This is a genomic window from Leisingera sp. ANG-M6, assembly GCF_000813905.1.
Classification (GTDB): domain Bacteria; phylum Pseudomonadota; class Alphaproteobacteria; order Rhodobacterales; family Rhodobacteraceae; genus Leisingera.
Window position 1 is genome coordinate 333822 of sequence record NZ_JWLG01000013.1, and the last position, 108866, is coordinate 442687.

Sequence of the window (108866 nt, forward strand, 5' to 3'; positions counted from 1 at the left end):
GTAGAGGTGTTCTGAAAACCGCTGGTTGGGTCCGTAAGGCGCGATAAAGCCGGCAAAGGGGATCAGGAAATAAGCAACAAAGAGGAAGATGCCGGAAATCAGACCCAGCTTGTGGGTCTTGAACTTGCGCCAGACCAGCAGCCAGTTCGGGGCGTCCAGATCCTTGCGCTCCAGCTCCAGCAGCGAGGCCTGGGGGTCGAAGGGTTCGTCATCGACAAAACGTCCGTCGGGCAGATGTGTCATGCGTCGCGCCCTTCGTAACGAATTCTGGGATCAAGCAGCACCAGCAGCACATCCGAAATCATGGTGCCGATCAGGGTGAGCAGCGCGACGAACATCAGCACGAAACCAGACAGGAACATATCCTGGGTCTTGAGCGCAGTCAGCAGAGTCGGGCCTATGGTCTGCAGGCCCAGCACCACAGAAACGAGGACCGAACCGGAGATCATGGAAGGCAGCAGATTGCCGATGTCGGCAACAAAGGGGTTGAAGGCTACCCGCAGCGGGTACTTTGCCAGCATGCGGGATGGCGCCATACCCTTGGCAATTGCGGTCTCCACATATGGCTTGCCCAACTCATCCAGCATGTTGGCGCGCAGCCGCTGCATCATCGCAGATGCGCCGGCAGTACCAATCACGAAGGTCGGAACAATGAGGTGCACCAGAATGGATTTCACCTTGTCCCAGTTCATGGGCATCCCCTCGTATTCTGGGGCCATAAGCCCTCCGATCGGCAGGTCAAACCACCGGTGTCCGTAATAGAACAGGATCAAGGCAAGCAGAAAGTTCGGAGTGGCGAGGCCGAGGTAGCCGACAAAGGCTGTGGTGTAGTCGACCCAGGTACGGGCGCGGGCAGCCGCCAGAACGCCTAGGGGCAGGGCAACGGCATAGACAAAGACCACCGCGGCCAGGTTCACCAGCACCGTCAGCCACAAACTGTCGCCAACGATATCAGCCACGGGGCTGTCAAATTCGAATGACCAGCCGAAATTGCCCTGGATCATGCCGGAAAACCCGTGCGGCCCCGGCATGAAACCCATCCAGATCATGTACTGCTGCCAAAGCGGCTTATCGAGTGCATATTCCTTGCGCAGGAATTCCGCCTTGGCAACGCCCGCGGACTGTCCGGTCGCTTGCAACTCGGCGATCTGGTTCGACAAGTAGTCGCCGGGCGGCAGGTTGATGATGACAAAAATCAGCACCGACACCACCAGGAGTGTCATCAGCATGGTGCCAAAGCGGTAGATGGCATATCGCACTATCTCCATCAGTCCAAGCCATCCTCGAAGTAGAACTCGTCCGGCCGGTAGACGCCGAAATGTGCGCCGGGATCCCAGGCCCAAATCGCCTGCTCCGGCACGTTGCGCAGCCGCTTGCTGACGACCACCGGCTGAGGTGCGGCGGCAACCACACCGATGGCGTAGACTTGATCGGCGTGGATCTGCAGCATGGCGCGCCAGGCTGCGAGGCGCTCATCCTTTGTCGTGGCCATGTCCCAGTCCTGCAGGAGGGAAAGCAGCTGCTGGGCCGGTTCCATGTCTGGCTGCTCCCCTGCGCTGCCGCCGGTCTGATAGTACTGACCCCACTTCGGCCATGACAAAAAGACCTGGTCTGTGGGGGCAAGGTACACTGGTGACGTGTAGGACTGGGGCAGGCCGTTGTCCCAGCCGAACCAGGCAGAGGCCATGGAGTTGCCGGAAAAGACCCGGTTTCTCAGAATGTCGCGGTCCAGCGGGCGCATGATGAGTTTTACCCCGACATCACGCCAGTCATCAGCAATAATCTGCAGAGCGTTCTCCACCTCCTGCCGCTCGCCTGCAGTTTCGACGATCAATTCCATCAGGCGCCCGTCGGGAAGATAGCGGATGCCATAACCATCCTTTTCGGTTAACCCGGCTTCGTCCAGCAGGCGGTTTGCCTGCTCCGGATTAAACTCGGCCCATGCATTGCGCAGCGCGGGGTCGAACAACTCGCTTTGTTCCAGCACCGTCATGGCGCCGGGCTTGGCCAAGTTGAAGTAAAGTGCCCGGTTGATAGCGCGGCGGTTAATTGCAAGGGACAAGGCGCGCCGTACCCGCACATCGCGCAAAATTTCACGCCAGAGAGGGTCCCGGGTGTTCAGGTTTGGGTAAATGGCGATCTGCGAAGCAGCGCCGTTACCCCAGAGGTATGTCTTGTAGCCGGAGTTGTCTTTTTCACCCTTGCGCAGAATGGGAATGTCGCGAAAGTCCAGCCCGCGGGCCTGCAGATCCGCTTCCCCTGCATTCGACTTGGCGGCTACCAGCCCGGAGGTGACGATCTCCATCTCAACAGTGTCAATGTAGGGCAGTTGGACGCCGTGGCTGTCGATCCGGTGGTAATAGGGGTTACGCACAAACTGGTGGCGGATCTTTTTGCCGGGTGAGGCGTTGATCCAGGGTTGAAGCGTCGGAAGCTCGTGATTGTCGAACTTGTACATGTTGTCGTACTTGTTGTGCAGAGCAGCCCAGCTTTTTACGCGTGCGTAATCGACCTCTTCTTCCAGAATCGCTGGGTCGGCATAGTCCGCATGGAATTGCTTCAAGTACTTGGCCGGACGGTAGATAAAGGGCGGCCGGGCCTGCGCCAGCATATGCAGGAAGCTGGGGTTCGGGTCGTCCCATTCATAAACTACCGTTGTTTCGTCAGGGAAACTCACCCTCGGCAGCTTTCCCATCACTCTCAGAAAATCCGGCGGGCCGGCAGGGCTCAAAAGCTCGTTATTTGCAACATCGTCCCACCAGTAACGGAAATCGTCAGAAGTGAACGGGTCGCCGTTGGACCAGCGATGCCCGGGCCGCAGCTTCAGCGTGTAGCGGCGGTTCCCTTCGTTTTCGTATCCCAGAAGGATGTCCGGCTTTAGCTGGTATTTCTCGTCGTAGCCTGCCAGCCGCGCGTATCCGTAGACCACCATCTGCCGGATGTCCTTGGAACGCGTGACCATTGTATTGAGCGTTCCGCCCTGAATGCCGAACTCCCGGCCCTTGGCAGCCAGATCCACCACCAGCGGCACGTCGGGCAGTCGTTTGGCGGCGGGCGGCAGGTACCCTGCCTTAACCTCGGAGCGCCAGAAACTGCTTTCCTGCACCGTGATGTCCGCTAGCGCGGGCAATGGCGCAATGCAGAAGACGGCAGCCAGCACGGGTTTCAGGGCATCAAGCATGGCAGCGCACCTTGTGGCCAGGTTCCAGATGTTTCAATCCCACCAGGGGCGGGGCTTCAGCGCCGTCGAACCGGAATGCATCGGGCCAATGTTCGGGTGCGCCCGCCCCCTGAGCCACCAGCTTCAGGTCGATCGGCCGGTCGATATCAGGCTCGGGCTGGGCGGCGATCAGCGCCTTGGTATAGGGGTGCTGAGGATTGTAGAACAAAGTTTCCGGCGGTGCCTGCTCCACGATCAGCCCGCGCCGCATTACCGCAACCTCATCAGCGATACGTGCCACGACAGCAAGGTCATGGCTGATGAAGAGATAGGACAGATTTTGCTGGTCACGGATTTCTTCCAGCAGGCGCAGGATCTGTTCCTGAACAGAGACATCCAGTGCCGACGTCGGTTCGTCGCAAACAATCAGTGCAGGATCCAGCATCAAGGCGCGCGCAATCGACAGGCGCTGGCGCTGACCGCCGGAAAATGCATGCGGGTAACGCTTCAGCATATCGGGCGACAGACCTACCAGGCGCAGCATTTCCGCAGCTTTGTCGCGACGCTCGGCCCGTGTGCCAATGCGATGGATATCCAGCGGTTCCATCAGCGTGTCTTGAATGCGCATCCGTGGTGACAGGGATGAGTACGGGTCCTGGAACACCATCTGGGCCTGTTTCTGGAAGGCAGTCCGCGTCTCCCGGTTCATGTCATGCACTGTAACCGGCGGCAAGCTGGGGTCGGGCCGGAACAGCACCTCACCGCCGGGATCAGGCGGCTCTGCTCCTAAAGCTATGCGGGCGGCGGTGGTCTTGCCTGACCCGCTCTCTCCGACGATAGCCAGTGTCTCGCCGCGGGTCACCCGCAGATCAATTTCACGGCACGCATGGATCAGGGTCGGCGCTTGCCAGCCCTTACCCGCCCGCAGCGTGTAAGTCTTGGAGACGGATTTCATCTCCATTATCAGGTCTTCACGTGAAGGTGGAATTGCGACGACTTCGGCATCCGGAATTTCCGGTGCGGCATCAAACAATGCCTTGGTGTAGGGATGGGCAGGTGCCCGCAGCATGGGTTCGGCGCGCCCGGATTCCATGACCCGGCCCTTGTGCATGACCACCACCTGCTCGGCCATGTTCGCAACTACACCCAGATCATGAGTCACAAGGATCATCGCCATGCCGGTTTCGCGCTGCAGGTCCTTCATCAGTCCCAGAACCTGAGCCTGCGTAGTCACGTCGAGCGCGGTGGTCGGTTCGTCGGCGATCAGCAGGTCCGGTTTGGCCACCATTGCCATGGCGATCATTGCCCGCTGGCGCATGCCGCCGGACAATTCAAACGGATAGGAGCGGTAGGTGCGTTCTGGCTCTGGAAAGCCAACCCGCTCAAAGCACTCCAGGACTACATCACGCGCCTCGCGTTCGGATTTGCGCCCATGCAGCCACAAAACCTCGGACACCTGGTTGCCGATCCGGTGCAGAGGCGACAAGGACCGCATCGGCTCCTGAAAAATCATCGATATGGTATTGCCGCGTACATCACGCATCTCGCGTTCAGCCAGCGAAGCCAAATCCAGTTTTTTGCCGCGGGTTTCCAGCAGGATCCGTCCGGACCGCAGTTGCGCCACCTTCGGGAGTATGCGCAGCACTGCGCGGCAGGAAACCGTCTTGCCGGAGCCGCTCTCCCCAACCAGGGCAAGCGTTTCCCCTGGCTGGACAGCAAAGCTCACGTCTTTGACAACGGAGTCTCCTTTGCCAAAACCGATGCTGAGGTTTTCGACGGACAGCAACGGGCGCATTCAGATTTGTCCGCCGAGCTGGTTCAAGGCGCTCATGAGATCGTGTTTTCCCCTGTTTTTTTCATCACCTTCGCGCGCCAAAGGCCGTTTAGTCAAACCCCATTTGGCCTGACGCCGGCTTTGCAAGGGGAATTTTGCCAAGCTGTAAAAAGCGTTGCAGGCTCCGGCAAGCTTGGAGGCGTGCTTTTAAAGCGATTGAGGAGGCATTCAGGATGTTGCGCCAGAGACCGGTCAAAATTTGTCACGATGGCGTGCAGGCGGGCATGAGCCGTCTGTACAGCCTGATAGCCCGGCCGCTTTTGCGTGTGTCGCGGAAGCCACTCAATCCTGGTAGCAAGCTCAGGCATATCGGGTTGCTCTGTTGGCGCAGACGGGCGGCCCGGCATAGAGTGGCGGAAACGCAAATAATCTGAAAGGTCGCTCATGGCGCAAAAACCTGTTCTGCACCGGGATGACCCGGAGGCCGAGCCGCTGGTCGGTAATATCAAGGTTACCCGCAACGATTGGTTGAACGTGGCGATGGATGTGCTGATCTCTGACGGGGTGGAACAGGTCAAGGTGCTGGCACTGGCGGAGCGGATGCAGGTTTCGCGGTCGTCCTTCTATTGGTATTTCAAGTCGCGCCAGGATCTTCTGGATGCGCTTCTGAAAACCTGGGAGCAGACCAATACAGCGGGCATGGTGCGTCAGGCGGAGGCGCCGGCCAAGACCATCACCGGGGCGGTTCTGAACGTTTTCCATTGCATCACCAATCCCAACTTGTTCAATACAGCGCTGGATTTTGCGGTGCGTGACTGGTCGCGCCGCTCCGGCAAGGTGCGCAGCCTGCTGGACCGGTCCGACCGGCGCCGGGTTGAGGCGCTAACAGCGATGTTTGCCCGCTATGGCTACCCAGAGCGTGAGGCCATGACCCGCGCAAAGGTGCTGTATTACATGCAACTGGGCTACGACATGGCGGACCCGAACGAAAGCCATGCCCACCGTCTGGAAGTGACGCCTGAATATCTCAAGGTGTTCACAGGACGGGAACCGCTGGCTGAGGAAATGGATGCCTTTACCGAGTTCACGCGCCAGCACTGGGATATCTGATAGCCCAGCGCCGGCTTGTGACAGTCTTGCTTACAGGCCGCGCAGCGCTTCATCTGCTGCTGTGCGGACCTTTTTGGCGGCCTCCAGGCGTACCGGGCCATAACCGCGGATTTCCATCGGTGCCTGCAGGATTTCCATGCACGCGTCATGCGTCTTCGGGGTGTAGCGCGTGGCAACGGAGCGGAGGGCTTCTTCGTACCATCCCAGCAAGTCACGGTGCAGGCGGGCTTCCTCATGATAGCCAAAGACGTTGAAAGCGGTGCCGCGCAGGCGGCGTGCTTTGACCAGCAGGTTCAGGGCTGGGCGCAGCCAGGGGCCGAATGAGCGCTTCAGCGGCCGGCCGCGGGTATCCTTCCTGCGGCTCAACAGCGGCGGCGCGAGGTGGTAGTTGACCTTATAGTCGCCCTCGAATTCGCCTTCGATCTGATGACGGAACTTCTCGCTGGTCAGCAGACGCGCAACTTCGAATTCGTCTTTGTAGGCCATTAATTTGAACAAAGACCGGGCCGCTGCTGTCGTCAGCTGCTCCTCTACCTCAGCAGGCAAAGCGTCGCGGAACCTTGCCAGCGTGTCCTGATACCGCGACGCATATGCGGTATCCTGATATCCGGTCAGGAAGGCAGCGCGCCGGTCAACCAGCTCCTTTAGCGTTTCGTCCTGTTCCGGAGCTTCCTTGTAGTTGCTCTCCACCAGCGCCGGGTCCGCTGCCATGGCACGCCCGATGGCGAAGGCGAGGCGGTTTTTTTCGATCGCTACAGCATTCAGCTCAATTGCCTGATCCAGCGCGCCCGCGCTCACTGGCACCAGCCCCTTCTGCCAAGCAAAGCCAAGCATCATGACATTGGCCAAAACTGCGTCTCCGAGCATTGCCTCAGCGGCTTCGTTGGCATTGAAACCAGACAGGTTCTGCGGCCCCACTGCTTCTGCGATGGTTTTTTCGCGGACCCCAGCCATCAGGTCGGCGTCGCGGCGCAGAACCAGATCACCAGTAGGCATTTCCGCCCGGTTCAGCACTACCTTGGTACCGGGGCGGTAGTGGACCGAAGCCTTGGGCGCAGAGCTGACGACAACGTCGCAGCCGATAACGGCATCCGCGCCGCCCTGATCAATCCGCACCTGGTTCAGCGTGTCCGGGGAACTGGAGAGCCGGATGTAGCTCAGCACGGTGCCGAATTTTTGCGCAAACCCGGTGAAGTCCAGAACGCTCGACCCCTTGCCCTCCAAATGTGCGGCCATGGTGATCAGCGCACCGACCGTCACAACGCCGGTGCCGCCCACTCCGGTGACGAGCAGGTCAAACGGCTCTGCCAGGGAGGGAAGGTCCGGGGCGGGCAACCGGGCCGCCAGTTCGGCGGTGTCCAGCCCGGCAGGCTTCTTCTTGCGCCGGGTTGCGCCCTCGACGGTGACGAAGCTGGGGCAGAAGCCGTTGAGGCAAGAGAAATCCTTGTTACAGGTGGAGAGGTTGATCTTGCGTTTGCGCCCGAACGGCGTCTCCTTTGGCTCCACGCTCAGGCAGTTGGATTCAACCGAGCAATCGCCGCAACCCTCACAGACCAAGTCGTTGATGAAGGCAAATCGTTTCGGGTCCTCCATCTTGCCGCGCTTGCGGCGGCGGCGTTTTTCGGTGGCGCAGGTCTGCTCGTAGATCAGCACGGTGACGCCGGGGATGTTGCGCAGCTCACGCTGCACCGTGTCCAGTTCCGCACGGTCGTGGAAGGTGGTGCCGCTCGGTAAATCCCCTTGGCTGAACTTGCCGATGTTGTCTGAGATCAGGGCAATTCGCTGCACGCCTTCTGCGCGGCAGGTCTGGGCGATGCCATGGACGGAGACCGGTCCGTCCACCGGCTGGCCGCCGGTCATCGCCACCGCGTCGTTATACAGGATCTTGTAGGTGATGTTGGTGCCGGCCGCGACCGCCTGGCGGATCGCCAGCGAGCCGGAGTGATACCAGGTGCCTTCGCCGAGGTTCTGAAACACATGCTTGTTTCCATTGAACTGCGAGGTAACGGTCCACGGCACGCCTTCACCGCCCATCTGGGCATAGCCGGCGGTTTCGCGGTCCATCCAGCTGGCCATTACATGGCAGCCGATGCCCGAGAAAGCCTTGGATCCTTCCGGCAGCTTGGTAGATGTGTTGTGCGGACAGCCGGAACAGAAGTAGGGCGTGCGGGTGGCGCCGGGAACGTTCAGCACTTTCGGCGGTTCAGCAGTTAGCGCAGCGGCTTTGGCCGGCAGGTTCTCTTCCGGAAAAAACTTGTCCAGGCGTGCAGCCACAATGGGCGCCAGCAGCAGCGGACTCAGCTCACCGGTCCACGGGATCAGCGGCTCGCCCTGGCTGTCGTATTTGCCGACCATCTTCTCCGGCTTGCTGCCGGGCCAGTCGTAGAAGTTTTCCTTGAACTGGCTTTCGATGATGCCGCGTTTTTCTTCGACAACCAGCACTTCCTGTTTGCCTTTCACGAACTTCAGCGCATCGGTGCGGTCCAGCGGCCAGACCATGCCGACCTTGTAGATGTCGATACCCAGGCGGCGGCAGGCGGCCTCGTCCAGACCCAGAAGCCGCAGCGCCTCCATCAGGTCCAGATGCCCCTTGCCGGTGGAGACAAAGCCGAAACGGGCGTCCTTGATGTCATAGATCCGTTTGTCGATCGGGTTGGCCTCGGCAAAGGCGCGCACCGCGTCCAGCTTGGCGTGGATGCGGGTTTCGATTTCAGGCGAGGGCAGGTCGGCCCGGCGGATATGCAGACCGCCTGGGTAATCCGGCAGCTCCGGGTAGATGAATTCTCGGTCCGGCTGCAGCTCCACCGAGCGCGCGCTCTCCACGGTTTCCGACACCGCCTTGAAGCCGACCCAGGTGCCTGAGTAGCGGGACAGGGCAAAGCCGTATTCGCCAAAGGTCAGGTATTCGGACACATCTGCCGGGTTCAGCACCGGCATGAACCAGGACATGAAGGCCACGTCTGATTGGTGCGGCATCGAGGAGCTGACGCAGCCGTGGTCATCGCCTGCGACAACCAGTACACCGCCTCTGGCAGATGAGCCGTATGCGTTGCCGTGTTTCAGTGCATCGCCGGACCGGTCCACACCCGGGCCCTTTCCGTACCACATTGAAAACACGCCCTCGACCTCGCAGTGCGGGTCCAGAATGGCCTGCTGAGCACCCAGAACGGCAGTGGCGCCCAAGTCTTCGTTAACGGCAGGCATGAACTTGATACGGTTCTCCTGCATCCGCTCTTTGGCGCGCCAGAATTCCAGATCGACCCCGCCGAGCGGCGAGCCGCGGTAGCCGGAGACAAATCCTGCGGTGTTCAGGCCTGCTTCCTTGTCGCGGCGGGCCTGGTCCAGCATAACCCGGGCCAGCGCCTGGGTGCCGGTCAGGAACACCCGGCCCTTGGTCATCTCGTAACGGTCGTTCAGCTTGTAGCTGCGGAAATCGTGGCTCAGCTCGGTCATCGCGGCGGAATCCTTGCGCGGAAGATGTGTTTTCCGGAAAAGTAATCCACGAAGGCTGAAAAGATTTGCCTGATTTACTGGTTTTGCAATTTCTTGTGGTTATGTTATCCAAAATTTTCCTGCCTTGTGGAAGAAATGACCGGAAAATGAAGATCGACGACCGCGACCGCCGGATTTTGACCCTGCTCCAGGAAGATTCCCGCATCTCCAACGCCGACCTGGCAGAGGCCGTGGGCATGTCTCCTTCAGCCCTTTGGCGACGGGTGAGAGCGCTTGAAGAGGCAGGGATCATCGAACGCTACGGTGCCGTGGTGAACGCGCCAGCCATGGGGCTCGGATTCCAGGCCATCGTGCATGTGCATCTGACACGGCATGATCCGGACAAGCTGGTGGAATTCATCCGCGCGGTGGAAACCAGCCCGTTGGTGCAGGAATGCTACGCCACGACTGGCCAGGCGGACTATCATCTGAGGGTGCTAGCCCCGGATCTGGAGGCCTACAACCGGTTTCTGGAAAGCTTCCTGTTCCGGCTGCCTGCGGTCGCCAGCGCCCAGACCAATGTCGTTCTGCGGACGATCAAGCGGGACAAGCCCATAGTACCCTGAAAAAAGCGCTAGCAGCGCATGGTTATCCACCCGGCGGATATGCCATCTGCCGAGAAGAGGGACAGGAGTGTTTCTCCAAAGAAGAACACCAGAGCGTTCTTTTGGCATCTTCTTTGCAAAAAGACCCCAGGGCAGGGGACGGCCCTAAACTGGAGTTTCTATCACATTGCAGCGTATTTCACCCATGCCCAGGCCATGGCGATATAGGTGAGCTGGTGCAGCGCCTGGTCCGATCCCATGGCTTGCCAAAACATTGGTTGCTGCGGGTTTAGCTTCTTGCGCTCAGAAAAGCGGGCTTTGCCAAAGTCGATGTGGAAATGGACCACCCATTCCAGCGCGGCCAGCACCAGGATGAACATCACTGGTGCGCCGAAAAGAAGGAAAATCAAGGCGGATCCTACGATATGAACACCGGCATGCTGCGCGCGGCCCATGTGCGCATAAGCGCAGCGGCCAGACAGCATCTTGGGAGTCTGCAGGAAAAAGTCGGCAAACAGGTGCTTCACCTGCAAAGCGCAGAGCAGCAGCAGAACGGATCCGACATATTCCGGCAAACCAATAAGTCTCCTGAAAGTATACTTGGCTGGAACCTTACGGATTTTTTGGCGCCTGGCAAATGTTGCGGCTGCAAGGTTCCGTAACGGGACAAGGCCGGTTTCTGCCCATTGCCTGTGCCGGTCAAACCGCGCTACCCATAGAACAGCCTTGCCTGATGCCGCCAATTACGGAGCTTTCCCCATCGAGCGCTCTCTATTCCGCTTCATCTGGAAATACTCCAAACGCGACCAGCTGATACTGCTTGTCGTGACTGCCTGCTTGTTTCCGCTGCTTTACCTTACGCTGGAACTCCCCAAACGGATCATCAACGACGCGATCGGCGCCGAAAGCTCAACCATCACAGTGCTGGGGCAAAGTTTCGATCAGCTGACCTTCCTTTGGATCCTTTGCGGGGCTTTCCTGCTATCGGTGCTGTGCCACGGCCTGCTGAAAATGCGGATCAATACCATGAAGGGGGTGCTGGCAGAGCGGATGCTGCGCCGTTTCCGGTATCAGTTGATCGCCCGTGTGTTGCGCTTCCCTCAACCCTATTTTGAACGGGTCAGCCAGGGTGAGTTGGTGTCCATGGTCACATCTGAATCAGAGCCAATGGGCGGGCTGATGGGGGATGCGGTCAGCCAGCCGGTGCTGCAGGCAGGCCAGATGCTGACCATTCTGTTTTTTCTGTTTCTGCAGAACTTCTGGTTCGGAATGGCAGCGATTGCGCTGATTCCGCTGCAGGGGTGGCTGATCCCGATGCTGCAGCGGCAGATCAACCTGCTGAACAAAAAACGCATCAAGCAGGTGCGGGCATTGGCCACGGAAATCGGTGAAAGCGCTGCGGGGGCGTCGACACTCAGGATCAACGGCGGCTGGCGCTACCGGATGGCGATCATCACCGCCCGGTTGGGGCGGCTTTATGAGATCCGCTTCGTGATCTACCAGAAAAAGTTCTTTATGAAGTTTCTCAACAACTTCATCACGCAGCTGACCCCGTTTTTCTTCTATGCGGTCGGCGGCTATCTGGTCTTGCAGGGCAAGGTGTCGCTGGGCGCGCTGGTGGCGGCGCTGGCGGCCTACAAGGATCTGGCATCGCCGTGGAAGGAACTACTGGCCTATTACAATCAGACCCAGGACATGAGCCTGCGCTGGGAGGTGATTCTGGAGCGCTTTGCACCTCAGGGTATGGTCGATGAAAACCTGCTCAGCGGTGAGCCCGAGGAACTGGGCCGGCTGCAAGGCGATGTGAAACTTGACTCTGTCAGTGTCCGGGACACGGACGGCAATCTGGTTCTGGAAGAGCTGAGCGCCACGTTCCCCGCTGGGCAGGTTGTTGGCATCTCGGCACCTTCCGAGGAAGACCGGCGTGCCCTGGCGGAATTGCTGACCCGTGAAATCCTGCCATCCTCCGGAACCGTGACGGTGGCAGAGGAAAGCCTCGCTGGGCTGCACCAGGCAACCGTCGCAGCACGCATCGGCTACGCCACCTCGCGTCCGGTTCTGTTTCAGGGGTCTTTTGGAGACAACGTGATGATGCCGATGCGGATGCGCCCGCGGGGTGAGGCACGCAATCTTCAAGAGCTGGAAATCGCGAAGCTTGCCGGCAACAGCCCGGACCCATTTGATGCACCATGGCTGGATCCCGAACTGGCAGGGTTCTCCAGTGAGGACGAGCTTCGCGGATGGTGGCTGAAACTCGTCGAAGGCATTGGCTCGGACACCGCGCTGTTCCGCCGCGGCATTGATCAGTATTTCGAAGCGCCGGCGCACCCGGACCTGGCTGAGCAGCTGGTCAAGTTGCGCCCGGCGGTGCGCAAAGCGGTCGTGGAAGCCGGTCTGGACGTGCATGTGCATTTCCTGGACGAGGAAAGCTATAACCCGGCTTTGCCGGTTGCCGAAAACCTTCTGTTCGCAGCTTCGCAGGAAGCTATGACGGGTGAGATGCTGCACCGGCAGGAAGAATTCCTGGACCAGCTTAAACAGCTGGGGCTGGATGAGGGGCTGGTTGCGCTGACCCGCGATGTGGTCGAAATGCTGCGGCAAATTTTCGGCATGGACGGCACCGGCCACCCGCTTTTCCGCAAGCTGGGTCTGGACGTGGACGCTTATGAGGCCGCACTTGCGCTGGCTGATAAGCCCGGTGCAACTGATGCCGCCAAGCTCAGCCGGGAGGAATTGGCGCAACTGTTGATCGTGCCTTTCACAATCTCGGCAGAACAGATCGGCCCGGCCTTCGAGGACGGAATGAAGGAGCGCATCCTTGGCTTCCGCCGCAGCCACGGCGACAGCCTGCTCAAGGCGCTGGGCGCCGGGTTCGTGCCTTTCAGCGAAGAAACCTTTGCCCCCAGTCTGACAGTTCTTGAAAATGCGCTGTTCGGCAAAATTTCCGACGCGGCCGGGGCCAAGGCAGACGAGGTGCGCAAGCTTGTTTCGGATCTGATGGTCCGCGAGGACTTGCGCGACCAGGTGGTGGAACTGATCTTTGACATGCCGATCGCCGTGGGCGGACAGGGGCTGGCGGCCAGTTTCGCCGAGCCGCTTGCTTTCTGCCGGGCAACGATCAAACGGCCGGATATCCTGATCCTCGACTCCGCGATGGCCAGCTATGATCTGGAAACCCGCGTTGCGGTTCATAAGAACCTGCGCAAGCTATTGCCGGACACGACTCTGATTTACCTGGCACCCAGTTTCCAAAGCCCAGATGTATTCGACGTCTTCTACGAATTGCGCCAAGGCCGGCTGGTCAGCGATGAAGCACAAGCCGCCGCAACAGCGGACGGGGCAGCGAGCCAGGATCTGGCGCGCAAGCTGCGGGCGCTGGAGCAGACAGAGCTGTTTTCCGGCCTGAACCGCCGTCAGCTGCGCCTGCTTGCCTTCGGCGCACGCTGGTATGAGGCCAAGGCTGGCGAGGTGGTCTTTCTAAAAGACGACGAGGCAACCGATGGCGCCTACATGATCCTGGAGGGCGAAGCCGGGCTGCATTTGCCGCAGGAGGGTGAAGAAGATCGTCTGATTGCTACCGTGGGCCCGGGAAGACTGGTCGGCGAATTGGGACTGATCCGTCATGAGCCGCGGGCATTGAGCATGACTGCAACGACTGACTTGCGCTGCTTGCGGATCGGTGAGGAAGAATTCCTGGCGGTGGTCGAAAACGATGCCTCCACGGCGTTCAAACTGTTGCAGGTGGTGGCGGGTTACGTCTCCAACTGATCCTCAAAACAAGGAAGGCAAAAATGAAGCTGCTGCGATACCGGTCGCGCGAAGGGACAAGGCCAGGACTTCTGGACAGCAGTGGTGCCATCCGGGATCTGTCAGCCCATATTCCGGACATCACCGGCCCTGTGCTGGATGACGCAACACTGGCCAGGCTGGCAGCGCTGGACAGCGCAACCCTGCCGGTCGTCGAAGGAACACCGGACTTGGAGTCTTGCGTTGGGCAAGTGGGAAAATTTCTTGGTATCGGCCTTAATTATACTGACCACGCAGAGGAAATGGGGATGGCGCTTCCCGAACATCCGATCCTCTTCCTCAAGGCCGCCTCTTCGATAGCCGGGGCGAATGACGATGTGATCTTGCCACGCGGTTCAGTTGCTGCGGATTGGGAAGTGGAACTGGGCGTGGTGATCGGCACCGCAGCTAAGTACGTTTCCGAGGAACAGGCGCTGGACCATGTTGCTGGATATTGTGTGATCAACGATGTGTCAGAGCGGGATTTCCAGACCAAGCTGACGGGGCAATGGACCAAGGGTAAAAGCTGCGACACCTTCGGCCCCATTGGCCCTTGGCTTGTGACACGGGATGAAGTGCCAGACCCGCAGAACCTGTGGCTGACGTGTGATGTGAACGGCGAAAGGCGCCAGACTGGCAGCACCAGTCGAATGGTGTTCACTGTGGCACAGATCATTTCGCATCTGAGCCAGCTGATGACGCTGCATCCGGGTGATGTGATCGCAACCGGAACCCCGCCCGGCGTCGGCATGGGGGCCAAGCCCGAACCGGACTATCTGAAACCCGGTGATGTGATGCGCCTGGAGATCGAAGGGCTAGGAGTGCAAATTCAAAGGGTCAGAGCTGACGAGGAGTAGTCCGCGTTGGGGCACTTCCCGGCCAACCAAATCCGGAGTTGTTCGCTTGGCCTCAATAGGGATCGGTAGTTTACGCTTAGGTATCGCTGCAGAACTGTTTGTATAGCAATGCAATCATCTCTTCCGTGTTGCCGTTGTTCAATGAGTAGTAAACCGCTTTGCCTTCGCGCCGTGGCTTGACCAGCCCGTCTTCCCGCAGCCGGGCCAGCATCTGGCTCACTGCCGCCTGGCGCATATTCAATAACGCTTCCAGTTCGCTGACCGATTTTTCCCCTGCACTCAAGTAGCACAGGATCATTAGCCTTCCTTCATGTGCAAGAGTCTTGAGGAAGGCCGTTGCGGCGGCAGCACTCTCCTGCATGTTTGCTTCCGGCGGGCGGCCGGTATTGTTTGACGGGGACACTGCTTAATTTCCTGCAATTATTTTCCCGCAGCTTGCCCCCTTCATGTGGTCAAGTCATCCAGCAGTTGCGTTTCATGCCATGATCGGCGGAGAGCCACCGGTGACATCCGTGCAATCGGCATGGCAAAGCCATCCGAGGCGATCTCCGCAAAATGAGGAAAGGCGGCAGAAGCAAGCCTTGCAATTTGCGGTGCCAAGGCTTTTGCAGCGCTTTGCCGCCGTATCCTGGAGGGTCAGCCAGAGGTACTCCCACGGTTGAAAACAACAACATTGCGCTTTGCGCTTCCTGTCTTCGTGTCGGCAATCGCTTCGTTGATCTGGTCCAACGACCAGCGGCCGGAAATCAGCTCATCCAGCTTCAGCCGCCCCTGCTGATACAAATCCACAATCCAGGGAATGTCCCGCTGGATCACTGTGTCGCCCATCTTGGAGCCGATCAGCCCCTGACCCAAGGCGGCGAGCACGACGGGTTCGTAAACGGCCTTCGCTCCCGAGTGCGGCATTCCGATCAGCACCGCCTTGCCGCCTCGAGCCAGGTAGCGGAGCGCCTGGTCGTAGGCCGGTATTGCGCCGACGGTGACCAGCACTGCATCCGCGCCGCGCCCGCCCAGAGCTTTCCAGGCGGCCTTCCAGGGTTTGTCTTCGGTTGCAAGAACCCCATGTGTCGCGCCGAATTCCTTTGCGGCCTCAAGTTTTTCCGGGTTCATGTCTACAGCGACGATGCGGCGGGCGCCGGCGATCCGGGCACCCTGTATGGCATTGAGGCCGACGCCGCCTGCGCCGATGACAACCACGTCCTGGCCTGCGCGCAGCCCGGCGGCATTGACTGCCGCCCCAACACCGGTGATCACCCCGCAGGAAATCAGCGCTGCCGCGTCCTTGCTCATGTCTGCGGGGATCTTCACAATCTGACGCTGGTCCACCACAACTTTCTCGGCAAACGCGCCGCAAGCCATCGCTTGATCCAGCGGTTCACCGCTGGACGTTCTTAGTGGTCCGTTCACAGTGTCATAGGGGGTTTCGCAGATCACCGGCTTGCCGCCCGCGCAGGAAGGGCAGGTGCCGCAGCTGCGGATCAGTGTCACCACCACGGAATCGCCAGCGCTGAAACCCTGCACGCCTGCACCGACCCCGGAGATCACCCCGGCGGCCTCGTGGCCGTAAACCGCAGGCAGATGCCCGCCCCAGGCGCCTTCGGCAAAGGAAATGTCACTGTGGCAGATTGCAACCGTGTCCAGCGTGACCTCGACTTCACCCGTGCCGGGCGGCGCCAGCTGCACGTCCTCGATGACCAGGGGGGCGCCGAATTCATGGCAGACAGCGGCTTTGATGGTTTGCATGATTATCCTCCCCGTTTGCAGTCAGGGTGACGCGCCGGGGTGGTTGCATCAAGCGGGAATGTGCAGGGCGGGACGCGTTGTAACGTCACGGAAGTCGCCCTGCGCGCTGCCGGGCACAATCCAGTCAGGGATTGCGCAGGTTGCCGGTTTTCTTGCTGAACTGAAGGGCCTCCCAGGGGGCATGGCCCATCTGCCTGGCGGGATCAAACAAGGCATCCGTATCCAGCTCTGGATAGTCCCGCGCCACAAGATCCCGCAGCGGGGTATGCGAGGCCAGAGCCTCCTGGCACAAGGTTTTGACCGCCGCCTGGGCATCGGGCCGCGGCAAATGCGCAGCCAGGGCAAAACTCAGTGCTTCGGCGTGGATCAGGCCCAGCCCGGACGACAGCGCAGCCGCCATGGCCTCAGCGCGCGGCGCAATGCTCGCGCACAGCTCCTTTCCGGTTCTTGCGGCAGCTGCCGCGCCCAGAACGATCTGCGGCAGGCACATCCATTCGGTGAACCAGGCCGCACCGTCGCGCTGATGCTGCTGCATTGAGGCGCCCTGCAGGACAGAGAACAAGCCGCTGCCCTGCCGGGCCAGCGCCGCCAGCATCGAGGGGAACACCGGGTTCTGCTTCTGCGGCATGGTGGAAGAGGCGCCGGCTCCGCCGATCGATATCTCCTGAACCTCGCTTTGCGCCAGCGCAGTGCAGTCTTCGCCGATTTTGCCAAAGGCCAGTGTCACGCGGAGCATCCAGTCCGCGATGCGCAGCACCGGTGTGCGGTCGGTGTGCCAGCTGCGCCCCGGATCCTGCAAGGCCAGCCCCCTTGCCATGGCGGCGCGTACCTCTGCCGCCTTCATTCCCAGCGCGCTGGACGTGCCCGCCGCGCCGGACAGGGACACCATCAGGCAGGATTGCCGCAATCCGGGCAGCTCTTCCAGCAGGTTCAGCAGCGGGGTGCCCCAAGCCGCCGCCACCGCGCCGAAGCTGGTAGGGGTTGCATGCTGCCCGTAGGTGCGGGCGGCCATCGGCAGCTCCGCATGCATCTTGGCGAGTTTGCCAAGCGATAGCACCGCGGCCTTCACGTCCGCCTCGACCAGCGCCAGAACTTGACGCAGCCGCAGCATCAGGGCGCTATCCATGATGTCTTGCGAGGTCGCGCCCCAATGCACGTACTGAGCATGCTCGGGCGCCTTCATTTCTTCGCGAAACGCGGCCACCAGCCCCGGCACCGGCACGCCGTTCTGCCCCGCGGGCCGTTTAAGCACGCCCGGGTCAACGGCGATCTCGACCACAGCGCGTCCGATCGCGGCGGCACTTTCCTGCGGGATCACACCTGCCTCGCCTTGCGCCTTGGCCAGCGCACCCTCCACCAGCAGCATGGCGCGTACTTCGGCACTGTCTGAAAACAGGCGGCTGGCTTCGCCGCTGCTGAATAGGCCGCTATAGATTTGGCTGTCAAAGACAGAACCTGCCATCAGAAGTCCTTTGCAATCTGCCCCATCAGCTCTGCCAGACCTTCTGGGTCGGCGAAGAAGGGCGAATGGGATGTGTTCAAATCATGTGCCCGCCCGGGCGGCAGGCGGGCCGCCATCTGAGCTTGGTATTCCGGCGGAATGACCCGGTCTTTGGTGCAGCGGATGTAGGTTTTGGGCACGCCCTCGAACCGTTCGCTCAGGCGGAGCGGCGTGTCCTGCGGCAGGATTGGCTGTGCACAGAGGTTTTCCATGGCAAAGCGCACCGCTTCGGCCGGACAGTCGTGATAGAACAGGTCCGGCGTGGTCTCCGGCACCAGGCTGTATGCGGTGCCTGCCTCGTTCTTGCGGGTCGCGCCTTCCAGGGTCTGCCGGGGCCCTGCCTTGCGCATGCCGATAAGGGACATGCCGCTGACCGGCAGATAGGCGCAAAGGTAGATCAGCCCGCGCAATCGCTCTGGATGCGCCTCTGCGGCCGCAGAAATGGGAAAACCGCCCCAGGAATGCCCGACGATCAGGGTGTCAGGGGTGGAGGCTGCGGCAATTGCCTCTGCCGTTTCGGCCAATGTGACCCCTGCGGGATCGCGCCCGTCGGCATGGCCGGGCAGGCTCGTGGTGCGGGCCGTGTGGCCGCGGGCCTCCAGCGCCGGGATCACATCGCGCCAGCACCAGGGGCCGTGGCAGGAACCATGAACAAGAAGAAACTCAGCCAATGTGTCCGGTCTCCCTCAGGAAGGCCGTCAGGCGCTCAGCGTATTCATCCGGCTGCTCGACACAGGGAATGTGGCCCGCGCGCCGGATCAGGTGGAATTGGCTGCCTGGGATCAGGTTCACCGTCTCGCGCACCAGGTCGGGCGGGGTGGAGCCGTCCTCTGATCCTGCGATGCCCAGGCAGGGCAGCCTCAGCCCGCTGGTGGGCGTATAGAAGTCGGTGCCCGCAATTGCCGCGCAGCAGCCTGCGTAGCCGTCGCGCGATTGCTGCACCAGCATATTGCGCCACAATTGCAGCTCAGGCGTGGCACGGAAACCGCGGGCAAACCAGCGCTCCATCACTGCATCGGCCAGCGCCTCGATGCCGTCTCTTTGAACGGCCTGGACGCGCTCTTTCCACATCTCGGCGGTGCCGATCTTGGCGGCGGTGTTTGACAGCACTAGCGCACGGATCTGGTCCAGCCGCTTCACCGCCAGTCCCTGCGCGATCATGCCGCCGATCGACAGGCCCACGAACATGCAGTCGCGCACCTCCAGGTGGTCCATCAGCCGCTCCGCATCTCGCACCAGCGCACCCATCGAGTACGGTGCAGATGGGCAGGAGGACAGTCCGTGCCCGCGCTTGTCATACCGGATGATGCGCAGGCCTGACGGAAGCCGCTTTACCACAGCATCCCAGACCCTCAGGTCCGTGCCGAGCGAGTTGGCAAACACGATGGGGGCGCCGCCTGCGTCACCGTCAACGCGGTAGTGAAGCTGGACATCGCCCAGGTCTGCAATCTGCATGGGGTACCTCGTTTCTGCTCCGCCGCAGTCTACCTGTGCCGGGGCAGGGAGGTAAAGCAATCGGCAGGGCTCAGCCGTGCAGCTCCATATGGGCCATGATTTGGCCATGGTCCGAGGCCAGCTTGTTGTACGGCGCCTCCGGGTGGCTGCCATCGGTCAGATGGTCGTTGAAGACGCTGTAATAGTGCATCTTGCCGACCGCCCCGCGCCAGTCCGGGTCGAAATGGCGGGACATGTAGATCTGGTCAATGCTTTCATGCACGCCGCCAAAGGCCGTGGTGTAGACCACGTCGCGCAACGATTTTTTCAGGAACATTTTTTCAGCTGACCGCAAGCGCACCCGGTCGATGGCCTCGCGGATCTGCGCGTCCTCGGCCTCGCTGTAGCGGTCGCCCGGGTGCTGTGCATCGTGGCGCAGCATCCAGGTGTAGTTCCTGAATGGCACCTCACCGGAGATGACCTCGCTGCTGACCGCATGTTCGCCGTCATTGAAATCCCCCAGCACCATCACCGGCCGACCCTGTTCCAGCTCGTCCAGTACCGCTCGGCGCAGTACCCAGGCTTCTCCCATCCGCCGTAAGGCCGCACGCAGGGACCCCATCGCCCGGCCTGCGGCATCATAGGCCGTCAGCACGGTTTCGGGCGGGTAGGGGGCGCCTTGAGGTTTGATGTATTCACCCAGTTTTGATTTCAGATGGCAGTTGAAGACGCTGATAACCTGATCGCCAACGGGCACCCGCACCTTGAGGATCGGGCGCGACAAACGGCGCAGGGTATAGAAACCCGCGTCTTCTTCTTCGCCCAGGCAGGCCATCGGAATATCCAGCGGCTGCGCGAGATCCTGGATCACTTCGGGCTCGCCCTCGAAACCAAAACGCGACAGCACCGCCAGACCGGGGCGCCGTCTGCCCGGTTCGTCCGTGTCATTGAGGTTGGGGGCAAAAGCCAGCTCTGCCTCGGCATAGGAGCCATAGGCCAGCTTCCGGAAAATCGCCTTGCGGTGATAGCGTTTGGTTGTGTCCGGAATACTGGCCGCATTCGCCTCTGCCCCGCGGCGGTCCGTTTCCGCAATCACCTGCCGCAGCGGCGCTTCCTCAAAAACTTCCTGAAACCCGACAATATCCGCATTCAGCGTCAGCAGCTGGTCGGCCATCCAATCGGCCTTCCAAGCGTATTCTTCCGGCGTATAGGTTTGAAAGCGGTAGTATTCCCGCTCCGGGCCGATCAGGTTTTTGACGTTGAACGAGGCGATGGTGAAACGTGTCATGACGTGTCCCCTTGGCTGCCACGCGGACAATCACGCGGTCAGGGCTCAAGCATAGCGCGAGAGCGCCTCCCGGAACAGCTCTGCATCCACATTGCCGCCTGTGGCGACGGCAATCACTGCCTCACCATCGATCTGATCCGCATGGAACAGGGCCGCCGCCAAGGAAGCCGCGCCTCCGGGCTCCAGCACGATCTTCAGCCGCAAGAAAGCAAGCGCCATGGCCTGCATCGCTTCTTCCTCAGTGATCACAATGCCCGGCCCGCAAAGGCGGCTGAGGATAGGGAAGGTTATCTCGCCTGGTTGCGGTGTCAGGATCGCATCGCAGATAGAGCCGGACAAACCGGGGTTCTGCCGGATCTCGCCTGCCGCCAGCGACCGGGTCACATCGTCAAACCCCTCCGGCTCCACCGGCCGCACCCGCAGGCCCGGCGCACGAGCTTCCAGCGCCAGGGCAATGCCGGACGACAGTCCACCACCGCCGCAGTTGACCAGAACATCCGCCTTGGCGATGCCCGCAGTTGCGGCCTGCTCCGCAATCTCCAGCCCGCAGGTGCCCTGGCCGGCAATCACCAGCGGTTCGTCATAGGGTTTGATCAGCGTCAGCCCGCGTTCCTCGGCGTATTTGGCGCCTGCCGCCTCACGGCTTTCCCCGCCTGCGCGGTCGTAAAGCACTACTTCCGCGCCCAGATCGCGGGTGTTCCGGATCTTCAGCTGCGGCGCGTCAGCCGGCATCACGATCACCGCAGGCGTGCCGTGCGCCTTGGCTGCCGCGGCCACCCCCTGCGCGTGGTTGCCGCTGGAATAGGCGATCACCCCGCGTTTGCGTTCTTCTTCACCCAGTGCCGAGACCGCCGACCAGCCGCCGCGGAACTTGAAGGAGCCGGTGTGCTGCAGGCATTCCGCCTTCACCAGCAGGCGCCGTCCGGCGATCTCGTCCAGAAACGGCGAGGACAGCAGCGGGGTCGTGCGGGCATGGCCCTTCAGCCGCTCCGCCGCGGCTTTGATCATGGCAATTGAGGTCATTTGATCCGGTCCAGAACTGAATGGATGAGGGCGAGCGCCTCCGGCTCGTCCAGAAAGGGCACATGGCCGCGGTTGGCTATCTCAAGGGCCTGCAAGGCGGGCAAGCGGCGTTGCATCTCAGCGAAAGTTCCGGCGCTCAGAATGTCGGAATTTGCGCCGCGGATCACGCCGCAGGGCAGGCCGTCCAGCGCCAGGAACAGCGGCCACAGATCCGGTGGCGGACCTGCTTCGGCTTGCGCCAGCAATGCATCGCGCAGGCGCGGGTCATAGCGCAAAGAAAGCCCTTCGGGCGTTTCATCGTAGAAGGTTTCAACCTCCTCCCGCCAGCGGGCAGGGGGGACGTCCGGAAAGGCGGGCGCCATCAGCGCGCCGAGCGTCTCCGCGGCCTGGTCCCAGCTCTTTGCCGCTGGACGGCGGCCCACATATTCCATGATCCGGGAAATGCCGCCGGGCGGGATTTCCGGGCCGACGTCATTCAGGATTACTGCTGACAACCTGTCTTTCGCCATGGCCGCCAGCGACATTGCCACCAGCCCGCCACGCGAAGTGCCAAGGATGGAAACTTGGCCGAGGCCCAGGTGGCCAAGCAGCTCAAGAACATCCTGCGCCTCCCGCAGAACGTTGTAGTTCATGAAGTCCGGATCGCGATCCGACTGTCCGCGTCCGCGCGCGTCCAGGGTGATCATCCGGAAATTCGCGGCATGCGGCGCAAAATAGCGGAAGTCCCGGCTGTCGCGGGTCAGGCCCGCCAAACAGAGCAGAGGCAGGCCTTTTCCGGTATCTGTGTAGTGCAGGCGCAGCCCGTCCGAAGTGTCAAAGAATGGCATCCGCGGTTCAGCCCTTGGCAAGGTCCGGGATTGTGGTCAGGTCCGGCAGGATATGCGCGGGTTTCCACGGCAGCCTGTCCACGGGTTCTCCCGCCCTGTTTACCCAGGCAGTCACGAAACCATAGCCCGTGGCCCCGGCCGCGTCCCAACCATTTGAAGAGACAAACAGCACCTCGTCCCTGGCGCAGCCAAACCGCTCTTCGACCAGGTCGTAAACCCGGGCGTCCGGCTTGAAGATGCCGACGCTTTCCACCGACAGCACATCATCCAGAACGCTCCCCAGCCCCGCCGACTGCACCGCGCCATCCAGCATCGCGGGAGAACCGTTAGACAGGATCGCGGTGTTCAATCCTGCATCCTTCAGTGCTTGCAGCATTGCAGGCACTTCCGGATAAGCCTGCAATTCCCAGTACAGGTCCAACAGCCGCTGCCGCAGCGCCACGTCGCCGCTCAACCCGGCTGCCTCCATTGCCCAGTCCAGCCCGTCCTGTGTGACGTCCCAGAAATCGGCATGTGCATCGGTGATGGCACGCAGCCAGGTGTATTGCAGCTGTTTCAGCCGCCAATGGCTGGCAAGCTCCGCCCAACTGTCCTGGAGGTGCGGAAATTCCGCCTCGCTGGCGGCTTGCCGCGCAGCGGCAGCGACATCGAATAGCGTGCCGTAGGCGTCGAAGATACAGGTGGTAATCGGCATGGTCCTCTCCCCTGCGGCGAGCCTTGCATGAAGCAGCAGAGCAGGCAAAGCGGGAAATTGTACCCATACGGGTTTACATCACGTCCGCGGGCGCTAGGCTGCGCCCCTTTATCAACCCGCAACCGATTGGAGGTCTCATGACCGGGGTAAAGAACGGCGACACCGTGCGCATTCACTACACAGGCAAGCTGACGGATGGCACCGTTTTCGACAGTTCCGAGGGGCGCGATCCGTTGGAATTCACGGTCGGCACCGGCCAGGTGATCGCAGGCATGGATGCAGGTCTCGAAGGCATGACCGCGGGTGAAAAGAAAACCCTCGAAATTCCCTGCACTGAGGCCTACGGCCCGATCAACCCTGCCGCCCGCCAGGAGATCCCGCGTGAAGGCATCCCGGCGGACATTCCGCTGGACCTTGGCACTCAATTGCAGATGCAAAGCCCCGATGGCCAAGTGCTGCCGGTGACGGTGGTGGAAGTCAGCGACGACACCGTGACGCTCGACGCCAATCACTTCCTGGCTGGCAAGGATCTGGTGTTCGATATTGAGCTGGTTTCGGTGAACTGAACCAGAGGGCTGGAAAGCTGGACAGGTTTGCTGAAAAAACAAAGGCGCCCGAAAGGGCGCCTTTTCTTTTTGCTCAAATAGATCGAAACATCAAAGGTGATCCGGCTGCGGCATACCTAGGATGTGGAAGCCGCCATCGACCCGGATGATCTCACCAGTGGTGCAGGCGCCTGCATCGGACGCCAAGTAGACAGCGGTGCCGCCAACAGCCTCCAGCGTTGCGTTGTCGCGCAGCGGTGCGTTCTGGGCGGTGTGCTTGAAGGTCTTGCGCGCACCGCCGATGGCGGCACCAGCGAGTGTCTTCATCGGTCCGGGAGAGATCGCATTCACGCGGATGCCTTCCGGGCCCAGATCGTTGGCCAGGTAGCGGGTCGCCGATTCCAGCGCCGCCTTGGCCACGCCCATCACGTTGTAGTTCGGAACCACCTGGTTCGAGCCTTGATACGTCAGCGTCAGCAGGGTGCCGCCGTTGTCCTTCATCAGCGGGTAGGCGCGGCGCGCCACCTCGATGAAGGAATAGGCGGAAATATCCAGCGAGTTTTTGAAGTTCGCCCGGCTGGTGTCCAGAAAACGGCCAGTCAGCTCATTCTTGTCCGAATAGGCAATTGCGTGGACAACAAAGTCAATCGCGGGCCAGCGGCCTGCTAGCTGCTCAAACGCCGCGTCCAGCGAGGCATCATCGGTCACATCCACATCGACCATGAAATCCGATCCGACGTTCTGCGCCAGCGGCTCCAGCCGTTTACCAAAGGCTTCGCCCTGGTAGGTGAATGCCAGCTCAGCCCCGGCCTCCGCCATGGCCTTGGCAATGCCCCAGGCGATGGAGCGGTCATTGGCCACGCCCATAATCAGGCCGCGTTTGCCCGTCAGCAGTCCCGCCATCGTTACTTATCCCTTGTACTTGCTCAGAACCATCGAGCCGTTGGTGCCGCCAAAGCCGAAGCTGTTGGTCATCACCGAGTCGAGGCCGGCGTTTTCCACCAGGCTGGTGGCAATCTCACCCGGCAGGATGCCTTCGGCGAGGGTGTCGACATTGATCGACGGGGTGATGAAGTCGTTGTCCAGCATCAGCAGGCAGAAGATCGCCTCCAGCGCGCCGGCAGCACCCTGTGCGTGGCCGGTCATTGACTTGGTCGAAGAAATCGGCGGAACGCTGCCCTCGCCGAAGACACGGCGGGCGGCTTCGACTTCGCCGACATCGCCAACCGGGGTCGAGGTGCCGTGGGCGTTGATGTAATCCACCTTGCGGCCTTCGGGCAGGGTGGACAGCGCCAGGCGCATCGCCCGCTCGCCGCCCTCACCGGACGGTGCAACCATGTCGTGGCCGTCGGAAGTTGCAGCAAATCCGGTTACTTCGGCATAGATCTTGGCACCGCGGGCCAGCGCGTGCTCCAGATCCTCCAGCACCACGATGCCGCCACCGCCGGAGATCACAAAACCGTCGCGGTCTTGATCAAAGGCGCGGGAGGCTTTCTCCGGATCGTCGTTTTTCTTGGAGGACATCGCGCCCATCGCGTCGAACAGGCAGGACAGGGTCCAGTCCAGCTCCTCGCCGCCGCCGGCGAACATCACATCCTGCTTGCCCATCATGATCTGTTCAGCAGCATTGCCGATGCAGTGCAAGGAGGTCGAGCAGGCCGAGGTGATCGAGTAGTTGATGCCCTTGATCTTGAACGCGGTCGCCAAGTTGGCGGAAATGGTTGAGGACATGCATTTCGGCACCGCAAACGGACCGATCCGCTTGGTTGCGCCGGACTTCAGCACGGTTTGATGCGCGGTCAGCATGGCAGAGGTCGACGGGCCGCCGGAGCCTGCCACCAGGCCAGTGCGCTCATTCACCACCTGATCCTCTGACAGGCCCGCATCGGCAATCGCCTGGCTCATGGCGATGTGGGCATAGGCCGCACCCGGGCCCATGAACCGCAGGGTGCGCTTGTCCACATGCTCGGCCACGTCGATCTTCAGCGTGCCGGCCACCTGGCTGCGGAAGCCGTGCTCAGCCATTTCCGGGCTGGCAACGATGCCGGATTTCCCGGCTTTCAGCGAGGCGGTGACCTCCTCGGCATTGTTCCCGATGGAGGAGACAATCCCCAAACCGGTGACGACGACACGGCGCATGTGCGTACTCCTGTTTCTGTGACTTATGTCCCGCCGGAAAGCGTATCAGCTTTCGGACAGGGCCACTTTCATATCTTTGACCTGATAAATCACTTCGCCGTCCGCTTCGACGATACCGTCGGCGACGCCCATGGTCAGGCGGCGGGTCTGCACGGCCTTGGTGAAGTTGACACGGTAGGTCAGCATCTTGCGGTCGGGGCGCACCATGCCAGTGAGTTTCACTTCACCCACACCCAGCGCATAGCCGCGGCCCAGCCAGCCGCGCCAGCCCAAGTTGAAACCGGTCAGCTGCCAAAGGCCGTCCAGGCCCAGGCAGCCCGGCATGATCGGGTTGCCGGGGAAATGGCAGTCAAAGAACCACAGGTCCGGGGTGATGTCGAATTCAGCAATCACATGGCCCTTGCCATGCTCGCCGCCATCACCGGAAATTTCGGTAATGCGGTCCATCATCAGCATCGGCGGCGCCGGCAGCTGGGCGTTGCCGGGCCCGAACAGCTCACCGCGCGCGCATTTCAGCAAATCGTCCTTGTCAAAGCTGCTGGGGTAATCGGCCATCCGGGCGCATCTCCTGCCTGAGGTTCGTGTATGTATATCTGGATCCCTGTAACACCCGGTGAAAGGGTCCTGCAAGGGTACCCAGCGTCACTTCCTGTACTGATTGTGCCCCGGAAGCCCCGGAAAAGGCCTTCCAGCTGCGAATGAATTTCATTTGAAAAACCCGGGGTGTTGCTCCTATATATACGGTCAGCAACGCGACGCAGGACCTGCTCATGACGCCAAACACCGAAGAAGTGGCCACACGCTGGCTGACAGATGCCGGGCTGAGACCCACCCGGCAGCGGGTCGCGCTTGCCGAATTGCTGGTGGGCGACGGCAAGCACCGCCATATCACTGCGGAAAGCCTGTTCGAGTCGGCCAAGAAAAACGGTGCTGCAGTGTCTTTGGCCACCGTCTACAACACGCTGCGCGCCTTCTGCGATGCCGGCGTGCTGCAGGAAATCCCGCTGGACGGCTCCAAAAGCTATTTCGACACCAACACCCACGACCATCCCCATTTCTTCTGGGAGGATGAGGGACGCGTCAGCGATGCGCCGGCGCAGGAACTTGTGATTCACAAGCTGCCGGAAGCGCCGGAAGGGATGGAGATTGCCTCAGTCGATGTGGTGATCCGTCTGCGCAAGGTCTGACCCGGCGGCGCCCAGTTCCCTTTGCAGGATGCGATAGGCCTGATGGGCTGCAGAGGCCTCTGGCAGCTCTGCATGTGCAGCCAGAATCACCGGCTCTTCAGCTCCCGCATCGGTGACCCGTACAGCGCACAAGGGTTTGCCATCATAACTCATGCTGCCAGGCGGCAGACTGTAGCTGATGCCGGCGCCTTCGCCATTGGCCGCGAGGCTGCGCAACAGCTCCAGCGAATCCGCCCGGTGCGCAATCCGCGGTACCAGTCCATGCGCCTTGAACAACCCCAGCATATGCTGCACCGACAGGCCCTCCTGCGACAGAACCAGCGGGTGCTCTGCCAGCTCTGCAAGAGAAATACCGGCGCGTGCCGCCAGCGGATGGTCTGGTGGCACCAGCGCATGCGGTGACAGCCGCTGCAATTCCGCCCGGCTGAAACCCGCGTCCAGCCCAAGGTCATAGGTGATCGCCAGATCAGCCTCGCCTTCGGACAGGGCAGTAATCAGCGGCTCAAATCCGCAGGCCCGGTGACTGATTTCCACCTCTGGCATGGCAAGACGCAGCGCCTTCAGGGCGGGGGCCAGCAGGAAAGGGGCAAGATCGGAGAAACAGACCAGCAGCAGACGCTGCTGCCCGGCGCCCGCGCCCTTGGGGTCCTCCAGCAGGGCGGCTTGCTCCAGCAGCGCTTGGGCTTTTTCGGAAAACAGCCTGCCCTGCGGAGTCATCGCCAGCGCCGCCCCACGGCGGCGCAGGAACAGGGGATGGCCCAAGTGCTCCTCGATCCGGCTCAGCGCTGCGGAAAGCGCAGGCTGGCTGACATGCACCGCCTCCGCCGCGGCGGACAGACTGCCATGGCGGGCCACGGCGCAGATGTATTCGTAGTGGCGCAGAGTTAAATATAACATGAGGCGAAGGGTATCTTAGAAAGATATGATTTGAAACTATGCCTGTGCCGCGGCAGGAATGGCGCATCAGAATTGCATCATTCAGCAGCGGAGGCAGCAATGGTCCACCCCCTCATCACCCCGGAGCATGTCGAACAATTTCAGCGCGACGGCGTGGTCCTGATCCGCGGGCTGTTCGCAGACCAGGTTGACCTGCTGCGTGCTGGCGTGGCTGCAAATATGGAAAACCCCGGGCCCTATGCCTCGAACAACGAGAAGGCGGGACAGACCGGGCGGTTCTTTGACGACTACTGCAACTGGACCCGTATTCCTGAGTTCCAGCAAGCTATTGAACAATCGCCCGTGGCTGAAGTCGCAGCCGACCTGATGAAATCCACCTCGGTGCAGATGTTCCATGACCATGTGCTGGTCAAGGAGCCGGGCACCTCCATGCCGACCCCCTGGCACCAGGACGGCCCCTATTACTTTGTCGAGGGAGAGCAGACCATCAGCTTCTGGTCACCGCTGGACGAGGTGAAGGACGCGACCCTTCGCTGTGTGGCCGGTTCGCACAAATGGGAGAAGGAAGTGCTGCCGACCCGCTGGGTGTCTGAAGAGGACTTCTTTCCGGATGAGGGCCAGTACATGCCGGTCCCGGACCCGGATGCCGAAGGTATGACCGTGCTGGAATACCCGATGCAGCCCGGCGATGCGGTGGCCTTTAACTACAAGATCCTGCACGGTGCCCGCGGCAATACCTCCACTTCGCGCCGCCGCGCCTTCTCGCTGCGGCTGGTGGGCGACGATGCCCGCTATGTGGAGCGCCCGGGCCGCACTTCGCCGCCGTTTCCGGGCCACGATATGCAGCCCGGCCAGCGTCTGCGCGAGGATTGGTTCCCGATCCTGCTGCAACGCTAAAGGGGAGGGGGCGTTGCCCCCTCGGCCTGACGACCTTCACCCCCAGGGTATTTGAGACCAGAAAGAAGCAGTAGCGTGCAGCCTTGGCTGCGTGTTCATTTCTTCAGGTCGCGGCGGATGCCCATGTTCTCAGCGTTCGAGAAGGAGCAGGTCTTGCAAATGCCGAACTGCTTGAGAAAGCCGCGCTTGCGGGCGCGGGCAGCCTCATCAGAGCGGTAGGCGGCCAGGAAGCCGTCCTGTTCGACGTTGGGCAGTTGAATCACCTGGTCGTAGTCAATGCAGCACAGGCCCAGATCACCATTCCAGAACACAACCGACTGGAACAGCGGAACCGTGCACATGGCATGGCTGGTGTGGCGCGGATGGCGGCGCAGCTCCTTCTGGCGCGGCAGGAAGTGCGCAAACTCGCGTTTCTGGTCGGCAGAGGTGTAAGACCCGATCGAGAAGGTCTTGAACCGCACCCGGTCAAAACCGGCCTCTTTCGCCCAGGCCTCCATTTCCTCCATCTGCGGTTCGGAATAACTGGTCAGCAAGGTCTGCAGCACAGTCACAGGCGACTTGGAGCCGATCTGTTTCTTGATATTCAGGAATTCCTCAATGCTGGCTTTGACGTCATCAAAGTCGGAATTGACCCGGTAGGTCTCCTGCGCCTCCTTGGAAAACCCGTCCATGCACAGGTTCACCCGGGCGAGGCCTGAGCGGATCAGCCGCTCGCTCATTTCGGGTGTCAGGCGGGTGGCGTTGGTCGACAGATAGGTGTCGTGGCCGTTTTCATGGGAATAGGAGATGAAATCCGGCAAGTCCTTATGCAGGGTCGGCTCGCCCGAAAAACTGAAATAAATAGCAGGCTTCTCGCGCTGATGCTTGAAGTCATCAATGATCTTGCGGAACACATGCGGCTTCATCATGCCGCGCTTGCGCTTCATCGCAAAGGTCACCGGGCAGACGGGACAGCGCAGGTTGCAGCTGTTTGTTGCGTCGATGATGATGATCTTGGGGGGGCGCCGGAAATAGGCCAGCGGCAGGAACCGGGCCAGAAAATGCAAGGCCCGCTCATGCAGACCCGGCGGGTTTTCCGGCAGGTCCGGCTGCGCAGAGACCGGAGTGAGGTCCGGTGCGGGGGTGAGATCTTGCATAGGGCTGTCTCCGGTTTTGTGCGTGCACGGTTAACCTTAAAGACCATGGGCTGGGTGGCAAGCGTTTGACCGGTCACAAGCCGTGAGTATTGCGTGAGAGTTCATGCAGAGGCTGCACTTGGCAGCTTCGCCGCCCTATTCAAAAGACGGCTCAGACACGCCGGTTGTGCACGCCAGGATCCTCAAGGTCAGCCTGGCACGCTCAGCCGCAGACGCCCTGGACGGCGTCTGCGGCAACTTGCCTCTGGCAAGGCTGGTACTGCAGGCATAGGTGGCGGATTGCCGTTCTGTGGTGCAAAAGCCGGCCGGAAAACATGATTGTGTGATACGCTTTTTGATCCACGTCAAAGTTCCGAGACTTTGCATCTGTGAAAAGGGCGGCAACACTGCCACAAGACGGAGAGAGTCCGTGAGCGATTCCAACCCGGCCCCCAGCCTTTACGCCGCCAGAGAGCCGATCTTCCCGCGGCGCGTGTCCGGTAAGTTCCGCAACCTGAAATGGTACATCATGGCGGTGACGCTGGGGATCTACTACCTGACCCCTTGGATCCGCTGGGACCGGGGCCCCTCACTGCCGGACCAGGCGGTGCTTCTGGACCTGGCAAACCGCCGGTTCTACTTCTTCTGGATCGAGATATGGCCGCATGAGTTCTACTTCGTGGCGGGTCTTCTGATCATGGCCGGGCTTGGACTTTTCCTGTTCACCTCGGCGCTGGGCCGGGTCTGGTGCGGCTATGCCTGCCCGCAGACGGTCTGGACTGACCTGTTCATCCTGGTAGAGCGCTGGATCGAGGGCGACCGTAACGCCCGCCTGCGCCTGCACCGGCAGAAGAAATTGGATTTCCGCAAGGCGCGCCTGCGGGTCACCAAATGGACCGCTTGGTTCCTGATCGGCCTCGCAACCGGCGGTGCCTGGGTGTTCTATTTCGCCGATGCACCGACGCTGGCCTATGACCTGGTGACGCTGAACGCGCATCCCATTGCCTATTCCACCATGCTGATCCTGACCGCGACCACCTTCCTGTTTGGCGGCTTCGCGCGCGAGCAGATCTGCATCTACGCCTGCCCCTGGCCGCGCATCCAGGCGGCAATGATGGATGAGGACACGCTGACCGTCGGCTACCGCGAATGGCGGGGCGAGCCGCGCGGCAAGCTGAAAAAGGGTCAGGTGGCCGAAGGGCAGGGCGACTGCATTGACTGCATGGCCTGTGTCAACGTCTGCCCGGTGGGGATCGACATCCGCGACGGCCAGCAGATGGAATGCATCACCTGTGCTCTGTGCATCGACGCCTGCGACGACGTGATGGCCAAGATCGGCAAGCCGCGCGGCCTGATTGACTATATGGCGCTGTCGGACGAGACGCTGGAGCGCAGCGGTAACCCGCCCAAGAATATCTGGAAGCACATCCTGCGCCCGCGCACCATAATGTATACCAGCCTGTGGTCGCTGGTCGGTGTGGGCTTGCTGTTTGCGCTGTTCATCCGCTCCGATATTGAGCTGACCGTTGCACCGGAACGCAACCCGACCTTTGTAACGCTGTCGGACGGCTCGATCCGCAACACCTATGACGTGCGCCTGCGCAACAAGCATGGCGAGGACCGGGTGTTCAAACTGTCGATCAAGGGCGACCCGGCGATGCGTTTGCAATTGGAAGGCACCGTCTATCATTCGGTGAACGTGCCGGCGGATACCGCGCTGCTGCAGCGGGTCTATATCGTCTCTGCCAAAGGTTCGGCACCTTCGCAGGCCTCCAGCACTCCGGTTCGCATCTGGGTTGAGGATCTGATAAACGGGGAACGGGCCCACAAGGACACCAGCTTTAACGGCAAGGGGAACTGAGCCATGGCTAAGCGCGAACGCGAATTTACCGGCAAACACGCCATCCTGCTGTTCGGCGGTGCCTTTGCAGTGATCATCGGGGTGAACATCATTCTGGCGGTCAATGCGGTGAAAACCTTTCCGGGGCTTGAGGTAAAGAACTCCTATGTCGCCAGCCAGGAATTCGACCAGCGCCGTTCCGCACAGGAGGCGCTGGGCTGGTCGGTCTATGCGTCCTCGCAGGGCGATCAGGTCAAGCTGGAGATCACCGACGCCGACGGTTCCCCGGTGGAGGTTGCCAAACTGAGCGCAACGCTGGGCCGGGCAACCCATGTGCAGGATGACCAGAAACCGGAGTTCACCTTTGACGGCCAGGCCTATGTGGCACCGGCTGATCTTGGTCCGGGCAACTGGAACATCCGCATGGTGGCACGGGCCAAGGATGGCACCGAATTCACCCAGCGGGTGATCCTGCATGTGAAAGGCTAACCGCGATGACCGCGCAGCTCCGCCCCTCGCTGGCCGCCTGTCCCGCCTGTGTTGCCGCCCCGCATGACGGGGCAGAGCAGGCGCCAACCGAGGCACGGCTGGCGCTGTCCCTGCCTGGTATCCACTGCCAGGCCTGTATTTCGACAGTGGAGCGGGAGCTGAACGCCCATCCGGGCATCCATACGGCACGGGTTAACCTGACTCTGAAACGTGCGCTGATCGAGGCGGACCCGGACGTGCGCGCGGCGGATCTGATCCCGGTGCTGGAAAAGGCCGGCTTTGAGGCGCATGAACTGGATCTGGCGGCGCTGGCGGCCACTCAGAACGACAAGGCCGGGCGGGATCTCTTGATGCGGCTGGCTGTGGCCTTCTTCGCCTCGATGAACGTGATGCTGCTGTCGATCTCGGTCTGGTCCGGGGCGTCGGATGCAACCCGCGATATGTTCCACTGGATCTCCGCGGCGATCACTTTCCCTGCCATCATCTTCTCGGCCCAGCCCTTCTTTGCCAATGCCTGGACCGCGCTGCGGGTCGGGCGGCTGAACATGGATGTGCCGATTGTCCTGGCACTGGTGCTGGCGCTTGTCACATCCCTGTGGGAGACCTTCCTCTCGGGTGAGCACGCCTATTTTGATGCCGCGCTGACGCTCACGTTCTTCCTGCTGGCGGGCCGTTATCTCGATTACCGCACCCGCGCGGTGGCGCGCTCCGCGGCTGAGGAACTGGCAGCGCTCGAGGTGCCCCGTGCGATCCGGCTGCTGGACGGTGATGAATACGAGGTGCCGGTGGCGGACCTGGCCATCGGCGACCTGATCCTGGTGCGCCCGGGCGGGCGGATGCCAGTCGATGGCGAGATCGTTTCCGGCCAGTCGGAGCTTGACCGTTCCTTGCTGACCGGGGAAACCCTGCCGGTCTTTGCGGAACCCGGCCTCGCGGTTTCCGCAGGTGAAGTGAACCTCACCGGCCCGCTGACAATCCGCGCAACCGCGGTGGGGGAGGACACCTCGCTGCACCGCATGGCCGATCTGGTCGCCATCGCGGAATCCGGCCGTTCCCGCTACACGTCGCTCGCCGACGGTGCTGCCAAACTCTATGCGCCCGGGGTGCACATCCTGTCGGCGCTCGCCTTTGCCGGCTGGTACCTCTACACCTTCGACATCCGCACGGCGCTGAACATTGCCGCTGCGGTGCTGATCATCACCTGCCCCTGCGCGCTTGGCCTCGCGGTGCCTGCGGTAACCACGGCTGCCTCGGGCCGGCTGTTCAAAAAGGGCATGCTGATCAAACACGCCACCGCGCTGGAGCGGCTGGCAGAAGTGGACACTGTGGTCTTTGACAAGACCGGCACGCTGACCGCCGGCACCCCGGAAGTCACCAACCTGGGCGACCATGCCCGCGCAGATATTGAGATTGCCCTGGCGCTGGCCGAAGCCTCCTCGCACCCCTTGTCAGTTGCGCTCACCCGCGCCGCGCGGGCGGCCGGGGTCAAACCTGCTGCGGTGCAGGACATCACCGAGGTGCCCGGCTATGGCGCCGAAGGCCTGTACCGCGGTGCTCGCGTCCGGCTGGGCCGTGCGGCCTGGGTCGGCGCCGCGCAGGGCAGCCAGACAGCAGCATGGCTCGAGACCGGGGCAGGGGAGCCCAGGCCCTTCCTCTACACTGATGCCCTGCGCCCCGGCGCGGCGGAGGCTGTGGCGGCGCTGAAGGCGGCCGGCAAGGATGTGCTGCTGATTTCCGGCGATACCACCGGCGCGGTGGAGGACATGGCCGGCCGGCTGAACATTTCCAAATGGGTGGCGGAGGCGCTGCCTGCGGATAAATCCGCCCGGGTCCAGTTGCTGGCGGATCAGGGTCAAAAAGTGCTGATGGTCGGCGATGGTCTCAACGACACCGCGGCACTGGCGGCGGCGCATGTCTCCATCTCTCCGGCCTCGGCGCTCGACGCGGCGCGGGTCGCCTCCGACATCGTGCTGCTGGGGCAGGATCTTGAGCCCATAGCCGAGGCCTGCGGTGTGGCCCAGAAGGCCACCCGCCGCATCCGCGAAAACTTCCGCATTGCCACGCTCTACAACGTGATTGCCGTGCCGCTGGCGATCGCCGGACTGGCAACGCCCTTGATCGCTGCACTGGCGATGTCTACTTCCTCGATAACCGTTTCCCTTAACGCGCTGCGCCTGCGCTGAGCCCGCGCCCGCAATACTGGTACTGAGCTTATGAGTGTACTTGCCTACCTGATCCCGATTTCCCTGATCCTCGGCTCGGTGGGGCTTGCAGCCTTCTTCTACACGGTGCGGAGCAACCAGTATGACGACCCCGAAGGTGATGCCCGCCGTATCCTGAATGACGAGTGGGACGACAAGCCCAAGCCCTGACGACGGGCGGGAACGCCTGCTGGAAAGGATCAGCCGGGCAAGAAAAAGGCGCCTCCGCGGGCGCCTTTTCTGATTTGAGGTGTTGCCGGACTCAAGACGGGCCGATCGGTGCGCAGGTCACGTTGCGGGCGTTCAGGCGGCGGCAGGCCAGTTCTGCCTGCTCCTGGGTCATGCCCAGGAAGTTGGCCTCGAACCCGCGGCGGGTCTTGGCCACCTTGCGCAGGGTGCCGTCCAGCGTTTCCAGCTCCGCCAGCGCGGTGCGCAGCAGAACCTTCTCTGCCTGGTAGCGGCTTGTGTAGAGACCGACGTTGACCCCCCAGTACCGCCCGCCGGAGGTGGACAGCCGGGTCACCACAACTGGCTCCGGTTCCGGTGCGGTACCGGTCAGGCTGGCCGGGCGGGCCACCGGGCGCAATCCGGTAAAGGGAACCTTCTGCACGGCAGCAATGACGGCCGGAACGGCGTCCTCAACTGCAGGCTGGGGTTCCGCCTCCGCTTCCGCCAATGCAACCGCTATGCTTTCCCGCAACGCGTCCCCGCCAACGGCACCGTCCGCGCTGACGGTTTGCACGTTTTCGATCTGCTCCTCAGCGGTCTCTGCCTCTGCGGTTTCTGGGCCAGCCGCATCAGCCTGCGCAACGGCCTCCTCCAACGCGGTTCTTTCCGCGGGCGGCGTCTGCAGCGCTTCCTCCAGCGCCGCCACCAGCACCGGCGACTCGCTGGCACCCGGGCGGGTTTTCGGACGCAGGCTGGTGTTCACCTGGCCGCTCACCCGGATGGTCTTGCCCGCCACCCCGTGCGAGGGGCCGTCATCGGCGTCGGCAACTACCACATTGCCCGCACCCTGATAGGCAGGCCGTTGCGGCTTGCGCAGCGCGGCGCGCGACGGCGCCCGGCGGAAGCCGAGGTCCAGCAGTTCCGCGACCTTGGCATTGCGCGACACGGTGGATTTGCCGCCAAAGACGGTTGCGATGATCCGTTCGTTGCCGCGCTTGGCTGAGGCCACAAGGTTGAACCCGGCGGCTCGGGTGTAACCGGTCTTGATCCCGTCGGCACCTCGGTAGGCCGCCAGCAGGCGGCGGTTGGTATTGGGGACCTCACGGATGCCGGCGTGCGTCGAACGGCGTGAGAACAGGTTGTAGTACTCGGGATAATCGTACAGCAGGTGCCGCCCCAGCGTGGTCATGTCGCTGGCGGTCGACAGATGCCCGCTGGCGGTCAGGCCATGGGCGTTCTTGAAGGTCGTGCGGCTCATCCCCAGCGCCTTGGCGGTGCGGTTCATCCGGCGGGCAAAGGCGGCTTCGGAACCCGACAGGGTCTCGCCGATGGCGGTGGCCGCGTCATTGGCGGATTTCACCGCGGCGGCGCGGATCAGGTAGCGGAAGGCAATTTTCTGACCGGACTTCAGCCCCAGTTTCGACGGCGGCTCGGCGGCTGCATTGCGGCTGATCCGGACTTTGGTATCCAGCGTGATCTCGCCGTTCCGCACTGCTTCGAATGCAATGTAGAGCGTCATCATCTTGGTCAGCGATGCCGGGTGCAGCCGGGTGTCGGCATTGCGCGAATGCAATACCTCGCCGGTTCGGGCGTCGATGACCATCGCTGCATAGGGCGCGGCTGCGGCCCGCTGCGGCTGCAACGCCAGCGTAAAGACTGCCAAGAGAAAGACCGCGGCTGCCCATAGGAACCGGGTACGGGAATACCGGCCTGACGCCGGTTTGACCTGCGTGATCACTGCCATGTTTGCCTCGTGCCGCCGGTTTTCCGGCTGACGTTTTTGCCTGTGTGCAAAAGCGTAACACAGGGTTTACGAGGAATAAACAGCGGCGCCGGCACGCAGTCAGGCGCTTCGGCCGAAGTGTGCCGGCATGTTGTGTGTGGGCGTTGCCTGACCGCTAAATCCGGCAAGTCCTAACGAAAGGTTATCAAAAAAAGTTGCCGTTGCATCGGGGCGCGGGCAGCTTAAGCCCGGGTTGACAGGCCTTCTGTTCAGAATTCCGGTCAACCAGCGTGAAAATTGGTGACATAAAACGGGGTGGAATAGCTCAGGCCAAGCGAGAATTCGCAGGGCTGAAGCAGCCGCGCCTTGATGCGGGATTCGAGATCCGCCAGCAGCGCCTTTGAAAACGCCTCATCCCGGTGCGGCTTGGTCAGCAGGGCGACGCTGACGGTGATATGGGTGTGGTGATACCGGTCCGTGGGGTAGGCACGGCCCTTGCAGGCACCCGCACCGCCGTCGTGTTCCAGTATCACCGCTTCGATTTCAGCGAGAATGGCTTCTGCATCGAGATCCAGATCGCTGGAGAATTTCAGTTCTGCGTGCGGCATGTGTCCGGGGCTCCCTTGGCGTTTGCCAAAGGGATAGCGCCGCTCAGCCCAGGCTGTCCACCAGATCCGCCAGCCCGCCCAGATCGGCAATCTCCGTGTAGCGCGGGCTATGCGCTGGCGCTTCGGCATGCTCCACCTCCCAGACCAGCCCATGCGGCACATAGGTGCCCCAGCCTCCGGCCTCGATCGGCGCCACCACATCAGAGCGCATGGAGTTACCAACCATCATCGCACGATCTGCACCGTCGCCATGGCGTGCGAAGATGTCCCGGTACACATCCGGTGTCTTCTCGGACACCACCTCAACCCCGTCAAACAGCTCCCCAAGGCCTGACTGAGCCAGCTTGCGCTCCTGATCCAGCAGGTCGCCCTTGGTGATCAGCACCACCTTGTAGCGCCCTGCCACAGCCTCCACCGCTTCCCGCGCATGCGGCAGCAGCTCGATCGGATAAGACAGCATCATCTGTCCCGCGGTGATCAGCTCCTTGATCACGGCCGCGGGCACCCGCTCACCGGTCACTTCGATCGCAGTTTCGATCATCGACAGGGTGAAGCCCTTCACCCCGTAGCCATAGCGCCCGAGGTTGCGTTTTTCGGCGTCCAGCAGCTGCCGTTCCAGCTGCTCCGGCCCAATGTCCGCGGGGGTGTGATCCTGCAGCAATTCGGCAAACCGTTCCTGCGTGACGCGGAAGAACCGTTCATTGTGCCAGAGGGTATCGTCGGCATCAAAGCCGATTGTTGTCAAATTAGGTGTCAATCTGCGGGTCTCAGTCTCTTTTCCTGAACAGCTAAGAGGCTATATAAGCGTCACAGGAAATTCCATGCACCACTGGATCAAATTGCTCATGCCGCTGCAGCCCTTGATGATGACTGATCATTCAGACGACGACACGGAATCCGGCGTCCTCACCAAGACACGGCCCAAGACCAAGCGCCCGCCGCGCTACAAGGTGCTGCTGCTGAATGACGACTACACCCCGATGGAATTCGTGGTGATGGTGCTGGAACGCTTCTTTGGCATGACCCATGCACAGGCGTTTGAAATCATGCTGACGGTGCACAAGAAGGGCGTTGCGGTGGTCGGTGTGTTCAGCCATGAGGTGGCGGAAACCAAGGTCGGCCAGGTGATGGATTTCGCCCGCCGCCACCAGCACCCGCTGCAGTGCACCATGGAAAAAGAAGAATAAAGAGGCCCTTAGATGTCTGTACGCTTGTCACTGGCCGCCCAATCGGGCGGCTTTGCTGTTCCGCCTGAGGGCCGCATCGCCGTCTTCCATCCGCGCAGCGAGCATGATCTGTCGGCCCTGCCCAAGGATCAGGTCTTGGTCATCCAGCCGTTCCGCCCGGACCATGATCACTTCGCCGCCCAAGGCTACGCCTGCGCCCCGTCTCTGGAGGCAGGCGCGGACTATGCCGCTGCCGTCGTCTTCCTGCCGCGGGCCAAGGCGCTGGCCCGGATGCTGGTGGCGCAGGCTGCTGCCGCGACCCATGGTCAGGTGCTGATCGACGGCGCCAAGACCGAAGGCATTGATTCGCTCCTGAAGGACCTGCGCAAGCGCTGCACACCCTCGGCGCCGGTCTCCAAGGCGCATGGCAAGATTTTCTGGATCGAAGGCGGCACTGATCTGTCCGATTGGCTGCCCGAAGGGCCGCAGCAGGTCGAAGGCTTCATCACCGCTCCCGGCGTGTTCTCCGCAGATGGCATCGACCCGGCCTCCCGGATGCTGGCCGCAGCGCTGCCGCAAAAGCTGGGCCGCTGCGTCGCCGACCTGGGGGCAGGCTGGGGCTATCTCTCGGCGCAGGTGCTGAAGCGCGAGGGCGTCGAGGAGCTGCATCTGGTGGAGGCCGACCATGCCGCGCTGGCCTGCGCCCGCCTGAATGCCGCCGATCCGCGGGCGCATTTCCATTGGTCTGACGCCCGCAGCTGGAAGGCGCCGGGCGTGGTGAACACCGTGGTGATGAACCCGCCGTTCCACACCGGCCGCGCGGCAGAACCGTCGCTGGGGCAGGCCTTCATCGGCGCCGCGGCCTCCATGCTGGCCGCCAGCGGCAGCCTGTGGATGGTGGCAAACCGGCACCTGCCCTACGAGACTGCACTGGCCGAACGGTTCGCCCAGGTACGCGAGGAGGGTGGCGACAACCGCTTCAAGATCCTGCATGCGGCCAAGCCGAAGCGCGGGCGCAAGTAACCGCGGACCCGGCGCAATGGCGGTTTCCAAACCGGCAGGCGCGGTCTAACGTGCGGGCCAAATGCTATAGGGGAGCACCCTTTCATGTCCTTTTCCATTTCCGGCAAAACCGCCATCGTGACCGGTGCCGCCAGCGGCATCGGCCTTGCGATCGGCAAGCAGTTTGCCGATGCTGGCGCCAATGTGATGTTTGCGGATACGCATGAGGCTCAGCTGGTCGATGAGCTTGGCGAACAGGCCGACGAGAGCAACATCCGCTATTTTGCCGGCGATCTGCGCGAGCGTCTGACCATTGCCAACCTGCTGTCAGCCACCATTGACGCATTTGACGATATCGACATTCTGGTCAATGGCGCCCGCCAGGTTGTGGCAACCGATGCGCTGGACCCGCAGGATGAAACTCTTGATCAGCTTTTGAACCAAAGCCTGCTGCCGTCGGTGCGCCTGTCGCAGCAGGTGGCAAAACGGATGATCAAGCAGGGGGAGGAACGCGAGGGTGACGGCCCGTTGGGCAGCATCATCAACCTTTCTTCCATCGCCGCCCGCCGCACCCACCCGGAGCTGATGGCCTATTCCGTGGCCTCTGCCGCACTGGATCAGGCAACCCGCTCCCTGGCTGTAGCGCTGGCGCCGCACCGGATCCGCGTGAACTCCATCGCCTTCGGGTCCGTGATGAGCGCCTCGATGCAGGCGACACTCAAGGAAAACCGCAGCTTCCGGCAGGATATCGAGGCGCACACCCCGTTGGGTCGGGTCGCCTCTCCCACCGAACTCACCCAGACCGCCCAGTATCTCGCCTCCGACGCCTCCGGCTTCATGACCGGGCAGGTTCTGACACTGGACGGCGGCCGTACTTTGCTGGACCCGGTGTCCGCGCCGATGCACTGATTGGAAAGACCTGTGACTGCTGAAATGAAAGACGAGAAGGCCCAGGCGGCTGCCTGGTTCCGGGAATTGCGCGACCAGATCGTTGCGGCCTTTGAGGTGCTGGAGGACACCCACAGCGAAGGCCCGTTCGCGGATATGGAGCCGGGCCGGTTCGAAGTGACGGAAACCAAGCGGACCTCGGACGACGGTTCCGACGCCGGCGGCGGGCTGATGAGCGTGATGCGCGGCGGACGGGTGTTCGAGAAGGTCGGCGTCAACATCTCCGAGGTCTACGGCACCCTGGGCGAACGCGCCCAAGCCGCGATGGCGGCGCGCAAGGGCATTCCGGGCATGAGGGACGACCCTAGGTTCTGGGCCTCCGGCATCTCGCTGGTCGCCCATATGCGCAATCCGCATGTGCCCGCCGTGCACATGAACACCCGCATGTTCTGGACCCCGCACGCCTGGTGGTTTGGCGGCGGCTCGGACCTGAACCCTTGCATCGAATACGCAGAAGACACAGCGCATTTTCATGGAGCCCAGAAACAGCATTTGGACCCGCACGGCGCAGAGCTCTACCCGCGGCTCAAAGAATGGGCGGATGAGTATTTCTACATCCCCCACCGCAAGCGCGCCCGCGGGGTGGGCGGCATCTTCATGGATGACCAGAACTCTGGTAACTGGGCCGCGGATTTTGCCCTGACCCGGGACATCGGCCGCGCTTTCCTGCCGGCCTTCGTGCCGCTGGTCGAAAAGCGCCGGGTGCAGGACTTTGACGAGGCGGACAAGGACGCCCAGCTGATCCACCGCGGCCTCTATGCGGAATACAATCTTGTTTATGACCGCGGGACCAAGTTCGGTCTGGAAACCGGCCATGACGCCAACGCGGTTCTGATGAGCCTGCCGCCTCTGGCCAAATGGGTCTGAACCGCAGGCAGCCCAGAAGCTGACAACGCGCCGTTTAAAAGCGGCGCGTTTTTTCTTGCGGCGGATTTACGCTGATCCGAACCCTTTGGGGCGCGACATTGCGCCGCCCTGCGCTAAGATGAAACGCAACAGGCAAAGAAAAGAGCAGCATTCACACAGCGAGGCAGGGAGCACATCACATGCGCAGACTGGTTCTTGGGGCATTGGCACTGGCATTGGCGGCGGGCTGCGGCGGGCCGCCGGAGAGGGACACCAGCACCCCGGCAGTCACCCGCACCGAACCGGCCAATTCGCGGCTTGCCGGGCTCTCCACCTATCCCCGCTTCGGCGACCGCGACCCGCATGACTGGGAAGGGCGCAAACCCTGGTCCTACCCGGTGCACGGCATCGACGTCTCGCGCTATCAGGGTACCATCGACTGGAACAAGGTGCGCCGCTCCGGCGTGTCCTTTGCCTATATCAAGGCAACCGAAGGCGGCGACCACACAGACGCCAAGTTCCGCGAAAACTGGCGCGCCGCGCGTGCCGCGGGGCTGAAACGCGGCGCCTACCACTATTACTACTTCTGCCGCCCGGCAGCGGAGCAGGCGCGCTGGTTCATCCGCAATGTGCCCAAGGACGCAAACGCGCTGCCGCCGGTGCTGGACATGGAGTGGAACCACCGCTCCCGCACCTGCACCACCCGGCCAGGCGGTGCCAAAGTGCGGGCGGAGGCGCGCAAGTTCCTGAACATCCTGGAACGCCACTACGGCAAGCGCCCGGTTGTCTACACCACGGTGGATTTCTACCGCGACACCGGCATCGGCAGTCTTGGCGGCACCGAGTTCTGGCTGCGCTCCGTCGCGGGCCACCCGCAAAAGGTCTACCCGGGCAAGGCCTGGAGCTTCTGGCAGTATTCCGGTACCGGCGAGGTGCCCGGGATTGCGGGCGACGTCGATCTCAACACCTTCCGCGGCAGCCCCGAAAGCTGGCTGAGGTGGTCCGGGCAGATCTGACGCCGGGCAGGGGGCTTTGCCCCCTCGCGCCCTGGGCGCTCACCCCCTGGATATTTTCAGCCGGATGAAGAGCGGATCCTTAATTCATCTGGCCCCAAATATCCCGGAGCGCGAGGCAGCGCCTCGCTTCAGGCCTTCCAGTCGAAGAAGCCCTTGCCGGCCTTCTCCAGCAGCTTGGCCGCCATCTCCCGGCCCAGCTCCGCACCGTCCTCGACTGCACAGGTCTGGTCGTCACTGATCGCCTCCGACCCGTCCGGCCGCAGCACCTCGCCGCGCAGGCGCAGGGTGGTGCCGTCCAGCTCCGCCAGCCCCGCAATCGGCGTCTCGCAGGAACCATCAAGCGCCGCCAGGAACGCCCGTTCCGCCGCCAGGCGCTGACCCGTCTCATGGTCATGGATCGCCGCCAGCATATCACCCGCGCGGCTGTCGTCCACGCGCCGCTCGATGCCGATGGCGCCCTGCGCCACCGCGGGCAGCATGTCGCTGGTCTCAATCGCGGTGGCAGGCACATCGTCCATCGCCAGACGGTTCAGGCCCGCCATCGCCAGGAAGGTGCACTCCGCCACGCCCTCGGACAGTTTGCGCAGGCGGGTCTGCACATTGCCGCGGAACTCCACCACCTTCAGGTCCGGGCGGCGATTGAGCAGCTGCGCCCGGCGGCGCAGCGATGAGGTGCCGACCACGGCGCCCTCCGCCAGATCATGCAAGGACTTCAGCGCAGGGGAAATGAACGCATCCCGCACGTCCTCGCGCGGCAGATAGGTGTCCAGCGCCAGCCCCTCCGGCTGCGCGACCGGCATGTCCTTCATCGAATGCACCGCGATGTCGATGGCACCCGACAACAGGTCCTCTTCGATTTCCTTGGTGAACAGCCCCTTGCCGCCCAATTCCTTCAGCGGCTTGTCCGCCGCAATCAGCGCCTGATTGTCGCCAGTGGTCTTGATCACCACAATCTCGAACGCCTCCAGCGGCAGATCAAAGGCCGCGGCAAGGCGCGCGCGGGTCTCATACGCCTGGGCCAGCGCCAGCGGCGATCCGCGGGTGCCAATCTTCAGGGGCGAAGCGGGGGAGGGCAGGGTCAGTGTCATGCAGAAAGCCATAAATCAGTTTGCATCCCGGAGGAAACCGGTTTTTGCGCATCTCCCACGGGCCGGGCGCGCGGGCTTTGACATAGGACAAGGCGCAACCGCGCCGGGCGCGGCACATCGCCCCTGCTCTTGACATTCCGCCTCTCAGGCATGACCTCAGGAGCCAGCTGACAAAGAGGATGACCATGGCCGGACAAAAGAAGCTGCTGCGCGCATTGGCGGGTGAGAAACAGGATGTGCCGCCGATCTGGATGATGCGCCAGGCGGGCCGCTACCTGCCGGAATACCGCGCCACGCGGGCTGAGGCCGGGGATTTCCTGTCGCTCTGCTATAATTCCGATCTGGCTGCCGAAGTAACGCTGCAGCCGATCCGCCGCTACGGCTTTGATGCGGCGATCCTGTTTGCCGACATCCTGCTGATCCCGCAGGCGCTGGGCGCCGACCTGTGGTTCGTGACCGGCGAAGGCCCGCGGCTGTCGACCATCACCACCGAGGCGGATTTTGCCAAGCTGGGTCCGGCCTCCGACATCCACGAGACGCTGAACCCGATTTACGAAACCATTCGCATCCTGTCGCGCGAGCTGCCGTCCGAAACGACGCTGATTGGCTTTGCCGGCGCACCTTGGACCGTAGCAACCTACATGATCGCTGGCCGCGGCACCCCGGACCAGGGGCCCGCCCACGCCTTGCGTGAAGAAAACACCGCCCTGTTCGAAGCACTTCTGGCGCGCATTACCGAGGCGACCATCGACTACCTTTCCAAGCAGATCGAGGCCGGCGCCGAAGTGGTCAAGATATTCGACAGCTGGGCCGGCTCGCTGAAGGGCGAGGCGTTCCGGAAATACGCGCTGGAACCCTGCCGCCAGATCACCGCAGCGCTGAAGGAGCGCCACCCGGGCATCCCCGTTATCGGTTTCCCGCGCGAAGCGGGTGAAAAATACGTGGGTTTTGCCAAGGCGACCGGCGTCGACTGCGTGGCGCTCGACAACGCGGTTGATCCGGCCTGGGCTGCCGCCAATCTGCAGGTGGACGGCTGCGTGCAGGGCAACCTCGCCTCCCGCCACATGGTGACCGGCGGGCAGGAACTGGTGGACGAGACCCGCCGCATCGTCGAGGCCTTCAGGAACGGCCCGCACATCTTCAACCTGGGCCACGGCATCACCCCGGATGCCAATCCGGACAACGTGCAGCTGATGATCGACACCGTCCGCAACGGCTGATCTTGTGTTAGCCTGAAAGATGCGGCAATAGCCGCATCTTCGGATACATCGAGAGGTCTCACGATGGACTACAGCAGAATGGGCGGCGCCCGCATGGGCAGCAACAAGCCCCGCCACGCGGAACATAACGCCAAGGGCACCAAGAAGAACCCTTTTGGCAAGCAGGCGGACAAGACCGAACTGCTCAAGCGGATGAAAGCTGCGGCTGAAAAGGCCAAGAAAGAAGACTGACCCTACTTCCGGGCCAGTTCTGCCAGGATTTCCTCCGTGTGCTGGCCGCGCCGGGGGATCTCCGGCGGTGTCCATTCCGGCTGGCTGGAAAACCGCGGGGCAGGGGCGGCTTGCAGCACACCGTCTGCCTCCACCCAGGTGCCGCGCGCATTCATTGGATGCGCCATTGCCTCCTCCGGGTTCAGCACCGGGGCCACACAGGCATCTGATCCCTCGAACAGCGCCGCCCAGTGATCGCGCGGCTGGCTGGCAAAGATTCCGGCCAGGCGGCCGGTCAGCGTGGGCCAAAGCGCCTTGTTGAACTGCTGCTGGAACTCGGGATCCTTCGACAGCCCCAGCTTCTCCAGAAACAGCGTATAGAACTTCGGCTCCAGGCATTGCACGGAAACATAGCCGCCATCGGCACAGGCATAGGTGCGGCACCAATGCGGCCCGTCTAGCAGGTTTGCTCCACGTGTGACGCCAAAGTTCCCGGCCTGGCGGATGCTCATCAGCAGGTTCATCATATGGGCTGACCCGTCATAGATCGCGGCATCCACCACGCAGCCCTCGCCGGTGGATTTCGCCTTGAGAAGACCTGCCAGCATGCCCGCCACCAGATACATCGCGCCGCCGCCGATATCGCCGACCAGCGTGGCGGGTGTCAGTGGCGCATCGCCTGGGTTCGAGGTGTACCACAGCGCGCCGGACAGCGAGATGTAATTGAGGTCATGTCCCGCTGCATGGGCCTGCGGGCTGTCCTGGCCCCAGCCCGTCATCCGGCCATAGACCAGGCCCGGGTTCACTGCATGGCACTCTGCCGGACCGAGCTCCAGCCGCTCCATCACGCCAGGACGGAAACCCTCGATCAGCCCATGTGCGTTTTTGGCAAGTTTCAGGAATGTTTTGGCGCCGTCCGGGTCCTTCAGGTCCAGCATTACCGACCGCTTGCCGCGGTCCAGCAGCGAGGTTTCAGGCATTCCCGGTGCACGGGCCGGTGTACGGGCGGTGTACGGCCGGTGCACGCAGATAACCTCCGCCCCGAGGTCCGCCAGTGTCATCGCGGCAAAGGGGCCAGGACCCAGCCCTTCAACTTCCAGAATGCGGATCCCTTGCAGCATATGGTGCCCCTGTTTGCGGTGTTCGGTTCCGGCCAGTCTGCGGCGGCTCAGGCGTTTCGGGCAAGCTGCTGGCGGAATTTCCGTGGCGGCATTCCGGTGCCATTGGCAAAGACCCGGCTGAAATGGGCGGGATCGTTGAAGCCCAGCTCATAGGCGATCTGAGCGGCGGTCAGGTTTGTGTAGATCAGCAGCCGCCGTGCCTCGCGCAGAACGCGGGCCTTGATCAGCGCAGAGGCAGCCTGCCCGGTTGCCTGATGGGCAATGCGATTGAGATGGGTGGCGGAAACGGCCAGTTCGCCGGCATAATCCGCAAGCGTGCGGCGCTGGCGGAAATCGCGCTCCACCAGTGCCTCAAAGCGTGCAAATAAGGGGCTGGCCAGCGAATGTGACGCTGCATCCTGATCGTCGGCAATGGCGCGCGCCGCCGCAGCGGTGAGTGAAAGCGCCAGCCCACGCAGCATCTGGGCGTGGCCAAAGTCCCGGCAGCCGTATTCACGGTAGAGCTGCTCTGCAAGGTTTTGCAATCCGGCAGGCAGCGGCAGCACAGCGGGCAGGTCCAGTCGCGCGCGTAGCCCCTCACTTGGAAACAGGTTCTGATCCAGGAACTCAGAAGCGAGGGTCATGACCCAGCCTGAGGTGCAGGGGCCAAAACTGAAGCCATGCACCACGCCGCGGGGCACATTGACCAGGCAAGGCGGGGCAAGGGAATGGCTGATTCCGTCAATTTCAGCCCTGCCGCCGCCTTCGCTCAGAAGCAAAAGCTGATGCAGCCGCGCGTGACGGTGCGGCCGCAATTCCCAGTCGTGCAGCTCAGAACGGGCTCGGATCGTCTCAATATGCAGCACATCGGCCAGTTCGGCTGTTTCGCCGAACAAGTTGTAGCTATCTATCCGAGGTTTGGGCGTCATGTTCGAAATGTACAGGAAATGACGCGCTTGGTCCATTCGCAAGCCTGGGCGGCCATCGCATAATCTTTGGTGCACGAATGCAGAAAGCAAACAGGGGAATGCGCATGTCCACGCATCAGACGCAGGTTGTCATCATTGGCGGCGGGCCTTCGGGGCTGCTGCTGTCGCAGCTCTTGCACTGCAAGGGGATCGGCTCGATCGTGCTGGAAAAGCATACCCGGGAGCATGTGCTGGGCCGCATCCGGGCAGGGGTGCTGGAGCATGGTTTCGTCAACCTCATGCGCGAGGCGGGCTGCGGCGCCCGCATGGACCGCGAGGGGGAGATCCACGAAGGTTTTCTCATCGCCCATCAGGGACAGTTGGACCGCATCGACCTGGCAGGCCGCACCGGCGGCGACACGGTGGTGGTCTACGGCCAGACTGAAGTGACCCGTGACCTGTATGAAGCGCGGGACGCAATGGGCGGCGCGGTCATTCACGAGGCGCAGAATGTGCAGCCGCAGGCCCTGACCGAAGCGCGCCCCTTTGTGACTTGGGAGCAGAATGGAGAGGCGCAGCGGGCCGAATGCGATTTCATCGTTGGCGCCGACGGGTTCCACGGGGTCAGCCGCAAGTCGATCCCGTCTGAGGTGCTGAAGGAATATGAGAAGGTCTACCCCTTTGGCTGGCTGGGGGTACTGTCAGAGACACCGCCAGTGGCCGAAGAGCTGATCTATGCACGGCATGAGCGCGGTTTTGCCCTCTGCTCGCTGCGCAGCCGGGTGCTGAGCCGCTATTACATCCAGGTGCCGCTGACCGACCGCGTGGAGGATTGGAGCGATGCGGCGTTCTGGGAGGAGTTGAAGCGGCGGCTGCCCGCGGGCGTGGCGGCGGGCCTGCAGACCGGCCCGTCGATCGAGAAATCCATCGCGCCGCTGCGCAGCTTTGTGGCCGAGCCGATGCGCTATGGCAATCTGCTCCTGGCAGGCGACGCGGCCCATATCGTGCCGCCTACCGGTGCCAAGGGGCTGAACCTGGCGGCGTCAGACATCCACTATCTCTACCACGGTTTCCTGGATCACTACCTGAAGGGTGACAGTACCGGGCTGGACGCCTATTCGGAAAAGGCGCTGGCGCGGGTTTGGAAGGCGGAGCGGTTCAGCTGGTGGATGACCAACCTGCTGCACAGGGCGCCGGAGGGGTCGGAGACCGACCTGAGGCTGCAAAGGGCGGAACTGGATTACCTGTTTTCCTCAGAAGCAGCACAGGTCTCGCTGGCTGAGAACTATGTGGGGCTTCCTTACTGACTGCTGTGGAGGACTCGCTTTATTACTCGAAAGCAGGGGCTCCCGTGCCTTGTCAGTGCATCGAAGATGCCCGGCCAAGCCTTGGGTCTGGCGCCGCGCAGAAGCGCGGCGCGGCAGCGAGCCTTGCGCGCTGCCTGGCCCAACGCGGCCCAAGGTCCAGCGTCAGCCGGCCGCCAGGGCAGGGGCGGGAGCGCCCCAGGCGACCGTCAGCTTCCGGCTGCTTCCGCGCGGAGCCTCAGCTAGATCCAGCAGCGCTGCGCCGAAATCTGCAAAGGAGATTTGCGAGTTGCCCTCAGCATCCGTGACCAGCGTGTCAGTTCCAAAGCGGTAGCTGCCGGTCTGCGGCCCTTCTGCCAGCATCGCGGGCGGGCGGAGGCAGGTCCATTGCGCTTCGGTCTCTGCGTCCAGCAGGGCGTCCTGTGCGGCGCAGGCCTCGGCGATTGGGCGGACGCCATCGGGCAGGAAACCCGGTGCAGTCAGCACCGTATGGCCGCTGCCATCTGCCAGCTTCAGCGTCGCGGCGCCGCCGGTCACCAGTGCGGGGATGCCTGCCTGCCGTGCAGCAGCCAGTGCGGTGCGGGTCAACGGTACCAGATCTGCCTCGCGTCCTGCAGACGGGCGCAGGGCGCTGATCAACAGGTCATGTCCCCTGGCCGCTTCCGCCGCGGCGTCAGGTTGCTTCAGCAGATCCAATGCAAACGGTGTGACATTCGGGCTGATGGCGGCCAGCGCCTGCGGCTGGCGCGCCACTGCGGTCACGTGGTGGCCACGGGATACTGCCGCTTTCAAGGCTGCGCTGCCTACGTCGCCGGTGGCACCGAAAAGAATGATTTTCATGACGCTCTCCTGGTTGTCTTGATGTCGAGATATATAGCCATAAATCTTGACGTCAAGATAAAACTGCCCGGCTGGGTGCTTATGGCCGCCGCGGGCTTGGCAGGGCGGGGCAGGGCGGCTAGGTCTGAAGGGAACCGCAACGGAGCGCCAGGGAGGCCCAGCCTATGCAGATGAGTGACCAGAAAGAGATCGCCGCCGATCCGGCAACTGTCTATACAGCGCTGCTGACGCCGGAGGTGCTGCAGGCCTGCGTGCCCGGTGCGCAGGAGGTGACCGGCACGCCGGAAGACGGCTTTGAGGCCACGGTCACCCAGAAGGTCGGGCCGGTCAAAGCCACTTTCAAGGGACAGGTCACGCTGTCGGATCTGATTGAAAACGAAAAACTGACCATCTCCGGCGAAGGCAAAGGCGGCGCGGCTGGATTTGCCAAGGGCGGTGCTGTCGTGACTTTGGCGCCGTCTGAAACCGGCACGCTGTTGTCTTATGACGTTGAAGCTAAGGTCGGCGGCAAGCTGGCGCAGCTGGGCAGCCGGATCATTGACGGCTTTGCCAAAAAGATGGCGGATCAGTTCTTTGCCAATCTTCAGGCGCATCTGGCGCCGGAAGATGAAAACCAGGATGGCGATGCACCGGAAGAGGGTGAGGAAAAGAAGGGCTGGTTCAGCAAGGTGACAGGCCGCGGCTGACCCCTGCGCTGGCGCACAGTTCATTCTGCGGCGTGATCCTGCGGGCAGGGCTGGCAGGCGCAGCAAACCGCCGCTAGGGTGGCCGGGATTTAAGACCATCCCGGAGGCACCATGGCGGCGATCCTGTCTATCCGCGATCTGCGCAAAACATACGATGGCGGTTTCCAGGCGCTGAAAGGCGTTTCTCTGGAAATTGAAGAGGGTGAAATCCTTGCCCTGCTCGGCCCCAATGGTGCGGGCAAGACCACGCTGATTTCAACTATTTGCGGCATTACCACCGCGACCTCCGGGGTTGTCGGTGTGGGCGGGTTCGACAATGTCGGCCAGTTCCGGCAGGCGCGTGCCCTGATCGGTCTGGTGCCGCAGGAGATCACGCTGGAGCCCTTCACCAAGGTTCTGGATACTGTCACGTTTTCCCGAGGCCTGTTCGGCAAGCCTGCCGATCCCGTGCTGGTCGAGGAGGTCTTGCGCAAACTGTCGCTGTGGGAGAAGCGGGACAGCCGGATCATGGACCTGTCGGGGGGCATGAAGCGGCGGGTGCTGATTGCCAAGGCGCTGGCGCATGAGCCGCGCATCCTGTTCCTGGATGAGCCGACCGCGGGCGTTGACGTCGAGCTGCGCAAGGACATGTGGGAGATCGTCCGGGAACTGAAGGCGGACGGGGTCACCATCATCCTGACCACCCACTACATCGAGGAAGCCGAAGCGATTGCCGACCGGGTCGGTGTGATCACCGGCGGCGAGCTGCTGCTGGTCGAGGAAAAGGAGCAGCTGATGGCCCGAATGGGGCAGAAACAGCTGGAGGTGCAGCTGACTGCACCGGTCGAGGTTATCCCCGCGGCGCTGGCGCAGCACAATCTGCAGATCGTCAACGGCGGTGATGCCTTGCTTTATACCTATGACACCCGGGCGGAGCGCACCGGTATCACCACGCTTTTGAACGATGTGGCGGAGGCAGGGCTGGTGCTGGCGGATGTGCAGACCCGCGAATCCAGTCTGGAAGATATCTTTGTCGGCCTGGTTTCGGCTGGCGCGGCGTCGGAGGATGCAGCATGAACTGGACAGCAGTAGCCACCATCTACAAGGCGGAAATGGCACGGTTCTGGCGCACTTTTCTGCAAAGCTTTATTTCGCCTGTTCTGTCCACCTCGCTCTATTTCGTGGTGTTCGGCAGCGCCATCGGCAGCCGCATCCAGGAGGTTGACGGGGTCGAATACGGCGCCTTCATCGTGCCGGGGCTGGTGATGCTGTCGGTGATCACGCAGAGCATCTCCAACGCATCTTTCGGGATCTACTTCCCGAAATTCATCGGCAATATCTATGAGATCCTGTCGGCGCCGATCAACTTCCTGGAAGTGGTTGCGGGGTTTGTCGGCGCGGCGGCGACTAAGTCGCTGTTTATCGGCACGGTGATCCTCTGCACGGCCTCGCTGTTTGTGGATCTTTCGGTCCAGCATCCGCTGGCGATGGTGGCGTTTCTGGTGCTGACCTGCCTCAGCTTCTCACTGATGGGGTTCATTATTGGAATCTGGGCCGGGAATTTCGAACAGCTGCAGCTGGTGCCTTTGCTGGTGGTGACACCGCTGGTGTTCCTGGGCGGGTCATTCTACTCGATCTCTATGCTGCCGCCGGTCTGGCAGACGATCACCTTGTTCAACCCTGTAGTCTACCTGGTCTCCGGCTTCCGCTGGGCCTTTTTCGGCCAGGCGGATGTGCCTGTGCTGCTGAGCCTTTGCGCCATTGGAGGGTTTACTCTCGCTTGCGTGGGCGTGATCTGGTGGATCTTCAAAACGGGCTGGCGCATCCGCGCGTGACCCGGCGCTGATGCACGATGTTGCGCCTGCAGCCAGTTCCGAGCGTTAGCACGGTGCTGGCTCCGCGGGAGGCAACAGCTGCAAGCCGCTGACCTTAGTGGCTGGCAAGCAGCCGTGCTCTTTGCCGTGCGCAAACCAGCGTTGCAATTATGCCCGCGACTGTGCGGTTTTTGCATTTCACGCCAATTCCCAAGACCGCGCACCTTGTTTCACCCCGGGCGGCCCTCTACATCGGCGCCATGAGATTTCACCTGCCTTTCCTGAAAAGACAGCCGCTGGTGGCAGTGGTTCGCCTCAATGGCGCTATCGGAATGCCCGGGCGCGGCTCCCTGAGCGATGCAGCACTGGCCCCGGTATTGGAGCGTGCCTTCCGCAAGGGCAAGCCCGCCGCCGTGGCGCTGGAGATTAATTCGCCCGGAGGCTCGCCGGTGCAAAGCTCGCTGATCGGCGCCCGCATCCGGCGGCTGTCGGAAGAGCTGGAAGTGCCGGTCTATGCCTTTGTCGAAGATGTTGCCGCCTCTGGCGGCTATTGGCTGGCGGCGGCCGCGGATGAAATCTGGGCCGACGCTAGTTCCGTTCTGGGTTCAGTCGGGGTTATCTCTGCTGGATTTGGGGCGCATGTGCTGCTGGCCCGCCAAGGGGTGGAGCGGCGGGTTTATACCGCGGGTGAGAGCAAATCGATGCTGGACCCGTTCCGCCCGGAAAACCCTGAGGATGTGAAGCGCCTCAAGGTGATCCTGAACGACATCCACGCCAATTTTATCGACCACGTCACCGAGCGCCGCGGCTCCAAGCTGCACAGCGAAGAGAGCCTGTTCACCGGCGAAATCTGGCTGGCGCGCCGGGCCGAGGAACTGGGGCTGATCGACGGCATCGGCCACTTGAAGCCCAAAATGCAGGAACGGTTTGGCGAGAAGGTCCGCTTCCGCCGCTATGGCCTGAAGAAACCGCTGCTGAGCCGCTTTGGCATGCAGGTCGCGCAGGATGCGCTGGCCGGGATCGAGGAGCGTGCCGAATACGCGCGTTTCGGTCTCTGACGTGCTGTTCAAGATCGTTGCAATCTTTCTGGTGGTGATGGCTGTGCTGGCGATGTTCGGCAAGCTGCGGTTTCCCGGCCAGAAGCAAATAAATTCCAGGCGCTGCCCGTCCTGCGGCCGCTTCAAGATCGGCAGGGGGCCGTGCGCCTGTAAGAAGGGGGATCGTGGCAAATGATGCCATGGCTGTATTCGGCGCTTGGTTTGGTCATCCTGCTGCTGGCGGGAGACGCGCTGGTGCGTGGTGCGGTGAACCTCAGCCTGCGGCTGGGGGTTCCTGCGCTGATTGTCAGCCTGACCATCGTCGCCTTCGGCACTTCGGCACCGGAGCTGCTGATCGCCATCAGTGCCGTGCATGAGGGTGCTGACGGCATCGCAATGGGCAATGTGGTGGGCTCCAACACTGCCAATATCCTGCTGGTGCTGGGCATACCGGCCCTCATGCGTGCATTGCACACCAGCGAATGCAGCACACGCAAGAACTATATCTTCATGCTCGGCGCGTCGGTGCTGTTCATCGGCCTGGCCTTTTGCGGCACTTTCACCATCTGGTCCGGCCTGATCTTGCTGGCCGCGCTGTCCGTGGTGCTGGGTATCGCCTTCCGCGAGGCGCGTAACCACCGCCGCAACGGCAAAGGCAATGGCTGCGCCGCTGATGCGGATCTGGAAGAGATCGAGGAAGCCGACCCTGACATGCCCTATTGGCGTGTCTGTATCTACTTGCTGCTGGGATTGATCGGCCTGCCGCTGGGCGCCGACTTGCTGGTGGACAATGCCAGCATCATTGCGCGCACCTACGGCATCAGCGAAACGGTCATCGGCCTGACGCTGGTGGCGGTCGGCACCTCGCTGCCGGAGCTGGCCACCACTGTGATGGCGGCGCTGCGCCGCCAGGCGGATGTGGCGCTGGGTAATGTGATCGGCTCCAACATGTTCAACCTGCTGGCCATCATAGGCATCGCCACCTTTGTTGGCCCGATCAGCGTGGATCCGGAGTTCCTGCAGTTCGATCTGTGGGTGATGCTGGGGGCCTCGCTGCTACTGATCCCCTTTGTCTTCTTCAAACAGGACATCACCCGGATTTGGGGTGTAATTCTCACCGCGCTTTATCTGGCTTATATGGCCGTCCTGTTTTAACTGTTTCTCTGCATTTTCAGCAGGGAGGCACAGATGCGGGCATTGGTGACCGGAGCGGGCAGGCGGCTGGGGCGTGCCATGGCTTTGGAGCTTGCGGCGCAAGGATACGATGTCGCTATCCACTATGCCTCTTCAGCTGATGAGGCTCAGGATACGGTCAATCATATCCGTGCAAAGGGCTGCCAGGCGGTCGCGTTGCAGGCGGACCTGCTGGAAGAGGACCAAGCCCAGGCGCTGCTGCCGCGGGCAGCGGACGCGCTGGGCGGTCCGGTTACCTGCCTGATCAACAATGCCTCCGTGTTCGAGCATGACACGCTGGCCACGGCCACCCGCGGCAGCTGGGACCGGCATTTGGACAGCAATTTGCGGGCGCCGTTTGTGCTGCTGCAGGCGATGGCGGAACAGGATGTTCCGGTTGACTTGGATGCTGCCGGCGAGCCGCGAGCCTGGGGCCTGGCAGTCAATATGATCGACCAGCGGGTGCGCAAGCTGACACCTGAATTCATGAGCTACACCCTGGCCAAATCAGCGCTGTGGACCTTGACGCAGACGGCAGCGCAGGCGCTGGCTCCGCGGATCCGCGTCAACGCCATCGGTCCAGGCCCGACCCTGCAAGGGCCGCGGCAGAGCGCGGAGCAATTCGACCGCCAGCGTAAGGCCACCATTTTGCAGCGCGGCGCGGATGCGGGGGATGTTACCGCGGCTCTTAGCTATTTGCTGCAGGCAAAGGCCGTGACGGGCCAGATGATCTGCGTCGACGGCGGTCAGCACCTGGGTTGGCAGACCCCGGACAGCGACGGTCTTGAGTGACGCAAACGCCGGGAAAACCGTCCCTTTCGCTGCAAGTTTTGCACCGGCTCACCTATCGTCACGGAAGCGTTACAAAAGTGCCTTTCTTTTCAAAACCTTGACAGGTAGCGTGAAAAATTTTGCGTTAAATCAGCACTTTAACAGGGTGCCTAAAATTTAGGCATTTGTCCAAAACCGCTCTGAAATAAGAGAAAAGGCGGGATAGCCCAAAGATATCTCCGCAGTTATCCACAGCTTCCGTGGATTTCCCCGCTCTTGATCCTGGCACGCAAACATTGCAGCCATCGCCGGGGAATCATATGTCTTGGCGCATGACTGACCAGCCTTCCGAAACTGCCCCGGATTCGCCTGTCCGCACCGGCTATGCCGTGATTCAGGATTATGTGAAAACTCTGGACGCATCGCCCGGCGTCTACCGGATGCTGGATGCGGACAGCCGGGTGCTTTATGTCGGCAAGGCGCGCAATTTGAAGGCGCGGGTGTCGAACTACACCCGTCCCGGCAACAGTCCGCGGATCGAGCGGATGATCGCTCTGACTGCCTCGATGATGTTTCTGACCACCCGGACGGAAACCGAGGCGTTGCTGCTGGAACAAAACCTGATCAAGCAGCTGAAGCCCAAGTACAACGTGCTGCTGCGCGACGACAAAAGTTTCCCCAATATCCTGGTGGCCAAGGATCATGCTTTTCCGCAGATCAAGAAGCACCGCGGCGCCCGCAAGCAGAAGGGCAGCTATTTCGGCCCCTTCGCCAGCGCAGGCGCGGTGAACCGGACGCTCAACCAGCTGCAAAAGGCGTTCCTGTTGCGCAACTGCTCGGATTCGATGTTCGAGACCCGCACGCGGCCCTGCCTGCAGTACCAGATCAAGCGCTGCACAGCGCCCTGCACTGGGCTGATCAGCGAGGAGGATTATGCCGCCAGCGTGCGTGACGCCGAACGGTTCCTGTCCGGCCGCTCCACCAAGGTGCAGGAGGAACTGGCCGAGCAGATGATGGCCGCATCCGAGGCGATGGAGTTCGAGCGCGCCGCCGCGCTGCGCGACCGGATCAAGGCGCTGACCCAGGTGCAGACTTCGCAGGGTATCAACCCGCGCGGGGTGGCGGAGGCGGATGTGATCGGCCTGCACATGGATGGCGGCCAGGCCTGCGTGCAGGTCTTCTTCATCCGCGCCAACCAGAACTGGGGCAACCAGGATTTCTACCCGCGGGTGGATGCGGACAACAGCCCGGCAGAGATCTTGGAGGCCTTCCTAGGCCAGTTTTACAGCAACAAGGAGCCGCCGCGGCAGCTGATCCTGTCCGACGGCATCGAAAACGCTGACCTGATGGAGGCTGCGCTGAGCGAGAAGGCAGAGCGCAAGGTCGAGCTGCTGGTGCCCCAGCGCGGCGAAAAGACCGAGCTGGTCGCCTTTGCGGTGCGCAACGCGCGCGAAAGCCTGGCCCGCCGCATGGCCGAGAGCGCGACGCAGGCCAAACTGCTGCGCGGTCTGGCCGAGGCTTTCGGCCTGGACGGCCCGCCGCAGCGGATCGAGGTCTACGACAACTCCCATATCCAGGGCACCAATGCCGTGGGCGGCATGATCGTGATGGGGCCGGAGGGCTTCATGAAAAACGCCTACCGCAAGTTCAATATCAGGGGGGACGACCTGGTGCCGGGCGATGACTTCGGCATGATGAAGGAAGTGCTGAACCGCCGCTTCTCGCGCCTTCTGAAAGAAGACCCGGACCGGGAAAAGGGCTTGTGGCCGGACTTGCTGCTGATCGACGGCGGCGCCGGGCAGGTCTCTGCCGTGGCAGAGATCATGGAGGCGCACGGGGTTCAGGACATCCCCATGGTCGGCGTCGCCAAAGGTGTGGATCGCGATCACGGCAAAGAAGAATTTTACCGCCCCGGTGAAAGCGCCTTTGCCCTGCAGCGCAATGACCCGGTGCTCTATTTCGTCCAGCGGATGCGGGACGAGGCGCACCGGTTTGCGATTGGCACCCACCGCGCCAAACGCGCCAAGGCGGTCAGTGCCACGCCATTGGATGAGGTCCCTGGTGTCGGCGCCTCGCGCAAGCGGGCGCTGCTGGCGCATTTCGGCAGCGCCAAGGCCGTGAGCCGCGCCAATCTGGCCGACCTCAAGGCCGTGGATGGGATCTCCGAAGCGCTGGCTGAACGGATCTATGACCACTTCCACGCGCAGGGGTAGGCTGCTGATTTTGGGCTGAGAGGCAATCGTGCTAAGTCTGAAGGGCAGCCCTTAACTGCCCGGAGGAATTATGCCTGTCTCCCTGACCGTGAAAAACGTTGTCTATGACACCTATTCGGTGTCCGGAAAAACGCTGCCGGACATTGCCAAGAGCATCAAGAAAAGCGGCCCCAAAGACCCCAACGACAACAAGAAGGTGGCCTTTCTGACCACCACGGAACTGGAATGCCTGACGGCCAAGGGCAAATATGTGGCTGACGGCAAACCCAAGGTCGATAAGAAAACCGGCTGGTTCGAGGTGACGGCCAAGGTCTCAGCGCTGAAACTGATCCTGCACACAACGGTCAAATGCCCCAAACGCTCTGTCAGCGGGTTGTCGCCGCGGGCGCTGATCGAATGGTACCGCTTCTATGCTTGCTGCCTGGTGCATGAGGCGGAACATGTGAGCAAGGCCAAGAAGGAATGCGAGAAGATTGCCAAGGAATTGAACAAGCTCAAGGGTACCGGGCTGGCGGATACTGAAGCGGATGCGCTGAAGATGGCACAGGAAGACCTGATGCGGGTGATCAACATTCACATATTCGACGACCGCGACCGTCTGAACGAGATGCACCGGAAATTCGACCGGTCCAGCCATCACGGCGAAAAGAAGGGCGCGCTGCTGGATACTTCGGTGGGGTGAAGAGGACGCGCCCCTCGTGCAAACTTCGCTCGATGACCTCAACCCGCCACTGCGCTTCTGTGCCTGTTGCCGCTGAATTTTGGCTAACGCCGCTTTCCACTTGCGAAACAGACGGATAATGTGCGCCGCATGAAGTGGACTCTGCCCAATATCCTCACCCTGCTGCGGCTGGTCGCAGCGCCCGGCCTGGCCGTGATGTTCCTGTATTTCAGCCGCCCCTACGCGGACTGGTTTGCCCTGCTGCTGTTTGTGACTGCGGCGGTGACCGACTGGTTCGACGGCTATCTTGCGCGCGCCTGGAAGCAGGAAACCAAGATGGGCGCGATGCTGGACCCGATTGCTGACAAGGCAATGGTGGTCATCGCACTGATGATCCTGGTGGGGTATTCCGCTGAACATTGGACTCCATGGCTGGTGCTGCCCGCCACTGTGATCCTGTTCCGCGAGGTGTTCGTGTCCGGCCTGCGCGAGTACCTTGGTGCAGCGGCCGGCACGCTGAAGGTGACCAAGCTTGCCAAGTGGAAGACCACGGCCCAAATGATCGCCATTGCTACGCTGTTCTCGCAGGGTATCTTTGAGCACTATCTGGTGATGTCCTCGTTTGGCATGGATCAGGCGCTGATCGAACAGATCATGACCGGCCAGGTCTCTGATGAAATGGGCCTGCGCTGGAAATTCGACGGAATGGTCTGGACTGGCCGTATCGGGCTATGGCTGCTGTGGATTGCCGCCGCCCTGACCGCCATCACCGGGATCGACTATTTGCGCAAGGCGATGCCGCATTTGAAGGAGGCTCATTGATGGATGTCCTGTATTTCGCCTGGGTGCGCGAGCGCATTGGCTTGCCGCGCGAGCGGGTGGAAACCACTGCTGCCACGGTCGCGGACCTGGTCGAAGAACTGCGCGCCCGGGAAGACCGCTACGCCGCCGCTTTTGCCGATCTGTCTGCGCTGCGTGTTGCACTGGACCAGGAACTTTCGGAATTCGACGCCCCGCTTGATGGCGTGCGCGAGGTTGCCTTCTTCCCGCCGATGACTGGGGGCTGAACGATGCGGATTTCCGTGCAGGAAGCCCCGTTTGAACTAGGTGCAGAAAGCGATGCCTTTGCAGCAGGTGTGAACAATGCTGGTGCGTTGGTGACCTTCACAGGTGTGGTACGGGACGCCGATCAGGGCGATCTCCAGGCGATGGAGATCGAGCATTACCCGGGCATGACCGAGAAGGCGCTGACTGCGATAGCCGAGGAGGCCATGAGCCGCTGGTCGCTGGCTGATGCGCTGGTGATCCACCGCCATGGCCGTCTGGCTCCGGGCGAACGCATCATGATGGTTGCCACCGCGGCGCGGCATCGGAAGGATGCCTTCGAGGCGGCGGAGTATCTGATGGATTACCTGAAGTCCCGTGCGCCATTTTGGAAGAAGGAAATCCTCAGCGGTGGAAGTGCGGACTGGGTCGCGGCCAAAGACACTGACGAAGATGCCCTCAAACGCTGGTAAGGCTCCGGGGAGGCGGGTGCTCCCGTCATGCGACCAATCATCATAGATGATTTCCGCCTGTTGGGCCGGGCGCCGCGCTTCGCGAGGCGGTTTGCATTTTGCTGAGAAGGCCTGAAGAGGCAGGCCTGCCCAGTCAGGCTAAGTTCGAGTGTGGTTGAAGGCTGGCGCCTCAAGGACAAGCCGCTTTGCGGGGCCTGCAGCCTCCTTGACCCGCCGGAGTATGAGCCGCCCGCGCCGCGCGACAGCGCGGCGCTTGGCCCAAGTCTGTTCAGATTGTGATGGCGCAGCCAGCGCGGTCTGCAGACGCGGGAGTATCCCGCTGCTTCAAGCTGCTCAGTGCGGGATCTGGCTGCGCAGCTCTTCGGTTTCGCGGCGGGCCTCGCGCAGGCCCTCCATTGCCGCCCGCAGCTCTGCTTCGGTCTGGGTCAGCTGATTGGTCAGCTCCGCCTCGCGCTGCTGCAGATAGGTGATCGCCTGATCGCGGGTTTCCTCCGCCTCATGCAGCTCCTGGCTCATCCGGTCCAGGTCGGCCACGTCGCTCTGACGCACGCGGGTGAAGCGGTGCACCAGCCAGTTGGCGAACCAGCCCATGGCGAAGGCCGCAAACAGGATGATCGCGGTGGTAATGATGAACTCTGTCCTGTTCATTCCTCTGGTGTCTCCTGTGCGCCGTCTGCGCTTTCGGCGGCCGCGCCGCTGTCGTCGTCATTTACTTCAGTCTGCTCCGCCGGGCGGACCAGTTTGAACTCGATGCGGCGGTTGGCCTCGCGGCCTTCCTCGGTGCCGTTGTCGGCAATCGGCTCACTTTCGCCATAGCCCTTGGCCGCGAAAGTCGAAGTCACCACCCGGCGCGCGCGCAGCTCGTTCAGAACCGATTGCGCCCGTGCCTGGCTCAGGTTCTGGTTCATCACTTCGCGGCCCTGGCTGTCGGTATGGCCCTGAATCTCCAGCCGCACCGGGCCGCAGTTGCCCAGCACCTCCGCAATCCGGTCCATGGTGGCAGCGCTTTCGGCGGCAATTGTGGCGGAACCGGGTTCAAAGGCAATTTTCGACTCGGCTTGGGCTCCAGCGAGCTGTGCCTCGCAAAGCTCCGGCGGGATCGGCTGATCCGCAGGCGCAGGTGGTTCCTCATAGGTGATGTCGAGGCCATAAGTCTCTGCCTCGCCCAGTTTGGCGGACAGGAAGCGGGAGATCTCGGCAAGTGCATCCTTGCGGTAGCTCATCCCGCGCAGTTCCAGGTTTTCCGGGGTTACTGTCACTGAGCCGCGCTGCAGATAGGAAAGCACCTCCAGCCCGGCCAGCACCCGAACCGGCCAATCCGCGGGCAGGTCGGCGACGACACGGGTGGCGGTATGCACATTGGCGGAGCCAAAACGTGCCTTGGCATAGCTGTCGGCCACCGTGCGCAGGGCCGCATCGCTCAGCCGGCCGCGCAGCTGGACCTGGCCCTCGGGGCTGAGGGTTGCGGTGAATTCGGGCGGGCCGGCAGTGGCGCTGGCCTCTGGCACCGGCAGAACTGCGTGCAGGGCAAAGACCCGGGGCAGGGCGCTTTCCAGCTCACCCACCACATGGTCGAATGCGCCGCTGGCAGTGCCTTCCGCGGCAACCAGCGTAATGTCGGCGTTGGCAATGGTGACGGTCCCGCCGCCCAGTTCGGCTAGGCTGGCGATGCTCAGTTCCGACGCGCGGGCCCAATTGGGGGAGGGCACCCCCATGCCGATCACGCAGTCTGCTTCGCCTTCAAGCCCGGCCTTGCGGGCGGCTTCCAGGATGCGATTGCGGCTTTCCTCGCTCTCGGCAGAGCAGGCGTCGAACTGGGCGCCGTCCTTGTCCAGCAGGAACCGCAGGGTAAAGGGCGTGATCACCGGACGCGGCGCCGCAATGTCCATCGCCAGCCGCAGCCCCGGGGGGGCCAGACGGCCAAGCTGCTCTTCCAGCTGATGCTTCGCCTCTTCACTGCCGGATATTGCGGTGATGGAGACCTCGCCGGCTTCAACCGAAATCTTGGCGCGGGGCAGCAGCTTCAGTGCTTCGACGGCGAAATCCAAAGCCTGTTGCCAGCCCTCGGGCTTGGCATATTTGGCTGTTTCCAAGAGGTCGGCCACACTGCCTTCACCGGCGAGAGCGTTCAACTGTTTGACCATCGCAGCACGGCCGGAGCCTGCGGGGATCAGACCGATGATCGAAATGCCGCTGTCGTTACGCAGGATTTCAGCGGAAAACCGGGGTGGCGCCAGACCTTTGGCCGGGGGGACCTTCATGCCGTCGATGATCCGCGCCGCGTCGACGACGCCGCCGACAAGCGAAATCACAGAGAACCGGGTTGCTTCGTCCGGGGCGGTGCCTTCGAGCAGTACCTGCAGCCCGTCGGCCGTAACCTCGGCCCAGGTGTGGCCTGCGGTGTCGAGTGTCTCGCGCACCCCGGTTTCGGTGCTGCGTTCCACCGCGGTGACAGCAAACCCGGCAGCAACAAGGCTCAGCCCTGCGGCAGCAGTGAAGGCCAAGCCTGGGATCAGCAGAGAGGACAAGCGCATATGGCGGCAGTTTCCCTTGGTCAGTTAGTGGCTCTTACCCTGCGCGGGGCCGCGGTTCAATCACACGAACATGGCCAGGGCAAAGAAGATCAGCGGGATCAGGCCGGTATCGCGGTTGAGGCGGAACAGCTGCAGCAGCCGTGCATTGTTTTCCGCGTCAAAGGCACGCAGCTGCCAGGTCATGTGCCAGCCCATTGCCCATGGGGCGGCCAACGCCAGTACCAGCGCCAGAACAGAGGCGCTTTCCAGCATTGCACCGATCACCGCCATCGCCATCAGGCAGACAAAGGCGACGATAAAGCGGCGCAGCCACATCGGAGTTTCCGTGCCGAACAGCCGGGCGGTGGATTTCACTCCGATCAACGCGTCGTCCTCTGTGTCCTGGTGGGCATAAATGGTGTCGTAGAACAGCGTCCAAGCGATGCCTGCGAGATACAGCAGCACCGGCGGCCAGCCCATGCTGCCGGTATGCGCCACCCAGGCCAGCATCGCCCCCCAGTTGAAGGCGAGGCCCAGAAACACCTGCGGCCACCAGGTGAACCGTTTGGCAAACGGGTAGACTGCCACGGGCAGCAGCGACAGGATGCCCATGGCTATGGCGGCTTGGTTGAAGGTCAGCAGGATCATCAGGCCCAAAAGGCACTGCAGACCCATCCAGGCCAGCGCGCCCTTGACCGTGACCTGGCCGGAGGGGATCGGGCGTGACCGGGTGCGCTCCACCTGGCCGTCGAAGTTGCGGTCGGTGATGTCATTCCAGGTGCAGCCCGCCCCGCGCATCAGCCATGCGCCGCCCGCGCAGCCGATGGCAATCCACAAGTCGCTCCAGCGCGGGCTTTGATCCGCCAGGATCGCCAGGGCAAGCCCCCACCAGCAAGGGATCAGCAGCAGCCAGGTGCCGATCGGCCGGTCAGCGCGGCTGAGGCGCAGGTAGGGGCGTGCCCACTCCGGGGCATATGTGTCGACCCAGTTTCCCTTGACCGCATCCGCGACCTGACCCTCTGGTGCTGGTGTCTCGCCTTGCATATGTAGGACCCCATGAGTGCGAAAATCAGACTGTATGTAGAGCACCCTTTGGGGGCAGGGCAATCACTTCCCTTGGATCGTGATCAAGCGCATTACCTGTTCGGAGTGATGCGTCTGACGGCGGGCGCCCATGTGGCGTTGTTTAACGGCAAGGACGGCGAGTGGCTTGCCGAGGTTGCGGAGGCTGGCAAGCGCGGCGGCACGTTGGTTTGCCAGGAGCAGTCCAAGCCCTTGCAGCTGCCGCCGGACCTGTGGCTGATGTTTGCGCCGATCAAGAAAGCGCGCACTGACTTTATCGTTGAAAAGGCCGCTGAGATGGGCGCTGCGCGCATCCTGCCGGTACAGACGGAGTTCACCAATTCCGAGCGCATCCGCCAGGACCGGCTGCAGGCCCATGCTGTAGAGGCGGCAGAGCAATGCGGCGGCACCTATGTGCCGGAGGTGGCGGACCTGCAGAAGCTCTCCCGCCTGCTGGACCATTGGCCAATTGAGCGGCAGCTGATGTTCTGCGATGAGGCTGAAGTAGGCAATGCGCTGCAACTGGCCGCAGAGACGCAGAAGGGCGCCTCTTGGGCCATTCTGATCGGCCCCGAAGGCGGATTTTCCGAGGCAGAGCGCAAGCGGCTGCATACGCTGCCGCAATCCCATGTGGTCAGCCTTGGCCCCCGCATCCTGCGCGCTGATACCGCCGCGGTGGCGGCAATGACCCTTTGGCAGCAGGCGCTGGGGGACTGGTAGAAGGAGGCTGCGTGACTCTGGTCACAGACTGGAAACCATTTTCGGTTAACCTTTGAGTGTGCCGCGGCGTCCGCGGCCATTGCATCTGCGGCCCGGGCCCCACAAGTAAGGAGGGCACGGCAGGCTGTACCGGCTGCCAGACGTTTGAATGAGGCGAAACACATGAGTTTCATCCGCCCCGAAGCCCGCGAAACCCTGTGGCAATGGCGCGAAGTCCTTGCCGCCGCGCTGATGTTCTTGCTGGGACTGAAATGGGCGTATTCCGCGGCCGGCTTCACCGCGATCACCGGCTGGGCGCTGGTTGCCACCGGGCTTGTCGCTGCCGTCATCGGCGTCCAGCGGATGCGGTTCCGGCGCGGCAGCGGCGGTCCTGGCGTGGTGCAAGTGGATGAGGGGCAGATTGCCTATTTCGGGCCGCTCAATGGCGGCGCTGTGGCGGCCTCGGAACTGGAGCGGCTGGCTCTGGATCACACGTCCAAACCGCCGCACTGGCTGCTGGAGCAGCCCGGCCAGCCGCCGCTGGCAATCCCGGTGAATGCCGAAGGCTACGAGGCACTGTTTGACGTCTTTGCCGCCCTTCCCGGCCTCAAGACGGAGCGGATGCTGGCGGAGCTGCGCCGCCGCGGCCCTCACCAGGTCGTGATCTGGGAGCGCGCCGCCAGCCGCCCGGAACATCAGCGCCTGCATTGACACTGGCGGCGATTCCGCCCACGACTGACCCTTCAAGACAGATCTAACAGGACGGAGTGCCAGGCATGTCCATTCCCCAGTCCGGCGGCGGGCCGATCGAACGCCACGAGCAGCTTGCCCAGTATCTTGCCGACGGCTGCAAACCCAAGGAAGACTGGCGCATCGGCACCGAGCATGAGAAGTTCGGCTTCTGCAAGGACACGCTAAAGCCGCTGCCCTATGCCGGTGAACGCTCCATCCTGGCGGTGCTGGAAGGCCTGCGCGACGGCCATGGCTGGGCGCCGCTGACCGAAGGCGACAACCTCATCGGCCTGACCAAGGACGGCGCCAACATCAGCCTGGAGCCGGGCGGCCAGCTCGAGCTTTCGGGCGCGCCGCTGGAAACCATCCATGAGACTTGCGATGAGGTGAACGCCCACCTGCGCGACGTCAAGGATATCGCCGACAAGATCGGCGTCGGGTTCATCGGCCTGGGTGCCGCCCCTGTGTGGCACCATGAAGACATGCCGCTGATGCCCAAGGGGCGCTACAAGCTGATGGACGGCTACATGCAGGAAGTCGGCACCATGGGCACCACCATGATGCGCCGCACCTGCACCGTGCAGGTGAACCTCGACTTCTCGTCCGAGGCCGACATGGTGCAGAAACTCCGGGTGGCGCTGGCGCTGCAGCCGGTGGCCACGGCACTTTTTGCCAACTCCCCGTTCCTGGACGGACAGCCCAACGGCCACAAGTCCTGGCGCGCCCGCGTCTGGCGTTCGCTGGACGCCGACCGCACCGGCATGCTGCCGTTTGTGTTCGAGGAAGGCTTCGGTTTTGAAGCCTGGGTGCAGTATGCACTCGATGTGCCGATGTATTTCGTCTACCGCAACGGCGAATACATCAATGCGCTGGGAATGTCCTTCCGCGACTTCCTGAAAGGGGAACTGCCCGCGCTGCCGGGTGAAACCCCTACGCTCAGCGATTGGGCCGACCACCTGACCACCATCTTCCCCGAGGCCCGCATTAAGAAATTCATCGAGATGCGCGGCGCCGACGGCGGCCCCTGGCGCCGCCTTTGCGCGCTGCCGGCCTTCTGGGTTGGCCTCACCTATGATCAAACCGCGCTTGATGCCGCCTGGGACCTGGTCAAGGGGTGGGACGCGGAAACCCGCGACGCGCTGCGCGTTGCCGCCTCCGAGCAGGGGCTGCAGGCCAAGGTGAATGGCATCAGCATGCACGAGCTGGCCCGCGAAGTGGTAGCAATCTCCGAAAGCGGCCTCAAGGCCCGCGCCCGCCCCGGCGCAGGCGGGCTGGTGCCGGATGAAACCCACTTTCTGAACGCGCTGAAGGACAGCCTGGAAACCGGCAAGGTGCCCGCGGACGAGCTGCTGGAGCGGTACAACGGCGCCTGGGAAGGTGACCTCAGCCGGATCTACGGTGAGTTTGCCTACTGACAGCCTGCAATCTTGCACCTGCACACCCAGCTTTTCCTCAAAGGAAGGGCTGGGTTTTTCCATTCTGCGGCCCCGGCACAGCCTGCGGCTTTCAGCGGGGTCAGGGCATTGCCTGACCAGAGTTGTTTTGCGGCTTGCCGGCAAAATTGCACACGGATATTCAGCCGCTGTTCATTGAAACAAAGGTTTGAACTATGCGCGATTTTTTCATCTCGGCCTTCGAGAAACTTGTTGGCCTGATTGTCATTCTGATGGTTGTCGGTGTGCTCGGTGGTGCCGCTGCAATTTACTCCGATCCCTTCAAGGGCGGTACCCTTCCCGCCCTTTTGGTGCTGCTGGGCGGGCTGCTCTACGTGATCATGCTGGGCGGAATGCTGTACCTGTTCCTTGGCATCTACCACAACACCAAACGCACCGCTGAGGCCGTGGACCGTCAGGCGCGGAGCTGACACTGCTGTAAAGAAAACCGGCGGCAGGTTGCCCTGCCGCCGGCTGTTTTTCGTGAGTGGCAGCTTCAGGCCTTATTGCGCCTGAAGTTCTTCCGGGGTCTTTTCAGCAATATCGGTCCAGTTAACGCTGGCCTTCTCGATGAAGCCCGGGATGTCGCCTTCCCAGCGTTCCTGAATGTCTTGCGACAGGTTCAGGTACAGGGTGTTGTCGACGATCTTCCAGTGGTTCGGATCACCGTCGAACTTGAAGCCCATCGCGGTGCCAAAGGCGCAGTAGCCGCCGTAGGCCGGCACATAGGCCTCGGGATTCTTCTCAAAGGCCGCTTTGTGCTCTTCCGAGGCAAAGCGGTAGGTTGCGTCATTGTAAATGGAAGTGATTTTGTAGCTGCCCTTGGTGGGGGCACCGTCCGTGAAATATGCGACCGGATCGTAGCCCTGCATGGCCAGGCCGGTGGAGGATGCGTTGATCTCAACGCCCGCCGCCAGTGCCGAGGTTGCCATTGCAACCGACAGAGCCACACCGCTGATCAGTGCTTTTACTTTGTTCATGGTCCCGTCCTTTCAAATCCCGGCCGCGGCGTTCCCAAATGCTTGCCCAGCCGGCGTTTCACCATGTGTGCCGCGGTATGCTGCGGGTCACGGCACCGATGTGGAGAGCCGGGCGATCACATTCAAAACAACTCAATTTGACTGTGCGCATGGTGGATGCTCGCTGTGCAACGATGCGCAGAACGGGTGACAGCCTGCCCGGATGCAGGCAGACTGTGGGCAGGAAAACCGGAGGACAGGATGACACGCACATTCCCCACCCGCCGCGCCTTGCTGGCTGGCCTTTTGGCGGCCTCAGCGCTGGCAGGAACAGTCGCAGCTCAAAGTATCAGCGGCAGCTACCGCGCCGAGGGCCGCAACCCCGATGGCAGCACCTATTCCGGTACGGTTCAGATCAACGACAATGGCGGCGTGGTCGAAATGAACTGGCAAGTTGGAGCCCAGGCTTATGCCGGGACCGGCACCCGCAACGGCGATGTGGTCTGGGTAGATTGGGGCGATACCTACCCGGTGGTCTACGTGCGGATGCCTAGCGGAGAGCTGCACGGCACCTGGTCGAATGGCCGCGCGCTGGAACGGCTCATTCCTTAGACTGCAAGGACAGGACAAAGCGGATCACCTTCTCCGCCGGCATCTCGCAGGGTTTCAGCCGTGCTCCGAACCTGAGCCGGTAGAGATTGAGGCTGATGTAATCCGTGCCGCCCAGTTCCCGCGCCACCAGCTTCTGTGATTTTCCGTTTGCCAGGTTTTCGCGGCAAACCATGTATCTGCGCCCTTCCGCGGTCCCGGTGAAGGCACCAAGGGGAAGGGCGTCAAAAGCTGCCAGAAACGCCTGCAGCTCCTTTGCTGTCACTTCTGGCCGATACGCGGTTCAGTGCCTGCCCGCAGGCGCGCAATATTGGCGGAGTGCCGGATGAAGACCACCGCGGCCAGCAGCAGTGCGAGCAGCGCAACCACCTGGTATCCCAGCAGTATGGCCCAGACTGCGCCTGAAGCGGCTGAAACCAGCGCCCCCATTGAGGATATCCGGGTCACGGCGGCTGCCGCGAGCCAGGTCAGGCAGCAGGCGATGCCAACCGGCCAGGCCAGCGCCAGCATCAGCCCCAGGAAGGTGGCCACACCTTTGCCGCCCTTGAAGCCCAGCCAGACCGGAAAGCAGTGGCCGAGGAAAGCCATCAGACCTGCCGCCTGCGCCGCATCCTCGCCAGCCAGGGAGCGGGCCAGCAGCACCGCCGCTGCGCCCTTGCCGCCATCCAGGAGGAGTGTCAGTGCCGCGGCGGCCTTGCTGCCGGTGCGCAGCACGTTGGTGGTGCCGATGTTGCCCGATCCGATCTCGCGCAGGTTGCCAAGGCCAAAGACCCTGGTGACAAGCATGCCGAAGGGCACCGAGCCGAGGCCATATCCGATTACCGCCCACAGGATCAGAACCGCCGCTGAACTTTCCAGTACTGGCATCAGTCTCTCCGGTAGACGGGCTGGCCCGCAACATATGTCGCTTCGACCCGGCCCTGCATCCGCTGGCCGTCATAAGGCGTGTTCTGCGATTTCGAGCGCAGCTTGAAGCGATCCAGCACAAACGGAACGTCCGCATTAAACAGCACCAGATCGGCAGGCGCACCTGCCGCCAGGCGGCCGCTGTCCAACCCCAGCCGCCGGGCTGGGTTCAGCGACATCGCACGGAACAGGGCTGGCAGGTCCAGAAGCTCGGCGTGATACAGCCGCAGCGCTGCAGGCAGCAGCGTTTCCAGCGCCACCGCGCCGGCCGCAGCTTCCTCAAACGGCAGGCGCTTGCTTTCCTCATCCTGCGGCGTGTGCATGGAGGAGATGATGTCGATCAGCCCGGTCCGCACCGCCTCAACCACTGCCAGCCGGTCATCCTCGGAACGCAACGGCGGCTTCACCTTGAAGAAACTGCGGTAGCCTGCCACGTCCAGCTCATTGAGCGTCAAGTGATGGATCGAGGTACCTGCAGTGATGTCCAGCCCATTGGCCTTGGCGCGCTCCAGCGCGGGCAGGGCGCGCGCGGTGGTGATCTGGTCGGCGTGGTATTTCGCACCGGTCATTTCCAAGAGCGCAATATCGCGGTCCAGCCCCATCCGTTCCGCCATCGGGGAAACAGCCGGCAGTCCGTAGAGCGCTGCGAACTTGCCGCTGGTGGCGGCAGCGCCCTTGCTCAGAACCGGTTCTTGCGGGTGGGCGATGACCAGCGCGCCGCAAGACCGCGCATAGGTCAGGGCCCGCTGGAACACTTTGGTGTTGCTGACCACATGGTCGCAATCGGAAAACGCCACCGCGCCGGCATCCATCAGAAAGCCGATCTCGGTCATTTCGCGGCCTTCGCGTCCCTTGGTCAGTGCCGCCATTGGCAACACGTTAACCGGCGCATCTGCCTGGGCGCGCCGGGTGACAAACTCCAGCGTCTCCGGGCTGTCAATCGCGGGTGTGGTATCGGGACGGGTGACGATGGTTGTGACACCGCCCGCCGCCGCTGCCAGTCCTGCGGATTTGTAGCTTTCCTTATGACGCTCGCCCGGCTCGCAGACCTTGACGCCAATGTCGACAATGCCCGGCGCCAGGCATTTGCCGCCGCAATTCACCTCGGTCACATCTTCCGGCGTGAGGCCATGCGCGCGCAGCATCCGGGCGGAATCGGCAGCATCCTTTTCAACCGCTGCGATCCGCCCGTCCCGCACGAGAACCGCGCCCGGCGTGTCGGTGCCTGCCTCGGGATCGATCAGGCGGGCGTTGATAAAGAGAGTGCTCATGCCTTGGCTCTTTCGATTGCGTTTTGGGTCGCGGCCGGGTCGGCCTGGTATTTGATCAGGTGCTTGTCGCCGCCTTTGGTGACGACCTGCACATAGCTGCCCATGGTTTTGACAGCTTCGATTTGGGAGACCGGCACCGAACGCCCTGCCGGGCCGGAGAGGGTCTCTTGCGTCAGTGTCCAGACCACCGCCAGTTCCTCGCTGGCCATGTACCAGCCGCGCAAGGCGATGGCCGCCAGCCCGCCCACAGCGCCGGTCCAGATGTGCGGGCTGTCCATGAACCACAGAACGGCCATAGCGCCGCCCATGCCAATTGCCGCCATCCAAGCGTGCGCGCGGATGTAGGCGCCGCGGTCGGGTTTGAATTCTATCGCCGTCATCAGAACACCATGGCCCATACAGCCAAGGCAATCAGGACAATGACAATGGCAAACAGGGCGGCGCCTATGCGGCGGGCTTGGCTGCGGGCCTCTCGCGGGGAAAGCTTGGGCGCGGAATAGGGCTTGGCGCTTTCCGACGTGGCCGGGGCTGCGCTCCAATTGGTCTGCCGCTCGCCATAGGTGCCCTTAAGCACGATTTGTTCTGCCGGGGTCAGCCGCGTCTCTTCACCGCCGAAGGCGCGGGAGCGGACAAGCAGAACGTGGCCGTCCAGCGCCTGCAGCATCTCGCGGTCCTCCTCGACCTGCGCGCGCGGCACGCCGCAGCCTTCGATAAGGTAACCGGCCAGACCAATTTCCTCCAGGTCTGAAACCGGGAAGATTTCCACCTGCTCCATGTCCAGAGTTTTGATGCCCAGCACCTGCGCCAGCGCGCCCGGTTCCTTCAGGAAGGCCGCCTGTTCGGGCCGCATGTCCAGGACAAACAGCCGGATTACGCCGCGCTCACCCGCCGGGATTTGGATCACACCGCTCATCCCGTCAGCCAGCCTTGGCCTGGCGCCCGGCGCGCAGGTTGCGGGCCAGGAGGTCCATTGCCGCCATCCGCACCGCGACGCCCATTTCCACCTGTTCCTGAATGACCGAGCGGTTGATGTCATCGGCAAGTGTTCCGTCAATCTCCACGCCGCGGTTCATTGGACCGGGGTGCATGACGATGGCGTCGGGCTTGGCCAGCGCCAATTTCTCGGCGTCGAGGCCATAGCGGTGGTAATACTCGCGCTCCGAGGGGATGAAGCCGCCGTCCATGCGCTCTTTTTGAAGACGCAGCATCATGACGACGTCCACGTCCTTCAGCCCCTCGCGCATGTCGTCATAGATCTCGGCGCCGAACTCTGCGAACTGGCCGGGCACCAGTGTCGGCGGGCCGATCAGGCGGATGCGGTTTTCCATTTTGCCCAAAAGGATCAGGTTGGACCGCGCCACGCGGGAATGCGCGATGTCGCCGCAGATCGCGATGTTCAGCCGGTGCAGCCGGCCCTTGGAGCGGCGGATGGTCAGCGCATCCAGCAGCGCCTGGGTCGGGTGCTCATGCTTGCCGTCGCCCGCGTTCAGAACCGCGCAATTCACCTTCTGCGCCAGCAGATCCACCGCGCCGGAGTGGGGGTGGCGGACGACCAGCAGGTCCGGGTGCATCGCATTCAGTGTCATGGCGGTGTCGATCAGGGTCTCGCCCTTTTTGATCGAGGACGCCTGCATCGCCATGTTCATCACATCGGCGCCCAGCCGCTTGCCCGCCAGCTCGAAAGAGGCTTGGGTGCGGGTGGAGTTCTCGAAGAACATGTTGATCTGGGTAAGCCCCGCCAGCACGTCGGAGTGCTTCTCCGGGCGCCGGTTCAGCGCCACATAGTCGTCGGCCAGATCGAGGATCGCGGTGATCTCATGCGGCTTCAGCGGTTCGATGCCAAGCAAATGGCGGTGTTCGAAGGACATATGGGGCAGCTCCGCTTGATTTGCCGGTTCTTATAGGCGGGGGGGGCGGAACGGGCAACGGCTGCGTGCGGAGTGCGGCCAGAGAATTTGAGTATTTGCAGCAAGATGACAGGGAGGTGTTCCGCTTGTCCGGCGGGCGGAGTAGCTTGGGCGCATGGAATCGGCATTGGATTACTGGAGCGCGCGGGCGCTGTTGGAGTGGCAGGCGGAGCTTGGCGCAACCGAAGCGCTGTGCGACGCCCCTCTCGACCGCTATGCTCTGGAGCAGGCCGCGCCGAAGCCGAAACCGGGTGCCGCCCCCGCGCCGCCACCCAAACCCAAGGAAGTTGATCCAGTCGAGGTGGCACAGAAAGCTGCCAGGGGTGCGGGTTCACTGCCGGCCTTGCGCGATGCGATGGACGGCTTCATCCACTGCGACCTGAAACGCGGCGCCCGCAATCTGGTGTTTTCTGACGGACAGGCAGGCGCGCGGGTGATGATCATCGGCGAGGCGCCGGGCCGCGATGAGGACCTGCAGGGCAAGCCGTTTGTCGGCCGCGCAGGGCAGCTCCTGGACAAGATGCTGGAGGCGATCGGCCTCAGTCGCGCTGAGAATGCCTATATCACCAATGTGCTGCCCTGGCGTCCGCCGCAGAACCGCGACCCGCTGCCCGCCGAGATTGCCATGCTGACACCTTTCCTGGAACGGCACGTGGCGCTGGCTGAGCCGGAGGTGCTGGTCCTGATGGGCAATATCAGCTGCCAGGCGGTGCTGGGCAAACGCGGCATCACCAGGCTGCGCGGGCAGTGGGATCAGGCCTGGGGCAAGCCGGTCATACCGATGTTCCACCCCGCCTATCTGTTGCGCCAACCCACGCAAAAACGGCTGGCCTGGGCGGATTTGCTGGAACTGAAGGCCCGTTTGGGGAGCCTGTCCTGAGGTAGCAAATGAAAATTCTGGCGTTCTCCGATCTGCATCTTTCAGCCTCCCACGCCGCGGATATCGTGGCGGCCAGTGCGGGTGCGGATCTGGTGATCGGGGCTGGTGATTTCTGCAACATGCGGATGGGGCTGGACAGTGCCGTAGCCATGCTGTCGGGGCTCAAGGCGCCGATGGTGGCGGTGCCTGGCAATGGCGAAAGCGCGGATGAACTGCGGGCGGCAGGGTTTGCCAATACCACGGTGCTGCATGGCGATGGCACGGACATCGAAGGCCTTCGCCTGTTCGGGCTGGGCTACGGCGTGCCGGAAACACCGTTCGGCGGCTGGTCTTGCGACCTGAGCGAGATACAGGCGGGCACGATGCTGGCAGCCTGCGATCACGCGGATATCCTGATTTCCCATTCCCCGCCCAAAGGCTTAGGCGATGTGACCTCCCGCGGGCTGTCCGTCGGCTCCACCGCGGTCCGCGCCGCAGCGCAACGGGTGCAGCCGCAACTGCTGCTCTGCGGCCATGTGCATGATTGCTGGGGCTTCCGGGGGACTCTGGGGAAGACGCAGGTGGCCAATCTCGGCCCTGGAGTGAGCTGGTTCGAGGTGGAGCTGTGATCGACCCCGTTACCCTGCTGGCCTTCATCCCGGCGGCGCTGGCGCTGAACCTGACGCCGGGTGCGGATATGATGTTCTGCCTTGGCCAAGGGTTGCGCTCCGGCCGCGCCGCGGCGGTGGCGGCCAGCGCAGGCATCTCGGCTGGCAGCATGGTGCATGTGGCATTGGCCGGGCTTGGGCTGGGGGCAGTGGTCTCTGCCATGCCGGGGCTGTTCGATGTGATCCGCTGGATCGGTGTGGGGTATCTCCTGTTTCTCGCCTGGGGTGCATTACGCTGCGGGGCAGTGCAGGCCGATGCGCCCTCTGTGCCCGCAAGGCAGGCGTTCCGCTCCGGCTTCCTCGTAAACCTCACCAATCCCAAAGTAATCATGTTCGTGCTGGCATTTGTGCCGCAGTTCGTCCGGCCTGAGGCGGGGCCGGTGCTGGCGCAATTCCTGGTCTTCGGGCTGATCCTGGCGGCAGGCGGATTTGTCATAAACGGGCTGGTGGGGATGTTCGCAGGCCAGGCCGTGCGCCAGCTGACAGGCTCGCCGGTCTTTGCGCGCTGGCTTGGCCGGATCTCGGCCGGAATTTTCACAGGGCTGGCCGTGCGGCTGGCAATCATGGAGAGGGCGTAGATGTCCCGTATCGACGAAAGCATGGAATTCATCCCGGTCCGCATCGCGGTGCTGACTGTGTCCGACAGCCGCAAGATGGAGGACGACCGCTCCGGCCAGGTGCTGGTCGACCGGCTGCGGGAGGCGGGCCACAGTCTGGCCGACCGTAAGATCATTCCCGATGAGCGGACCGAGATCGCCGCTCAACTGCGCGCCTGGATCGCTGATCCCAAGGTGGATGTGGTGATCTCCACCGGCGGTACCGGCCTGACCGGCCGCGACGTGACGGTGGAGGCGCACCGCGACGTCTACGAAAAGGAAATTGAAGCCTTCGGCACTGTCTTCACCTGGGTCTCGATGCAGAAGATCGGCACCAGCGCGGTGCAGTCTCGGGCTACGGGCGGGGTGGCGGGCGGAACTTACCTGTTTGCGCTGCCCGGCAGCCCAGGTGCCTGCAAGGACGGCTGGGATGAAATCCTGTCAAAACAGCTCGATTACCGCCACCGGCCCTGCAATTTCGTGGAAATCATGCCCAGATTGGAGGAACATCTGCGCCGGAAGTAACCCAGCGCTGCGTGTAACCTCGCAAACCTGCGCGGAGAATCCTATATTTTCAAGCAGGCACAAGGCATTTGCGCTTATGCGGCCCATGCGCGGCCCCGGCAGCAGCCGCCACCGGAAGGGAGAGACATGCGCTTTTTGCGTCAGAGTTTGATGGGGCTTTTCCTGGCGTCGCTGACGGCCGCTTTGCTGCTGTATGCCGGGCAGCTGGTCTTTGGCGCCATCGAGGCGCAGCTCAATGCCGAGCGCAAGGCGCCGCCCGCGCGCGAACGGGTGTTTGCGGTCAACGTGGTGACCGCGGACCTGCAGACGGTTGCACCGGAGCTGACGGCCTTTGGCCGGGTTGAAAGCCGCCGCACACTGGAGTTGCGAACGGCCTCCGGTGGACGGGTGGTGCAGCTCTCTGAAGATTTCGAGGAAGGCGGCGCGGTCCGGGCGGGCGAGGTGCTTGTGCAGATTGATCCTGCGGATGCGCAGGCCGCGCTGGACAGGGCCGAGGCTGACATGATGGACGCCCGGGCTGAGGAACGCGATGCGGGGCGGGCCTTGATTCTGGCACAGGACGAGCTTCAGGCAACCCAGGACCAGGCGCAGCTGCGCGAACGCGCTTTCCAGCGGCAGGTGGATCTGCAGGAGCGCGGCGTTGGCACTGCAGCCACGGTGGAGACCGCGGAGCTTGCCGCGGTTCAGGCCCGCCAAACCGTGATCTCGCGCCGCCAGGCGGTCAGCCAGGCAGAGGCGCGCGCGGATCAGGCTGCTACCCGGGTGGCCCGGGCGCAGATCGCGCTGGACGAGGCGCGGCGCGACCTGGAGGACACCACCATCAAGGCAGGCTTTGACGGCACCCTGCAGGCGGTCAGCCTGGTGCAGGGCCGACTTGTCTCCGCCAATGAAAAACTTGCTGATCTGGTCGATCCGGACTTGCTGGAGGTAGCTTTCCGGGTTTCCACCGCGCAATACGCCCGGCTGCTGGACGGTGACGGCCGCCTGCTGGAGGCTCCAGTGCGGGTGACGCTGGATGCGGCTGGTGCCGGCCTCAGCGCAACCGGGCGGATATCACGCGCCAGCGGTGCTGCGGGGGACGGGCAGACCGGGCGGCTGGTCTACGCCAGCCTGAACGCAGCCCCCGGGTTCAAACCCGGAGATTTCGTGACGGTTCACGTGACAGAGCCTGAAGTCCGCGCGGTCGCACGGGTTCCGGCCTCCGCGCTGGGTGCAGACGGCACCGTTCTGTTGCTGGGTGAAGAGGACCGGCTGGAGGCGCTGCCCGTTGAGCTGGTGCGCCGCCAGGGCGATGACGTGCTGATCCGCGGCTCAGGGCTGGAAGGCCGCGAAGTTGTGACAGGCCGCACGCCCTTGCTGGGGGCCGGCATCAAGGTGCGCCCGCTGCGTCGGGGCGCAGAAGCGCAGGCGCTGCCGGAGCTGATCGAACTCACGGATGAGCGCCGCGCCCAGCTGGTTGCGCTGGTTGAGGGCAACAGCCGGATGCCTTCGGAGATGAAGGCAAAGATGCTGCAGCAGCTGGCAGAGGTCAAAGTTCCCGCCCGGCTTGTAAGCCGGATTGAATCCCGGATGGGAGGCTGAACCCGATGGCGCGCAGGCTCCCCCGGCAGGCCCGCGGGCTGTTCAGCTATTTCACCCGCCACCGCACCGCGGCCAACCTTCTGCTGGTGATCATGCTGGTGCTGGGTGCGGCTGCGATGCCCAACATGCGGGCGCAGTTCTTCCCGGATGTGATTGTCGAACGTGTTACCGTCACCGTTGAATGGGAGGGCGCCGGTCCAGAAGATGTGGACAGCGCCATCGTGCAGGTGCTGGAGCCTGCGCTGCTGGCCGTTGACGGCGTGGAGGAGACCTCCTCCATCTCCCGCGAAGGACTGGCGACGCTGACCCTGGAGTTTGAGCCCGGTTCCGACATGGGTCAGGCCACCGACGATGTGCAGACCGCGGTGGACGGCATCACCACCCTGCCGGAGGAGGCGGAGGAGCCTGAGGTGCGCCGCGGCGCCTGGCGCGACCGGGTGACCGATGTGGTGATCACCGGGCCGGTCGGGGCAGGGCAACTGGGTCTTTTTGCTGACGAACTGGTCGTGCGCCTCTTTGAGGCCGGTGTCACCCGCACCACGATTCGCGGCGTGGCAGCGCCGGAAACCATCGTCGAGGTGCCCACCGCTAAGCTGATCACCCACGACATCACCATGCGCGAGATCGCGGAGGCCATCGCGGCAGAGGTCGATGCCGACCCTGCAGGCGACGTATCCGGCGCCAACGCCCGCGTGCGCACAGGCAGCGAAAAGCGCAAACCGGATGAGCTTGCGGCAATCGTGCTGCGCACCAATGCCGATGGCTCCGTGCTGACCCTCGGTGATGTGGCGCAGATCCGGGTCGAGGGCGTGGACCGCAACCGTTCCTACTTCGTCGATGACAACCCGGCGATGTCGATCCGGGTGGACCGTTCTGATCAGGGAAATGCCATCCGCCTGCAGGCACGGGTGCAGGAGGTCGTGGATGAAATGCAGGCCAGCCTGCCGCAAGGGGTGACGGCGGAACTGATCAGGACCCGTGCCCAGTCCATCACCGACCGTCTGGATATTCTGGTCGACAACGGGTTGATGGGGCTTGGCCTGGTGCTGTGCCTCTTGTTCCTGTTCCTTAACACCCGCATCGCCTTTTGGGTGGCAATGGGTATCCCGGCCTCGATGTTTGCTGCCGTGGCGCTGATGTATGCCGCCGGGATCACCATCAACATGGTCAGCCTGTTTGGCCTGATCATCACTCTGGGCATCGTTGTGGATGACGCAATCGTGGTCGGCGAGCACGCCGATTTCCGGGTCCGCCGGCTAGGCGAAAGCCCGATGCAGGCGGCGGAAAACGCCGCCCGCCGCATGGCGATGCCGGTCTTCGCTGCAACCCTCACCACAATCATTGCCTTTTTTGGGCTGACCCTTGTGGGCGGACGGTTCGGCGAACTGATCCGGGATATCCCTTTCACGGTGATTGCGGTGCTAGCGGCGTCGCTGGTGGAATGCTTCCTGATCCTGCCCAACCACTTGGCCCATGCGCTGACCCATGCCCAGGCGCGCCATTGGTATGATTGGCCGAACCGGATGGTGAACCGCGGCTTCCGCTGGTTGCGCGACCATGCCTTCCGGCCGCTGATGAGCTACATCGTCACTGCGCGCTACGCCGTGCTGGCAGGGGCGCTGGCAATTCTGGCCAGCCAGGCAGCGCTGTTCATCAACGGTGATGTGCAATGGCGCTTCTTCAACGCGCCGGAGCGCGGCTCGGTCACCGGTAACTTCGCCATGGTGGAGGGCGCAAGCCGCGCCGACACAATGGCGATGATGCAGGAAATGCAGCGCGCGACAGAGGCGCTGGGTGCCGAGTATGCTGAACGCTACGGCCGCAACCCGCTGGACTTCGTGATGGCCGAAACCGGTGGCAATGCTGGCCGCGGTCTCAGCGGGGTGGAGGCCAAGGATACCGACCTGCTGGGCGGCATCTCGATCGAACTGATCGATGCGGACCTGCGGCCCTATTCCAGCTTTGCCTTTGTGGCGGAACTGCAGGAGCGGGTGGTGCGCCACCCGATGGTCGAGACGGTCTCCTTCCGCAGCTGGCGGTCAGGGCCTGGCGGCGATGCACTTGACGTGCAGTTCTCTGGCCCCAGCGTGCAGGTGCTGAAAAATGCCTCCGAAGATCTGAAAACCGCACTTCTGCGCTTCCCGGAAGTCTCGGCAGTGGAGGACAATCTCGCCTACGACAAGGAAGAAGTGATCCTCGACCTTACGCCGCAGGGTCAGGCGCTGAACTTCACCATTGGCAGCCTGGGCCAGGCGCTCCGGGCGCGGCTCAACGGGATCGAGGCGGCGACCTATCCCGACGGTCCGCGCAGCGCCACAATCCGGGTGGAACTGCCGGAGAATGAGCTGACCGCTGATTTCCTGGAGCGCACCCTGATGCGGGCCCCCAGCGGCATCTATGTGCCGCTTGCCGATATCGTCTCGGTCACTCAGCGCACCGGTTTCTCCACCGTGCGCCGCGAAAACGGCATCCGGGTGATCAGCGTGACCGGCGACATCTCTGAGGACGATCCGGCCCGCGCCGAGGAGGTGACGCAGGCGCTGCAGAACGAGATCCTGCCGAACATTGCCAGCGAGCGGCAGGTGGAATGGCGCCTGTCCGGTCTGGCAGAGCAGGAACAGACGTTCCTGCAGGAGGCGGGTACCGGGCTGATCCTCTGCCTCACCGGGATCTACCTTGTGCTGTCCTGGATTTTCGCCAGTTGGACCCGTCCTTTGGTGGTGATGGCGATCATTCCCTTCGGTCTGGTCGGCACCATCTGGGGGCACTACGTTTGGGAGGTGCCGCTGAGCATGTTCACCGTGGTTGGCCTGTTGGGGATGACCGGGATCATCATCAACGATTCCATCGTGCTGGTAACTACCATCGACCAGTATGCGCAGGACCGCGGCTTGATCCCCTCCATCATCGACGCGGCGGCGGACCGGCTGCGCCCGGTGATGCTGACCACCATGACCACGGTGCTGGGTCTCGCGCCTTTGTTGTTTGAACGTTCCCAGCAGGCGCAATTCCTGAAGCCCACGGTGATCACGCTTGTCTATGGCCTGGGGTTCGGGATGTTCCTGGTGCTGCTGGTGGTGCCAGCGCTGGTGGCCATGCAGCGCGACCTGTCGCGGCCGCTGACATCCCTGCGCCGCGCGCTGCGGCAGGGGGCTGGGCGCCTGCGCTGGCTGGTACTGGGCGCCGCTCTGGGGCAACTGGGCTGGCTGGTGCTGACGCTGGGTTGGGCGATGGCATCCGGCGCGCTGCATCCTGCGCTGCGGATGATCCCGGCGCTGGCGGCAATGGAGCCGGTGCGGGCAGGGCTGCTGGCCTTCATTGTGGGGGCCTTCACACTGGCACTGCTGGCCTATGCCGCGGGCGGAATTGCCTACCGGCTCAACGCTCGCCAGCGGGCCTGAGCCAGCCGCGCCACGTCGCCGACCTGATCCAGAAGCTGCAGCCCGCGGGATTCGATTTCTGCAATGGGAATCCATTCGGCCTTTTCGGCGTCATCATCCGGCACCGGTTCACCGCTCAAGTATTCGCACAGCACCACGGTCAGCAGATACTGCCGCTGCGCCATACCGGATGCATCGCGCGAGATCACATCCACGTTGGTGAGATATTCCAGCGGCCGGGCGGCCACGCCGGTTTCTTCCATCAGCTCGCGCGCCGCGGCCTGCAAGGCCGTCTCGCCCATCTCCACATGGCCGCCGGGAAAGCCCCACCAGCCTGCGTTCGGCTCCTTGCCGCGCTGCACCAGGATCACCTGGTCCTGCCCGCCGGAATGGCGGCAGACCACGGCAATAGTGCCCAGAACCGGGCGGGCAGGGCTGCTGGCTGCGCTCATCCGGCGCTGCAGCCCTGAATATCAACCGCATGGTTTTTCCCCAGTACCGTGATCCGCAGCTGCGAACGGTCGATGGCATAGGCGTTGCCGTCTGCAGGCAGGAACTCGGTCTCCGCCACCAGCTGCCCGCCATCGCGCCGGGTGGTGGTTTCACCTGCATAAAGCTTGGGGTTGCCGGGTTCGATCACCGCAACCTCCTCGCCGCCGGCAGAGGGCATCGAGATGCGTGCGGTAACCGTCATGCCGTACTGCGACGGACGCAGGCTGCAGGTGGCCTTGCGCACGCCCGCTTCTTTGGCCGACCAGGGGCGGCTGGCCATCGCGGCGGCAATTGCAGGGTTGCGGCCGGCGCTGCTGTCCAGCTCATGGTCGAACTTCAGTTCGGCCGGCACGCAGACGTCCTTGCACACCCCCAGCTGCATCCGGCCCTTCAGGCGCACAGGCTTGCCGGGGGTTTCAGGCGTGATCTCAACCGGCAGCACCAGCTGGTCATGATAGCCGATGGTGCGGTAGCCGGAGGTCAGGAATACTTCTGGTGACGGCCAGGTGATCGACAGCCCGCCGATATTGCGTGCCCCGCGCCAGGAAAAACTGGGCGGGATGCCGGCATCGCCGGGCGCTCGCCAATACGTTTTCCACCCCGGCTGCAGGGTGATCCGCAGCGCGCCCAGATGGGTGCCGCGGGAGGTCATCCCGCCATCCAGCACCTCGACCTGAACGATATCGCCGTCCGCAGCGCCGGCAAATGCAGGCAACCCGCTTGCAGCAGCCAGCAAAGCTGCCGCGGCAGCAGCGGTTTTGAGCATTGTCCGTTTCATACGTGAATACATGCGCCTGCCAGCCTGGTTTGCCAAGTCACGATCCGGTCATACCTCCCTCATCCTCCTGTGTTTGCGGCAAATTTGCCCGAGCCTGCGCGGAGTTGCGCCGATGCGCCCCTTGCGCGGCAAGCGGGTGCGCGTCATGGTGGGGGGAGGCAGCAGAAAGACGGAAATTCATGGATCTGACTGGCAAGCTCTTGATTGCAATGCCTGGTATCGGCGACCCGAGGTTCGAGCATTCGGTGATTTTCCTATGCTCGCACGGCGAGGAAGGCGCGATGGGCCTGATCGTCAACAAGCCCGCTGACGGCGTGGCGCTGGGCGATCTGCTGGAGCAGCTGGACCTGGGCGGTGAGGGCAACGCTGCAGCGGCGCTGCCGGTGCGCTTTGGCGGCCCGGTAGAGACTCAGCGCGGTTTTGTGCTGCACACGCCGGATTACGAATCGGATGTGAGTTCCCTGAAGGTACCTGGCGGTTTCTCAATGACCGCGACGCTGGATATTCTGGAGGACATCGCCGAGGGGCAGGGGCCGGAGCAGCTGCTGGTGCTTCTGGGTTATGCCGGCTGGGGACCAGGGCAGCTGGAATCGGAAATCACCATGAACGGCTGGCTGACAGCAGAAGCCAGCCCGGAGCTGGTATTCGACCTTGCGGATGACAGCAAATGGGGCGCAGCGCTCAAGACCCTCGGGGTTGATCCGCTGACGCTCTCGGCCAGCGCAGGCCACGCCTGAATACGCATATCTGGATGCACAGCGGGAGGGCTCCCGCGCGTTTTCTGATTATCACAGATAACCCCAAAACCCTTGGGCCGGGCACCCATCTGCGATGGGCGCAGGGGCCTGCGGCTTGCCGGGTTCAGTCCCGCGGCGCTGCGGCGCGGCGCAAACGGTCGTTGATGGCCTCGCCCAGCCCGCGCATCGGCACCGGGGCAACGGCAATCGGTTTGCCTAGGGTATCCAGCCGGTGGAGATGCCCGAACAGGTTCGCGGCGGCCTCTGCCAGGTCGCCGCTTTCGGACAGGTTCAGATCGCAGGTCCCGGGACCGAAGCCGAGAAACAGTTCGCCCTCGCCGGGCGCGTCAGCATTCAGCCGCACCGGCGCACCGGGGGCATAATGCGACAGCAGCTGTCCCGGTGCTGTCAGCGGGTCGTGCACATCGCGTTCTGCCAATTTGCGGCCCAGCACCGCCTCGATTTCTTCCGCCGCCAGCCCGCCGGGGCGCAGCAGCAACGGTTCCGGCCCCGCCAGCCCGATGATGGTGGACTCCAGCCCAACATCGCAGGCGCCATCGTCTAGGATTGCGGCAATCCGGCCGTCCAGCCCGGCCATCACATGGGCTGCCGTTGTCGGGCTGATCTTGCCGGAGGGGTTAGCGGATGGTGCTGCGACCGGCCCGTCCAGCTCCCGCAGCAGGGCTTGTGCCGCCGGATGCGCAGGCACCCGCACGCCGAGCGTCTCCAGCCCTGCCGTGACCAGCGGTGAGATCCCGTGGCCCTCCCGCAGCGGCAGTACCAGGGTCAGCGGGCCAGGCCAGAACGCCGCTGCCAGCTGTTCCGCAACGTCATTCCATGCCACGTAGCGCCGCGCGGCCTCTGCCGAATGCACATGGGCGATCAGCGGGTTGAACGACGGCCGCCCCTTGGCCTCATAGATCGCCGCAACCGCGGTGCCCTGCCGGGCATCAGCGCCAAGGCCATAAACCGTCTCAGTCGGGAAGGAGACCAGCTGCCCGGCCTGCAAAAGCCGGGCGGCGCGGGCGATGCCGCTTGCCGTTGCGGCAAGGATTTCAGTGCTCTGCTGGGGCATTCCGGGTGACGCGGCGTTTTGGTTGATTGAAATAAGCGTCCGGTTAGGTAATCGGACAAGCCACAGACCATAATGGGCCAGCGCCGGGAAGCCAAGACTGCCCGCGCCGCAGGCCCCAGAAACCCCCGCCAGAGGACGCCCATGACATTCCGCGCCCCCGTTTCCGAGTATGAATTTCTGCTGAACCACGTCGTGGGCTATGACAGCATCCCGGCCACAGACCGCTTTGCCGAGGCAACCACCGACACAGTGAGCGCGATCCTGACAGAAGCAGGCAAGCTGTGCGACGAGGTGATGGCGCCCCTGCAGCGCAATGGCGACTTGCATCCTGCACGTCTGGAAAACGGCGTGCTGCGAACCTCGCCCGGGTTTGCCGATGGCTATCAGGCCATTCGCGAAGGCGGCTGGGTCGGCATCAGCGCGGCTGAGGAGTTCGGCGGCATGGGGCTGCCGCAGACACTTGCCGTCGCAGTCTACGAGATGATGGCAGGCGCCTGCCTGTCGCTGCAGCTGGCGCCGCTGCTGAGCCAGGGCCAGATCGAAGCGCTGGAGCACCACGCCTCCGACGCCATCAAGGAGCTGTACCTGCCCAAGCTGATCTCCGGCGAATGGTCCGGCACCATGAACCTGACCGAACCGCAGGCCGGTTCCGATGTCGGCGCACTCAGCTCCAAGGCGGAGCCGAACGGTGACGGCACCTATGCGGTGACCGGCCAGAAAATCTTCATCTCCTGGGGCGACACCGATTTCTGCGGCAACGTCTGCCACCTGGTGCTCGCCCGGCTGCCCGACGGGGTGCCGGGAACCAAGGGGATTTCGCTGTTTCTGGTGCCGAAATACCTGCCGGATGCGGACGGCAATCCAGGCAAACCCAATGATCTCAAGGTCGTGAGCCTGGAGCACAAGATGGGCCTGCACGGCTCCCCCACCTGCGTGATGCAGTTCGACGGTGCCACCGGCTGGCTGGTCGGGCCGGAGCACGGCGGCATGGCAGCGATGTTCACCATGATGAACAACGCGCGCCTCGGTGTCGGCGGCCAGGGCGTCGGTGCGGGCGAGGGCGCTTATCAGCATGCGCTGGCCTATGCGCTGGAGCGCAAGCAGGGCAAGACCGCCAGCGGTTTCATCGCCGACCACGCCGATGTGCGCCGGATGCTTATGGAAATGAAGGCGGATCTTTTTGCCTCCCGGGCAATCCTGATGGCCTGCGCCCGTGCCATCGACATGCACACCGCTACCGGCGGCAGTGACTGGTCGGCCCGCGCGGCCTTCCTGACGCCGATCGCCAAGGCATTTGGCACCGACACCGGGATGCGCGTCTCGGAAACCGGGGTGCAGGTCTATGGCGGCATGGGATTCATTGAGGAGAGCGGTGCAGCGCAATATTACCGCGACGTGCGCGTCACCGCGATCTACGAGGGCACCAACGGCATCCAGTCGATGGATCTGGTGGCGCGCAAGATGATGGACGGCGGCGAAATGGCTTTTGCCCTGATCGACGAGATCGAGGAGCAGGCAGAACGCGCCCGCGCCACCCATCCGAACATGGCCGAATCCGTCTGGCAGGCGTGCGAATCCTTGCGCGAAGCCACCGAATGGCTGGTGTCGCAGCAGGACATGCAGGACCGTTTTGCGGGCTCGGTTCCGTATCTGCGCGCCTTTGCCCGGGTGCTGGGCGGCCATTATCACCTGGCAGCCGCGATGGCGGATCAGGGCGGCCCGCGCGAGAAACTGGCCCGCTTCTACATCACCCGGATGCTGCCGGAGCACAGCGCGCTCTTGGCCCATGCACAGGCCGGGGCAGAGGGTACTTTTGCCCTCAGTCTTGATGAGCTGGCGGGCTAATCCTATGACCGATATCCCAGACGTCTCCCCCCGCACCCCTTGGGAAGAACCGCCCGCACAGGGGGAGGCGATCGAAGTGGCCGAGGGCGTCCTCTGGATGCGCCAGCCGCTGCCGATGAAGCTGGACCATGTCAACATCTACGCGCTGGATGAGGGCGACGGCTGGACGGTGATCGACACCGGTTTCAACTCCCGCAAAAGCCGCGGCATCTGGGAGAACCTTATGGCCGGCCCCCTGAAGGGCAAGCCGGTGACCCGCGTGGTCGTCACCCATCACCACCCTGATCACATCGGGCTGGCGGGCTGGTTCCAGAGCGTCCACGGCGCCGAACTAGTCACCACGCGCACCGCTTGGCTGTTCGCCCGGATGCTGACTTTGGACGTGCAGGAGACATGGCCGGAAGAGACGCTGGCCTATTACCGCAGCGCCGGGATGGCGCCTGAGGTCTATGAGAAGCGCGTCAATGACCGGCCCTTCAACTTTGCCGACACCGTGCATCCGATGCCGCTGGGCTTTACCCGCATCAAGCAGGGCGACGTGATCCGCATGGGCGGGCGCGACTGGGATGTGCATACCGGCAACGGCCACGCCCCGGAGCACGCAACCTTCTGGAGCCGCGACGACAACCTGGTGATTACCGGGGATCAGATCCTGTCGACCATCAGCCCCAACATCGGTGTTTATGCGACCGAACCGATGGCCGATCCGCTGGGCGAATGGCTGGAAGCCTGCGAACGGCTGGCGAAACTGGCGCGTCCGGATCATCTGGCGCTTGGCGGCCACAAGCTGCCGTTCTCACGTTTGCCGCTCAGGATGCAGCAGCTCATTGGCAACCACCACGGCGCGCTGGAGCGGCTGATGGATCACCTTTCCGTGCCGCGGACAGCTGCTGATTGCTTTGCGCCGCTGTTCAAGCGCACAATCGGTGAAGGTGAGTACGGGCTTGCACTGGTCGAGGCAGTAGCCCATGTAAATCACCTGTACCACACCGGCCAGGTGGCGCGCTGGAAACGCGAAGACGGTGCCTGGCTCTATCAAAGCAAGGGGTGATCCGCACCCCGGAAAGGGGAGGCACCATGAGCGACGAGATTTCCACCAGCGCCGAGGCGGCAGAGGCGGCGGTGCTGCCCTGCGTGCATGAAGTCCATGCAGATCCGGAGGCCTGCGCCGGCCTCACCAAAGTGCCGGAGAAGCTGCAGAAACCGGATGCCGCCAAAAGCCCGGCCCGCTGGGCCTATGAGCGGCTGATCCTCTATATCCAGAACTTCGAACAGCAGCTGGACGCTGAACACGAGGTCGCAATGGGCTTCACCGGCGGCAATGCCGGCGTGCTCCGGATTGAGGGCATGGGCTATTTCGACCCGGACATTATCACCTACTACGGCAGTGAGCCCGACGGCTCCCGAACCCAGCTGGTGCAGCATGTCAGCCAGCTCAATGTGATGCTGCGCGCAGTGCCCAAGGCACGCGAGGAAGAGCCCGCCAACCGCATCGGCTTCCGCCTCGCCTCGGATCTGCAGCAAGAGTAGGCCGCACGATTCGCCGCCTGGGCCGCAGCCGCAGGATTCGCAGCGGTTTTCTGCGGTTTCCGGGCGGCATTTCCCCGGGATGCGCCCGAATGACGTGGTGACAGGGCCCGGCAAATCCGGTAATCACCGGGAAAACGCACGTGAATTTGAGGGATAACTCACATGGCTGATCATCAGCACGGCACCATGGACATCACCGTTCAGGAGAAGATGTTCTCGAGCTTCATGACCTTCGTGACCCGTTTCTGCATCGCGATGGTCTTCCTCGCGCTGTTCCTGGCTATTTTCGCCACCTGATCCCGGGACCAAACTTATGCGCAATCTGCTCTGCCTCGGCGCGGTGATGCTGGCGCTTGCGGGTTGCGCGGCGCCGCAGCAGCCCAACGCGGATGCCGAAACCCTGGCCAAGGTGGCCTACCGCCACCCCGGCCCCGCGACGCTCACCCTGTACACGATGATCAACAACCGCACCGGCAAGGGCGGCCACGCGTCGCTGATGATCAACGCGTCTGAACGGGTGATTTTCGATCCCGCAGGCTCTTTCTACGCCTCAGTCGTGCCGGAGCGGAACGACGTCCTCTATGGTATCACCCCGGCAGTGGAAAAGGCCTACCGCGGCGCCCATGCGCGCAGCACTTTCCATGTGGTGGTGCAGCGGGTTGAGGTGACGCCGGAACAGGCCCAGAAAGCTTATCAGCTGGCAGTGACCAACGGCCGCGTGCCGGGGGCCTACTGCGCCCAGGCCACCATTGGTATCCTGCAGCAGATCCCTGGCTTTGAAAGCCTGGACCGCACCTTCTACCCGGAGAAACTCTCCGCCCAATTCGGCCAGCTGCCGGGCGTGGCGACAGAGCGTTACTACGAAAACGACAGCGCCGACTTGCAAGCGGGCATCACCAAGAGCGACGCTGCGCTCAGCACTGCCGAGTAATTCTTCCGCCCGGGCGCAGAGCGCTCAGGCGGCGAGATACAGGAGCAGCAGGCACAGCCCGCCGGTGCCGAGCCCGATCAGCACATTGCGCGTCAGATAACCCGCTGCAAAGGTCGCGGCGGCGGCTGCAAAATGCATCAGGCTGGGATCGCCGCCGGTGGGGGCGGGCCAGACCACCAGCGGCGCGACCAGCGCCGGGATGATTGCCACTGCGGTATAGCGCAGATGACGCATCAGCCATTCAGGGATGGGCTTGCCGCCCATGAAGCCGATGAAGGCAAACCGCAAGCCGTAGCTGCCAAGCGCCAGCCCGATGATCACGGTCCACAAGATGGGTGTGGGGATACTGCTCATGTCGCGCCCTCCGCCTTGGCCTTCTGCCGCTCCAGCCACAATTCCGCCTGCGCGCCCGCAACCATGCCGGCAATCCCCGCAACGATCAGCCCCAGGTTATAGGGCAGGGCGGAGGCTGGCAGCGACGCTGCCACTGCCACAAAACAGGCCGCCACATGCGCCGGCGTGCGCAGCATCGGGCCGATCATTGCCAGAAACGCCAGCGGCAGCACGAAGTCCACACCCCAGCTCTCCGGGATGCGGGTGCCAACCAGCGCACCCAGCGCGGTGGCGATGACCCAGGCCGGTGTGATCAGCCCGTTGGTGCCAAAGAAATAGGCCATCCGCTGCGCCAGCGGCATTTCCGGCTCCTGTTCGAACTGCACGACCGACAGCGCATAGGACTGATCGACGATGAAATAGGCGGCAATTGCCCGCTGCCACATTGGTGCATCGCCCAGGTAGGGCGTCAACGAGGCCGAATACATCGCCATCCGCAGGTTCACCGCCAGCGCCGAAATCAGGATGATGATCAGCGGCGCATTCTCCTGCATCAGCTGCAGCGCGGTGAACTGGGCGGCGCCGGCAAAGACAGTGAGTGAGAAGGCAAAGGCCTCCGGCACGATCAGCCCGGCCTCCGCCGCCAGCACCCCGAACAGGAAGCCGAAGGGCGAGGCCATGAACAGAAACGGCGCGCTGTCGCGAAACCCTTTCCAGAAGGCCGATTTGGTGGTGGTGATTGCCATCTGCGCGTCCTAGATTGCCTTGACCCGCCCTACGGCGGACGCAGAAGGAATGCAATTGGTGAGTATGGATATCACGTCAGAATATCTGATCGCCCCCGGTGTCTCCGACCCGCGGCTCACGCGCGCGGTCACCGGCGTCGACCAGAATGGCGAGCAAAGCGAAATCGCCGTGGTCGAGGAACGCCCGCTGACCATCTTCCTGAATTCGCAGGAAATTGTCACCGCGATGACCATCGGCGACTACCCGGAATATCTGGCGCTCGGCTTCCTGCGCAATCAGCGGATGCTGCGCGACGAGGATGAAGTCACCCGCGTCGACTATGACGAGGACCTGGAAACCGTGGTGGTGCGCACCGCGGTGGAAACCAGCCACGAGGAAAAGCTGAAGAAGAAAACCCGCACGTCGGGCTGCGCGGTCGGCACCGTCTTTGGCGACATGATGGAGGGGCTGGAGGACGTGCGCCTGCCGCAGGTGGAAGTGAAAACCTCCTGGCTTTATGCACTGGCGCACAAGATCAACCGCACGCCATCGCTCTATCTGGAGGCCGGCGCCATCCATGGCACCGTGCTCTGCCGTCAGGACCGCCCGCTGGTCTATATGGAGGACGTCGGCCGCCACAACGCAGTGGACAAGATTGCCGGCTGGATGCTGTCGGAGCAGGCGGAAGCGGCGGACAAGATCCTCTACACCACCGGCCGGCTGACTTCCGAGATGGTGATCAAGACCGCAATGATGGGCATCCCGGTGCTGGCCTCGCGCTCAGGCTTCACCGCCTGGGGCGTCGAGATCGCCCGCGAGGTCGGCCTCACCCTGATCGGCCGGATGCGCGGCCAGCGGTTCATCTGCCTGTCGGGCGAGGAGCGTTTGGTGCGCGATATGGACCCCAGAGACGCGCCGGTTGAGGAGAAGAAACACCGGCGCAAGAGTGCGGAAGGCTAACTGGATTTCACGCGAAATCCGTCCCGGAAAACACGTGTTTTCCGGCGCGTGAGGAGAAGAGATGACAGACCAGAAGCCATTGGGCGTAATCCTCGCAGGCGGCCTCGCTACCCGGATGGGCGGCGGCGACAAGGGGCGGCTGCAGGTCGGCGGCCAGAGCCTCTTGTCCCGCGTGGTGGACCGGCTGTCGCCGCAGGTCGCGGGCCTTGCGCTCAACGCCAATGGCGACCCGGAGCGGTTCGAAGACCTGAGCCTGCCAGTGATTGCCGACTCTATCGAAGGTTTCGCTGGCCCGCTGGCAGGGGTTCTGGCTGGCCTTGACTGGGCGGCAGAGCAGGGCGCGGAGACGATTGTCACCGCCGCCGCCGATACCCCCTTCTTCCCGCAGGATCTGGTTGCCCGTCTGACCGCAGCGGCAGATGGCATGGAACACCCGCTGGCCCTTGCCACCACCCCGCGCACCGGTGAAGAGGCGCTGAAATCCGGCGGCGGAAAGCGCATCAACCGGCACCCGGCCTTTGGCCTCTGGCCCGTCGCCCTGCGCGATGACTTGCGCGCAGCCCTGCAGGACGGCTTGCGCAAGGTCGTGCTCTGGACCGACCAGCACAGCGGCCGCGAAGCGCTGTTTGAGGCAGACCCTTTCGACCCCTTCTTCAACATCAACACGCCGGATGATCTGGCCCGCGCCGAGGCGCTCTTGAAATGAAGATTTACGGCGTCACCGGCTGGAAGAACAACGGCAAGACCGGGCTGATGGAGCGGCTGGTCGCTGAATTCTGTGCCCGCGGATTTTCTGTCTCCACCATCAAGCACGCCCATCACGCCACCGACGTGGACCAGCCCGGCACTGACAGCCACCGCCACCGCCAGGCTGGCGCGGCGGAGGTGGTGCTGGCCTCCGCTGGCCGCGTGGCGATTATGCAAGAGCTGCGCGGCGCGGCAGAGCCGCCGCTGGCAGAGCTGCTGGCCCGCCTGAACCCCGTCGATCTGGTGCTGGTCGAGGGCTACAAGCGTGAACCGCACCCCAAGATCGAGGCCTTCCGGCAAGCTGCAGGCACCGAACTGATCGCGCCAAGGGATCCCAGCATCCGCGCTATCGCCAGCGACACAACGCTGGAGCTCGACCGCCCGGTGTTCGATCTGAACGACACGGCAGCGATCGTGGATTTCATCCAGGCGGAATTGGGGCTGTGACCCCCTTTGATACCGTCCTGGCCGTCGACTGGTCCGCGGCCAAGCGCAAGCCCCGGCGCCCCAGCAAGGACGCGATCTGGCTCGGAGTGGCGCGCGGCGGCATCGCAGAGCAGCCGGTTTACTGCCGCAGCCGGATTGAGGCAGAAGCTTGGATCAGCCGCTTTCTTGCTGCGGAGCAGGCCGCAGGGCGGCGGGTGCTGGCAGCCTTTGATTTCCCCTTCGGATACCCGCGCGGACTTGCACGCCGGATCACCGGATCGAATGACCCATTTGCCTTATGGGCATGGCTGGAAGAACGGATCGAAGACGCACAGAACGGCAACAACAACCGGTTTGATGTCGCCTCGGAAATGAACCGGCAGTTTGCCGGCGCCGGTCCGTTCTGGGGCAAGCCGGACGAGAAGGCCTGGCCTGACATTCCCTACCGCAAGGTCGGCTTAAGATATGAGGACGTCGCGGAACGGCGCCGCGCAGACTTGGCAGCCAAGGCGTCCTCCTCCTGTTTCCAGCTGTTCTTCAACCCAACGGTTGGCAGCCAGGTCCTGATGGGGCTGCCGGTGCTGCAGCGGTTGCGGCTCCGGCACATGGTTGCTGTCTGGCCTTTTCAAAACATTGCGGACGCGCAAATTGTGTTTGCAGAAATTTGGCCAGGATTGATCGAACCGGCCGTCAAAGCCGCAATGGCTGTTGCAGGTGAGGCTGAAATACGCGACCGGGTGCAGATGCGGCTGTTGTCGCAGGCGCTCAGCCGCCTGCCAGCACAGGAGCTGGCCGCAATGCTGGCTGCTGCACCTGACGAAGCACAAGAGGAGGCCTGGATATTGGGCACGGGTTTTGAAGACCGCTTGAACGCGCTGGCCTCGGAAGACCCGGGCGGGCTGACACCGCCGCCGCTCAGCAACGACTGCTTTGCCCTGCCTGCCGGCGTCGACTGGACCCCGGTGGATGACGCGCTGGCGCTGCTCAGGAACAGGCTGGGGCCAGTGACCGGCGCGGAAACCGTGCCGCTGGCAGACGCGCTCGGCCGGGTGCTGGCGGAAGACGCTGTGGCCAAACGCTCCAACCCGCCGCTGCCGAACACGGCGGTGGATGGATACGGCTTTGCCGGTGGCCGGGCAGCGGGGCCGCATGTGCTGCCGCTGGTGGAGGGCAGGGCCGCCGCAGGTGTACCCTTTGACGGTACCGTGGCTGAAGGCAACGCCATCCGGGTGCTGACCGGCGCCGCGCTGCCTGAGGGCGTGGACACGGTGATCCTGGAGGAAGACGTCAACACCGATGGGGAGCAGATTGCTTTCAATGGCCCGCTGAAACAGGGCGCCAACACCCGCAAAGCAGGCGAGGATGTCTGCGTGGATGAGGTCATCCTTCCCGCAGGCCGGGTCATTACCCCTGCCGATCTGGCCCTGGCCTCTGCTACAGGGCTGGCGGAGCTGACCGTGAGGCTGCCGCTGCGGGTGGGCGTGCTCTCCACCGGCGATGAGCTGGTCGAGGCCGGGGAACCTGCTGGCAAGGGGCAGATTTTTGACGCAAACCGCCCCATGCTGCTGGCGCTGATCCGTCAGCTGGGCTTTGTGCCGGTGGACCTGGGCAAGGCCGCTGACGACAGGGAAGCCCTGAGGCGGCATTTGGACAGGGCGGCGGCAAAAACGGATGTGATGCTGACCTCTGGCGGGGCCTCTGCCGGGGATGAGGACCACATGTCGGCGCTCCTGCGTGAGGCGGGGGCGATGCAGGAATGGCGCATCGCGCTGAAACCGGGCCGACCGCTGGCGCTTGGAATGTGGCAGGGCACGCCGGTTTTCGGGCTGCCGGGCAACCCGGTGGCGGCGCTGGTTTGCACATTGATCTTTGCCCGCCCCGCAATGGGGCTGATGGCGGGGGCGGGCTGGCAGGAACCGCAAGCGTTTGAAGTTCCGGCGGCATTCGAAAAGCGCAAGAAACCGGGCCGCCGCGAATACCTGCGGGCGCGGGTGCGGGACGGCAAGGCGGAGGTGTTCAAGTCCGAAGGCTCCGGCCGGATCAGCGGCCTCAGCTGGGCCGAAGGTCTGGTGGAACTCGGCGACGGCGCGGCTGAGATCAAGCCCGGCGATCCGGTCCGTTTCATCCCTTACGGCAGTTTCGCGATGCAGGCGTAGCGCTCCCGCCCGCGGCCCGGCGCATCGCAGATGCTTGCCCGCCGTTGGGCCAGGCGCCGCGCTGGCACGCGGTGCGCCGCTGCATGCTGCTTCTTTCTGGTCCTAAATACCCGCGCCGCAGCCGGCGGCCCGGCGGAGCCGCCCCCTCAGTCGAAGGTCCCGGCCACACGCCCCACCAGCATGAAGGCGCGGGCGGTGCGGGTATTGCCAAGCGCGGAAATCTCGCTATCGCTGGCCTCAGCCTCGAAATCCGCAAACATCTGGTCGAACCGGCGCAGGAAATGATGCGCCGCGTCGCGGAAGATCGGATCCTGCTTCATCCGCGCCGCGGTCAGCGCCAGGGAGGTCCGGTCGCGCACGCCGCCAAGCGCTGCCACCGCCCGGCCGCGGGCGCCCTGGCCGAACTGGCGCCAGATCTCGGGCCGCGCCATGTCGGGGCGCAGGTCGTCCATATAGATGCCGTCCTGGCTCAGCAGAGTCAGCACGTCCTGCGCCGCCTGGATCACCTGAGCCGCCTTGCGGTCGCGCAGCGCTGCACGCAACGCCGCAAAACCTTCCGCGTCCTCGGCGGTTTCCGGGAAATTCAGCGCCCGGATGAATTGTTCGGCGGGCAAGGGCGGCGCAGTGTCTGCGGCCTGGGTGCCTAGCGCCAGCGAGCCCTGGTCAGCCGCCGTCATCTCTGCCGCCGCCTCCGGGATCGCCGGGCGCAGCGGATTGGCGCGGCGGCTGGTGTGGAAGGTCGCCAGTGCGGTCTCGGTCTTGCGGGTCGCTTCAGCGATTTCCTCCAGCCGTTTGGCAACCGAGGTCTCCGCCACTGCCGCATGCTGCTGCGACTGTGCCAGATAGCTCTGGCGCAGCCCGTCAATGGCGGCCTGCAGCTGCTCGCTCTCTTCCCGCATCACCCGGGCTGAGCGCGCGGCAGAGGCCGCAACCCACAGCATTGCCAAGGGCAGCACCACTGCCAGCACGCTGATGATCAAATCTGCCCACTGCGAAAGCCCGGCATCTTCGGGCGCCAGCACAAATGCCCCGGTCACCACCAGCAGCCACAGTGCCCCCAGCCCGATGGCGGCCAGCTCCGCACCGCCCAGGCCATTGGCCGCAGCGGGGCCGTCAAGGCGGCGCAGCGGCTGGCTGCCGCCTGGTTTCTGGCCAGAGCCCGGACTGCTGCTGGAGCCTGTCATGACCTCGCGGCCTCCCGGATCAGGAATAGACGATCTTGAGAATCTCGTAGGCGCGCTCACCGCCGGGCGTGCGCACTTCCACACTGTCGCCTTCGTCCTTGCCGATCAAGGCGCGTGCAATCGGGGATTTGATGTTAAGAAGGCCGGATTCGATGTTGGCCTCATGCTCGCCCACGATCTGCCAGGTCTTTTCCTCGTCGGTGTCCTCGTCCACCACAGTGACCTTGGCGCCGAACTTGATGGCGCCGGACAGTTTGGCGGGGTTGATCACATCGGCCAGCGACAGGATGCCTTCCAGCTCCTTGATGCGGCCCTCGATGAAGGACTGCTTTTCGCGGGCGGAATGGTATTCGGCGTTTTCCGACAGGTCGCCCAGTTCGCGCGCTTCGGCAATCGCCTGGATGATGGCCGGGCGTTCGACGGATTTCAGGTTCTTCAGTTCGCTTTCCAGCGCGGCGTGACCCGTGGGGGTCATCGGGATCTTTTCCATGTGATTGGTCCAGGTCGCTCTATTGTTCTTGTCAGTATGAAAACCGCAGCCCCGCAGCATGTGCCGCGGGGCCTCCGGTCCGGTTGACAAATACCTGACCCAATCCTGCGCCTGAATTCAAGTGGCCGCAGGGCTTTGCCGCACGCAATTCCGCCTAACGCGGCAGATTGTGCGGGTTTTCCACAGGTTTGCGCGGAAAAATGCCGCGGGCAGGGGAGCCGGACCTTGCCGCCAGCCACAGCAGATCAATCATATTGAACCGCCTCGTATTCGATGCCGTTCTCGTCATGGAAGTAGAACCGGCGGCCCGGCTCATAATCGCCGTGGTTTATCGGCGTGAAGCCCGCGGCCTTTACCGCGGCCTCAGTGGCGTCCAGATCATCAACGATCACCGCCAGATGGTTCAGCCCGCCAATGATGCCATAGCTTTCCGGCGCTTGGCCTGCTGCAGTGCGCGGGGTGTAAAGCGCGAGGTAGCTGTTTTCGCCGCCCACATGCACGGTGTAGCCGCCGTTTTTGGCTTCACCCTCCCAGCGCACATGCCAGCCAAAGATCTTTTCCATCCAGGCGGCGGTGCCATTGGGGTCTGCCACGGTGACATTTGCATGTTCCAAAACTGCGCTCATTGAAAATCTCCTTCTCATCTTGAGCAAACCTGTTGATGCGACTCACCGTAATTCCTAAACCTAACTTTAGCTCAAGCAATTTCTTCAGGGAGTGCGCCATGCCCCAATCCGCAGGCATTTCCATCGGCTACCTGGCCGAACGCACCGGCCTCGCCGTGTCCGCGATCCGCTACTACGAGGCGCAAGGCCTGGTGGAGCCTTGGCGCAACACAGGCGGCCAGCGGCGCTTTCACCGGGCCGACATCCGTCGGCTCAGCTTCATCATGATTGCGCAGCAGTTCGGTTTTTCGCTGCCGGAAATCCGCGGGTTCCTGCGCAGCCTGCCGGGCGGCCGAACCCCGACCAAGGACGACTGGGCACGCATTTCGGAAGACTTCCGCAGCCACCTGGACCAGCGAATCGAAACCCTGGTCAAACTGCGCGACAATCTGGACGGCTGCATAGGCTGCGGCTGTCTTTCGCTTCCGAATTGCAAACTTTACAACCCCGAAGACCGGGCGGCACAGAAGGGGCAGGGACCCCGGTATCTAATGGGAGACCGGCCTGAGACAGAGGCTGAGGCGGAAAATGATCCTTGAGTGACGAAAATGGACGCACTTTTTGTCTCAGTTGCCTGTTTTACAGGTGTTTGACGCGGAGTTTGGATTGACCCATGGGGGCGCCAAACGATAAGCACCGCGAAAGAAAATTGCGCCCGCAGTGTGTTGTGGGGCCGGTAGCGAATAGATAGCCAAGGAGCGCCGCAAATGGCCGAGATTGAACGCGAAGCGATGGAATACGACGTGGTGATCGTCGGGGCCGGCCCTGCTGGTCTGTCTGCGGCCATCCGCCTGAAACAGCTGGACGCCGACCTGCAGGTCGTGGTCCTGGAAAAAGGCTCCGAAGTCGGCGCGCATATCCTGTCCGGCGCGGTGCTGGATCCGTGCGGCCTGAACGCGCTGATCCCCGACTGGAAGGAAAAGGGCGCGCCGCTGAACGTCGAAGTGAAGGAAGACAACTTCCTGATGCTGGGCGAAGCCGGCCAGGTCCGCATCCCCAACTTCCCGATGCCGCCGCTGATGAACAACCACGGCAACTACATCGTCTCCATGGGCAACGTCTGCCGCTGGATGGCGGAGCAGGCCGAGGAAATGGGCGTCGAGATCTTCCCGGGCATGGCCTGCTCTGAGCTGGTCTATGGCGACAACGGCGAAGTCAAAGGCGTGGTTGCCGGTGAATTCGGCAAGAACCCCGACGGCACCCCCGGCCCGGCTTATGAACCCGGCATGGAACTGCACGGCAAATACGTCTTCCTGAGCGAAGGCGTGCGCGGCTCGCTCTCCAAGGAAGTGATTGCCAAATACGGCCTGTCTGACGGCAAAGAGCCGCAGAAATACGGCGTCGGCATGAAAGAGATCTGGGAGATCGACCCGGCCAAGCACAAGGAAGGCACCGTCACCCACACCATGGGCTGGCCGCTGGGCTCCAACGCGGGCGGCGGCTCGTTCATCTACCACCTGGACAATAACCAGGTTTATGTGGGCTTCGTGGTGCACCTGAACTACAAGAACCCGCACCTGTTCCCCTACATGGAATTCCAGCGCTTCAAGCACCATCCGGTGGTTGCCGACCTGCTGAAGGGCGGCAAGCGCGTGGCCTACGGCGCCCGTGCGATCACCGAGGGCGGCTGGCAGTCGATGCCGAAACTGGTCGCACCGGGCGTGGCGCTCTTGGGCTGTTCCGCGGGCATGGTCAACGTGCCGCGCATCAAGGGCAACCACAATGCGATGCTGTCGGGCAAGGCCGCGGCCGAAGCCGCCTTTGACGCGATCAAGGCTGAGCGTTCGGGTGATGAGCTGACCGCCTATGAGGCGGACGTGCGCGACGGCGCCATTGGCAAGGACCTCAAGATGGTCCGCAACGTCAAGCCGATGTGGTCCAAATGGGGCCTCACCGCGTCGCTGGCGCTGGGCGGCCTGGACATGTGGACCAACAACCTGTTTGGCTTCTCCTTCTTCGGCACCCTGGGCCACGGCAAGAACGACGCCCAGTCGACCGAGGAAGCCTCCAAGCACAAGCCCATCGACTATCCCAAGCCCGATGGCGTGCTGTCCTTCGACCGTCTGACCAACGTCAGCTTCTCGATGACCAACCACGAGGAAAGCCAGCCCTGCCACCTGCGCCTGGGCAATGAGGACACCCCGATCTCGGTCAACCTGCCGAAATTCGCGGAACCGGCGCAGCGCTACTGCCCGGCCGGTGTCTACGAGGTGGTCGAAAAGGACGGCAAGCCGGAGTTCGTGGTGAACTTCCAGAACTGCGTCCACTGCAAGACCTGCGACATCAAGGACCCGTCCCAGAACATCACCTGGACCACGCCGCAGGGCGGCGACGGCCCGAACTACCCGAACATGTAATGGGAACTGCGCTGCAGCAGGAAATTCTCGACTTTGCAGTGCAGTTTTGCCGCGGAAAACCAAATCGCACCTGGCAGAGTGATCTGCCAGGTGCTTTTGGTTTGGATGGGGCGGATGTCACGGATTTTCTGCAAGCTTTCGCCGCGCATTATGATGTAGACCTTTCAGGCCTCCGCTGGGAATTCCACTACAACGCAGATGAGCCGCCCGGCAGGCGGCGCGTGCTGCCGCTTGATGCGTCTGGAAAGGTCATCCCCTACCAGCCGATCACTCTGGAACTGCTCGAAAAAGCGATTCTGGCTGGCAAATGGGGCTATGACTACCCGGAGCACACGATCAAGGACTTGGGGATTGCCGCTCTTCTACCTGATTGGCGTGTTGCTGCAGCTGTTTTGCTTGGCCTGTGCTGGGTCGTTTTCTGGTAGGCGAAGGGTCGCGCAAACCGGCAGAGGCGGCTTCACGCACACGTTATTTTATTGCACAAGGCTTGAAAACTGACAGCAGCGTGACCCAACGCCCATTGCGCGTTAACCGTCACGGGACTACGCTTCAATTCAGGCAAGAGCAGTAAACCGTAAGGGGGTCCCCAGTGCCCGTATCCATTCTTCGCACCCTGTCCTGTGCGGCCCTGATGGCCGCCGCCGCCGCACCCGCCGTGCAGGCCGAAGGACTGGCGGGATCCTACCTGGCCGGACGGGCCGCCACCTATGACAGCGACTTTGCCGCTGCGGCGCTTTATTACACCCAGGCGCTGGCGCGCGACCCGCAAAACCCGCTCTTGATGGAGAACGTGGTGTTCGCCCAGCTCGCCATGGGCAAGGCGGAGCTTGCCGTGCCAGTGGCCGAGCGGCTGCGCCAGACCGGCGCCCGCAGCCAGGTGGCCAATATCGTCAGCGCCGGCGGCCTTGCCGCCAAGGGTGACTACCAGGCGATCCTGGACCGCGACCTGGAACGGGACGCCATTCACCCGCTGGTGGATGGCCTGCTCGAAGGCTGGGCGCATGTCGGCGCGGGCTCCGTCTCCAGCGCACTGGAAAGCTTTGACCGGCTCGCCAAGGACGGCAGCCTGAAACCCTTCGTGCTCTATCACCGCGCCCTGGCGCTGGCCTCCGCCGGCGACTACGGCGGGGCGGAAGCGCTGTTTGCCGAAGAGAACGGGCGCCTGGCCACCCTCAGCCGCCGCGCTGCGGTGGCGCGGGTTCAGATCCTGTCGCAGCTGAACCGCAATGACGACGCCCGCGAGGCGCTGGCCGCCGCCTTCGGCAGCAGCCTCGATCCAGGGCTCGAGGCGCTGGATGCACAGCTCGCCGCTGGGGAAACCCTGGCCTATACCATCGCCCCCAGCCCGCAGGACGGCATTGCCGAGGTGTTCTTCACCCTTGGTGCGGCGCTGAACGGCGATACCGCCAATGACTATGTGCTGATGTATGCACGCATGGCGGCTTCGCTGCGCCCGGACCATGTGGATGCGATCCTGCTCAGCGCGGGCCTGCTGGACCAGCTGGGCCGGTATGAGCTGTCGGTTGCCACCTACAAGCAGGTGCCAAGCAGCCACCCCGACTATCACGCCGCCGAAATGGGCCGCGCCGAGGCCCTGCGCCGCGCCGCCAAGCCGGACGCCGCCATCGAGGTGCTGGAGAAACTGGCCCGCGACTTCCCTGAACAGCCCAGCGTCTACATCAGCCTTGGCGACCTTCTGCGCCAGCAGGAGGACTACGCCGCTGCCGCGCGCGCTTATGACAAGGCGCTGGACAAGACGCCGGAGGATTCTTCCAGCCGCTGGTTCCTGTTCTATGCCCGCGGCATCTGCCACGAGCGCCTGGATCAATGGCCGCAGGCTGAGGCTGACTTCCGCGCCTCGCTGGAACTGGATCCAAACCGGCCGCAGGTGCTGAACTACCTCGGCTATTCGCTGGTCGAGAAAAGCAGCAAGCTGGACGAGGCGCTGGACATGATCGAACGCGCCGTCGCCGCGCGCCCCGACTCCGGTTTCATCGTCGACAGCTTGGGCTGGGTGCTCTACCGCATGGGCAAGTTTGACGAGGCCGTCGCCCATATGGAACGCGCCGTGGAGCTGATGCCGGTGGACCCGGTGGTCAACGACCACCTGGGTGATGTCTACTGGGCCGTGGGCCGCGCGCGCGAGGCGGAATTCCAGTGGAAGCGGGCGCTCTCCTTCATCGACCCTGAGGACACGGATGGCGAAGCGGACCCCGAGCGCATCCGCCGCAAGCTGGAGGTGGGCCTGGACGCGGTGCTGGCCGAGGAAGGCGCGCAGCCCCTGAAGGTCGCCAATGGCGGCTGAGGTCGCGGCACCCGCCAAGATCAACCTGACCCTGCATGTGACCGGCCGCCGCGAGGACGGCTATCACCTGCTGGATTCGCTGGTGGTCTTTGCGGACACCGGCGACCGCTTGCGGCTTGAACCGGGACAGGAACTGTCGCTGCAGGTCTCCGGCCTGTTTGCGGAAGGGGTGCCTGCGGATGAGCGGAACCTGGTGTGGAGAGCCGCCGCTGCTGCGGGCTGGACCGGCAAGATCAGCTTGGACAAGCAGCTGCCCCACGGCGCCGGCATAGGCGGCGGCTCGTCCGACGCTGCGGCGGCCTTGCGCGCAATTGCCAGCCAGGGCGGCTGTATCCCCGAAGAATTGCCGCTGAAACTGGGTGCCGATGTGCCAGTCTGCATGGCGGCACGGGCGTCCCGGATGCGGGGCATCGGCGAACAAGTGATGCCGGTGGACCTGCCGGACCTGCACGCGCTGCTGGTCAATCCGGGCGCACATGTCCCGACAGGGGCCGTGTTTTCTGCGCTTGCTTCGCGCAACAACGCTCCGATGCCGCAGGACATCCCTGCTTTCACGTCAGGTGAAGACTGCGCCGCCTGGCTGGCCGAACAGCGCAACGACCTGGAGGTTCCGGCGATCACCGTTGCGCCGGAAATCGGCCGGGTTCTGTCGGACCTGCGCAGCTCCCGCCAGGCCTTGCTGGCCCGGATGTCCGGCTCCGGCGCCACCTGCTTTGCGCTCTATCCTACGAAAAAGGCCGCCCATATGGCGGCCTATGAGATCGGGGCGGAACATCCCGAGTGGTGGTGCAGTGCGGTCACCCTGACCTGACCCGCCACACTGCGGACAGGGCTCTCCCGCCCGCGGAGCGGCGCATCGAAGATGCGTGCCCGCCGTTGGGCCTGGCGCTGCGCTGACACGCAGCGCGGCATCGTCTTGCCGCTTCTTTCTGGTTGAAAATACTCTGGGGTGAGCGCCGCAGGCGCGAGGGGCAAAGCCCCTCCCGCGTATCAGTTCAGCCGCGACACTACGTAGTCCGCCAGATCGCTCAGCATGGTGCGGATTTCGTGATCGGGCAGCACCTTCAGCGCCGCTCGCGCCTTGGCAGCCCAGCCATGGGCATCCTCACGGGTGGCTTCCAGCGTCTTGTACTTCGCCATCAGCGCCAGCGCCTGTTCCAGGTCGCCGTCCTCCTGCTTGCCCTTCTCGATGGTGCGGGTCCAGAACGCGCGCTCCTCATCTGTCGCCTGCGCCACCGCCTTGATCACCGGCAGGGTCAGCTTGCGCTCGCGGAAGTCGTCGCCGACGTTTTTGCCGGTGGCTTTGCTGTCACCCTGATAATCCAGCAGGTCGTCAGCAATCTGGAAGGCAATCCCCAGCGCGTCGCCATAGTCGAACAGCGCCTTCACCTGTTCCTCCGGTGCGCCGGCAATCACCCCGCCAACTTCGGTCGCAGCCGAGAACAGCGCCGCGGTCTTGCCGCGCACCACCTGCAGATAGACGTCCTCATCTGTCTTCAGGTTCGACGCCGCGGTCATCTGCAGCACCTCACCCTCGGCAATGGTGGCAGAGGCGTTCGCCAGAATGTCCAGCACCCGCAGGCTTTCCGTCTCGACCATCAATTGGAAGCTGCGGGCAAACAGGTAATCGCCCACCAGCACGGAACTCTTGTTGTCCCACAGCAGGTTCGCCGTGGGGCGCCCGCGCCGCTGGCCGCTTTCATCCACCACATCGTCATGCAGCAGGGTCGCGGTGTGGATGAACTCCACCGTGGCCGCCAGTTTCAGGTGATGGTCGCCCTCGTAGCCGCACAGCCGCGCCGCCGCCAGCGTCAGCATCGGCCGCAGCCGCTTGCCGCCCGCTTCGACCAGATGTGCGGTCACTTCAGGGATACGCGGCGCGTGTTTGGAGGCCATCCGGGTGCGGATCAGCGTGTTCACCGCGTCCAGTTCCTGGCTCAGCGTTGCGGCCAGCATCTCATGCGGTTTCCTGGTCATCACTTGGTCCATCACTTTCCCGCTCGCAAGTCTCGACAAGGGGGACGCCTTGCCCTTAGATCCATCCCCATGAAAGAGCTTCTGCGCAGCACCGATCCGACGATCATGGCCTTTGCCTCCGCCCTCCTTGAGGGAGAGGATATAGACTGCTTTCAAATGGACGTAAATATGAGCATCCTGGAAGGCGGGATCGGAATTTTCCCGCGCCGTCTGATGGTTCACGAGGATGACTATGACGACGCGCTTGTGGTGATGCGCGACAACGAAATCCCGCTCGGGCGATGAGGCCTGCACGATGACCGGCTTCCCTGAAGATGAGCTGACCCGCAACGGTTTCCTCGGCGGCAGGGTGCAGCTGTGGCAGCCAATGCGCGGCTACCGCGCCGGGGTGGACCCGGTGCTGCTGGCAGCCGCCGTTCCCGCACGGGCAGGCGAGGCCGTGCTGGAGTTTGGCTGCGGTGCCGGCCAGGCGTTGCTGTGCCTGGGGGCGCGGGTGCCGGGGCTGTCACTGGCCGGGGTGGAGCTGCAGGCGCCCTATGCGGATCTGGCCCGCCGCAACGCCCAGGCCAACGGTCAGGATATCGACGTCTTCGAGGCCGACCTTTCTGCCCTGCCGGAGGCATTGAAACAGCGCCAGTTTCACCACGTCATTGCCAATCCGCCGTACTACAAGGCGGGTGCCCACAGCCAAGCCCACGACGACGGCCGCAAGCTGGCGCTGGGAGAGGGCACACCGCTGGCGGACTGGATTACCGCTGCGGCCCGCCGCCTCGCGCCCAAAGGGTATCTGCACATGATCCAGCGCGCCGACCGGCTGCCGGACATTCTGGCAGGCTGCGCCAGTGTCCTGGGATCGGTTGAGGTGCTGCCGCTGGCGCCGCGCCAGGCCCGTGCGGCAGAGCTGGTGATCCTGCGGGCACGCAAGGGCGGACGGGCGGATTTCCGGCTGCACGCGCCGCTGATTCTGCACCAAGGCACCCGGCATGACCGTGATGGAGACAGCTACCGCGCGGAAATCAGCGCCATCCTGCGCGACGGCGCGGCCTTGCCCTGGCCCGCCTGAGGCACTTTTTCCGGCCGCGCAAACTTAGGAGCGGTGCTTGGCGGATTCAACCTTTGGCGAATCCAAATCTGCTGGTTTCTGCAAAAACGCGCTCTGCCCTGCGGCAAAATGCGCGGCGCATAGCCGATATGAAAATTTCATGACAAAAATCGTGCGGCTGCAGCGTGACAGACGCGGAAACATATGCTCCACTCTCTAGGTCAAACACATCTAGCTCAAAGAAGGAGGGTTACCATGAGCCTCAGCTCGCATCTGACCGAACTTAAGAAGAAGCACGAGCATCTGAGCATGGAAGTGGAACAGGCCCAACGATCGCCCAGTACCGACGATCTGGAAATCGCAGCAATGAAAAAGCAAAAGCTGAAGCTGAAGGAAGAGATCACACGCCTGACAGCTGAAGCCGTCTGAAGAGTTCCCGCCGGGGCATAGCCCGGCACAGTCAACAGGAGGGCCTGCCACAGCGGCGGCCCTCCTTTCGTTTCAGGCCCTACTTGCTGGCACTGGCCCGCGCCGCGATCAGCGCGCCGCCGGTGATCAGCGCTGCCGCCAGCGCCAGCCCCCAGGAGGCCGCGGCAATCCCCGCCAGAACCAGGATCAGCGTGGACAGCAGGGGTGCCGCATATGAACTGGTGCCAAGCATCTGAATGTCGCCCTGCTTGACGCCGATATCCCAGACGTAAAACGCCAGCCCCACAGGGCCGAGACCCAGCAGCAGGGTGGAGGCCCAGCCCAAAGTGCCCGCGGGCCACACCGTTTCTTCCAGCATGAAATGCAGCCCCCAGGACGCCGCGGCAGTGGTCAGGCAGAACACCGCAACCGAACTGGTCGGCGCCCCGCCCACCAGCCGCGACAGCACCGAATAGCCGGACCAGGTCAGCGCACACAGCAGCGCCAGCCCGTAGCCTGGCAGATACTGCGCCTGAAACCCCTCACCGCCGCCGGAAATGATCGTGGCTGCCCCGGCAAAGCCCAAGACCGCACCGATCAGATGCCCCGCTTTCAGCCTTTCGCCGGGCAGCAGGCCGGAAAACAGCACGATCAGCAGCGGCCACAGATAGGCGATCAGCCCGGCCTCTGCCGCCGGGGCCAGCCGCAGCGCCGAGAAGTAGAGCGCGTGATAGCCAAAGAGGCCAATCGTGCCAAAGATATAGACCCGCACCGGCACATGGCGCAGTTGCCCCAGCTTGCCTGACGCTGCGGTCCAGATGATCCCCAGCGTGCCGCCAATGGTGAAGCACAACGCGTTCAACAGCAGCGGCGGGGTGGGCTCTGATCCAACTGTCAGCAGCGCCAGCAGCGCCCATAGCAATACAGCGATGAAGCCAATGGCGGTCGCGCGGGTCTTGGTCATTGGGGGTGCAAATCCTGAATCGGGATAATCTTGATGTCGCCCCACATATGCGCGGTTTTCTCGATCTCCGCAAAGTACCACTCGCGGAAGGCCGCAATCTGCGGCCGGTCCTTGGCTTCCGGCAGGCACAGGAACCGGAAACGCGCGTCGGACTGGATGGCGATCTTAAAGGGCGCCACCAGCCGTCCCTCGCGCACGTCCTTGATAATCAGCGGCCGCCGCCCCAGCGCCACGCCAAGGCCCGCGCAGGCGGCGTCGATGGCATGATCGGGGGCGGAAAAATGTGTTCCGCTGGTGGGGCTGAAGCCAACCCCCGCCGCCTGGAACCAGGTTGGCCAGTCGCAACCCGGGGCCACCTTGCTGATTGAATCGTCAAAAATCAGGGGCGCGTTCATCAGCGCTTCAGGGGTGGGGAATTGCTCATGCATCTCCGGCGTCATCACCGGTGTCAGCCAGTCGGGCCGGGTGCCATAAGACGCAAGACCTACGTCGTCTGACACGCCAAACCGGATCGCCACATCCACATCGCCGCGGCGCAGGTCCACCACCTTGAGAGAGGCCGACAGGCGCAGCTCAATTTCCGGGTGGCTGCGGGCAAATTCGAACAGCCGCGGCGCCAGCCATTTCGCCGTCAGCGCAGGACCCGCCGTCACTGTCAGCGTGGTCTCATCCAGCAGCCGCCGGGTGCTTTGCCAGGCCTGCCCCAAGGTGCGGAAGCCTTCTGCCGCGCCGGGGGCCAGCGTTTCGCCCGCCTCGGTCAGTTCCACCGCCCGGTTCAGGCGGCGGAACAACGGCTGGCCCAGATGCTCCTCCAGCGACTTGATCTGAAAGGACAGCGCCGCCGGGGTCACGTTCAGCTCCTCCGCTGCCTTGGCAAAGGACATGTGGCGGGCAGCAGCGTCAAAGGCGCGCAAAGCGGTGAGGGGCGGCAGGCGGTCAGTCATGTTCGCATAAGTACAGCTTAACTGAACCTCTGCAAAGTCTCGTTTGTGTGTTTGACGGAACGTCCTCATATTGGTTGCAGGTAAAGGATACTGATCTGAGAAGGAGGCCGAAGATGCTGGAATATACTGCTGATGCCGCCGTCAAAGCCGCGATGGCCCGTGCCCACGCCGAGCGGGGGCAGGTGCTGAAACAGGCCTGGACCTGGCTGTTCGGCAAGCGGCCGGTGCCGGTCCTCCGCCCCAAGGTTTCCCGCTGGGCCTGAGCGCGCAAGCGTCCTTACGGGATAGGAAAAGGGCCGGTCCATCTGGACCGGCCCTTGCCGTTTCTGCTGATGAATTGGATCAGACGAAGAACTGCGCGCCGTTGGCGGAGATGGTCGAGCCGTTGATGAAGCCCGACTCGTCAGACGCCAGGAAAGCCACGCAGCGGGCGATCTCTTCCGGCTCACCCAGGCGGCCGGCCGGGATCTGGCCGATGATCGACTCGCGCACCTTCTCCGGCACTGCCATCACCATTTCGGTGGCGATATAGCCGGGGCAGACCGCATTGGCGGTGATGCCGGCGCGGGCGCCTTCCTGGGCCAGCGATTTCACGATGCCCAGGTCGCCTGCCTTGGTGGCGGCATAGTTCACCTGCGCGAACTGGCCCTTCTGGCCGTTGATCGAGGAGATCACGATGACGCGGCCGAACTTGCGCTCGCGCATGCCGGGCCAGACCGGGTGCACGGTGTTGAACACGCCGGTCAGGTTGGTGTCGATCACTTCCTGCCACTGCTGCGGCGTCATCTTGTGGAACGGCGCGTCGCGGGTGATGCCGGCGTTGGCCACCACGATGTCGATCGGGCCCACTTCCTCTTCGACCTTGGCGATGCCCGCAGCGCTGTCTTCATAGCTGCCGACGTTCCACTTGTAGGTCTTGATGCCGGTTTCCTCGGTGAATTTTGCCGCGGCTTCGTCATTGCCGGCATAGGTCGCAGCCACATTGCAGCCCTGCGCCTTCAGCGCCTGGGAAATCGCTGCGCCGATGCCGCGGGAACCGCCGGTGACGAGTGCAGTACGTGCCATTCGAGAATCCTCCAGTATTGGTCACTTGGTAATCTTGCTACAGTTTTCACTGCCGGGGAGCAACAATATTGCGCGGTGAATTTGCTGCGGTGCCGCGTATAAATTGTCGCACCCGCCGCGCCGGTCTTGCTGCAGTTGCATTATAGCTCTGGAATGTAAAAGAAAAAGGACGCCGCGAGGGCGTCCTTCATTTTTTGCGGTTTTGCGCCGATTACGGGCGTTCGACGCACATCGCAACGCCCATGCCGCCACCGATGCAAAGGGTGGCCAGGCCCTTTTTGGCGCCGCGGCGTTTCATTTCGAACAGCAGCGTGTTCAGCACCCGGCAGCCCGACGCGCCGATCGGGTGGCCGATGGCAATGGCGCCGCCGTTCACGTTCACAATCGACGGATCCCAGCCCATGTCCTTGTTCACCGCACAGGCCTGGGCGGCAAAGGCTTCGTTCGCTTCGACCAGATCCAGGTCATTCACCGACCAGCCGGCCTTCTCCAGCGCCTTGCGCGAGGCATAGACCGGGCCGACACCCATGACCGACGGGTCCAGGCCGGCAGTGGCGTACGAGGCGATGCGGGCCAGCGGCTCGATGCCGCGGCGTTCGGCTTCATCGGCGCTCATCAAGAGGGTCGCGGCAGCGCCGTCGTTCAGACCGGAGGCGTTGGCTGCGGTGACAGAGCCGTCCTTGGTGAAGGCCGGGCGCAGTTTCTGCATCGCTTCCATGGTGGCGCCGTGGCGGATGTATTCGTCCGCATCCACTGTGATATCGCCCTTGCGATGCTTGACGATGAACGGGGTGATCTCATCGGCGAACTTGCCCGCCTTCTGCGCCGCTTCTGCCTTGTTCTGCGAGGCGACAGCGAATTCGTCCTGCATCTCGCGGGAGATCTGCCACTGCTCGGCCACGTTCTCCGCGGTCTGGCCCATGTGGTAGCCGTTGAAGGCATCCCACAAGCCGTCGCGGATCATGGTGTCGATGTACTTCATGTCGCCCATTTTCTGGCCCGCGCGCAGATGCGCGGCATGGGGGGACAGGGTCATGTTTTCCTGGCCGCCGGCCGCCACGATGGAGGCATCGCCCAGCTGGATGTGCTGCGCGCCCAGTGCCACGGCGCGCAGGCCGGAGCCGCAGACCTGGTTGATGCCCCAGGCGGCGCTTTCCTTGGGCAGGCCGGCATTGATGTGCGCCTGGCGGGCCGGGTTCTGGCCCTGCGCCGCGGTCAGCACCTGGCCGAGAATGGTTTCGGACACTTCGGATTTGTCCACACCGGCGCGTTCCACCACAGCTTCCAGCACCGCGGCGCCCAGGTCATGGGCCGGGGTGTTGGCGAACGAGCCGCCAAAGGAGCCGACGGCGGTGCGCGCGGCGGATGCGATTACAACATTGGTCATTATTTCTGGTCCTCTGCCATCAAGTCAGGTCTCCGGGAAAGCTTGCTGCCTGCGTTTCGCTCCGACGCGCAAGAATCTTTCCCGATCACTCCGGGTACCGACATAATCTATTGCTGCACGTGCAGCAATTGACAGCCTGTCTCAGGGGGTGCGGCAGAGTCAACCGCGAGATACGTCCCGGGCTGCAGGATTTCCGGCACTTGGCTGCGGTGATGCTGCAAAGCAGCAACCGCGCTGGCCGCAACCGGGTCGCGCAGGGGCAGCAAAGCCGTTGAAAAGACTGGTATTGCTTGATTGCGGCGGCGGGCGGCGGAAGTCAGCCTGCTTTCTTGCCCTGCTTCATATCTTCGATCCAGGGCGGCGACACCGAGGGGGCGCCGAACAGGTAGCCCTGCAGGCAGTCGACGCCGTTTTCGACCAGAAACTCCGCATCCGCCTGGCTTTCCACCGATTCCGCAACCACGAACATATCGAACTGCTTTGCAATGCCGATCAGGGCGCGGACCACAGACTGGTTGTCGTGGCTGGCGTGAATGCCGCGCACGAACTGGCCGTCAATCTTGACCGCGTCAAAGAAGAACTGGCGGAAATGGCCGATCGCAGTGGTGCTGGCGCCAAAGTTGTCGAGCGCAAAGGCAATCCCGTGCTGCTGCATCCGGCCCATGAAGTCGGTCACCAGCTCCGGTGCGGCCATGGCAGAGGCCTCGGTGATTTCCAGCACCAGCCGTTCGCCCAGGGTGCCGTCGCGCTTCAGGAACCGGTCCAGAACCTTGTGCCAGCGCTGATAGCCGATGGAGCGTGCAGACATGTTCACCGACAGGCGGATCTGCGGGTATTTTTCCAGCGCCTTCAGCCCGTGCTGCAGCGCCAGGCAATCCATCTCGCGGCCGATCTCCTTGTCCTCGACCACATGCATGAATTCGCGCGCCGGAATCACCCGGCCGGTCGGATCCAGAACCCGGATGTAGCCCTCGTAAAAGGCGACACCATGCGGCGCCATTGCCTGCATGACAGGCTGATAGGCCAGCACGGTCTGATTGTGCCGCACCGCCTCGTCGACCATGTCCAGTGTCGAACGGTCGCGCCCGGCTACCGCTGCGCTCAGCGGGTTTTCAGCGCCTTCGGGGAGATCTGCCTTGGCATGTCGGTTTGTCATGTGCTGCTGGAACCCTGATTGCGGCAAGTTGAGGACAGTATGATGCTCCCCGCAGGTTGCCGCAAAAGGGTTGAGGCAGGATTAAAGATCAAATTTGAACGATCTGCCCCGCGGGCAGTTGGCGGTCATCCGCCGAAGCCGGGGGTGCCCGCGTCCTCCGGGTGGCGGGCCAGATGCGCCGCCTTGATCCCGGCAGAGGTGTCGCGGCTGCCGTCATGGCTGTAACCGGGCGGCGCAAAGGCATAAAGCAGCCGCTGCTTCAGGGTCAGGCCGGGCTGGGCCATGTCCTTGAAAATGCCGAACCATTCATGAAAGGCGACCCGCAGCGGATTGAAAGTGGCGATGTTATGCACCAGCCCGTAGTCGGGGCGGTCATGGTCCTGTTCCGGCACGAAGGTGCCGAACATCTTGTCCCAGATGATGAACACCCCGGCATAGTTGCAATCGAGATAGCGCGGATTGCGGCCATGGTGCGCGCGGTGGTGGCTCGGGGTGTTCATCACCGCCTCGAACCAGCGCGGCAGGCGGCTGACGGCCTCGGTATGGATCCAGAACTGGTAGATCAGGTTAAGCCCGCCGCAAAACAGCACCAGTGCCGGGTGAAACCCCAACAGCACCATCGGCGCCTTCACCATCATCATGAAGGTGAAGGTGCCGGTCCAGGTCTGCCGCAGGGCAGTGGTCAGGTTGTAATGCTGGCTGGAGTGATGATTGACGTGCGACGCCCAGACCCAGCGCACCCGGTGGCCGAACCGGTGCACCCAGTAATAGCGCAGGTCATCGAGCACGAAACAGGCCAGCAGCGCCCACACAGACGTGCCCATGTCCAAGGGCGTCAGCTGCCACAGGAACATGAACAGCGCCCAGGCGACGAACCCCAGCAGCAGCCCCTCCGCGACGCTGCCCGCGCCCATGATGAGGGAGGTCACCGCATCGCGGGTCTCATACCGCCCGCCGCGTTTCTTGAGCGCGATCCACAGGAACTCGCCCAGGATCGCGGCGATGAAGAAAGGCACCGCCAGCTGGGTCGCGTCAGGGTAGGAGATTTCTCCGGTCATACAGCCTCCGCCGGGGTGTTGATCAGCGCCAGCCACTGCTGCCGCTCGCGTTCTGGCAGGCGCAGGGAGAGGCCGGGGGCCGCAAAGTCGTTGAAATCAAATCGCAACCCGGTGGCCGTTTCGCGGACCTGTTCCGCGGCCAGATGGCGGCCAACGGTGTCGGCGCCAAAGGCCCATAGCAGCCCCGGGCCGCCATTGGTCAGCACCAGCGCGGCCTGCCCGCTGGCCGCAGGCAGCACCTTGAAAACACTGTCTTCGGGGAAATGCCGCAGCCAGTCAGCGCGGGTGTTGCCGGCACCCAGAATCCTCTGCCTGGAGCGTCCGGTCAGATGCAGCAGAACGGCGATTCCCGATATTCCGCCCGCAACCAGGGCCAGCAGCAGTTCCAGCGGCATGAACGTCCTCCCGCGGGCAGATTGGCGGGCAGGCGGAAGGCTGTCAAAGGTGGCGTGGGGTCAAGCGCATCAGCCCCCGCACCCGGATTCGGGGCAGGGCAGGCTGGCCTTGGCAAGCCGGGGTCTACATCGCGGCAGCCGCGCGCTGCGCCTTTGGCAGCACCTGCATCTGCACCACCCGCTCGACAAAGGGCACCAGCCCTTCGGGGCCGGAGGCCCGGTCTTTCAGATGGATGCAGACATCCGGCCGCAGGGCCGCGATGATGCCGATCAGGTCGCCGCGGATCTGGTCATCCAGGCCCGCGCCCATGATCACGCATTCAATGCGCGGCTCGGTCTCCAGCTGGCGCACCACCTCGGGCTGATCATGCGCGCCCAGCCAGTGGATCGGCAGATGGTCCAGCTCCTCAGCCACATTGCCGATCACATGCGGCAGCTTTCCGATCAGTAACACAACAGGTTTCATTTCACTCTCCACCCTATGCCAGGGC

At 63.2% G+C, this 108866-nt stretch carries 115 protein-coding genes (1 of these 115 only partly in view); 60 read left to right on the forward strand and 55 right to left on the reverse strand.

Annotated elements, in window-relative coordinates; genetic code table 11:
• The 5 genes in view from RA24_RS11505 to RA24_RS22655 are tightly spaced (each overlapping or abutting the next) and all read right to left on the reverse strand, a layout consistent with a single transcriptional unit that may run on beyond the window.
• A protein-coding gene (locus RA24_RS11505; protein WP_019297212.1) for an ABC transporter permease crosses the window boundary here: on the reverse strand, positions 1–243 show its start. 912 nt of this gene lie to the left of the window's left edge; 243 of the gene's 1155 nt are visible here — the first part of the coding sequence; its start codon is at positions 241–243; its stop codon lies beyond the left edge, outside the window.
• Entirely contained in the window at positions 240–1268 is a 1029-nt protein-coding gene (locus tag RA24_RS11510; RefSeq protein WP_039149464.1) for an ABC transporter permease, read from the reverse strand. The genes RA24_RS11505 and RA24_RS11510 overlap by 4 nt, the downstream gene beginning before the upstream one ends.
• On the reverse strand, positions 1268–3181 hold the full coding sequence (locus RA24_RS11515) for an ABC transporter substrate-binding protein (protein ID WP_039191610.1): 1914 nt from the start codon (positions 3179–3181) through the stop codon (positions 1268–1270). The genes RA24_RS11510 and RA24_RS11515 overlap by 1 nt, the downstream gene beginning before the upstream one ends.
• Positions 3174–4955, reverse strand: a complete 1782-nt coding sequence (locus tag RA24_RS11520) for an ABC transporter ATP-binding protein (protein WP_039191611.1) — start codon at positions 4953–4955, stop codon at positions 3174–3176. The genes RA24_RS11515 and RA24_RS11520 overlap by 8 nt, the downstream gene beginning before the upstream one ends.
• Positions 4956–5096 carry a hypothetical protein gene (locus RA24_RS22655; RefSeq protein WP_206540663.1) on the reverse strand — a complete coding sequence of 47 codons (141 nt, stop codon included), beginning with the start codon at positions 5094–5096 and terminating at the stop codon, positions 4956–4958. It lies immediately after the preceding gene.
• A gap of 282 nt (positions 5097–5378) precedes the next feature.
• Here RA24_RS22655 and RA24_RS11525 point away from each other — a divergent pair, with 282 nt between their 5' ends.
• A complete protein-coding gene (locus RA24_RS11525) occupies positions 5379–6044 on the forward strand; it encodes a TetR/AcrR family transcriptional regulator (protein WP_019297208.1) in 666 nt (221 codons plus the stop codon).
• Between the two features lie 30 nt (positions 6045–6074).
• Here RA24_RS11525 and RA24_RS11530 read toward each other — a convergent pair whose 3' ends face one another.
• A complete protein-coding gene (locus RA24_RS11530; protein WP_039191614.1) occupies positions 6075–9497 on the reverse strand; it encodes an indolepyruvate ferredoxin oxidoreductase family protein in 3423 nt (1140 codons plus the stop codon).
• A 146-nt stretch (positions 9498–9643) separates the two neighbouring features.
• On the opposite strand from RA24_RS11530, the gene RA24_RS11535 reads away from it, so the two are divergent.
• The gene (locus RA24_RS11535) at positions 9644–10102 is read left to right on the forward strand and encodes an Lrp/AsnC family transcriptional regulator (RefSeq protein WP_019297206.1); all 459 of its coding nucleotides are present in this window, start codon (positions 9644–9646) and stop codon (positions 10100–10102) included.
• Between the two features lie 161 nt (positions 10103–10263).
• Here RA24_RS11535 and RA24_RS11540 read toward each other — a convergent pair whose 3' ends face one another.
• Positions 10264–10656, reverse strand: coding sequence for a DUF3307 domain-containing protein (locus RA24_RS11540; protein WP_019297205.1), 393 nt, complete (start codon positions 10654–10656; stop codon positions 10264–10266).
• Positions 10657–10807: 151 nt separating this feature from the next.
• On the opposite strand from RA24_RS11540, the gene RA24_RS11545 reads away from it, so the two are divergent.
• Both RA24_RS11545 and RA24_RS11550 read left to right on the forward strand, forming a co-directional pair.
• Positions 10808–13849 (forward strand): ABC transporter transmembrane domain-containing protein, encoded by a 3042-nt coding sequence (locus RA24_RS11545; protein ID WP_446720196.1) that lies wholly within the window; start codon positions 10808–10810, stop codon positions 13847–13849.
• Between the two features lie 23 nt (positions 13850–13872).
• Positions 13873–14724 (forward strand): fumarylacetoacetate hydrolase family protein, encoded by an 852-nt coding sequence (locus tag RA24_RS11550; RefSeq protein ID WP_019297203.1) that lies wholly within the window; start codon positions 13873–13875, stop codon positions 14722–14724.
• A 76-nt stretch (positions 14725–14800) separates the two neighbouring features.
• Here RA24_RS11550 and RA24_RS11555 read toward each other — a convergent pair whose 3' ends face one another.
• The 9 genes from RA24_RS11555 to RA24_RS11595 all read right to left on the reverse strand — a co-directional run bounded on the left by RA24_RS11555 (position 14801) and on the right by RA24_RS11595 (position 23234).
• The gene (locus RA24_RS11555) at positions 14801–15085 is read right to left on the reverse strand and encodes an ArsR/SmtB family transcription factor (RefSeq protein ID WP_029204911.1); all 285 of its coding nucleotides are present in this window, start codon (positions 15083–15085) and stop codon (positions 14801–14803) included.
• 275 nt (positions 15086–15360) lie between these two features.
• Positions 15361–16467, reverse strand: coding sequence for a Zn-dependent alcohol dehydrogenase (locus RA24_RS11560; protein WP_039191617.1), 1107 nt, complete (start codon positions 16465–16467; stop codon positions 15361–15363).
• A gap of 124 nt (positions 16468–16591) precedes the next feature.
• Positions 16592–17929, reverse strand: coding sequence for a lyase family protein (locus RA24_RS11565; RefSeq protein ID WP_039191619.1), 1338 nt, complete (start codon positions 17927–17929; stop codon positions 16592–16594).
• On the reverse strand, positions 17929–18639 hold the full coding sequence (locus RA24_RS11570) for an alpha/beta fold hydrolase (protein WP_039191622.1): 711 nt from the start codon (positions 18637–18639) through the stop codon (positions 17929–17931). Before RA24_RS11570 ends, RA24_RS11565 begins: the two co-directional genes overlap by 1 nt.
• Positions 18632–19423 (reverse strand): 3-oxoadipate enol-lactonase, encoded by a 792-nt coding sequence (gene pcaD / locus RA24_RS11575; RefSeq protein ID WP_019297197.1) that lies wholly within the window; start codon positions 19421–19423, stop codon positions 18632–18634. The genes RA24_RS11570 and pcaD overlap by 8 nt, the downstream gene beginning before the upstream one ends.
• Before the next feature lie 70 nt (positions 19424–19493).
• Entirely contained in the window at positions 19494–20690 is a 1197-nt protein-coding gene (locus tag RA24_RS11580) for an endonuclease/exonuclease/phosphatase family protein (protein WP_039191625.1), read from the reverse strand.
• A gap of 45 nt (positions 20691–20735) precedes the next feature.
• Complete coding sequence (locus tag RA24_RS11585; RefSeq protein WP_039191628.1) at positions 20736–21713, reverse strand: threonine ammonia-lyase; 978 nt, start codon at positions 21711–21713, stop codon at positions 20736–20738.
• Positions 21710–22540: an alpha/beta fold hydrolase gene (locus RA24_RS11590; RefSeq protein ID WP_039191630.1), complete on the reverse strand. Its 831-nt coding sequence runs from the start codon at positions 22538–22540 to the stop codon at positions 21710–21712. Before RA24_RS11590 ends, RA24_RS11585 begins: the two co-directional genes overlap by 4 nt.
• Positions 22541–22547: 7 nt before the next feature.
• Entirely contained in the window at positions 22548–23234 is a 687-nt protein-coding gene (locus tag RA24_RS11595; RefSeq protein ID WP_039149442.1) for a haloacid dehalogenase type II, read from the reverse strand.
• Between the two features lie 137 nt (positions 23235–23371).
• Here RA24_RS11595 and RA24_RS11600 point away from each other — a divergent pair, with 137 nt between their 5' ends.
• The gene (locus tag RA24_RS11600; protein WP_019297192.1) at positions 23372–23800 is read left to right on the forward strand and encodes an FKBP-type peptidyl-prolyl cis-trans isomerase; all 429 of its coding nucleotides are present in this window, start codon (positions 23372–23374) and stop codon (positions 23798–23800) included.
• A gap of 90 nt (positions 23801–23890) precedes the next feature.
• On the opposite strand, the gene RA24_RS11605 is transcribed toward RA24_RS11600, so the two are convergent.
• The 3 genes from RA24_RS11605 to fabA are packed head-to-tail and all read right to left on the reverse strand — an operon-like array spanning position 23891 to position 26473.
• Positions 23891–24682: an enoyl-ACP reductase FabI gene (locus RA24_RS11605; protein ID WP_039191632.1), complete on the reverse strand. Its 792-nt coding sequence runs from the start codon at positions 24680–24682 to the stop codon at positions 23891–23893.
• Between the two features lie 6 nt (positions 24683–24688).
• Complete coding sequence (gene fabB / locus RA24_RS11610; RefSeq protein WP_019297190.1) at positions 24689–25918, reverse strand: beta-ketoacyl-ACP synthase I; 1230 nt, start codon at positions 25916–25918, stop codon at positions 24689–24691.
• A gap of 45 nt (positions 25919–25963) precedes the next feature.
• A complete protein-coding gene (gene fabA / locus RA24_RS11615) occupies positions 25964–26473 on the reverse strand; it encodes a bifunctional 3-hydroxydecanoyl-ACP dehydratase/trans-2-decenoyl-ACP isomerase (protein WP_019297189.1) in 510 nt (169 codons plus the stop codon).
• A 215-nt stretch (positions 26474–26688) separates the two neighbouring features.
• On the opposite strand from fabA, the gene irrA reads away from it, so the two are divergent.
• Positions 26689–27105, forward strand: a complete 417-nt coding sequence (gene irrA, locus RA24_RS11620; RefSeq protein WP_019297188.1) for an iron response transcriptional regulator IrrA — start codon at positions 26689–26691, stop codon at positions 27103–27105.
• Here the strand turns inward: irrA and RA24_RS11625 are convergent.
• Positions 27070–28002, reverse strand: a complete 933-nt coding sequence (locus RA24_RS11625) for a LysR family transcriptional regulator (protein WP_039191634.1) — start codon at positions 28000–28002, stop codon at positions 27070–27072. The genes irrA and RA24_RS11625 overlap by 36 nt on opposite strands.
• A 99-nt stretch (positions 28003–28101) precedes the next feature.
• Between RA24_RS11625 and RA24_RS11630 the strand changes: the two genes are divergently transcribed.
• Positions 28102–28899, forward strand: coding sequence for a phytanoyl-CoA dioxygenase family protein (locus RA24_RS11630; RefSeq protein WP_039149437.1), 798 nt, complete (start codon positions 28102–28104; stop codon positions 28897–28899).
• Positions 28900–28994: 95 nt separating this feature from the next.
• On the opposite strand, the gene RA24_RS11635 is transcribed toward RA24_RS11630, so the two are convergent.
• On the reverse strand, positions 28995–30035 hold the full coding sequence (locus RA24_RS11635; RefSeq protein ID WP_039191635.1) for a radical SAM/SPASM domain-containing protein: 1041 nt from the start codon (positions 30033–30035) through the stop codon (positions 28995–28997).
• Positions 30036–30444: 409 nt separating this feature from the next.
• Between RA24_RS11635 and ccoG the strand changes: the two genes are divergently transcribed.
• From ccoG to ccoS, 4 genes are read left to right on the forward strand one after another with little or no spacing between them, the layout of a single operon-like run.
• A complete protein-coding gene (gene ccoG / locus RA24_RS11640) occupies positions 30445–31875 on the forward strand; it encodes a cytochrome c oxidase accessory protein CcoG (RefSeq protein WP_029204910.1) in 1431 nt (476 codons plus the stop codon).
• 3 nt (positions 31876–31878) lie between these two features.
• Positions 31879–32343, forward strand: coding sequence for a FixH family protein (locus tag RA24_RS11645; RefSeq protein ID WP_039191638.1), 465 nt, complete (start codon positions 31879–31881; stop codon positions 32341–32343).
• A 5-nt stretch (positions 32344–32348) separates the two neighbouring features.
• On the forward strand, positions 32349–34526 hold the full coding sequence (locus RA24_RS11650; protein WP_039191641.1) for a heavy metal translocating P-type ATPase: 2178 nt from the start codon (positions 32349–32351) through the stop codon (positions 34524–34526).
• A gap of 30 nt (positions 34527–34556) precedes the next feature.
• Positions 34557–34715, forward strand: coding sequence for a cbb3-type cytochrome oxidase assembly protein CcoS (gene ccoS / locus RA24_RS11655; protein WP_019297180.1), 159 nt, complete (start codon positions 34557–34559; stop codon positions 34713–34715).
• Between the two features lie 91 nt (positions 34716–34806).
• On the opposite strand, the gene RA24_RS11660 is transcribed toward ccoS, so the two are convergent.
• The 3 genes from RA24_RS11660 to RA24_RS11670 all read right to left on the reverse strand — a co-directional run bounded on the left by RA24_RS11660 (position 34807) and on the right by RA24_RS11670 (position 37800).
• Positions 34807–36456, reverse strand: a complete 1650-nt coding sequence (locus tag RA24_RS11660; protein ID WP_039191645.1) for a D-alanyl-D-alanine carboxypeptidase family protein — start codon at positions 36454–36456, stop codon at positions 34807–34809.
• Positions 36457–36716: 260 nt separating this feature from the next.
• Positions 36717–37043 carry a hypothetical protein gene (locus RA24_RS11665; RefSeq protein ID WP_019297178.1) on the reverse strand — a complete coding sequence of 109 codons (327 nt, stop codon included), beginning with the start codon at positions 37041–37043 and terminating at the stop codon, positions 36717–36719.
• 43 nt (positions 37044–37086) lie between these two features.
• On the reverse strand, positions 37087–37800 hold the full coding sequence (locus tag RA24_RS11670) for an HAD family hydrolase (RefSeq protein WP_036762323.1): 714 nt from the start codon (positions 37798–37800) through the stop codon (positions 37087–37089).
• Positions 37801–37906: 106 nt separating this feature from the next.
• Between RA24_RS11670 and clpS the strand changes: the two genes are divergently transcribed.
• The 5 genes from clpS (at position 37907) to RA24_RS11695 (ending at position 42021) form a co-directional block, all read left to right on the forward strand.
• Positions 37907–38230 (forward strand): ATP-dependent Clp protease adapter ClpS, encoded by a 324-nt coding sequence (gene clpS / locus RA24_RS11675; RefSeq protein WP_036762377.1) that lies wholly within the window; start codon positions 37907–37909, stop codon positions 38228–38230.
• Positions 38231–38242: 12 nt separating this feature from the next.
• Positions 38243–39232 (forward strand): methyltransferase, encoded by a 990-nt coding sequence (locus RA24_RS11680; RefSeq protein ID WP_039191648.1) that lies wholly within the window; start codon positions 38243–38245, stop codon positions 39230–39232.
• 84 nt (positions 39233–39316) lie between these two features.
• Positions 39317–40120 carry an SDR family NAD(P)-dependent oxidoreductase gene (locus tag RA24_RS11685; protein ID WP_019297174.1) on the forward strand — a complete coding sequence of 268 codons (804 nt, stop codon included), beginning with the start codon at positions 39317–39319 and terminating at the stop codon, positions 40118–40120.
• 24 nt (positions 40121–40144) lie between these two features.
• Complete coding sequence (gene hemF / locus RA24_RS11690) at positions 40145–41026, forward strand: oxygen-dependent coproporphyrinogen oxidase (RefSeq protein WP_446720212.1); 882 nt, start codon at positions 40145–40147, stop codon at positions 41024–41026.
• A gap of 179 nt (positions 41027–41205) precedes the next feature.
• Complete coding sequence (locus tag RA24_RS11695) at positions 41206–42021, forward strand: glycoside hydrolase family 25 protein (RefSeq protein ID WP_019297172.1); 816 nt, start codon at positions 41206–41208, stop codon at positions 42019–42021.
• 128 nt (positions 42022–42149) lie between these two features.
• On the opposite strand, the gene hemC is transcribed toward RA24_RS11695, so the two are convergent.
• Positions 42150–43109, reverse strand: coding sequence for a hydroxymethylbilane synthase (gene hemC / locus RA24_RS11700; protein WP_039191807.1), 960 nt, complete (start codon positions 43107–43109; stop codon positions 42150–42152).
• A gap of 185 nt (positions 43110–43294) precedes the next feature.
• Here hemC and hemE point away from each other — a divergent pair, with 185 nt between their 5' ends.
• Both hemE and RA24_RS22510 read left to right on the forward strand, forming a co-directional pair.
• Positions 43295–44329, forward strand: coding sequence for a uroporphyrinogen decarboxylase (hemE, locus tag RA24_RS11705; RefSeq protein ID WP_029204907.1), 1035 nt, complete (start codon positions 43295–43297; stop codon positions 44327–44329).
• Between the two features lie 63 nt (positions 44330–44392).
• Positions 44393–44560, forward strand: coding sequence for a hypothetical protein (locus tag RA24_RS22510; RefSeq protein ID WP_019297169.1), 168 nt, complete (start codon positions 44393–44395; stop codon positions 44558–44560).
• Positions 44561–44562: 2 nt separating this feature from the next.
• On the opposite strand, the gene RA24_RS11715 is transcribed toward RA24_RS22510, so the two are convergent.
• Together RA24_RS11715 and RA24_RS11720 are read right to left on the reverse strand one after the other, a co-directional pair.
• A complete protein-coding gene (locus RA24_RS11715; protein ID WP_039191654.1) occupies positions 44563–45660 on the reverse strand; it encodes a CaiB/BaiF CoA transferase family protein in 1098 nt (365 codons plus the stop codon).
• 47 nt (positions 45661–45707) lie between these two features.
• A complete protein-coding gene (locus RA24_RS11720) occupies positions 45708–46568 on the reverse strand; it encodes a helix-turn-helix domain-containing protein (protein WP_039191809.1) in 861 nt (286 codons plus the stop codon).
• A 104-nt stretch (positions 46569–46672) separates the two neighbouring features.
• Here RA24_RS11720 and pobA point away from each other — a divergent pair, with 104 nt between their 5' ends.
• Positions 46673–47854, forward strand: coding sequence for a 4-hydroxybenzoate 3-monooxygenase (gene pobA, locus RA24_RS11725; RefSeq protein WP_052269586.1), 1182 nt, complete (start codon positions 46673–46675; stop codon positions 47852–47854).
• Positions 47855–48016: 162 nt separating this feature from the next.
• On the opposite strand, the gene RA24_RS11730 is transcribed toward pobA, so the two are convergent.
• Positions 48017–48691: an NAD(P)-dependent oxidoreductase gene (locus RA24_RS11730; RefSeq protein WP_039191659.1), complete on the reverse strand. Its 675-nt coding sequence runs from the start codon at positions 48689–48691 to the stop codon at positions 48017–48019.
• Positions 48692–48855: 164 nt separating this feature from the next.
• Here RA24_RS11730 and RA24_RS11735 point away from each other — a divergent pair, with 164 nt between their 5' ends.
• The 11 genes from RA24_RS11735 (at position 48856) to RA24_RS11790 (ending at position 58542) form a co-directional block, all read left to right on the forward strand.
• Positions 48856–49377 (forward strand): CoxG family protein, encoded by a 522-nt coding sequence (locus RA24_RS11735; RefSeq protein ID WP_019297164.1) that lies wholly within the window; start codon positions 48856–48858, stop codon positions 49375–49377.
• Between the two features lie 111 nt (positions 49378–49488).
• On the forward strand, positions 49489–50433 hold the full coding sequence (locus RA24_RS11740) for an ABC transporter ATP-binding protein (protein ID WP_039191661.1): 945 nt from the start codon (positions 49489–49491) through the stop codon (positions 50431–50433).
• Positions 50430–51191: an ABC transporter permease gene (locus RA24_RS11745; RefSeq protein WP_019297162.1), complete on the forward strand. Its 762-nt coding sequence runs from the start codon at positions 50430–50432 to the stop codon at positions 51189–51191. The genes RA24_RS11740 and RA24_RS11745 overlap by 4 nt, the downstream gene beginning before the upstream one ends.
• A gap of 239 nt (positions 51192–51430) precedes the next feature.
• Positions 51431–52228: a S49 family peptidase gene (locus tag RA24_RS11750; protein WP_029204905.1), complete on the forward strand. Its 798-nt coding sequence runs from the start codon at positions 51431–51433 to the stop codon at positions 52226–52228.
• Between the two features lie 171 nt (positions 52229–52399).
• Positions 52400–53362 carry a calcium/sodium antiporter gene (locus RA24_RS11760; protein WP_019297159.1) on the forward strand — a complete coding sequence of 321 codons (963 nt, stop codon included), beginning with the start codon at positions 52400–52402 and terminating at the stop codon, positions 53360–53362.
• 33 nt (positions 53363–53395) lie between these two features.
• A complete protein-coding gene (locus RA24_RS11765; protein ID WP_039191667.1) occupies positions 53396–54172 on the forward strand; it encodes an SDR family oxidoreductase in 777 nt (258 codons plus the stop codon).
• 299 nt (positions 54173–54471) lie between these two features.
• Positions 54472–56364 (forward strand): excinuclease ABC subunit UvrC, encoded by a 1893-nt coding sequence (uvrC, locus tag RA24_RS11770; RefSeq protein ID WP_193747127.1) that lies wholly within the window; start codon positions 54472–54474, stop codon positions 56362–56364.
• Between the two features lie 70 nt (positions 56365–56434).
• On the forward strand, positions 56435–57046 hold the full coding sequence (locus RA24_RS11775) for a DUF922 domain-containing protein (protein WP_039173806.1): 612 nt from the start codon (positions 56435–56437) through the stop codon (positions 57044–57046).
• A 129-nt stretch (positions 57047–57175) separates the two neighbouring features.
• A complete protein-coding gene (gene pgsA / locus RA24_RS11780; RefSeq protein WP_019297155.1) occupies positions 57176–57847 on the forward strand; it encodes a CDP-diacylglycerol--glycerol-3-phosphate 3-phosphatidyltransferase in 672 nt (223 codons plus the stop codon).
• Positions 57847–58092 (forward strand): molybdopterin converting factor subunit 1, encoded by a 246-nt coding sequence (gene moaD, locus RA24_RS11785; RefSeq protein WP_019297154.1) that lies wholly within the window; start codon positions 57847–57849, stop codon positions 58090–58092. The genes pgsA and moaD overlap by 1 nt, the downstream gene beginning before the upstream one ends.
• A gap of 3 nt (positions 58093–58095) precedes the next feature.
• Positions 58096–58542, forward strand: a complete 447-nt coding sequence (locus tag RA24_RS11790) for a molybdenum cofactor biosynthesis protein MoaE (RefSeq protein WP_039191669.1) — start codon at positions 58096–58098, stop codon at positions 58540–58542.
• A gap of 333 nt (positions 58543–58875) precedes the next feature.
• On the opposite strand, the gene RA24_RS11795 is transcribed toward RA24_RS11790, so the two are convergent.
• Genes RA24_RS11795 through ubiA form a run of 3 tightly spaced genes read right to left on the reverse strand, consistent with a single transcriptional unit; the run spans position 58876 to position 62099 of the window.
• Positions 58876–59190: a hypothetical protein gene (locus RA24_RS11795; protein ID WP_019297152.1), complete on the reverse strand. Its 315-nt coding sequence runs from the start codon at positions 59188–59190 to the stop codon at positions 58876–58878.
• Positions 59187–61076, reverse strand: coding sequence for an OmpA family protein (locus tag RA24_RS11800; protein WP_039191670.1), 1890 nt, complete (start codon positions 61074–61076; stop codon positions 59187–59189). The genes RA24_RS11795 and RA24_RS11800 overlap by 4 nt, the downstream gene beginning before the upstream one ends.
• Before the next feature lie 60 nt (positions 61077–61136).
• A complete protein-coding gene (gene ubiA, locus RA24_RS11805; RefSeq protein ID WP_019297150.1) occupies positions 61137–62099 on the reverse strand; it encodes a 4-hydroxybenzoate octaprenyltransferase in 963 nt (320 codons plus the stop codon).
• A gap of 12 nt (positions 62100–62111) precedes the next feature.
• On the opposite strand from ubiA, the gene RA24_RS11810 reads away from it, so the two are divergent.
• The 4 genes from RA24_RS11810 to RA24_RS11825 all read left to right on the forward strand — a co-directional run bounded on the left by RA24_RS11810 (position 62112) and on the right by RA24_RS11825 (position 65412).
• Positions 62112–62837, forward strand: a complete 726-nt coding sequence (locus RA24_RS11810; RefSeq protein WP_039191671.1) for a 16S rRNA (uracil(1498)-N(3))-methyltransferase — start codon at positions 62112–62114, stop codon at positions 62835–62837.
• Positions 62838–62999: 162 nt separating this feature from the next.
• Positions 63000–63527 (forward strand): hypothetical protein, encoded by a 528-nt coding sequence (locus RA24_RS11815; RefSeq protein WP_019297148.1) that lies wholly within the window; start codon positions 63000–63002, stop codon positions 63525–63527.
• Between the two features lie 65 nt (positions 63528–63592).
• A complete protein-coding gene (locus RA24_RS11820) occupies positions 63593–64963 on the forward strand; it encodes a glutamate--cysteine ligase (protein ID WP_039191673.1) in 1371 nt (456 codons plus the stop codon).
• Between the two features lie 194 nt (positions 64964–65157).
• A complete protein-coding gene (locus RA24_RS11825; protein ID WP_019297146.1) occupies positions 65158–65412 on the forward strand; it encodes a hypothetical protein in 255 nt (84 codons plus the stop codon).
• A 72-nt stretch (positions 65413–65484) separates the two neighbouring features.
• Here the strand turns inward: RA24_RS11825 and RA24_RS11830 are convergent, their stop codons facing one another.
• The gene (locus RA24_RS11830; RefSeq protein WP_039149391.1) at positions 65485–65961 is read right to left on the reverse strand and encodes a YHS domain-containing (seleno)protein; all 477 of its coding nucleotides are present in this window, start codon (positions 65959–65961) and stop codon (positions 65485–65487) included.
• Positions 65962–66201: 240 nt separating this feature from the next.
• Between RA24_RS11830 and lfb1 the strand changes: the two genes are divergently transcribed.
• Positions 66202–66552, forward strand: a complete 351-nt coding sequence (gene lfb1, locus RA24_RS11835; RefSeq protein WP_039149388.1) for an LIC10280 family protein — start codon at positions 66202–66204, stop codon at positions 66550–66552.
• Here lfb1 and RA24_RS11840 read toward each other — a convergent pair.
• Genes RA24_RS11840 through RA24_RS11865 form a run of 6 tightly spaced genes read right to left on the reverse strand, consistent with a single transcriptional unit; the run spans position 66542 to position 70594 of the window.
• Positions 66542–66814, reverse strand: a complete 273-nt coding sequence (locus tag RA24_RS11840) for a hypothetical protein (protein ID WP_039191677.1) — start codon at positions 66812–66814, stop codon at positions 66542–66544. The two genes, lfb1 and RA24_RS11840, sit on opposite strands and share 11 nt — an antisense overlap.
• Entirely contained in the window at positions 66811–67416 is a 606-nt protein-coding gene (gene plsY, locus RA24_RS11845) for a glycerol-3-phosphate 1-O-acyltransferase PlsY (protein WP_019297142.1), read from the reverse strand. The genes RA24_RS11840 and plsY overlap by 4 nt, the downstream gene beginning before the upstream one ends.
• The gene (gene pyrC, locus RA24_RS11850) at positions 67416–68726 is read right to left on the reverse strand and encodes a dihydroorotase (RefSeq protein ID WP_039149383.1); all 1311 of its coding nucleotides are present in this window, start codon (positions 68724–68726) and stop codon (positions 67416–67418) included. The genes plsY and pyrC overlap by 1 nt, the downstream gene beginning before the upstream one ends.
• Complete coding sequence (locus tag RA24_RS11855) at positions 68723–69124, reverse strand: hypothetical protein (RefSeq protein WP_082020356.1); 402 nt, start codon at positions 69122–69124, stop codon at positions 68723–68725. The genes pyrC and RA24_RS11855 overlap by 4 nt, the downstream gene beginning before the upstream one ends.
• The gene (locus RA24_RS11860; RefSeq protein ID WP_039191680.1) at positions 69106–69639 is read right to left on the reverse strand and encodes a hypothetical protein; all 534 of its coding nucleotides are present in this window, start codon (positions 69637–69639) and stop codon (positions 69106–69108) included. Before RA24_RS11860 ends, RA24_RS11855 begins: the two co-directional genes overlap by 19 nt.
• 4 nt (positions 69640–69643) lie before the next feature.
• A complete protein-coding gene (locus tag RA24_RS11865) occupies positions 69644–70594 on the reverse strand; it encodes an aspartate carbamoyltransferase catalytic subunit (protein WP_019297138.1) in 951 nt (316 codons plus the stop codon).
• Positions 70595–70748: 154 nt separating this feature from the next.
• On the opposite strand from RA24_RS11865, the gene RA24_RS11870 reads away from it, so the two are divergent.
• The 6 genes from RA24_RS11870 (at position 70749) to RA24_RS11895 (ending at position 78263) form a co-directional block, all read left to right on the forward strand.
• Complete coding sequence (locus RA24_RS11870; RefSeq protein WP_039191683.1) at positions 70749–71513, forward strand: uracil-DNA glycosylase; 765 nt, start codon at positions 70749–70751, stop codon at positions 71511–71513.
• An 8-nt stretch (positions 71514–71521) separates the two neighbouring features.
• Complete coding sequence (locus RA24_RS11875; protein WP_039191686.1) at positions 71522–72121, forward strand: metallophosphoesterase family protein; 600 nt, start codon at positions 71522–71524, stop codon at positions 72119–72121.
• Positions 72118–72738 carry a LysE family translocator gene (locus RA24_RS11880; RefSeq protein WP_039191689.1) on the forward strand — a complete coding sequence of 207 codons (621 nt, stop codon included), beginning with the start codon at positions 72118–72120 and terminating at the stop codon, positions 72736–72738. Before RA24_RS11875 ends, RA24_RS11880 begins: the two co-directional genes overlap by 4 nt.
• On the forward strand, positions 72739–73281 hold the full coding sequence (gene moaB, locus RA24_RS11885) for a molybdenum cofactor biosynthesis protein B (RefSeq protein WP_019297134.1): 543 nt from the start codon (positions 72739–72741) through the stop codon (positions 73279–73281).
• A gap of 126 nt (positions 73282–73407) precedes the next feature.
• Positions 73408–74862: an efflux RND transporter periplasmic adaptor subunit gene (locus RA24_RS11890; RefSeq protein ID WP_039191701.1), complete on the forward strand. Its 1455-nt coding sequence runs from the start codon at positions 73408–73410 to the stop codon at positions 74860–74862.
• Positions 74863–74867: 5 nt separating this feature from the next.
• The gene (locus RA24_RS11895) at positions 74868–78263 is read left to right on the forward strand and encodes an efflux RND transporter permease subunit (protein ID WP_039191704.1); all 3396 of its coding nucleotides are present in this window, start codon (positions 74868–74870) and stop codon (positions 78261–78263) included.
• Here RA24_RS11895 and RA24_RS11900 read toward each other — a convergent pair.
• Complete coding sequence (locus RA24_RS11900) at positions 78233–78694, reverse strand: NUDIX hydrolase (protein WP_019297131.1); 462 nt, start codon at positions 78692–78694, stop codon at positions 78233–78235. The genes RA24_RS11895 and RA24_RS11900 overlap by 31 nt on opposite strands.
• Positions 78691–79512 carry a protein-disulfide reductase DsbD domain-containing protein gene (locus tag RA24_RS11905; RefSeq protein WP_241477431.1) on the reverse strand — a complete coding sequence of 274 codons (822 nt, stop codon included), beginning with the start codon at positions 79510–79512 and terminating at the stop codon, positions 78691–78693. The genes RA24_RS11900 and RA24_RS11905 overlap by 4 nt, the downstream gene beginning before the upstream one ends.
• Positions 79513–79691: 179 nt before the next feature.
• Here RA24_RS11905 and RA24_RS11910 point away from each other — a divergent pair, with 179 nt between their 5' ends.
• Positions 79692–80249, forward strand: coding sequence for a YqgE/AlgH family protein (locus RA24_RS11910; protein WP_019297129.1), 558 nt, complete (start codon positions 79692–79694; stop codon positions 80247–80249).
• A 124-nt stretch (positions 80250–80373) separates the two neighbouring features.
• Here the strand turns inward: RA24_RS11910 and RA24_RS11915 are convergent, their stop codons facing one another.
• The gene (locus RA24_RS11915; RefSeq protein ID WP_039191706.1) at positions 80374–81324 is read right to left on the reverse strand and encodes an L-threonylcarbamoyladenylate synthase; all 951 of its coding nucleotides are present in this window, start codon (positions 81322–81324) and stop codon (positions 80374–80376) included.
• Between the two features lie 141 nt (positions 81325–81465).
• Here RA24_RS11915 and RA24_RS11920 point away from each other — a divergent pair, with 141 nt between their 5' ends.
• The 5 genes from RA24_RS11920 (at position 81466) to RA24_RS11940 (ending at position 85630) form a co-directional block, all read left to right on the forward strand.
• Entirely contained in the window at positions 81466–83169 is a 1704-nt protein-coding gene (locus tag RA24_RS11920; RefSeq protein ID WP_039149351.1) for an acyl-CoA dehydrogenase, read from the forward strand.
• A 4-nt stretch (positions 83170–83173) separates the two neighbouring features.
• A complete protein-coding gene (locus RA24_RS11925) occupies positions 83174–84220 on the forward strand; it encodes an MBL fold metallo-hydrolase (protein WP_039191708.1) in 1047 nt (348 codons plus the stop codon).
• Positions 84221–84246: 26 nt separating this feature from the next.
• Positions 84247–84699, forward strand: a complete 453-nt coding sequence (locus RA24_RS11930) for a DUF6173 family protein (RefSeq protein ID WP_039149668.1) — start codon at positions 84247–84249, stop codon at positions 84697–84699.
• Positions 84700–84861: 162 nt separating this feature from the next.
• Complete coding sequence (locus RA24_RS11935; protein WP_019297124.1) at positions 84862–84996, forward strand: aa3-type cytochrome c oxidase subunit IV; 135 nt, start codon at positions 84862–84864, stop codon at positions 84994–84996.
• Between the two features lie 16 nt (positions 84997–85012).
• A complete protein-coding gene (locus RA24_RS11940) occupies positions 85013–85630 on the forward strand; it encodes a hypothetical protein (protein ID WP_039191710.1) in 618 nt (205 codons plus the stop codon).
• Between the two features lie 24 nt (positions 85631–85654).
• On the opposite strand, the gene RA24_RS11945 is transcribed toward RA24_RS11940, so the two are convergent.
• Positions 85655–85984 (reverse strand): AzlD domain-containing protein, encoded by a 330-nt coding sequence (locus RA24_RS11945; protein ID WP_019297122.1) that lies wholly within the window; start codon positions 85982–85984, stop codon positions 85655–85657.
• Entirely contained in the window at positions 85981–86709 is a 729-nt protein-coding gene (locus tag RA24_RS11950; RefSeq protein ID WP_039149345.1) for an AzlC family ABC transporter permease, read from the reverse strand. Before RA24_RS11950 ends, RA24_RS11945 begins: the two co-directional genes overlap by 4 nt.
• A 64-nt stretch (positions 86710–86773) precedes the next feature.
• On the opposite strand from RA24_RS11950, the gene RA24_RS11955 reads away from it, so the two are divergent.
• From RA24_RS11955 to RA24_RS11970, 4 genes are all read left to right on the forward strand, one after another.
• The gene (locus RA24_RS11955; protein WP_241480938.1) at positions 86774–87649 is read left to right on the forward strand and encodes a formate dehydrogenase accessory sulfurtransferase FdhD; all 876 of its coding nucleotides are present in this window, start codon (positions 86774–86776) and stop codon (positions 87647–87649) included.
• A 61-nt stretch (positions 87650–87710) separates the two neighbouring features.
• A complete protein-coding gene (mobA, locus tag RA24_RS11960; protein ID WP_039191712.1) occupies positions 87711–88355 on the forward strand; it encodes a molybdenum cofactor guanylyltransferase MobA in 645 nt (214 codons plus the stop codon).
• On the forward strand, positions 88352–88843 hold the full coding sequence (gene mobB / locus RA24_RS11965; protein ID WP_039191715.1) for a molybdopterin-guanine dinucleotide biosynthesis protein B: 492 nt from the start codon (positions 88352–88354) through the stop codon (positions 88841–88843). Before mobA ends, mobB begins: the two co-directional genes overlap by 4 nt.
• Positions 88840–90978 carry a molybdopterin-binding protein gene (locus RA24_RS11970; RefSeq protein ID WP_039191718.1) on the forward strand — a complete coding sequence of 713 codons (2139 nt, stop codon included), beginning with the start codon at positions 88840–88842 and terminating at the stop codon, positions 90976–90978. The genes mobB and RA24_RS11970 overlap by 4 nt, the downstream gene beginning before the upstream one ends.
• Positions 90979–91124: 146 nt before the next feature.
• Here the strand turns inward: RA24_RS11970 and RA24_RS11975 are convergent, their stop codons facing one another.
• The 3 genes from RA24_RS11975 to RA24_RS11985 all read right to left on the reverse strand — a co-directional run bounded on the left by RA24_RS11975 (position 91125) and on the right by RA24_RS11985 (position 93278).
• Entirely contained in the window at positions 91125–92162 is a 1038-nt protein-coding gene (locus RA24_RS11975) for a hypothetical protein (RefSeq protein WP_039173858.1), read from the reverse strand.
• A gap of 19 nt (positions 92163–92181) precedes the next feature.
• Positions 92182–92652: a transcription elongation factor GreA gene (gene greA / locus RA24_RS11980; protein ID WP_029204901.1), complete on the reverse strand. Its 471-nt coding sequence runs from the start codon at positions 92650–92652 to the stop codon at positions 92182–92184.
• A 245-nt stretch (positions 92653–92897) separates the two neighbouring features.
• Positions 92898–93278, reverse strand: coding sequence for a VOC family protein (locus tag RA24_RS11985; RefSeq protein ID WP_039149331.1), 381 nt, complete (start codon positions 93276–93278; stop codon positions 92898–92900).
• 98 nt (positions 93279–93376) lie between these two features.
• Here RA24_RS11985 and soxR point away from each other — a divergent pair, with 98 nt between their 5' ends.
• The 5 genes from soxR to RA24_RS12010 all read left to right on the forward strand — a co-directional run bounded on the left by soxR (position 93377) and on the right by RA24_RS12010 (position 98790).
• On the forward strand, positions 93377–93856 hold the full coding sequence (gene soxR, locus RA24_RS11990; RefSeq protein WP_039191721.1) for a redox-sensitive transcriptional activator SoxR: 480 nt from the start codon (positions 93377–93379) through the stop codon (positions 93854–93856).
• Positions 93857–94024: 168 nt separating this feature from the next.
• On the forward strand, positions 94025–95674 hold the full coding sequence (locus RA24_RS11995; protein ID WP_039191724.1) for an electron transfer flavoprotein-ubiquinone oxidoreductase: 1650 nt from the start codon (positions 94025–94027) through the stop codon (positions 95672–95674).
• Positions 95674–96099 carry a DUF1493 family protein gene (locus RA24_RS12000; protein WP_039191726.1) on the forward strand — a complete coding sequence of 142 codons (426 nt, stop codon included), beginning with the start codon at positions 95674–95676 and terminating at the stop codon, positions 96097–96099. Before RA24_RS11995 ends, RA24_RS12000 begins: the two co-directional genes overlap by 1 nt.
• A gap of 164 nt (positions 96100–96263) precedes the next feature.
• The gene (locus tag RA24_RS12005; protein WP_039191729.1) at positions 96264–97979 is read left to right on the forward strand and encodes a tetratricopeptide repeat protein; all 1716 of its coding nucleotides are present in this window, start codon (positions 96264–96266) and stop codon (positions 97977–97979) included.
• Positions 97969–98790 carry a 4-(cytidine 5'-diphospho)-2-C-methyl-D-erythritol kinase gene (locus RA24_RS12010; protein WP_039191732.1) on the forward strand — a complete coding sequence of 274 codons (822 nt, stop codon included), beginning with the start codon at positions 97969–97971 and terminating at the stop codon, positions 98788–98790. Before RA24_RS12005 ends, RA24_RS12010 begins: the two co-directional genes overlap by 11 nt.
• A 179-nt stretch (positions 98791–98969) precedes the next feature.
• On the opposite strand, the gene RA24_RS12015 is transcribed toward RA24_RS12010, so the two are convergent.
• The gene (locus tag RA24_RS12015; protein WP_039149322.1) at positions 98970–99968 is read right to left on the reverse strand and encodes a polyprenyl synthetase family protein; all 999 of its coding nucleotides are present in this window, start codon (positions 99966–99968) and stop codon (positions 98970–98972) included.
• A 57-nt stretch (positions 99969–100025) separates the two neighbouring features.
• On the opposite strand from RA24_RS12015, the gene RA24_RS12020 reads away from it, so the two are divergent.
• The 3 genes from RA24_RS12020 (at position 100026) to RA24_RS21985 (ending at position 101427) form a co-directional block, all read left to right on the forward strand.
• Positions 100026–100241, forward strand: a complete 216-nt coding sequence (locus tag RA24_RS12020; protein WP_019297107.1) for a putative signal transducing protein — start codon at positions 100026–100028, stop codon at positions 100239–100241.
• Between the two features lie 10 nt (positions 100242–100251).
• Entirely contained in the window at positions 100252–101019 is a 768-nt protein-coding gene (locus RA24_RS12025; protein WP_039191735.1) for a tRNA1(Val) (adenine(37)-N6)-methyltransferase, read from the forward strand.
• Positions 101020–101253: 234 nt separating this feature from the next.
• On the forward strand, positions 101254–101427 hold the full coding sequence (locus tag RA24_RS21985) for a YdcH family protein (protein ID WP_019297104.1): 174 nt from the start codon (positions 101254–101256) through the stop codon (positions 101425–101427).
• A 79-nt stretch (positions 101428–101506) separates the two neighbouring features.
• Here RA24_RS21985 and yddG read toward each other — a convergent pair whose 3' ends face one another.
• Together yddG and RA24_RS12035 are read right to left on the reverse strand one after the other, a co-directional pair.
• Positions 101507–102370, reverse strand: a complete 864-nt coding sequence (gene yddG, locus RA24_RS12030; protein WP_039191738.1) for an aromatic amino acid exporter YddG — start codon at positions 102368–102370, stop codon at positions 101507–101509.
• A complete protein-coding gene (locus RA24_RS12035; protein ID WP_039191740.1) occupies positions 102367–103314 on the reverse strand; it encodes a transcriptional regulator GcvA in 948 nt (315 codons plus the stop codon). The genes yddG and RA24_RS12035 overlap by 4 nt, the downstream gene beginning before the upstream one ends.
• A 113-nt stretch (positions 103315–103427) precedes the next feature.
• Between RA24_RS12035 and RA24_RS22515 the strand changes: the two genes are divergently transcribed.
• Positions 103428–103577, forward strand: a complete 150-nt coding sequence (locus tag RA24_RS22515) for a hypothetical protein (RefSeq protein ID WP_019297101.1) — start codon at positions 103428–103430, stop codon at positions 103575–103577.
• A 79-nt stretch (positions 103578–103656) separates the two neighbouring features.
• On the opposite strand, the gene phbB is transcribed toward RA24_RS22515, so the two are convergent.
• The 6 genes from phbB to RA24_RS12065 all read right to left on the reverse strand — a co-directional run bounded on the left by phbB (position 103657) and on the right by RA24_RS12065 (position 108841).
• Positions 103657–104379 (reverse strand): acetoacetyl-CoA reductase, encoded by a 723-nt coding sequence (gene phbB / locus RA24_RS12040; protein WP_019297100.1) that lies wholly within the window; start codon positions 104377–104379, stop codon positions 103657–103659.
• A gap of 211 nt (positions 104380–104590) precedes the next feature.
• Positions 104591–105766, reverse strand: a complete 1176-nt coding sequence (locus RA24_RS12045) for an acetyl-CoA C-acetyltransferase (RefSeq protein ID WP_019297099.1) — start codon at positions 105764–105766, stop codon at positions 104591–104593.
• A gap of 316 nt (positions 105767–106082) precedes the next feature.
• A complete protein-coding gene (locus RA24_RS12050; protein ID WP_019297098.1) occupies positions 106083–106922 on the reverse strand; it encodes an EAL domain-containing protein in 840 nt (279 codons plus the stop codon).
• 125 nt (positions 106923–107047) lie between these two features.
• On the reverse strand, positions 107048–107980 hold the full coding sequence (locus RA24_RS12055) for a sterol desaturase family protein (protein WP_039191743.1): 933 nt from the start codon (positions 107978–107980) through the stop codon (positions 107048–107050).
• Positions 107977–108375, reverse strand: coding sequence for a hypothetical protein (locus tag RA24_RS12060; protein ID WP_039191746.1), 399 nt, complete (start codon positions 108373–108375; stop codon positions 107977–107979). Before RA24_RS12060 ends, RA24_RS12055 begins: the two co-directional genes overlap by 4 nt.
• Before the next feature lie 124 nt (positions 108376–108499).
• Complete coding sequence (locus tag RA24_RS12065) at positions 108500–108841, reverse strand: hypothetical protein (RefSeq protein WP_019297095.1); 342 nt, start codon at positions 108839–108841, stop codon at positions 108500–108502.
• Between the last annotated feature and the right edge of the window lie 25 nt (positions 108842–108866).

What these genes read in the sequence shown, in the direction of transcription:
- RA24_RS11510 (WP_039149464.1), bottom strand. Translation starts at nt 1,268, where the DNA reads ATGGAGATAGTGCGATATGCCATCTACCGCTTTGGCACCATGCTGATG.
- RA24_RS11515 (WP_039191610.1), bottom strand. Translation starts at nt 3,181, where the DNA reads ATGCTTGATGCCCTGAAACCCGTGCTGGCTGCCGTCTTCTGCATTGCG.
- RA24_RS11520 (WP_039191611.1), bottom strand. Translation starts at nt 4,955, where the DNA reads ATGCGCCCGTTGCTGTCCGTCGAAAACCTCAGCATCGGTTTTGGCAAA.
- RA24_RS11525 (WP_019297208.1), top strand. Translation starts at nt 5,379, where the DNA reads ATGGCGCAAAAACCTGTTCTGCACCGGGATGACCCGGAGGCCGAGCCG.
- RA24_RS11530 (WP_039191614.1), bottom strand. Translation starts at nt 9,497, where the DNA reads ATGACCGAGCTGAGCCACGATTTCCGCAGCTACAAGCTGAACGACCGT.
- RA24_RS11535 (WP_019297206.1), top strand. Translation starts at nt 9,644, where the DNA reads ATGAAGATCGACGACCGCGACCGCCGGATTTTGACCCTGCTCCAGGAA.
- RA24_RS11550 (WP_019297203.1), top strand. Translation starts at nt 13,873, where the DNA reads ATGAAGCTGCTGCGATACCGGTCGCGCGAAGGGACAAGGCCAGGACTT.
- RA24_RS11555 (WP_029204911.1), bottom strand. Translation starts at nt 15,085, where the DNA reads ATGCAGGAGAGTGCTGCCGCCGCAACGGCCTTCCTCAAGACTCTTGCA.
- RA24_RS11560 (WP_039191617.1), bottom strand. Translation starts at nt 16,467, where the DNA reads ATGCAAACCATCAAAGCCGCTGTCTGCCATGAATTCGGCGCCCCCCTG.
- RA24_RS11565 (WP_039191619.1), bottom strand. Translation starts at nt 17,929, where the DNA reads ATGGCAGGTTCTGTCTTTGACAGCCAAATCTATAGCGGCCTATTCAGC.
- pcaD (WP_019297197.1), bottom strand. Translation starts at nt 19,423, where the DNA reads ATGCAGATTGCAGACCTGGGCGATGTCCAGCTTCACTACCGCGTTGAC.
- RA24_RS11580 (WP_039191625.1), bottom strand. Translation starts at nt 20,690, where the DNA reads ATGACACGTTTCACCATCGCCTCGTTCAACGTCAAAAACCTGATCGGC.
- RA24_RS11585 (WP_039191628.1), bottom strand. Translation starts at nt 21,713, where the DNA reads ATGACCTCAATTGCCATGATCAAAGCCGCGGCGGAGCGGCTGAAGGGC.
- RA24_RS11590 (WP_039191630.1), bottom strand. Translation starts at nt 22,540, where the DNA reads ATGCCATTCTTTGACACTTCGGACGGGCTGCGCCTGCACTACACAGAT.
- RA24_RS11595 (WP_039149442.1), bottom strand. Translation starts at nt 23,234, where the DNA reads ATGCCGATTACCACCTGTATCTTCGACGCCTACGGCACGCTATTCGAT.
- RA24_RS11600 (WP_019297192.1), top strand. Translation starts at nt 23,372, where the DNA reads ATGACCGGGGTAAAGAACGGCGACACCGTGCGCATTCACTACACAGGC.
- RA24_RS11605 (WP_039191632.1), bottom strand. Translation starts at nt 24,682, where the DNA reads ATGGCGGGACTGCTGACGGGCAAACGCGGCCTGATTATGGGCGTGGCC.
- fabB (WP_019297190.1), bottom strand. Translation starts at nt 25,918, where the DNA reads ATGCGCCGTGTCGTCGTCACCGGTTTGGGGATTGTCTCCTCCATCGGG.
- fabA (WP_019297189.1), bottom strand. Translation starts at nt 26,473, where the DNA reads ATGGCCGATTACCCCAGCAGCTTTGACAAGGACGATTTGCTGAAATGC.
- irrA (WP_019297188.1), top strand. Translation starts at nt 26,689, where the DNA reads ATGACGCCAAACACCGAAGAAGTGGCCACACGCTGGCTGACAGATGCC.
- RA24_RS11625 (WP_039191634.1), bottom strand. Translation starts at nt 28,002, where the DNA reads ATGTTATATTTAACTCTGCGCCACTACGAATACATCTGCGCCGTGGCC.
- RA24_RS11630 (WP_039149437.1), top strand. Translation starts at nt 28,102, where the DNA reads ATGGTCCACCCCCTCATCACCCCGGAGCATGTCGAACAATTTCAGCGC.
- RA24_RS11635 (WP_039191635.1), bottom strand. Translation starts at nt 30,035, where the DNA reads ATGCAAGATCTCACCCCCGCACCGGACCTCACTCCGGTCTCTGCGCAG.
- RA24_RS11645 (WP_039191638.1), top strand. Translation starts at nt 31,879, where the DNA reads ATGGCTAAGCGCGAACGCGAATTTACCGGCAAACACGCCATCCTGCTG.
- RA24_RS11650 (WP_039191641.1), top strand. Translation starts at nt 32,349, where the DNA reads ATGACCGCGCAGCTCCGCCCCTCGCTGGCCGCCTGTCCCGCCTGTGTT.
- ccoS (WP_019297180.1), top strand. Translation starts at nt 34,557, where the DNA reads ATGAGTGTACTTGCCTACCTGATCCCGATTTCCCTGATCCTCGGCTCG.
- RA24_RS11660 (WP_039191645.1), bottom strand. Translation starts at nt 36,456, where the DNA reads ATGGCAGTGATCACGCAGGTCAAACCGGCGTCAGGCCGGTATTCCCGT.
- RA24_RS11665 (WP_019297178.1), bottom strand. Translation starts at nt 37,043, where the DNA reads ATGCCGCACGCAGAACTGAAATTCTCCAGCGATCTGGATCTCGATGCA.
- clpS (WP_036762377.1), top strand. Translation starts at nt 37,907, where the DNA reads ATGATGACTGATCATTCAGACGACGACACGGAATCCGGCGTCCTCACC.
- RA24_RS11680 (WP_039191648.1), top strand. Translation starts at nt 38,243, where the DNA reads ATGTCTGTACGCTTGTCACTGGCCGCCCAATCGGGCGGCTTTGCTGTT.
- RA24_RS11685 (WP_019297174.1), top strand. Translation starts at nt 39,317, where the DNA reads ATGTCCTTTTCCATTTCCGGCAAAACCGCCATCGTGACCGGTGCCGCC.
- hemF (WP_446720212.1), top strand. Translation starts at nt 40,145, where the DNA reads ATGAAAGACGAGAAGGCCCAGGCGGCTGCCTGGTTCCGGGAATTGCGC.
- RA24_RS11695 (WP_019297172.1), top strand. Translation starts at nt 41,206, where the DNA reads ATGCGCAGACTGGTTCTTGGGGCATTGGCACTGGCATTGGCGGCGGGC.
- hemC (WP_039191807.1), bottom strand. Translation starts at nt 43,109, where the DNA reads ATGACACTGACCCTGCCCTCCCCCGCTTCGCCCCTGAAGATTGGCACC.
- hemE (WP_029204907.1), top strand. Translation starts at nt 43,295, where the DNA reads ATGGCCGGACAAAAGAAGCTGCTGCGCGCATTGGCGGGTGAGAAACAG.
- RA24_RS22510 (WP_019297169.1), top strand. Translation starts at nt 44,393, where the DNA reads ATGGACTACAGCAGAATGGGCGGCGCCCGCATGGGCAGCAACAAGCCC.
- RA24_RS11715 (WP_039191654.1), bottom strand. Translation starts at nt 45,660, where the DNA reads ATGCTGCAAGGGATCCGCATTCTGGAAGTTGAAGGGCTGGGTCCTGGC.
- RA24_RS11720 (WP_039191809.1), bottom strand. Translation starts at nt 46,568, where the DNA reads ATGACGCCCAAACCTCGGATAGATAGCTACAACTTGTTCGGCGAAACA.
- pobA (WP_052269586.1), top strand. Translation starts at nt 46,673, where the DNA reads ATGTCCACGCATCAGACGCAGGTTGTCATCATTGGCGGCGGGCCTTCG.
- RA24_RS11730 (WP_039191659.1), bottom strand. Translation starts at nt 48,691, where the DNA reads ATGAAAATCATTCTTTTCGGTGCCACCGGCGACGTAGGCAGCGCAGCC.
- RA24_RS11735 (WP_019297164.1), top strand. Translation starts at nt 48,856, where the DNA reads ATGCAGATGAGTGACCAGAAAGAGATCGCCGCCGATCCGGCAACTGTC.
- RA24_RS11740 (WP_039191661.1), top strand. Translation starts at nt 49,489, where the DNA reads ATGGCGGCGATCCTGTCTATCCGCGATCTGCGCAAAACATACGATGGC.
- RA24_RS11745 (WP_019297162.1), top strand. Translation starts at nt 50,430, where the DNA reads ATGAACTGGACAGCAGTAGCCACCATCTACAAGGCGGAAATGGCACGG.
- RA24_RS11750 (WP_029204905.1), top strand. Translation starts at nt 51,431, where the DNA reads ATGAGATTTCACCTGCCTTTCCTGAAAAGACAGCCGCTGGTGGCAGTG.
- RA24_RS11760 (WP_019297159.1), top strand. Translation starts at nt 52,400, where the DNA reads ATGATGCCATGGCTGTATTCGGCGCTTGGTTTGGTCATCCTGCTGCTG.
- RA24_RS11765 (WP_039191667.1), top strand. Translation starts at nt 53,396, where the DNA reads ATGCGGGCATTGGTGACCGGAGCGGGCAGGCGGCTGGGGCGTGCCATG.
- uvrC (WP_193747127.1), top strand. Translation starts at nt 54,472, where the DNA reads ATGTCTTGGCGCATGACTGACCAGCCTTCCGAAACTGCCCCGGATTCG.
- RA24_RS11775 (WP_039173806.1), top strand. Translation starts at nt 56,435, where the DNA reads ATGCCTGTCTCCCTGACCGTGAAAAACGTTGTCTATGACACCTATTCG.
- pgsA (WP_019297155.1), top strand. Translation starts at nt 57,176, where the DNA reads ATGAAGTGGACTCTGCCCAATATCCTCACCCTGCTGCGGCTGGTCGCA.
- moaD (WP_019297154.1), top strand. Translation starts at nt 57,847, where the DNA reads ATGGATGTCCTGTATTTCGCCTGGGTGCGCGAGCGCATTGGCTTGCCG.
- RA24_RS11790 (WP_039191669.1), top strand. Translation starts at nt 58,096, where the DNA reads ATGCGGATTTCCGTGCAGGAAGCCCCGTTTGAACTAGGTGCAGAAAGC.
- RA24_RS11795 (WP_019297152.1), bottom strand. Translation starts at nt 59,190, where the DNA reads ATGAACAGGACAGAGTTCATCATTACCACCGCGATCATCCTGTTTGCG.
- RA24_RS11800 (WP_039191670.1), bottom strand. Translation starts at nt 61,076, where the DNA reads ATGCGCTTGTCCTCTCTGCTGATCCCAGGCTTGGCCTTCACTGCTGCC.
- ubiA (WP_019297150.1), bottom strand. Translation starts at nt 62,099, where the DNA reads ATGCAAGGCGAGACACCAGCACCAGAGGGTCAGGTCGCGGATGCGGTC.
- RA24_RS11810 (WP_039191671.1), top strand. Translation starts at nt 62,112, where the DNA reads ATGAGTGCGAAAATCAGACTGTATGTAGAGCACCCTTTGGGGGCAGGG.
- RA24_RS11815 (WP_019297148.1), top strand. Translation starts at nt 63,000, where the DNA reads ATGAGTTTCATCCGCCCCGAAGCCCGCGAAACCCTGTGGCAATGGCGC.
- RA24_RS11820 (WP_039191673.1), top strand. Translation starts at nt 63,593, where the DNA reads ATGTCCATTCCCCAGTCCGGCGGCGGGCCGATCGAACGCCACGAGCAG.
- RA24_RS11825 (WP_019297146.1), top strand. Translation starts at nt 65,158, where the DNA reads ATGCGCGATTTTTTCATCTCGGCCTTCGAGAAACTTGTTGGCCTGATT.
- RA24_RS11830 (WP_039149391.1), bottom strand. Translation starts at nt 65,961, where the DNA reads ATGAACAAAGTAAAAGCACTGATCAGCGGTGTGGCTCTGTCGGTTGCA.
- lfb1 (WP_039149388.1), top strand. Translation starts at nt 66,202, where the DNA reads ATGACACGCACATTCCCCACCCGCCGCGCCTTGCTGGCTGGCCTTTTG.
- plsY (WP_019297142.1), bottom strand. Translation starts at nt 67,416, where the DNA reads ATGCCAGTACTGGAAAGTTCAGCGGCGGTTCTGATCCTGTGGGCGGTA.
- pyrC (WP_039149383.1), bottom strand. Translation starts at nt 68,726, where the DNA reads ATGAGCACTCTCTTTATCAACGCCCGCCTGATCGATCCCGAGGCAGGC.
- RA24_RS11855 (WP_082020356.1), bottom strand. Translation starts at nt 69,124, where the DNA reads ATGGGCCATGGTGTTCTGATGACGGCGATAGAATTCAAACCCGACCGC.
- RA24_RS11860 (WP_039191680.1), bottom strand. Translation starts at nt 69,639, where the DNA reads ATGAGCGGTGTGATCCAAATCCCGGCGGGTGAGCGCGGCGTAATCCGG.
- RA24_RS11865 (WP_019297138.1), bottom strand. Translation starts at nt 70,594, where the DNA reads ATGTCCTTCGAACACCGCCATTTGCTTGGCATCGAACCGCTGAAGCCG.
- RA24_RS11870 (WP_039191683.1), top strand. Translation starts at nt 70,749, where the DNA reads ATGGAATCGGCATTGGATTACTGGAGCGCGCGGGCGCTGTTGGAGTGG.
- RA24_RS11875 (WP_039191686.1), top strand. Translation starts at nt 71,522, where the DNA reads ATGAAAATTCTGGCGTTCTCCGATCTGCATCTTTCAGCCTCCCACGCC.
- moaB (WP_019297134.1), top strand. Translation starts at nt 72,739, where the DNA reads ATGTCCCGTATCGACGAAAGCATGGAATTCATCCCGGTCCGCATCGCG.
- RA24_RS11890 (WP_039191701.1), top strand. Translation starts at nt 73,408, where the DNA reads ATGCGCTTTTTGCGTCAGAGTTTGATGGGGCTTTTCCTGGCGTCGCTG.
- RA24_RS11895 (WP_039191704.1), top strand. Translation starts at nt 74,868, where the DNA reads ATGGCGCGCAGGCTCCCCCGGCAGGCCCGCGGGCTGTTCAGCTATTTC.
- RA24_RS11900 (WP_019297131.1), bottom strand. Translation starts at nt 78,694, where the DNA reads ATGAGCGCAGCCAGCAGCCCTGCCCGCCCGGTTCTGGGCACTATTGCC.
- RA24_RS11905 (WP_241477431.1), bottom strand. Translation starts at nt 79,512, where the DNA reads ATGAAACGGACAATGCTCAAAACCGCTGCTGCCGCGGCAGCTTTGCTG.
- RA24_RS11910 (WP_019297129.1), top strand. Translation starts at nt 79,692, where the DNA reads ATGGATCTGACTGGCAAGCTCTTGATTGCAATGCCTGGTATCGGCGAC.
- RA24_RS11915 (WP_039191706.1), bottom strand. Translation starts at nt 81,324, where the DNA reads ATGCCCCAGCAGAGCACTGAAATCCTTGCCGCAACGGCAAGCGGCATC.
- RA24_RS11920 (WP_039149351.1), top strand. Translation starts at nt 81,466, where the DNA reads ATGACATTCCGCGCCCCCGTTTCCGAGTATGAATTTCTGCTGAACCAC.
- RA24_RS11925 (WP_039191708.1), top strand. Translation starts at nt 83,174, where the DNA reads ATGACCGATATCCCAGACGTCTCCCCCCGCACCCCTTGGGAAGAACCG.
- RA24_RS11930 (WP_039149668.1), top strand. Translation starts at nt 84,247, where the DNA reads ATGAGCGACGAGATTTCCACCAGCGCCGAGGCGGCAGAGGCGGCGGTG.
- RA24_RS11935 (WP_019297124.1), top strand. Translation starts at nt 84,862, where the DNA reads ATGGCTGATCATCAGCACGGCACCATGGACATCACCGTTCAGGAGAAG.
- RA24_RS11940 (WP_039191710.1), top strand. Translation starts at nt 85,013, where the DNA reads ATGCGCAATCTGCTCTGCCTCGGCGCGGTGATGCTGGCGCTTGCGGGT.
- RA24_RS11945 (WP_019297122.1), bottom strand. Translation starts at nt 85,984, where the DNA reads ATGAGCAGTATCCCCACACCCATCTTGTGGACCGTGATCATCGGGCTG.
- RA24_RS11950 (WP_039149345.1), bottom strand. Translation starts at nt 86,709, where the DNA reads ATGGCAATCACCACCACCAAATCGGCCTTCTGGAAAGGGTTTCGCGAC.
- RA24_RS11955 (WP_241480938.1), top strand. Translation starts at nt 86,774, where the DNA reads ATGGATATCACGTCAGAATATCTGATCGCCCCCGGTGTCTCCGACCCG.
- mobA (WP_039191712.1), top strand. Translation starts at nt 87,711, where the DNA reads ATGACAGACCAGAAGCCATTGGGCGTAATCCTCGCAGGCGGCCTCGCT.
- mobB (WP_039191715.1), top strand. Translation starts at nt 88,352, where the DNA reads ATGAAGATTTACGGCGTCACCGGCTGGAAGAACAACGGCAAGACCGGG.
- RA24_RS11975 (WP_039173858.1), bottom strand. Translation starts at nt 92,162, where the DNA reads ATGACAGGCTCCAGCAGCAGTCCGGGCTCTGGCCAGAAACCAGGCGGC.
- greA (WP_029204901.1), bottom strand. Translation starts at nt 92,652, where the DNA reads ATGGAAAAGATCCCGATGACCCCCACGGGTCACGCCGCGCTGGAAAGC.
- RA24_RS11985 (WP_039149331.1), bottom strand. Translation starts at nt 93,278, where the DNA reads ATGAGCGCAGTTTTGGAACATGCAAATGTCACCGTGGCAGACCCCAAT.
- soxR (WP_039191721.1), top strand. Translation starts at nt 93,377, where the DNA reads ATGCCCCAATCCGCAGGCATTTCCATCGGCTACCTGGCCGAACGCACC.
- RA24_RS11995 (WP_039191724.1), top strand. Translation starts at nt 94,025, where the DNA reads ATGGCCGAGATTGAACGCGAAGCGATGGAATACGACGTGGTGATCGTC.
- RA24_RS12000 (WP_039191726.1), top strand. Translation starts at nt 95,674, where the DNA reads ATGGGAACTGCGCTGCAGCAGGAAATTCTCGACTTTGCAGTGCAGTTT.
- RA24_RS12010 (WP_039191732.1), top strand. Translation starts at nt 97,969, where the DNA reads ATGGCGGCTGAGGTCGCGGCACCCGCCAAGATCAACCTGACCCTGCAT.
- RA24_RS12015 (WP_039149322.1), bottom strand. Translation starts at nt 99,968, where the DNA reads ATGGACCAAGTGATGACCAGGAAACCGCATGAGATGCTGGCCGCAACG.
- RA24_RS12020 (WP_019297107.1), top strand. Translation starts at nt 100,026, where the DNA reads ATGAAAGAGCTTCTGCGCAGCACCGATCCGACGATCATGGCCTTTGCC.
- RA24_RS12025 (WP_039191735.1), top strand. Translation starts at nt 100,252, where the DNA reads ATGACCGGCTTCCCTGAAGATGAGCTGACCCGCAACGGTTTCCTCGGC.
- RA24_RS21985 (WP_019297104.1), top strand. Translation starts at nt 101,254, where the DNA reads ATGAGCCTCAGCTCGCATCTGACCGAACTTAAGAAGAAGCACGAGCAT.
- yddG (WP_039191738.1), bottom strand. Translation starts at nt 102,370, where the DNA reads ATGACCAAGACCCGCGCGACCGCCATTGGCTTCATCGCTGTATTGCTA.
- RA24_RS12035 (WP_039191740.1), bottom strand. Translation starts at nt 103,314, where the DNA reads ATGACTGACCGCCTGCCGCCCCTCACCGCTTTGCGCGCCTTTGACGCT.
- RA24_RS22515 (WP_019297101.1), top strand. Translation starts at nt 103,428, where the DNA reads ATGCTGGAATATACTGCTGATGCCGCCGTCAAAGCCGCGATGGCCCGT.
- phbB (WP_019297100.1), bottom strand. Translation starts at nt 104,379, where the DNA reads ATGGCACGTACTGCACTCGTCACCGGCGGTTCCCGCGGCATCGGCGCA.
- RA24_RS12045 (WP_019297099.1), bottom strand. Translation starts at nt 105,766, where the DNA reads ATGACCAATGTTGTAATCGCATCCGCCGCGCGCACCGCCGTCGGCTCC.
- RA24_RS12050 (WP_019297098.1), bottom strand. Translation starts at nt 106,922, where the DNA reads ATGACAAACCGACATGCCAAGGCAGATCTCCCCGAAGGCGCTGAAAAC.
- RA24_RS12055 (WP_039191743.1), bottom strand. Translation starts at nt 107,980, where the DNA reads ATGACCGGAGAAATCTCCTACCCTGACGCGACCCAGCTGGCGGTGCCT.
- RA24_RS12060 (WP_039191746.1), bottom strand. Translation starts at nt 108,375, where the DNA reads ATGCCGCTGGAACTGCTGCTGGCCCTGGTTGCGGGCGGAATATCGGGA.
- RA24_RS12065 (WP_019297095.1), bottom strand. Translation starts at nt 108,841, where the DNA reads ATGAAACCTGTTGTGTTACTGATCGGAAAGCTGCCGCATGTGATCGGC.